This is a genomic window from Sporomusa aerivorans (assembly GCF_041428895.1).
Classification (GTDB): Bacteria; Bacillota; Negativicutes; order Sporomusales; family Sporomusaceae; genus Sporomusa; species Sporomusa aerivorans.
Genome location: NZ_CP156926.1, coordinates 3,219,203 through 3,334,545, shown reverse-complemented (window position 1 = coordinate 3,334,545; position 115,343 = coordinate 3,219,203). Strand labels below are relative to the sequence as shown.

The window sequence follows — 115,343 nt, the reverse complement described above, 5'->3', positions numbered from 1 at the left end:
GAAGTCAATTTTAGGGCCATAGAAGGCACCGTCGCCAGGATTAATTTTAAAAGGCATATTCAGCTCTTCCAATGCCTCCTGGAGCGCAGAGGTGGCTGTCTCCCAAACCTCGTCGGACCCCATGGCCTTTTCGGGCTTGGTGCTCAACTCAGCGTGATAAGACAGTCCAAATACGCTGTACACGGTATTAAAGAGTTCTATAACCTTTTTAATTTCCCCTTTAATCTGTGACGGCAGCATAAAAATATGCGAATCATCCTGGGTAAAGCTGCGTACCCGCATCAAGCCATGCAGGGCACCGGAAATTTCATGTCTGTGAACGAGACCTAATTCACAGGTACGGAGCGGAAAATCACGATAACTGTGATGTTGAGTACGGTATACCAAAATACCGCCGGGACAGTTCATCGGTTTTACAGCATAACCTTCATCATCAATCTTGGTAAAATACATATTCTGACGGTAATGATCCCAGTGGCCTGATTGTTGCCACAGCTTCTGGTGCAGGATAATTGGCGTTTTGATTTCCTGATAGCCGTATTTTACATGCAGTTTGCGCCAAAAGGCTTCCAGTTCATTGCGGATAACCATCCCTTTGGGATGGAAGAATGGAAAGCCCGGTCCCTCTTCCTGAATGCTGAAAAGATCCAGTTCACGGCCTAACTTGCGGTGATCACGTTTGGCCGCCTCCTCCATCATGGTGATATAAGCGTCTAAGTCAGCCTTTTTTTCAAAAGAAGTGCCATAAATCCGCTGCAGCATCTTTCTCTTTTCATCACCACGCCAGTAAGCGCCGGCAATACTTTGAAGTTTAATGGCCTTTACACGCCCGGTTGACTGAACATGCGGCCCGGCGCACAAATCAACAAACTCACCTTGTTTATAAATAGATATCTGTACATCTTCCGGCAGGTCACGAATTAATTCCTGCTTGTAAACTTCCCCTTGTTCGCCGAATAGTTTGATTGCTTCTTCGCGGCTGACTGTCATACGTGCCAACGGCAGGTTTTCCTTAACGATTTTTTCCATTTCGGCCTGAATTTGGACTAAATCTTCCGGAGTAAACGTGTGGGCGGTATCAAAATCATAGTAAAATCCATTGGCAATAGCCGGTCCAATGCCTAATTTGACATCACCATACAGGCGTTTTACAGCCTGGGCTAAAATATGCGAGGATGTATGGCGTAAAGCATCTCTTCCTTCGCTATCTTCAAAGGTCAGAAATTCAACTGCGGCGTCTTTTTCCAGTGTACCAGACAAATCGGTAACGTGCCCATCGACCTTAGCGATAAGCGCGGCTTTGGCCAAATTACGGCTAATGGATTCTGCGGCTTGCCCCAGTGTTGCTCCCTGCTCAACTTCACGTACTGCGCCATCTTTAAGCGTCATCTTAATTTTACTCATTTTCGGCAGCCTCCTTAACAAAAATAAAAAAACTCTCATTCCCTATAGGGACGAGAGTTTTATACCCGTGGTTCCACCCTGTTTGGCAAAAATGCCATCTCAGTTTTTGATAACGGGGAATACCCCGGCCAGGCTTACTTTTAAAATATTCAGCCAGGCAGTTTAGAGGGGGTAATTGTGTTTGGTTTGCGTTAAGATGTTTACAGCCTGTGACATCTTATCTCTGAAAACGCCTTACAAGACACCATCATGTCCTCAGCATTACTATTAAATCTCATGTTTGATTATCAAAAATTATATACAACTTTAATAATATTGTCAAGGTTATATCTCAGTGTGATTGGATTTTCCCGCGGGCATGCATAATTCGCAGCCCTCACATACGACAACCCGATCCTCGAATACGCATTTGATGGTTTCTAAAATATCTTTATCCCTGGACCGGTTAGCACTATGCACCATTATGTTCCGCGGCGCAATGGTGATCAGGGCGCTGATTAATAAATCCTCATAATTAAGCATATCAGCATCACCAGTTGTCGAATGGCTTCCCGGCAAATTATTTTCCAGATATTGATTATTGATAATTTTCCCGTGTGAGTCATAAATTTTGTACACGCTGGCAGCATTGATAACGACATGGGCTTCCTCCACCCGAGGTTCCTGTGCATCTACGAAATAGCGCAAAACCCGGATGAATTCCTTGTACTCCAATTCCATCATGAAATCATCGACAACTTTGTCAATGGCTTGGGACAACTGCAGGCGATAGTCTTTAAGGCGGAAATTTAAAAAGCCTTCAAGTACCAGTTCATAGTGATTGTCCAGATATTCCAAGATTCGTGAAAGTATGAGCCTGTACCTGGTTGCCGGACTAGCGCCGAGTATTTTAATGGCATTTGATTCCACAATGGAACGTTCATCCTGATTAAAATAAAAGTAGTTGTTAGTGACTATCTTATTAATAAGCCGGTTTTCTTCGTTATTAATAATCCAATCGGCAAGTATCTGCGATACGCTGTTTTTCAGCACATTTTTTATACGTTCATAGTTACGAAAAGATAATTCGCCGTCACTAATATTTAAGCCTAGAAAAGTATAGCCACCTTTATTCAGCTCTTCTATGACTACACGGAAGCCTTCTTGGGTCAGCGTTTTACAGTCGTGTTCCAACTTTTCCCTGATATTCCCGGTCGTTCCGTTCAGGCCGATCGAAAGTAACTTCACCACCCTCACTCCCTTCCCATATAGTATATGTTTAAGAGTTGATTTGCATACAATGAGGGTGATGCGGCGGGTTGCTTATTTAGTTTACCTCCAGCGACTGTTTGTTAATCGCCTCAAGCCATTCATCCCGGCCCTTTACTACAAATTTAATTACTTTATCCTTGATAGTAATTACTTTTAGCACATTAGGAATAATCAAAAAAGTCTTTTCGGGCAGTATTTCTTTAATATGCGTCAGCAGCACCTCATCCATGTATTTATTATTAATACTAAGTGCGTAACCGACGAATACCAAACGGTGATCAGTCAGATAGAGCGCACCGTTTAAGACATTGCCGTCACAGCTATAGCTGGCAAGACATTTTTTTAGAATGAGCTCTTCGTCTTCCAAAGGAAAGCTGTACATGACGCCCTCCCTTACACTTGCCGCGCGTCTTCAGGCACGACGAGAAATTCCACATCGGGATTGCGTTCCATGACCCATCTAAGCTGCCATTCGTTATTGATTAAAGCAACCGGCCTGTCCTTTATATCTTGTACCAGCAGGCCATTGTCCATATTTTTCAGGGACTTTACATCAAGATTTTCACCACTAAGCCATCTTGCTACTGAAAAAGGCAGCCTGTTCATGAGAATATCCACGCCATACTCGTGTTTTAGGCGGTATTCCAGCACTTCAAACTGTAAAGAACCAACAACGCCGATAATAAATGATTCTACGGCATAGTCAGGCTGGCGAAATACCTGAACCGCCCCTTCCTGCGTCAATTGGGTCATGCCTTTAACAAATTGTTTTCGCTTCATAGTATCTTTAGCTTGTACCCGGGCAAATTGCTCCGGCGGAAATACCGGGAAATCCTGGAACGTAAAAACAGAACCCTCCTGGCATAAGGTATCGCCAATGCCAAAGATTCCCGGATCAAATAAACCAACGATGTCTCCCGGGTAGGCTTCTTCAATAATAGTTCTTTCCTGGGCTAAAAACTGCTGCGGCTGGGCAAGCTTTATTGGCTTACCCGACTGGGCATGGTAAACAGTCATTCCACGCTCAAACTTTCCTGAGCATATTCGCATAAAGGCCAAGCGGTCCCTGTGTGCCGGATTCATATTGGCCTGAATTTTAAAGACAAAAGCGGAAAACATGTCGGCCTCCGGGGTAATCAGCCCTTCGGACGAGGCGCGAGGCATGGGCGGCGGCGCAAGTTCCAGGAAGTCTTCCAAAAACAGTCGAACCCCAAAGTTTGTCATGGCACTGCCAAAGAACATGGGGGTCAGTTCACCCCGGGCTACTTTCTCCAGAGAGAATTCTTCTCCGGCCATATCTAACAATGCAATATCATCACATAATGCCTGGTGGACCTCAGGGCCTAAAATTTCTTTAAAGGCCGGATCATCCACACTTCCTTGCGTTGACGGCAACGCCCATTGTCCATGAACTCCGCCCTTTTCAAACAGTTCAATCTGAGCCTGTTTACGAATATAAATACCGCTATAATTGCCATCTATGCCGATTGGCCAGTTCATCGGATAAGCCTGAATGCCAAGCACCTTTTCGATTTCTTCCATAAGTTCGAATGAATTACGGCCATATCGGTCCAATTTATTAACAAAAGTAAAGACCGGGATTCCCCGCTGTTTACAGACCTGAAAAAGTTTCTTTGTCTGATCTTCTACGCCTTTGGCCACGTCAATAAGCATGACTGCGCTGTCGGCAGCCATCAGGGTACGGTAGGTATCTTCACTAAAATCCTGGTGACCGGGAGTATCGAGGATATTAACCCGGTAATCATCATAGTCAAATTGCAATACACTGGAGGTTACCGAAATACCACGTTGTTTTTCAATCTCCATCCAGTCAGATACAGCATGTTTTTGCGCTTTTCTGGCCTTTACCGACCCGGCCAGGCGAATAGCGCCACCATAAAGAAGCAATTTTTCCGTTAAAGTTGTTTTACCGGCGTCCGGATGGGATATAATAGCAAAGGTACGGCGTTTGCTGATTTCGGGAGCAAAATTTGACATTACTGCCTCCTAAAGTTGATTATGTTAAATTATACAGCATAACTGCTTTGTTTACGGGAATAATCTAATTAAGACTAGTAGCACTAGTAGCCAGAGGGATCTTTACCGGCCACGCAAATACATGGAGGGATACTTATGAGTATACATATGAGCAAGCTGCCAGTCAAAAGGATTTGCATTGACGGGCAAACACTCTCTGAGGACGGCTTCTACGAGTTTACCGTAGATTGCGGCGCTGTGTACTTTGGGGCCGTTTATAATAATGAAGGTCAGCTCCAGGCAGTTGACCAGTATTTTTATAGTGAACGGTTTTCCCGTGACGATCTGGAAGGCGCCATGCAAGATGATCAGTTATATTCGGTTGACGATCGCGACTTTCCAGCAAAAGGCTATCTATTAAGCAAAAGCGTTGACGGCAAAGAATGGCTTAGATTTCATGCCGTTGTCCCTCGTGCTATCAGCCCGGATTACTTTTATAGCAAGTTTATCGGAGAATAATATTACTCATAACGTATACAATACAACAATTTAATATACACCATTAATTAACAGTAGTCAACGCTGCTTATTGCATCTAAATAGCCGTTAATTGCCAGAGATAACTAAAAAATACATTGACACAGCACAAACAGTTGCTATATAATCAATTTTGTGACAAAAAACATATCGCGGGGTGGAGCAGTTGGTAGCTCGTCGGGCTCATAACCCGAAGGTCACAGGTTCAAGTCCTGTCCCCGCAACCATGCTGGTGTAGCTCAGTTGGCAGAGCGTATCCTTGGTAAGGATAAGGTCACCGGTTCAATCCCGGTCACTAGCTCCATTTATATTTTTCATATGGCGGCGTAGCTCAGCTGGCTAGAGCATTCGGTTCATACCCGAAGTGTCCGGGGTTCAAATCCCTGCGCCGCCACCACAAAAACCTTGTCGATTATGACAAGGTTTTTTTTATCCGGCGACTTAGCTTCAACTTAACCCTATCTTAAGCTAAGTCGCCGGATAAAATTAAAAAGTTCACAGGGACATACCCCTGTGAACTTTAATGTTTTGTTGCTGGTGGGACTAACTGGACTCGAACCAGTGACCCCTACGATGTCAACGTAGTACTCTAACCAACTGAGCTATAGTCCCTTAACACATATGTAATTATATTGCGCTTAAACCAAAAAGTCAAGCACTTAAAATAAAATTAGTACAGAATATTATTGGCAATAACCAAACGCTGAATTTGATTTGTGCCTTCATAAATCTGCATGATTTTTGCGTCACGCATGTATTTTTCAGCCGGATATTCTTTGGAATAACCATAGCCGCCCAGCACCTGGACTGCGTCAACAGTGACTTTCATAGCCGTATCGGCAGCAAAGCATTTGGCAATTGCCGATTCCTTAGCATAGTTAACACCCTGATCTTTCAGCCAGCATGCTTTGTAAACCAGCAAGCGCGCAGCTTCAATCTGCATAGCCATATCGGCCAGCATCGCCTGCACAAGCTGGAAAGATGCAATTGGTTTATCAAATTGCACACGTTCTTTTGAATATTTGACTGCCAGCTCAAAAGCAGACTGTGCCAGACCTACTGAAACTGCACCAACAAAAGGCCGGGCCGCATCCAGTGTTTTCATGGCAATTTTGAATCCTTCCCCTTCCCGGCCAATGCGGTTAGCCATGGGGACCCGTACGTTATCCAGAATCAATTCGCAGGTGTTGGAGGCTCTTATGCCCATCTTTTCTTCTTCTTTACCTACCGAGAAGCCCGGAGTATTGCGATCCACAATAAAAGCTGTAAGCCCACGGATACCGGCAGTTTTACGCGTATTGGCGAAGATTACGTAAATATCGGCAATGCCGCCGTTAGTAATAAAACATTTAGTTCCGTTGATGACGTACTCATCGCCGTCTTTGACTGCCGTAGTAGCAACAGCGCCCGCATCGGAACCGGCTCCTGGTTCTGTGAGCGCAAATGCCGATAATTTACCGCTGTTTAAGACATTAAAAAATTTTTGTTTTTGCGCGTCGGTGCCTAGCAATACGACCGGGTAAGAAGCTAAAGCATTGGCAGCTGTTGTAGTGGCTACACCGGCACAACCTTTACCTAGTTCTTCATAAATTAAGGCAATAGACAGTGCATCAAGTCCGGGACCGTCATATTCTTCAGGAACTGTTAAATTGAGCAGGCCGGCTTCATCAAGTTTTTTCCACAGAGCAGGTGGAACCACACCTTCTTTATCCATTTCTAATGCATGAGGCGTGATTTCTTTAGCAACAAATTCATTTACCATTTTTTGCAGATCCAATTGATCGGGAGTAAAGTTAAAATCCATGCTTTGCCTCCTTGATATATTAGCATGATACCAAAAAATTCTAATGATAAGTATACCGCATAATGTTTTTTTTGTTAACACTTAATTACAAAAAAAATAAAAAAATACTTTATTTTAACAGTAATTTAGCACCAACTGCAAGTAAGACCAAGCCAAATAATTGCGTTGGAGTACAGGCGATGCGGTCAAGTCCAAATCCACCAAAATAATCAATGATAATAGCTGTCAGTACCTGACCGACAATAATTGCAGTGGTGGCATTAGCCACACCAACGCCAGGAATACTTGCGGCCACTAAGTAAATGATAGCTACGCCGATAATACCTCCCAGCAAAGTGTACCAGGGAGCCTCCTGCCATGCATATAAATTTCCTTTACCCATTTTAAAAAGAAACAACAATACTAACACCAGAACGGTCCCGGTTACGTGTACGATAAAAGTAGCCTCCAAAAGACCGGTTACTTTGCTCAGTGAAGTATTGAGCGAGCCTTGTACTGCCATTAAAACCCCCGAGATAAAAGCCAAAACCAGTGGCAACATTTCGCCGGATATTAAATTCAAGCTAACACGCCCCCGTATAGTAGTCAAATTATATGTGTAGTATAGTACTTAGTTCCAGCTAATATTCCCAAGAAATTAACGTATAAAAAAAATCAGGCTTCAGCCTGATTTTTTAATCAACTATATATACGGTTACTCTTTGAACGCCAAAATTTAATGCATCGCTGCGACTGTCAAAAGCTAAATCAATTCTGTTACCTTTAATCGCACTCCCGATATCGTCAGCAATTGCGTAGCCATAACCTTTGATATATAACCGGGTTCCTAAAGGTATAACTGACGGATCAACAGCGGCCAGCCCTCTGCGCAGAAGATTTCCACGATATGTATAACTGCCATTGCCGGGGTCATGTGCCGAATAAGCGGAGGCCTTCATAGCCAGAGTACGGCTGTATCTGCTTGGCTCACCGGCTAAGCGCTCAAGATAAGCAAAAGTTTCTTTATCAACAACGCCACTTACATCTAGACTTGTACTACGTTGAAATTCTTTTACTGCTTTCGCAGTAACCGGACCAAACACACCGTCAATCTCACCCGCGTAGAAACCTGAGTCTGCGAGAAGTTTTTGTATTCCCCGGACTTCATCGCCCCGGGCTCCTAATGCTACCGACGCTTTTTCCTGCTGTTCAGCAGTCAAGCCAACCGCGGGACAGACAACAACAAACAGCACTACCAATGTGAGAATAACTGCCAATAGAACTCTTTTCAAGGAAACACCTCTCTTGTCTTGCGCCATCGAGATTCTGCTATGCTCAAGCAATAACAAAACCTCTGAGGCTTACAGCCTCCGGGGTTAGCTGTCGGGTTAGGGCCAAAGAGAAGGAAAGAATAGCCCTTCCGCAACATGCGGATTCACCCCTCTGGTTTTATTGGGTCCCCCGTACCCATACAAGGATTCGGCATTATAAATATAATACATGGAAAATTTAGTTCGGTCAAATTCAGTACATGGCGATATAGTAATCTTATCGCCATGTACCTCCAGCATCTTTAAATTTATGTTAAATTTCTTTACTCTGCTTATATTCCCAAACCGGCACACATTTCTTTGCTAGCTATACCGGTAGCAGGAACCCCTTCACGGGTCTGATAGGTCTTTACCGCTTCTTCAGTCTCTGAGCCAAACAGCCCGTCGGCCCGTCCCTGAAAATAACCTAGTTCTTTCAATTTTAACTGTAAGGCAACAACATCAGAGCCGGATGTCTGGTACTTCAGATTTCTATCAACCCTTACTTTTCGTCCTTCAATCCGCACCGATGTACCAATCGGAATCCACTCAAATAATTCCTCGACATCCTTATTGCGCATTCTAATACAACCATGGCTGGCAAATTGACCAATGGACCATGGTTTATTTGTTCCATGAATACCGAAGGTACCCCAGGGCACGTTTAACCCCATCCAGCGGGTGCCAAACCCAGTTCCCCAGTTATAGTCCTTCCATACCACATTCCATTCACCAATTGGGGTAGGCGTCTTGCTTTTACCAGTAGCAATCCGGTATTTTTTATATAACTGGTCATCGCTGTATACATCAAGCACTCTGGCCTGAATATTTACAACCATACTTACTTTTCCCGCCGGAGCTTCGGTAGGCTGATTATTGTTAAGGGAAGCTAATTCTTGCTCATCTGCATACTCATACCCCAGGATGCTAAAAAAAATACTTAAAATTGCCAATAAGGCAATACCGTAAATTACCCGGGAGCGCTTGAGAGTAAACGACCACACAGGATTCATTACACTTCCCCCCTGCCAATGCCTCTTTTGAAAATATATGTAGTAGTTTGCTGCATTATGAAGAGCAAAAAAAAACCGGCATACGCCGGTTATTTAAGAACATAGACTTTTACATTCTGAATGCCGTAGTCGAGAGCTTCCTGCCGGGTATCAAAGGCTAAATCTATACGATTTCCTTTAATGGCGCTGCCCTGATCATTGGCAATAGCAGGACCATACCCTTCAATCCAAAGTTTTGTACCCATGGGGATAACATTTGGATCAACAGCGGCTACCCCTTTTTTCACCTTACTTCCCACATATGTCGAATCATTCCATTTGCCGTTATCCATTGGACCGGGTCCATAAGCAGTCGCTTTCATATCGATTAATTTGCGATAGTTTTGCGGAGCACCGCTAAGAGAGTTATTTGCCTCCGCTGCTTTGGGCACAAGGTTATTATTGTTCAACAGTGCAGACAGCAGCGGAATTTGTTGCTGATACCCTGATAAGCGGTCAGAGACTTCTGCCTGAATTTTTTCCTGTGCTGTACTGCGTATAGCACTTTCTACCATTTTAACGACGTTATCCTTGTCAATGCTTTGGTCTTGTCCTGTCAATTGTCCTGCTACGGTAGCAATATTACCAATCATCTGAGATTTTCCCGTTCGCTCAAGGGCAGCTTGAGCAATACTCCCCCAATTTGCTTTATTGTTATCCTGTCCGAGATATTCCTTGATTTTGATTAGATCTTGTATTTGCATGGCATTAGGATTGCCAACAGCAACTTCGGCCAGCCTGTCCTCCAAGAATCCAGCCTCTGCTTTTGGCATAAACGGCGAAAACAATGGCATTGCCAATACCATTAACGTGATAGCAGCTAATTTATTTTTCAATCCGATTCTCCCTTCCGGCAGTAATTTTGGATTTCGAAAGACAGTTTATCATAAAGTTAATAGAAATGATAGCGGAAATACTTTCTTCCTGGCAGCTACATAGTATCCGACAACAATTATTGGATAGCAAATAAAATGCCTGACTGCTTATGCAATCAGGCAGATACCGGAATTTTGAAACATATGCTATTTGGCCAAAAAGTATAGCGTCTCAGTCAGCACCTCAAGGCCTGCCGCGATATTTTCCGGAGCCACATATTCACTGCTATTGTGGCTGATACCATCTTGGCAGGGAACAACAACGAGTGCTGACGGTGCGATATGCGCCAGGCTCATAGTATCATGTCCCGTACGACTGTCCAGCCGCAAACTGGTCAGCTTTAATTTTGTACAAATTGCTTCAATGGTTTGATTGAGCGTATCATCCAGATTAATTGGCTTCTCTGAAGAAAGAACAGCTATGGCAACCGGGGTATCATATTCATCGGCTATAGAACTTACTGCGTCCTTAATCTCCTGTAATATTTCAACAATATATTCCTGCTCGTTGCCGCGGATGTCTACCCACATTTCAACCTGGCCGGGAATAACATTGCTAACTCCCGGATGTGTTTTTAAAATCGTAACAGTAGCCACAGCTCCCTGATATTCGTATTCAACTGCAATATTTCTGACTGCCAGTACAATCATAGCCGCACTTACCAGTGCATCCTGCCGGTCTTCTATTGCTGCACCACCGGCATGTCCGGGTGTTCCAGCAACAGTAATTTTTAGTCGGGTTAGCGCTGAAATCCTATCTACAATGCCTATATCCACCCGTCCTTGCTCTAAAACCCGTCCCTGTTCGATATGCAGTTCAACAAAGCACTTAATGCTGTTGGCCGGGCGCGCTGCCGTTTCGATGTGTTCGGTCTGCAGCCCTAATGTTTGGAGTTCATCCGCCAGTGCTATACCGTCGGCATCTTTAAGCCGTTTCCAGACGGCAGTCTTAACTAAGCCGGCCATGGCCTTGCTACCGATTGCTGCAATCTCAAACCGGCTTGATTCTTCGGCGGCAAATACAACAACTTCTATAGGATGCCTGAGTTCTTCATAGGTCTTTAAACGGCGTAGGGCTGCCAGACTGCACACCACGCCCAGAACACCATCATATTTTCCGCCTGCAGGAACAGTATCAAGATGGGAGCCAGTCACCACCGCCGGAGTATCAGCGCTTATCCCGTTGGGTGTAAAACGGCCAATGATATTACCAATTGCGTCAGTATGTACAGTGAGTCCCATATCCTGCATGATGGTAATGACATGCTGTCGCGCCTGGTGATCAGGAGGACTAAATGCCAGTCGTGTAACACCGGACTTATTTTGACCAAATTGAGCCAGTTGTTCGATTTGCGCCAAAATCCAAGCTAAATCACGCGAATGATGAAATTGCATAGTCCACCGTGCCCCCCTTGAGCAATCTTTATTACAAGTATACTGCTATATTGCCAAAAATTCCATAATCCTGTCTAGAAAATCCTTGGTTTACCTCTACATTCGAAAAAATTCAGTCACGTACTTTCTTTTAATAGAGTTTGAGGCAACGCACAATAGAGCGGCGCTTGGCCTAAATAGCCAAGCGCCGTTTTATTAGCCTAAAATCCCTTGTTTAACAGTATCTAAGCCCAGTCGGTCTATCATCATTCCGATGCGCTCATGCTTGCGGGCGTTGGCTTTATAATAGGTTATAATTTTATCAATAAGCGGCAGTACTTCTTCCTGTGCTACAGACTCAATGAGAAGATCAGCCACTCTGGCGCGGGCGCCTGCACAGCCGCCAATGACAATCTTCCAGCCTTTGGCGGTACCGATTAGACCAATATCCTTGACCCAACCTTCTGCGCAGGAATTGGTACAGCCGCTAACGCCAAATTTACACTTTCCGGGCAGTTCCATACCGTGATAGAGTTTGTCAAGTTCAAGCCCCAGGGTAAGACCGTCTTGCTGCGCCCGCTTACAGAAGTGAGTAGCAGGACAAATTTTTATACTACGCACACATAGGCCAACAGCCGCCCCTTTGTCCATGCCTAAGTCTTCCCATACAGCGTCAATCTTATCTTCAGATATACCCACAATGGCAATACGCTGAGCCGAAGTTAATTTTAATGCTTTAGCGCCGTATTTCTCGGAAACATCGGCAATTTTACGCAGTAAATTAACATCAAGAATAACACCGCCGGGTATATGCGGGGCAATAGCGTAAGTTTCTCTGTCACGCTGAACAATAGCCCCTTTTTCTAATAAATCAGTTTTAAGTTCCATGAATGAAACCCCCTATTAATAATTATATGTATTGGATTATAATTATAAATTAAACAAAAGTTAGAAAAATCCTGCTCAAGATAGTAATTTTTTTCTCAAATATAAAGAAAACACGGCTTGCGCCGAGCCTTTGGCGAAAGTTATGCTTTCTATCAGGACAAAAAAAGCGCCCAGAGGCGCTATTTTTTGTACATAAAGTATAACTTTATGCCCAGCCGTTCAGCATCTCACGCAGTTTAACCACATGTGTTTGCTCTTCCGCTTTAAGTTGATTGAATATTTTTCTTGCCTCTTCAAACTTAGCACATTTAGCCAGAGCATCATAAAACAAAATAGAATCTTTTTCATCCTGCAGGGCAGACTTTAAAATATCCGCAATACCGTTAAATTCGGGTAAAATCTTTTCAGCCTTGTCTTTTGGAAAAATATGAGGCTCGGCGAGAACTGTCAGATACTTTGAAGTTTCCGGATCAAATAAATAATCGCCGGCATCTCCCAGCTTGCTCTCCTTAATGGTATCATAAAGGCTGCTAAACTGTTCATAATGATGAATTTCTTCATTCATGAGCAGCAGAAATAAGTCTTTGTGCTCTTTTGTTTTGGCATATTCATATGCTTTTTTATAAAAATCACGACCGCGCGCCTCCATGTCAATGGCTATTCTCAAGCCTTCGAGGTCACTGAAGAGATTGCCCATGTCACAGGCGTTTTTTTCCATATGTATACCCTCCTTTAATTTTCTGTTTGAAATATACTGAATATATTCCCTATTTCGTAAAAAAATCCTTTTCAATATGTGACTTTTTTAACTTTTTTATCAAAAACAGTGAATAATTAGTAAGAAGATGTTACACTATTATTATAGATATTTTCAACTTCCGGGAAGTAGCTATGAGCATACCTGCTACTCTGAATACACCGTATTTACGGCAAGGTGTTCTCTTTCTTTGGACCGTAAAAATTATCAATTGGCGGGTTTCTGGCTTGTTGACAATTACGGCAAATTAACAGCGATGAGGTAATTGAATTTTAATAAATGAGGAGGATATTATGGACAAGCGCAAAAATGTAGTAAAATTTGGCGGCAATCCTTTAACTTTACTTGGTAAAGAAATCAAGGTTGGCGACAAAGCACCGGATTTCACTGTTTTAACACCCGAACTTAACCCTTTTTCCTTAAGCGATACCAAAGGTCAGGTACGGGTAATCAGCTCAGTACCTTCTATCGATACACCGGTCTGCGACATGCAAACTCGGTGGTTTAATCAGGATGCCGGGCAAGTTCGCGGGCTTGTCGTGTTGTCTGTAAGTGTTGACTTGCCGTTTGCCTTGACCAGGTATTGCGCCGCAAAAGAAATTACTAATGTAAAGACGCTGTCTGACCATAAGGAACTTGATTTTGGTCTGAAATATGGTTTTGCAATTGAAGAACTGCGATTGCTCAGCCGCGGTGCCGTTGTCGTCGACCGGGATGATATTGTTCGTTATGTTGAATATGTTCCCAATATTGAAGATCAGCCCAATTATGAAAAGGTAATGGCAACGGTAAAACAATATTTATAAGAATAGCAAAATACCCGGCGTTGTCAAAACGCCGGGTATTTCTATCTAGCAAATATGAATCATGTTTTTCTTGTATTGCAGATACAAAGCCTTAAGCTCATCCACTTTGGCTGACATTTCCACTTGCATTGCAGAGGCGGCATCAAAGTCACCGCTTTGAATGGCATCTTTAATACGGGTAAAGAGGCTCTTCTGCGCTAAACTGTCTTTAGCAAGATATACTCTGAGGCAGTTAATGGCGGACCAGATATTAAGATCCAGATCACTTGCCGAATCAGCATCATGAAGTGAAATGGTACTTTTGACGATATCGAGGTTTTCCGGAATAACACGGTTTAACAATTCGGTTTTCCAACGAACAAGAGCACCGGCAACAAAAGCGTCAATAAGCTCTTTGCGGAACGTTTGCCCGGCGGTAAGCACCTTAACCTTTTCAGGATATTTGGCAATTTGCTGCATATTCTCCCAGACAGTTGCCGGCGGTTTGCCGAATAACCGGTCCCGCTCCTGATCAGTATAATCATCAAAGACATCATGTTCACTACGGTATGCCCGGTCTTTCTCCAGGTAAAAGCCTGGCTGACCCGCATCTTTGGACAGTTCGCCATCCAGTTCCTCGACAGTTTTACCGGATTCAAGCGCAGCCTTGATACCGTCAAACATACTCAGATAAATTGAGGTTAATGCAATATAGGTATTGGTGTAAGGATTGGGAGAACGCACCTCGAAGCGCGTAGCAAGGGGTGCATTGACATCGCGAACCAGGCCCGCAAGAATTGTTCTGTTACGGGACGGTACGGCCGGACTGTGACCTAGCGAGGTTACAATACACACCGGAGCTTCAAAACCTGGCTTGAGACGGTTTAAGGAGTCGTTGGTGGAGGAAATGAAGGGATTAATAACCTCGTAGTTCTTCAAAATACCCATGATGGCTCCGTAACCAACTGCACTCAGAAAATATTCTTTCATGTCGGTTGGTGAGAACAAGTTGACAATTTTACCGGACTTAAGTTTGGCGGCAATACCTACATGAGTATGCTCGCCGCTGCCGGCAACGCCGATAATGGGTTTTGCTTTAAACGTTACTTCGAGGCCATTAGCCCGGAAGGCTTCTTTAACAACAATTCTGGCCTGTAATTCATTGTCGGCGCACTGGATGGCATTAGCGAACTTCCAGTCGATTTCCAGCTGTTCCATGACATGGCTTAAATGGCCGCTCTCATCAATTTTAGCTTTTACGCCGCCCACTTCTTTATGACCCATTTCCGGTTCAAGTCCATAGTTGGCTAACATTGACAGCGACTGCTCCATAGCTGTGCGAACATTGCCGCGGGTACGCTGCCAGTATTGTTCCTGCATTACCTGAGATGCTGATAACTCCTCAACTTCTGCTTTATTGGTCGGGGTTTTTACCCAAAATTCAAGTTCGGTGGCGGAAGTAAAGACAATATCTTCAATGTCGGAACCACTTATATGATCAATACCGGCAATTTTACCCTTGTTCTTGATCATGGCCAGCAGTTCGGACTTGATATACTCAAGACTTTGTACAAGTATAGACCGCGAATCCACTCGTATACTATTATGTACCAGGAAGGCTGGAATGCGCAAAGTACCTACCGGTTTGCCGGTTGCTTCATCAATATGTTCAAAATTATAGTCTACAAACCAGTTAACATTGGGATCAGCAAGCATGTCAACCTTGGCATTGTTTAAAGTGGCAATACCTGTTAAGACAACAGATGAGCCGTCTGTCTGCACAGCGCCCCCTGTGTAGAAATCCTCAAAATCTTTCATGAAAATACTGATAGGAATTTTTTCATCAGTATCATTACCGGCAAGATCAATGCCGACAAGTGAAGCAAATTGAATTTCGGGATGGTTTCGCAGTAATTGTAAGAGTTCTTCTTTGCCATACTTACCGGACGGAATCAGATACAATAAATCTTTTACCATGCTTCTGTCACCTCGTACACATATTGTCTTACACTATAGGTTTTCACATTTTTACCTAGTCAATACAACTAAAAAAACAGGCTCCTCCCACTTTCCTGTGCGTAAGGAGCCACCATTGACTCAGGTTAAAATATGCTTTAATTATAGCATAAAAATACAATTTGTCCAGGGAAGTCTACATCCAAACGACATTAGATCAGCTAGAGTGACATAACGGTGTAATTGGAATATCTGATATCAGCAAAGGGCACATAAAAGACTGCCAATTTGTACAATTGTATAGACTAAAAAAACCTGACTTTTACGTCAGGTTTTTTTACATTGTATATTAGATGTTAAACAGTAATTCAGCATAAGTCGGCATCGGCCAAACGTCTTTATCAACTAAAGTTTCCAGTGTATCGGCTACTCCTCTTAAAGCGCCCATCTTTTCGAATACATCAAACCGGAATAACGACGCTTGTGCATAAGTATCCCCGTGGGCGTTGGCGGCCTTATCAACAGCTTCCTCCAGCACAGCAATATTTTTCTTTAATGCTGCAGTTAAGGAAGAAACCTCAATCAGCAATTCAGTTTGTGCAGTTAAATCGGCAGCAACACCGGTAGCTTTAATTGTATTGATGGAACCTGCCAGATTGGTAGTAAATTTGATAACGGCCGGAAGTATTTCTCTCTTGGCCATTTCAATCATGGTGAGAGCTTCAATGTTAATTGTCTTGATATAGTTCTCAAGATCAATTTCATAACGGGATTCCATTTCTACTTTGCTTAACACACCATGCTTTTCCATTACGGCAATATTCTTTTCAGAAATTAATGCCTTAATGGCTTCTACAGTAGTCTTAATGTTGGGAAGGCCTCTTTTTTCAGCTTCGACTACCCATTCATCGGAATAACCATTTCCGTTAAAGACTACTTTCTTGTGTTTAGTTACATATTCAGTAAGAATGGATTTGACTTCAGCTTTTACGGAAGAGGCTTTCTCAAGTCTGCCGGCAACTTCACTCAATACTTCAGCGACAATAGTATTTAAGATATAGTTTGGTGCAGCGATGGATGCAGAGGAAGGAACCATTCTGAACTCAAATTTATTGCCGGTAAAGGCAAACGGCGAAGTTCTGTTTCTGTCAGTTGCATCTTTCGGTAATGCCGGCAGGGTAGTAACACCTATTTCCATATGACCGCCGGTTTTTGAACTGGTTGCACTGCCATTTTCCAGCTGCTCCAGGATATCCTGCAGTTGCTCACCAAGGAAGATGGAGATGATAGCCGGCGGAGCCTCATTTGCTCCCAGACGGTGATCATTGCCTGGATTTGCGGCAGACACCCGCAAAAAATCCGCATATTCGTCAACTGCTTTTATAACTGAACACAAGAAGACGAGGAATTGTTCATTTTCATGGGGAGTATGGCCCGGATCCAACAGATTCATGCCGTCATCGGTAGCCATCGACCAGTTATTATGCTTACCGGAACCATTGATGCCTGCAAACGGCTTTTCATGCAATAAGCATACAAGACCATGCCGTAATGCAACCTTTTTCATGGTATCCATAGTAAGCTGATTATGGTCTGTTGCGATATTGGTAGTAGTAAATATAGGCGCGAGCTCATGCTGGGCAGGTGCAACTTCGTTATGCTTGGTTTTAGCGGAAACTCCCAGCTTCCAGAGTTCTTCGTCCACTTCTTTCATATAAGCCGAAATTCTTTCTTTGAGAGAACCAAAATAATGATCTTCTAACTCCTGACCTTTCGGCGGTTTGGCGCCAAACAGGGTTCTACCGGTAAAGATCAAATCTTTTCTTTGATCAAATGCTTTTTTATCTACAATAAAGTATTCTTGTTCCGGCCCAACGGTAGTAATAACATTTTGGGAAGTAGTATTTCCCAAAGCTTTTAAGACGCGAACAGCCTGTTTGGATAAAGCTTCCATGGAGCGCAATAGCGGGGTTTTCTTGTCCAAAGCTTCACCGGTATAGGAACAAAAAGCTGTGGGTATGCATAATGAGTCATCTTTGATAAATGCCGGCGATGTGCAATCCCAGGCGGTGTAGCCTCTGGCTTCAAAAGTGGCTCTCAGACCACCTGACGGAAATGACGACGCATCAGGTTCGCCTTTGATTAACTCCTTGCCAGAAAATTCCATGATTGCCTTGCCGTCAGCAGTTGGTGAAATAAAGGAATCGTGTTTCTCAGCAGTTATGCCAGTCATTGGCTGGAACCAATGAGTAAAATGGGTTGCACCTTTTTCAAGCGCCCAATCCTTCATTGCGCTGGCTACGACATCGGCAACGGCAGGATCTAGAGGAAGGCCCTCTTCAATTGTCTTCTTTAAAGCTTTGTAAGTAGCTTTGGGAAGGCGCTCTTTCATAACAGCGTCATTAAATACATTTGAACCAAAAATTTCACCTAGTTTGCTCATTAATAAAACCCCTTTCAATTATCATCTTGGCTTTAAATTTTGGTGAGTTTATGTTGTAAAAATTTTCTTTAGAAATACCCTAAAAAATAATAGACTCCTCCACATAACACTGTTATGTGGAGGAGTCATCGTTGACTCAGCCTAAATATGTTTTTATTATAGCATAAAAATACAATTTGTCTAGGGATTAAATTACACTTCACACATCTTTTTTGCCAAATCGACTTTAAGGGGACTTAGGCAAGTTTATCTGCACTTAATTTGGCAACAAGATACATAGACAGTAAAATAACAATTAGTGTACCTGCCATTACTGGTGTTGTTACCAGTTCTCGCGGCAAGTATTCATACAGTCCGTATACGCCGAAAAAAATAAAAGTAATTGCGGCAACCCATTTAACTAATCGCTCTGGAATCTTTTTCCCTAAAATTACACCGACAACAATCCCAATGGCATTCGCGATCATCATGCCGGCTGTGGTGCCCAGCCAGACCGGGATAATCGCATTGGAAAACTGCGCGGCCAGGGCAATTGTAGCCAGTTGGGTTTTATCACCCATTTCCGCAATAAAGAAAGCAATGGTAACTGTCCAAAAAGGGCTGCGCCTGGTGTCTTTATCTTCATCATTCAGCTCATCACCACGAATTGTCCACAAGCCAAATATAATAAATGAGGCGGCGGCAATTATCTGTACATATTGCAGGGGGATGAACAAGGTGATATAACTGCCGACAATAACAGCAAACAGATGGTTAAGTATTGTAGCGACAAAAACGCCCCAGAGAACGGTGGGCCACGGATAGCGAGTGGCAAAGGCCATTCCTAGCAATTGGGTCTTATCTCCCATTTCGGCAAGCACAACAAAGGTAAGGGCTGTAATAAACGCCGTCAAAAGATCATTCCTCCTAAGTTAATTCCTATTTCAGCATCTATAGTATGGCCAGAACTGAACCATCCTCTACCTAAACTTTACTTTTGGAATTGATTAGGTTAATATGTTCAATATACTTAAAAAGGAGATGTTGGTAATGGATCTTTTTACTGCCATTAATACCCGACGGTCTGTACGGAGTTATGCAGATACCAAAGTAGATAAAGCCATGATAGATAAATTGCTGGAAGCCGCCGTACACGCCCCCAGTGCTATGAATTCACAACCATGGGCTTATGCGGTAATTCAGGATAAAAGCATGCTTAAGGACATCTCTGACCGCACCAAACAATTTCTTCTCAACTCGCTGGATAAAGTTCCACAGCTCAATAAATACAAAGCCGCCTTTGAGAATCCTAATTTCAATATCTTTTATACAGCAGAGTCATTAATTATTATTTTTGCCAAGCCGGATGGAATTCGCAGTGCAGAAGACTGTTGTTTGGCTGCGGAGAATCTTATGCTTACGGCGCATGGTCTTGGCCTGGGGACATGTTGGATTGGCTTTGCCCGTCCATTTTTGAATTTGCCCGAAATAAAAGCCGAACTTGCTATTCCCGGCGACTACGAGGTTGTCGCCCCAATTATCGTTGGTTATCCGCAAGTTACGCCACCGACGGTACCAAAAAAGGCGCCGGAAATAATTTTTTGGAGATAGCATTAAAAACCCGCTCAACCATAGGTTGGCGGGTTTTAATATTCTCTCGTCTGAGTAGTCAGTAAGCCGAGTTCTGTTCCGCATCCGCGGCGATGATCATTTATCTGGGCCGGCAGTTGCCTGACGGCTCAAGCGACACAACCCGGAAGGCTCAGCGGGCAGCTTCATCCCTTCCCTATTCGGTCTTGCTCCAGGTGGGGTTTACCTAGCCAGTCAGTCGCCTGACTGCTGGTGCGCTCTTACCGCACCGTTCCATCCTTACCTAACCAACGTTAGGCGGTCTGCATTTCTGTGGCACTTTCCCTAAGGTCGCCCTCGCTGGACGTTATCCAGCACCCTGCCCTATGGAGCTCGGACTTTCCTCAAACGCTTATAAGCGTTCGCGATCATCTTTCATACTCAGACGAATTTGTAATTGAATATTAACTATATCATTAAATAAGCCTCAAGTCAATGCTGCAAATAATGTCAACTGATAATACTGCGAATGGAGCGTATTTTGTCTGAAATATCACTGGCACCGACAATATCGGTCACCATAGCGGCAATCTTAGCTCCATGATGTTTTACTTCACGGATATTATGTTCTTTTATGCCGCCAATAGCCACAAAGGGAATAGCAAGATTATTAGCAACGTAGTCGAGATAGCTGATGCCAACCGGTTGGCAAACGTCCTTTTTTGTCTTGGTAGCATATATTGGCCCTACACCTATGTAGTCTACACAATTTAGGCTAACGGCAGCCAAGGCCTGCTCCGGCGAATGAGTGGACAAGCCAAGAATCTTGTCATTGCCGAGTAATTCCCTGACTTTAACCGGCGGTAAATCTTCCTGCCCGATATGTACGCCGTCGGCATCAACCAGCAGCGCTAAATCCACATGATCATTGATGATGAAAGTAACTCCGGTTTGCTTTGTCAATTCTCTGATTTCTAAACACTCCAAATACATTTGACCGGACTTTTTTTCTTTTTCCCGGTATTGAATAACTTTGATTCCGGCGGCAATTAACTGCTTTACTACTTCCACATTATTTCTGCCCAGAGAGTACTCTTCCGCTGTCAGGGCATAAATGTCTGTAGTGAGAAAGTTGATCATATTTTTTTTATATGCCATAACTATCCCCCAAATATTCAAATTGCAAAATTACCACATTTGCCAGTCTTTATATACAGGCTGATAGTTTTGTTCATACAGCATGGCCGCCATTTCAGTCACACTGCGTTCGTCCGAAATATCAAACTGGCCGACTGAGGCTTTTTCGGCATGACCGCCAACCGCAGTACAGGAGCCTGCTGACATTTTAGTAACTCCCAGTTTTACCATGTGATCTCGCAGTGCAGCGCTTTCACGGGTGGATAAAGTGATGCCGCCGCGGGACATAAACAGGCGAAATGCCAAAACATACTGCACAAGATTTTTATCATTAACAATAACCTTGGGCGGAAAACCGCCGACGTGCGGCCTCATTCTCGGCGGTGACATACTAATTTCCACATCCAGATATTTGCTCTGCAGGTAATTGGCATGGATTCCTGTCAGAAATGCTTCCGTGCGCCAGTCACTAAGACCTAAGAGGGCCCCGATATTGACGGCCCGCATACCCGACTGACAGGCACGTTCAGGGGCATCCAGACGATACTTGTAGTTTCTTTTTGGGCCTGCCGGATGCAGTTCGGGATAAACTTCTTCATTGTACGTCTCCTGATAAATGGTCATACCATCAACTCCGGCCGCTACCAAATCGCAGTATTCGTCTGTATTAAGAGGGTATATTTCGATGCTGATTGATGTAAAATAGTTTTTTAAAATCCGGACACATTCTTTGATATAGTCTACTGAGGAATGCGCCCGGGACTCACCGGTGAGTATCAGAATATGTTTTAACCCGGTGGCGGCGATAGCAGCAGCCTCGACAGCCACCTGATCCAAGGTCAGTTTTTTTCTTTCAATATTATTGCGAGCGTGAAAGCCGCAGTATACACACTGGTTAACACAATAATTGGCCAGATACAAGGGTGTATAGAGCAGGATAGTGTGGCCAAATTGCTGGACCGTAACGCGATGGGCTTTTTGGGCCATGGCTTCAAGATGCTTTTCAGCCGTTGGTGATAACAGGGCAAGGTAGTCAAATACCGTCAGCCGCTCTTGGCCAATTATCCGTTGTATGTCGACATTGGTAATTCGGCTAAAGATATCTGCAAAGTTCAAATCGCGATACTTGCCTAATTCCTCATAAAAACTCATACTAAATTCCTCCCTCCCATTAGCCGTTATTCATGCAGAAAACCTGTCAACGGCGATGAAGCGTCAGCATAGTCCTGAATAGCTCCCGGTCCGGCCAGATAAGCTTTGCGCCCGGCAGCAACGGCTAAACCAAACGCCTGGGCCATAGTCACCGGATTGCTGGCCGTTGCTACGGCGGTATTTACCAGTACAGCTGAGGCTCCCATCTCCATGGCTTCAGCCGCCTCCGAGGGACGTCCGATGCCTGCATCCACGATGATTGGCAGAGGAATTTCTTCAATTAATATCTTAACCAATTCCTTGGTTTTCAGGCCACGGTTAGTACCTATCGGCGCTCCTAGCGGCATGACAGCGGCTGCGCCGGCTTCCAGCAAACGCTTCGCAGCCATTAAATCAGGACTCATATAGGGAAGCACCACGAATCCTTCGGCAGCTAAAATTTCAGTTGCCTTAATGGTTTCAAAATTGTCAGGCAGCAGATAGCGATTGTCGGAGATAACCTCGATCTTTATCCAGTTGCCGCAGCCGGCTGCTTTGGCTAACCGGGCGATGCGCACGGCTTCCTCGGCGGTTCTGGCCCCTGAAGTGTTCGGCATTAGCGTGCATTCCGGCGGTATGTAGCCGACAATGTTTTCTTCTTTAAGATCCGGATCAACTCGGCGTAAGGCTACTGTCACTACCTGGGAACCAGACGTCCGGACGACTTCTGGGATTATTCTGTTGTTGGCAAATTTACCTGTACCTAAAAACAAACGGCTTGTAAGTTCTTTATCCCCAATTTTTAAAATATCACTCAACATAGCTGTTTCCATTGTTTAACCTCCTCCGACAAATGTGACTACCTCGAGACAGTCTTCCGCCTGTAAAAGAATAGTCTGCCATTCTTGCCTGTTTACAATTTTCTTATTGTACTCAACTACGATAATTTCAGGATTGTAACCCTGTTTAGCAACAAGATCATAGATAGTGAGACTGTCGGCAACCATTAACTCTCTGCCATTTACTGAAATACGCAAGTGCATACCTCCTCAACAAAAATAAAAACACGTCCCCCGAATGGTAAAGACGCGTACTTAATACACACACGACCTCCCTCCGCAGGTATTATCCCGATCAGGTATGGAGGTAAGGAACTCGCTAGTTCCACTCTCAGCCCATAACATGAGCTCCCTCGGCCTTACAATATTCTTTTATGTGCTCATTGTATACCAATATTTCTGAAACGTCAATTTGCAAAAAGCGAATAAATTAGTCTAATAGGCTGAAAAAACGTCCCTATTGGATTTGTTGGCAAAAATAGGTAAATTCCAGGCGTTTTTGCTGGCACATTGATTTAGATATTCAACCAGGCATTCCACAACCGGCTGCTCAGTTGCAAAATGGCCGGCATCAATAATGTTTAGTCCGGCGGCAATTGCTTCTTGCGCCTCGTGATACTTTACATCACCTGTTACCAGGACATCCGCGCCTGCTGTAATCGCATTTTTAATCAGGCTGGCGCCGCTGCCGCCGCATACGGCTACTTTTTGGATAAAAGTCTTCGTCGGACCGGCCGCCTTTAATGACTGGATACACAAGGCGGATTTTATCTGGTTAATAAAGTCTGCCAAGGTTAGTGGCTGACTAAGCTCTCCTACTCTCCCCAAACCGCTGCCGGGTCCGGTGTTTTGCAGTAAATAGTCGTCATAGGCCACTTCTTCATAGGGATGGGCGGCAAGCATAGCGCTGACTACCTGTGAACGTATACTCAGCGGTATAATTGTCTCCAGGCGATATTCTTCCACATATTCAAGCTTATTCTGCTCACCGATATATGGGGATGTGCCTGCGAGCGGTAAGAATGTTCCGACACCCTGAGTCTGAAAAGTACAATGGCTATAGTTGCCGATATGTCCTGCGCCTGCCGCTGTCATTGCGGCCCGCACTGTTTCCACATGGGAAACAGGAACAAAAACTACCAGCTTATGCAGCTTCTCCTGGTAAACCGTTGTCAATGGCACAACGTTCCGGAGATTGAGTTTCCTGGCTAGCACATCATTTACGCCCCCTGGCGCACTGTCAAGATTGGTATGGGCAGCATATACCGCGACATCCTTCTTAATGAGGGACGCCAGCATATTACCCTGCGGCGAATCGGTGCGAATTCGGGTAAGGCCTTTAAAGAGTAATGGATGATGGGCAACAATCATATCTGCCTGTACCGCAATTGCTTCCTCAACAACTGCTGTATCCACGTCAAGCGTTACCAGTACTTTATGTATGTCCTGATCCGGCCTGCCTATCAGCAGCCCGACATTATCCCAGCTTTCCGCAAAATGTTTCGGGGCCAGTTGTTCCACTTCGGCAATAATATCACGACACTTTACAGACATGCTATCCTATCCTCCAGTTCATTGAGCCTGCGGGTGTACTCTCTGTACTTCTCAGAATTAATTACTTCACTGCCGCCTGCCGCCATCGCGGCAACAACATTTCGCAAATGGTCAATCAGTTCCTGAATGTGCTGCTTTAAGAGTGGTGGTTTTGTTTGCCAGAGCAAAGGCCCTATTTCATTCAGGATAGGTTCCACAGGTTGCATTTCTCCGGGCTCAGCCGCAATAATCTGGTATAACTTGCCCTCTTCCTGCACAAGTTGTTCATCTATGATTATCCAATTGTTAACGTATAGCCAGGTTCTGACAAGGGATGCTGCAATCATTGGCTGCAAAATAAGACGCTTCAATGTTGCTGTTACTTCCGGCCGTGCACTTAAAATCTCAATGATATTTGCACCACCCATGCCAGCGATAACAGCAACATCGGCTTCACCGGGCCGGAGCACTTCCAGGCCATTTCCCTGACGGACAGAAATTGCATGGTCCAGATGGTAAGCGGCAACAGCCCCTTGCGCCGATAAGTACGGACCATGATGAACATCACCGGCAATGGCACTGGCAGTAATTTTTTGCTGCATAAGATATATCGGTAAATAGGCATGATCAGTGCCAATATCTGCAATAGTGACTCCTGTTGGCACCATGTTGGCAATTGTTTGCAATCGTTGACCTAATTTCACGTAATAATCCTCCCGGCAGGTTTTCTTTGATAGTATTTCGCTTCCCGGCTATAAAATCCTTCGGTAATTTACCATAGAAAAAACCTGCGAATCAATTCGCAGGTTTTTTTCTATGGTGGGCGATGACAGGATCGAACTGCCGACATCCTGCTTGTAAGGCAGGCGCTCTCCTGGCTGAGCTAATCGCCCATATCTAGATAATAAAGGAATACCCTTCCTCACTTCCGCTCGGAAGTAAGCGACTCACTCAGGTTCTCATTTCGCCTATCGGCTCGTGAGAACCTGGTTCGCTGCTTATGGTGACCCGTAAGGGAATCGAACCCTTGATACCGCCGTGAAAGGGCGGTGTCTTAACCGCTTGACCAACGGGCCATAAATAGTATACTGTATTCAGGTTGCAGTTAGCGGTAACTACATTTTGCTGCAGTATCCAGCGCCCTGTTTACTGATAACTGATAACTGAATTGGTGGGCCCACCTGGGATCGAACCAGGGACCAGCCGGTTATGAGCCGGCTGCTCTACCGCTGAGCTATAGGCCCTAAAGATGTTAAAACAGGTTTTCCGAAGAAAGCCTGTTTTACTAACGTAATAACTGGCTCCTCGAGTAGGACTCGAACCTACGACCGATCGGTTAACAGCCGATTGCTCTACCAACTGAGCTATCGAGGAATATCGCCAACGTTGATTATTATAAAGCAATGTCTTTATTACGTCAAGAGTTTATTCAGTTTTATTCAAGAAAATCTTTCAGTTTCTTACTGCGGCTGGGATGACGCAGTTTACGAAGGGCCTTGGCTTCTATTTGACGAATACGCTCACGGGTAACGCCAAAATATTGTCCTACTTCTTCAAGAGTACGGGCCCGGCCATCGTCTAAACCAAAACGGAGACGCAGGACTTTTTCTTCCCGCGGAGTCAACGTTTCCAACACTTCTTCCAACTGTTCCTTAAGCAGCATGAATGATGCAGCTTCAGCAGGAGCCGGTGCATCCTGATCTTCAATAAAGTCGCCTAAATGGGAATCTTCCTCTTCCCCGATGGGTGTTTCCAGTGAAACTGGTTCCTGGGCAATTTTCATAATTTCCCGTACCCGTTCAACACTGACATCCATTGCTTTGGCCACTTCTTCAGGTGAAGGCTCACGGCCCAGTTCTTGCAGCAGTTGCCGTGACACTCTGATAAGTTTGTTGATAGTTTCCACCATATGAACAGGGATACGAATGGTTCTTGCCTGGTCAGCGATGGCTCTGGTAATCGCCTGGCGTATCCACCAGGTGGCATAGGTACTAAACTTATACCCCTTATTGTAGTCAAATTTTTCTACAGCCTTAATTAACCCCAGGTTACCCTCCTGGATAAGGTCAAGAAACAGCATACCGCGCCCAACATAACGTTTAGCAATACTTACCACTAAGCGTAAATTCGCCTCAGCAAGACGGCGTTTAGCTTCCTCATCCCCTTGCTCCATGCGCTTGGCCAGTTTAATTTCTTCGTCCGCAGTTAAGAGCGGTACCCGGCCAATCTCTTTAAGGTACATCCGAACAGGATCATCAATGCTAATGCCTTCAGGAATGGTAAGATCTATATCTACTTCTTCGGCAGTTGATTCAATCTCGGACATATCTGGACCTTCGATCAATTCAACATCCGGGACTTCGTCTACAATCTCAATACCCTTGTTATTAAAAATTTCATACATGTCATCAATTTCGTCAGGGCTCATATCTTCAGTTTGCATAGTATCCATAATTTCAGAATATGTCAACATACCACGCTTTTTCCCTTTGTGTAACAACTCATTGACTTGTTCGCCCGGTGCATTTTTTTTATCAGCCATAGTTTTCCCCCCTTCCTTTGGCAATAGACAGTGATACAAAATTCCATGCTTGTTTATTAATGGTGTAATTTGCTAATTTCATGTTTAATTCGCTGACTTTCCGCAAGTTCCTGCAGAAAGCTACTATCCCCCATGCGTTCTAATTCATCGGCCATAAGCCGGTGTTGTTCATATAAGACTGTTAAATGTGCCAAGCGGATGGTTTTTATACAGTCGTCCGCAAACTTGACTACATCATCAAACTGTATCTCCATTAACATAATATGTGAAAACTCACTATTTGCTTTTTCCGTTAAATCGTTTACCATAGCATTGAGATTTGCCTGCGTTATATTTTTCTCCATATTATACGCATTAAATATGAAATTAATAATCTCTTGCTGTAAGGCTCCTTGTATTTCTTGTGGCGAAATTTTTGCAAATACATAGGGAACAAGCGATAAATCTTCGCACATCAGTCTGATAAGCTGCCGTTCAGCCTGTACAACCGCTGGAGCCGGTTGCTTATATAAGAGTGCAATATTAATAGTTTTCCCGTTATTTACATTTTTATCCTTTTTCACTTGAACAATATACTTTGATATTTCACTGCGTAAAGCACTTTCATCTACAGATAGTGTTTGCGACAAGCGGGTTATATGTGCATTAACCTCTACTGCATTATCTGCTTCCGCCAGAATAGGGGCTAATTTGCCGACTACGGCGATCTTACCCTGAACAGTAGAATAATCATCTGCTTTTAGCGCCTGCGCAAGCTGATAGTCCAGAAGCGGCTGAGCAGAAGTTAAAAGCCCTGAAAAAGCGGCGCTACCATGTCTTCTGACAAATTCATCAGGATCTTTGCCATCAGGTACAGACACCACTTTAATCGCTGCCCCCATGGTACGCACAGTGCTTAGTGCCCGGAGCGTGGCATTCTGACCAGCGGCATCACTATCGTAAGAGAACAGTAATTCGGCGTTCAGCTTTATTAGATTCCTCGCCTGTTCTGAAGTAAACGCAGTCCCTAAGGAAGCAACTACATTGCGGATGCCATGAGTATACAGAGTTAGCACATCCATATAACCTTCAACTATAATCACCTGGCCTGTATCACGAATATGTTTATAAGCGTTATCAAAACCGTATAACACATGACGTTTATTAAAAACTTGTGTTTCCGGTGAATTAAGGTATTTCGGCTGGGTATTGTCCAGAACTCTGCCGCCAAAACCAATTACCCGTCCCCGGATATCATTTATTGGAAACATAATCCGATTACGAAAACGGTCGTAAACACCATCGCCGGAAGTACGGGCAACCGTTAGTCCTGCTTTAAGCACTATATCCAGTTCAATACCTCTGTCACTGAATGTTGATGATAGTTTATCCCATAACGGTGGAGCGAACCCCAGCTTAAAAAAATCAATCCATTCAGTGGAAATACCACGGCTTGCTAAATATTCCCGCGCCGGTTGGCCGAATTTAGTCTTGGTCAGACAAGCATGAAAAAAGTCCCTCGCCAATTCATTAACCTGATATATTCTAGCAAGTTCCTGTTCTCTGGCTTGTTCACGCGGCGACTTTTCTTTTTCCGGTATAGGGATATTCAGTTTGCGCGCCAGTAATTTTACCGCCTCAAAAAAAGTAATGTTTTCAACCCTCATCAGAAAATTAAAAACATTGCCACCTGCCTGACAACCAAAGCAATAGAAAAAACCTTTGTCCGGGGTTACCGAGAATGAAGGTGTTTTCTCATTGTGGAAAGGGCAACAACCCCAGTAATTCTTCCCTTTCTTTTTTAATGAAACATAGTCCGAGACAATACTGACTATATCGCTTTCGGAACGCAATCTATCGATAAAATCATCGAAAACCGCATCTTTCATAGAGCTCACCTTATCCAGGTAAATAAATGGTTATTTTGCTTAATATAGCTGTGTTGATATGCAAATAGTTCCAATGTTTGACTTTATTCTACACTTAGAATAATATTCCTGCCAAAAGGGCTCAAATGAAATTGACTTTCTTGTTATCTATGGCAAGACTTTTCTTAGCATTTTTGAATTTAGTAATTATTATTCAATACAGATGATAAAATTCCTCTTTTGATCTTGACAAATCTAACAATATTTGTTCAAGAAAAAAGCAGAGCATAGTCGCTCTGCCGTTTATTTAGGCACTCCCCAGGTCGCTGGGATGAATAATTTTTCAAATTGCTTAATGGCATATAAATCAGTCAGGCCGGCAATGTAATCAATTACCACCGTTTGCAATCCCCATCGTTCCTCCCGCTCCAGATACTCCTGGGGCAGGCTTCCCGGGTTGCTAATATAGTATTCAAATAGTTTGCGGATAATGTACTTCGCCTTTTTCCGGTCTGGCTCAAGCTCGGCGGAATGGTATATCTTTCCAAACATAAATGTGCGGAATTCATCCATGGCTGCTTTAACCCGCGCTGACATGATAATCTCATTTTTGTCTTCTGACTCTGTAATAATATCGGCTACCATTACCGTTATCATCGTAGAGGGATCCGAACCTAAAACCCGGCTGACAACAGGTGGTAAATCGGTTGGTTTTAGCATGCCGGCCCGTATGCCGTCATCATAGTCATGGCAAAGATAGGCAATTCTATCACCCCGGCGAACTATACTTCCTTCCAGGGTAAAAGGTATATTATCACCGGTATGGTTCAATATACCGTCACGGACTTCCGCTGTCAGATTAAGTCCCTGCCCATTCCGTTCAAGATGCTCAACTACTCTGAGGCTTTGTTCATTATGATTGTAATGGCCAATAAGTTCGCGCAAGGAGTACTCCCCGGCATGACCGAACGGCGTATGGCCGACATCATGGCCTAGGGCAATGGCCTCGGTTAGATCTTCATTCAATCTTAAGCCACGGGCAATAGTCCGGGATATTTGTGCTACCTCCAGACTGTGCGTCATACGCATCCGATAATGATCGCCGGGAGATATATAAACCTGTGTTTTATGTTTCAATCGTCTGAAGGCTTTGCTATGGATGATTCGATCCCTGTCACGCTGAAAAGCGGTCCGGAAATCGCAGAGCGGTTCTTCGCGGTCACGGACAGCCTCGCGGCTTTTGGCTGCATACGTTGATAAAATCTTGAATTCCTGTTCCTCAATGCGCTCTCGAACTTTCATACAATTAGCCTCCTCTCTAGCAGCGCGACAAACTTAAAACTGCAGGATATGGTTGTCACACGCTACTAATATATTATAGCATTATTTTCCTTTTTCACACTATACTATGAGAAAAAAGGAACATATTTTTTCCAGCGCAAAGACGGTAGTAATTTGTTATAATATAAGAGAGTCTCTGTTATCGTATTCTTGATTGAGCACTTGGTAATGGAGCAAAGGGAGGATCAAGGGTGAGATATAAAATATTAGTATCGACGCTATTGGTATTATTTTTACTAACCGGTATTTCTGCAGCAGCCAAGCCTACCATAACGGCAGACCGTACATATTTTGACATTAACACAGGGCTTTATGTATTAAATGGCAATGTTTATATTCAGGTAGGAAACCGGGTAATTACGGCCGGGCAAGCCAAAGTAAATCCGGCTACGCTTGAAGTCTGGGCTGCCGGCGGCATAACGGTAACACAGGATGATATTTACTTTACCGGCAACAGTGTCTATGTCTACGGTACTAAAGACAGAGCCACCATCGACGGCGGTGTAAACTTATCCCGTGACGGCCTTTCCATCACAGCCGACAATGCAGAATTTAACTGGCATAGTAAAATAGCCGATTTTAAAGGCAATGTTCAGGTAACCCAGAATGGAAACAGTTGGTCGGCAGATTCCGCAAGTTATAATGTAAAAACAAATTGTTTTTTATAATTTTAAAGAAAAAAACCTGGGGAGATTTTCCCAGGTTTTTTTTCTTATACCAACTAAAAGAAAGCATAAGTTTCGTTTAGTATAAGAGCATCATTGGCTCCGCGTTCTCGGCGCAAGCCGTATTCTTTTCCGACAATTTAGCTTCAGGTGAGGTCAATCCCCCACCTGAAGCTAAGTCTACTTTATAGATTATTCGCCAGTTTGTTTTTCTGAACGATCTCCAATATTTTGTTGGCCGTTTCTTCTATCGCCTTATTGGACACATCGATGACCGGGCATTGCAGTTTGCGCATGATTGACCGGGCATAATCCAATTCTTCATGTATCCTGCCAATATTAGCGTAGCTGGCATCCGGCGCCAGCCCCATCGTTTTTAGGCGTTCACAACGGATTTCATTGAGCTTAAACTTATCAATTACTAAACCAACAATGCGATGCGGCGGCACCTGAAATAATTCCTGCGGCGGCGGTACTTCGGGCACTAGCGGCACATTGGCGACTTTCACCTTTTTATGGGCCAGATACATACTCAGCGGCGTTTTGGAAGTGCGAGACACCCCCAGTATAACAATATCCGCTTTTAAGAGTCCCCAGGGATTTTTGCCGTCATCGTATTTTACGGCAAACTCCACGGCTTCAACCCGCTTAAAATACTCCTGGTCAAGCTTATGGATGAGACCGGGTTTAAGGCGCGGTACAAGACCACTCATCTTTTGCACAGCGTTAATCATTGGCCCCATAATATCGATTGTCGGAATATTATGGGCCTGTGCCTGCTCCAGCATAGCTTCACGCAGGTCGGAGGACACCAGTGTATGGCAAATTACGCAACAATGCTTGGAAGCTTCCTTGACAGTCTCGGCAATTTGCTCGACTGAATTAATATACGGTATCCGGATTATATCAAATTCGCCTGAATTAAACTGGCTGGCAGTAGCCCGGGCTACCATTTCCGCTGTTTCACCAATCGAATCCGATAATGCATAAATAATAGGTAAGTTAGCTATAGCTGTTCCCCTCCTCGTCCTTCGCCAAGATCAACAAACAATCTGGCAATATTGGTTTTGGTAAGCCGTCCGACTATTTCCAGAGCCTTATTGTCTTGCTGGCTGGCCGGAACAACAACTGGCAGACTATCTACTTCATTTTCGATAATTTTTTTTGCGGCTGTTAGAACAGGTTCATCGGGAGTTGTTACAATTATTTTCGGCATAGGTGTCATGAGAACCTTGACCGGCATTTTGTAAAGATCGCTTCCTCCCATGGCTACCTTCAGAACATCCTTGCGCGATACAACTCCAATTAAAATTCCGCCAGGTTCAACAACAAATACAGAACCGACATCTTCAAGAAACATAGTGACAACTGCATCATAGGCGCTTGTACCGGCAGTAACAACAACAGGAACCGATTGAACATCCTGCACCTTTATCCTGCCAACTTGTTCAGTAAGCATACTACGAACATTTTTTCCGGTATAGTAGTAACCCACTTTCGGGCGGGCTTCCACCATGCCTGACATCACCAGGATAGCCAAATCAGGTCTGAGTGCCGCTCGTGTAACATGCAGGCGCTCAGCAATCTGTTCCCCTGTAATCGGGCCTAGCGTCTTGACCATTTCTGCAATCTTCTCCTGCCGCGGAGTTAAACCCAATAGCTGTCACCCCCTTAGCATACAGGCCTAAATCTATTATAGAACCACAATTTTAGTCAAATCTGCGGTATGTGCCGAAAGTCCGGCAATGGCTTTGAGCAATGCAAGGCGATTGTTTTTTACGGCTGCATCTTCTACCATAACCATGACAGCGCCAAAAAATGCATCAATAGATCCGGCCATAGCTGCCAGTGTTGTAAGTACACCCTGGTAATTTCTTTCTGCTTGCTGTTTTTCTATAGCACTACGAGCTTCTAAGTAGGCTTTATAGAGGGCATGCTCGGCCTCAACCGCAAATAAATCAGGATTAACGGTTTCGACTGTGGCATTCTTCGCCAGATTACCAACCCGCACAAGAGCTTGCACGGCTTTTTGCATGGCGACGGTTCCGCCTTCAACAGCCATAGCTTTTGCTCTCAGCCAGGTATCATAAACATCATCAGCGCCTGACACCAGCACAGCATCAATCATATCATATCTGAGGTTTTCATCTGTTAATACATTTTTTATCCGCAACCGGAAAAATTCTTGAATGTCAGCCGAAAGTTTCAGCCTGCGCTCATTATCGGTAATTCCCAGTAAATCCATGGCCTGATCAACCATTGCCGTTAAGGAAACAAAATACCTGGCATCAATCAGGATATTTACAATTCCCAGCGCCTGACGTCTAAGAGCATATGGATCCTGTGATCCAGTCGGAATAAGGCCTCTGCTAAAAGTAGCTACAATATTATCTAACTTATCGGCAATACTGATTAACCGCCCGGCTGTGGACTGAGGTAAGGCATCTCCGGCAAACCGTGGCAGGTAATGTTCAAAAATGGCCTGCGCCACTGCAGGCTGCTCACCATTCAAAAGCGCATACTCACGCCCCATTACACCCTGCAGTTCGGTAAATTCATAAACCATACCTGTAACTAGATCTGCTTTGGCTAAATGAGCGCCACGGTTAACAATGGTAAGTTCAGCCTGATTCTTAGCCAGCATCTGGCCAATAGCAGCTGCTAAACGTTCCAAACGCAGCACCTTGTCATAGAGTGTGCCTAACCCTTCCTGGAATACAATGGTTTTAAGCTTCTCCACCCTGTCGGCAAGTGTAACTTTTTGGTCTTCTTCAAAAAAGAACCTGGCATCGGCCAATCTTGCCCGTAAAACACGTTCATTACCGTGACGGACAATATCGATATGCTCCGAACCGCCATTCCTTACGGTAATAAACATTGGCAGCAATTTGCCGTCCTTGCCGTTAACCGGAAAATAGCGCTGATGTTCACGCATCGGCGTTATGATAGCTTCTGGCGGCAAGCTAAGATATTTTTCTTCGAAGTTACCGCATAATGCGGTAGGATACTCAACAAGGTGAACGACTTCTTCCAGCAGTTCTTCATCAATGGTTGCCAAACCTCCCCGGCTCACAGCCAGGTTTTCAATTTGCTCTTTGATGACTCGCCGGCGCACATCCTGGTCTACCATGACGAAGTTATTCGCAAGCTTGGCAAAATAATCCTCCACAGAATTCACTTCTACTTCGGACTGTCCCAGGAAACGGTGACCGCGCGTAACTTTGCCGGAAGTTACACCAGGTAATGTCAATGGCACAACTTCATCGCCATGTAACGCTACTAGCCAGCGAATAGGACGGACAAAGCGCATATCAAGGTCACCCCAGCGCATGCTCTTGGGAAAAGACAAGTGACTGATAATATCTGTCAACATTCCTGGCAACAGTTCTGAGACCGGCCGGCCCACTTCCTGGACGACAGCATAAACATAGCCATCTTTTACAATGAACGTTGCAGGATCTACCCCTTGGCCCCTGGCAAAGCCCAATGCGGCTTTGGTTGGTGTTCCGTCTTCAGCATAGGCAATTTTTACGGATGGGCCTTTATTTTCACTATGCTTATCGGCCTGGACAGGAGCAACCCCACGCACAATTATCGCTAGCCGGCGCGGCGTGCCAACAGCCCTTATTTCACCATGACTGATACGTAAATCAGCCAGTTTTGCTTTTGTGGTATTTTCCAGCTGGGATAATGCCCCAGGCATAAATTTGGCAGGGATTTCTTCAGTGCCTATCTCTAACAGCAAATCTTTAGTCATAGAATTACTTACCTCCCTTTAGGAGCGGATAGCCAAGTTTTTCCCGCTGCTCCAAATAGCCTTGTGCGCAAAGCCGGGCCAGATTACGCACCCTGCCAATAAAACCGGTACGTTCACTGACGCTGATAGCACCACGGGCGTCAAGCAAATTGAAGCTGTGAGAGCATTTCAAAACATAGTCATAAGCGGGAAGCACATAACCCAGTTCAACAACGCGAATGGCTTCTTTTTCATACATGTCAAACAACTTAAACAATAAATCAGTATCGGCAATTTCAAAGTTATAGTATGATTGCTCCACTTCATTGCGATGGAAAACATCACCGTAAGAAATGCCATTTACCCATTCTAGATCAAATACATTTTCTTTGCCCTGAATATACATGGCCAAACGTTCTAAGCCGTAGGTTATTTCTACTGACACAGGCTTTACGTCAATACTGCCCACTTGCTGGAAATAGGTAAACTGCGTAATTTCCATACCGTCCAGCCAGACTTCCCAGCCCAGACCCCAGGCTCCCAGTGTCGGCGACTCCCAGTTGTCTTCGACAAAACGGATATCATGCTTGGCTGGTTCTATACCCAGTTTAGCCAGACTGGCAAGATAAAGCTCCTGAATATTGGCCGGCGATGGCTTCATGATTACCTGATATTGATGATGTTGAAACAAGCGATTGGGGTTATCCCCATAGCGTCCGTCAGTAGGGCGGCGCGAGGGCTCGACATAAGCCACATTCCATGGCTCTGGTCCAAGCGCCCGTAAAAAGGTTGCCGGATTCATTGTACCAGCGCCTTTTTCCACATCATACGGCTGTTGAATAATACAATTCTGTTCTGCCCAAAATTTTTGCAATGTCAGGATTATCTCCTGGAATGTCATAATATACCTCCTATAAAAAAAATAAAAAATCTCGTCCTTGTAACTTATATCAGTTACAGGGACGAGATAGTATTCCCGCGGTTCCACCCTGATTGGACGTACAAAATACGTCCCGCCTTATAATATTGCAGGTTTTACTCTCGCAACTGATCCAAAACATTAAATCAGTTCTGATTTCCTCCTGCGGCTTGGGAAGGCCTTCACCTTTTAATACCAGGCTTACACTGTCCCCGGTTCGCTGTGTGGCAAGGTTACTTATTTCCCGCATTGCCCTATTTTAAATATGCATTTCTACTTACAGGGGCTTACTAATGCAATTAGTATATCACAATAAATAGAAACAATTCAAGCCTTTCTAGGTTTTTCGCGGGCCTTCCCAAAACATTTTTTTAAAGAAGCAAAGAAAATTTAACTGCTAACCCCCTCCACCTAATTACTCTTCCTCAGGTGCATGTAATACACATGGTAAAGCATGAATTGCTGCAAACAATCTTATAACATCCACTTTTTCCAATTTGGTTTCATCCCTACCATGTATCATCCAGTGTCTATTTAGCAGTTCTGCTCTTACTCCATCGAAATTCCGCCTTTCAAAAAAGACATTGAACGAAATAATATATTGGTACCCATATAGTAGGTGATAAGCACCATGCTCTTCAGTCATTTTTTTTACATACATTCATTATTTTAATACTATTTACACTTACCATAAACTTTGATATAAGTCCTTCGATAATAGAAAGCAAACTTGATATTGCTACTAGAAATAGTTTACTCCTATATGGGCAGTAATGCACTCTTTCTTATACTTTAAAATAGATACTTGGCTCGAAATTTCAAACAATTCGACAACAAGCATCAATATTTGGCATTAGAGGTAAAAAAAACATTTTTTTGAAGTTTAAGGAAGGAAATTATAAAAGAATATCAAATATAAACCAATGATCTGGTATAGAATCTCATGATATTAAAAATAAGTTTTTCATTAGAGGATTTGCCAAATTACAGATTATGCTGCTATCTGGAAGAAAAGCAGTTTTTTATTTTAGTTAGGAGGACATGGCTAAAATGAAAAAATTTAATATGTTTATTTTTATCAATAAAAGTTTTTGTTTAATGATACTATGCATTCTTATCCAACAATCAATACTCGCATCTTCAACCTTATGGATAGCTAAATTGAGTCAAGCAGTCGTATTAAAACAAGATCTTTCATTATGGTTAGTTTTATTTATACTATCGTTATCTTTGATATATATTCCAGGTCCCGGAGCGGTTTACTTTCAAAGCAAAGCTGCTTTTAGTTCTTTTAGAAAGTATGTTGATATTTTTACAATTTCTTTCAGGGAAAGAGCCCAGTTAAGAACTAATATCGAATTCAAACAAGAACGACAGCCTTATTTAAATAATGAGGCATGGTTGGTAATCAATGAATTCATCGGGTTTACTATAAATGTATTTAGTACTCTTTTTAATATTGTTTTTAACATAGGAATTCTTGGTTTTATTATTGATAAAAAATTGATGCTTGCTTATGCCATAACAATTCCTTTAATTGCTATTTCTGTTAAAAGTCTAAAAACGCTGGTAACTTCTTCCGCCAAACAGGCTCAAGAAGACCGAACGGCTATGATGCAATCATTATTACCAGCCTGGGACTCAATTTTAGTTGGCAATCAATTAAATATACAGTTATGGAAAAACTATTTTATCGATAAACATAAAAACGCGAATCAGTCAGCTTTGAAATATGTACTTTTTAGTGAACTGACAACCATAACTTCAATGTTTCTTGTCTTATTTCCGGTAATTGGTACTTGGGTGTGGCTAATATATCAAAATATAGGTAATGAAGTATTCCTAACTATGCTTATTGCTACATTTCCACGACAAATTATAACCATTTTTCATGTGACTGCAATTGTAGCTTATGTATCACGTTGGAATAGTTTAAAAACGCGTCTTGAGGGATTAAAATCAGCCTTGATTATTACAGAACCTATACATGCTGGCACTATTTCATGGAATCGGATTAAGGCTGAAAAAGACAATACAATTATTAATATTGATTCTATTAATTCCATACAAGATATCACTCAAGACTATAGTCCGGGAAGAATTACTTTACGAGGCGATAATGGTACAGGAAAATCGTCACTTCTTGCCCTAATTAAGGAACAGTTAAGCGAAAAAGCTTTTCTTTTACCACCGCATTCTGATATGTTTTTTGAATTCAGCTTTCATAAAAACTTATCCACTGGCGAAAAAATCATAGAATCATTAGATGAGATAAAAAGAAGCAAGCTTCAACTACTATTGTTAGATGAATGGGATGCAAATTTAGATAAGAATCATATTGTTAATATATCAGAAAAATTAAATGAGCTCGCAAAAGAAATATGTATTATAGAAGTACGTCATCGATTAGACATAGGTGTGCAATCACAGATGGGTAATTACAAGTTTTGAGGCGTGCTTCTGAAAATATTCGAAGTACATTTTGTGTTTCCTTGAATATATAAACTCAAGCACCAGGGAAAACACGTTTTTGTCACTATGAACATTTTTAATACTGGCCCTTTTTTTGCCAGTAAAAAAACACTTCTTAGATGTTTATCTATCCAAGAAGTGTAGTTTGTGATTTATTATGTCAAACTGTTATAGGGCATAATTGCGGCTTGGGAAGGCCTTCACCTTTTAATACCAAGCTCACACACTATCTCCCCGGTTCTGTTCAAATACTAATATATATCCTTGGAGAACTTATCTTTTTCCTCTTCAGGATCATCCATATCCGCCTCAGCTTCGTCCGGCTCCTTGCGAATGACCTCAATTGTGCAACGCTTAAATACGGCAACCAACACTCCCAGAGCGGCAAGCTGCGGCAGAACCACGGCGCCAATCGCCCCTAAAGCTACAGGTATCTCAGCCAGCACTCTGCCTTCATGCTTAATGCGAATTTTGTTTACATTTCCTTCTTTAATAAGTTCCTTTACCTTATCAATCACTTCAGTGGAACGTACTGAAAATTCCTCTGTCCACTTTGTGCTTGTTTTGCTTTTGTCTTCTAACTCAATCAAGGTATCAATCACATTACCCTGATTGCGCTCCAATGCTTCTTTGGCCTCACGATAAGTAACACCTGTACGCTCGCGAATTAAATCAATCTTTTCGAGGTCAATATCCATGTTTGCAAGCCTCCGTTTTTATGTTAGTGTACCCGCGTAAGTTGCAAATATTCACGAGTTATAAAGCATTAATCTGCTTAATAAAGGCCAGGGATTTTAACGGGCGCTCCAATTGATGCCGCACAAAACCGTGGAGTAATTGTTCTATGTTAATCAAAGTTTTTGCACTAATGGCAAATTGCCCCGGATCATTTAAGTTAACAGAAAAGAGTTTAGCTAAAAAATCCCGGTCAGCCAGGCTAAAAGGAACTTTGTCAGCAGCATTACAGTGCAAACAAAGCCCTCCCCCTGCCTCATAGCTAAACCCGTCCGGCAGATTTAATTTCTGGCCGCAGAGAGTGCACAGATTGTACTCTGGCTGAAAGCCGGCAAGAGCCATCAGTTGCCAGGCGCCAATAAGCGCCGCAATCCGCGGATTGCGTAAAGCAAGCAAATGCAGGATGGCAAGCAGACTAACGTAAACCTCTTCTTCGGCTTGGCGTTCCGGCCACAAGCCGGTCGTCAGTTCGGCAATAAAGTTGGCATATGCCAGCCTGGTCAAATCTTCCCGGATTTCCCGGAAAGAGGTTTGCACGTCACATTGTTTCACTGAGTCCATGCCTCTTCCATTTGCTACGGACAAATGCAAATGAGTAAATGCCTGCAGGCTGCCGCCCAGCTGGCTTTTGGCTTTGCGGGCCCCATAGGCCATAAAAGTAACTATGCCATATTCACGTGAAAATAAAGTGACCATTCTGTCGGCGGCACCCCAATCGCGCGCCGTCAACAGAATGGCTTCCGTTTGATACTCTAGTGCCATCTAACCTCACTCGATACATTATTTGGAAAAAAATCCGGTACTGCTACCTGTTCTGTGGTTTCATCCGCTGACTCGGGGGGGCTTATATGACAATCTAGGCAGGCACGATAGGCAAGGTAAGCATCGATATTACCGGTACTTAAAAAAATCTCCCACATTGTTTCCCGTAATAACACTCGACATCATCCCTTCACTTTTATTAACAAGCAGGATTAGCCACACAACTAAATCTATTTTATTTTAGGCTGATTCCGCCGCTTCTTGTGGCGGAACCAACGGTACAGCCTTGACTCTGACAATTCTAAAACCATTGACGCGCAGCACTTCAAAAGAATAGTCACCGATATTTACTTTATCGGCTGTTTCCGGACGACGTCCCAGCATACCGAATATATAGCCGCCAAGAGTATCTTCTTCATGATCATCCAGACGGATATTCAATAGCTCTGTCACGTCATCAAGAAGTACCCGGCCATCAAATTCATAAGTTCCGTCAGGCAATCGCTGAATTTCAATGTCTTCCACTTCATCATGTTCATCCTGGATATCACCAACAATTTCTTCAATAATATCCTCAAGCGCCACCAATCCGGCGGTGCCGCCATATTCATCGGCAACCACGGCAAGATGGGTACGTTTGCGTCGCATAACCTGCAATAAGTGGGCTACAGACATACTTTCCGGCACAACCAGTATTTCACGGACAATAGCAGTCAAATCGCGCTCGCCATTTACAGCTATATCATAGTCCATTAAATCACGAATATGGACCATGCCAATAATATGATCCTTATCCTCAATACAGAGTGGGTATCTGGTATGACCGGTTTCCCTTACCACCCGCATATTTTCCTCGAAAGGGTCATCGGCAAACAAACAAATCATATCCTGACGCGGTACCATAATTTCCCGTGCCAGCCTGTCGGCAAAATCAAAAACGTTGTCAATCAGTTCACTTTCCATCTGGTTTAATACGCCACCGCGATGACTGGCGCTTACAATCATTCGCAGTTCTTCCTCGGAATGGGTAAGATCAGCCTGATTGGCTGATTTAATCCCCATTAATCCCAATATAGACTTAGCGGTTTGATTGAACAGCAAAATAATAGGATATCCGAGTTTATGAAAGATATAAAGCGGCCATACACAGGCCAACGCCAGCCCTTCCGTCTGCTGAATAGCCATTGATTTAGGCACAAGTTCTCCCAGTACGATATGGAGAAACGTTATGATAATAAAACCTACCGCTACACTGATGGTAGAAAGTAACCAATCGGGAATTGGAAAATAGTTCAGTAAAATTGGTTCTATTAAGGAGGAAACGGCCGGTTCACCCAACCAGCCGAGCGCCAAGGAGGCCAACGTAATACCCAGTTGGGTCGCACCCAGGTAAGTGTCAAACGAAGATACCACTTTTAAGGCCAGTTTTGCCCGGCGGTTACCCTGATGAGCTAACTCTTCCAGCCTTGTTTTGCGGATCTTAACTAATGAAAACTCGGCTACCACGAAGAATGCGTTGAATAAAACCAGTAACATGGCGGCCGCCAGTTTTACTAAACTGAATAAAGGCGAATCGATAAAGCATCTCTCCCTAGTTATCGGAATCATTACCGCGCGGCATGATAGCACCGGCGGTAATAACATATTGCAATGCACTTTCACTTGTTACATCTAAAGGTATTATGTCCCGTCTGGGCAGGATAATATTAAAGCCCGAAGTCAGATTTAAGCTCATGGGAATAAATACACACACATGTTCCTCAGCAAATTTTTCGGCTAAAGGAGCCGATAATTCCGGCATAACAAATCCCAATGCTTTTACTCCAGGATGTGGATATGGTACTAAAACGGCATTCTGTAATAGCTTTTGTGATTCAAATACAGCAGTCGATAACTGCTTAACACTATTATAAATAAACTTCACAACAGGTATTGAGCAAACAAGACGCTCACCATAGCCAAGCAGTTTTTTCAGCAGCCAATGAGACGATAGCCAGCCAATAAGGACAATTACCAATAATACGACAATAAGCGACAAACCGGGGAAGTGAATGGGCAGATATTGCCCTAACAAACGCTCGGTAAACGAAAAAATATAAACGATAACAAATGCGGTGATGGCAATTGGGACAATAACTATGAGCCCATTTATAAAATATTTTGAAGCCAAATTCATTAATTCACCTCTCTTACAAATGATACCATTAAGTGTCTTATTGGTCAATATAGGCTAAAGTTTACAATTGTCTAACTAAAGTAAACAAGCTACCACATCGTGGTAGCTCCAAAACACTTTACGGCTTACTCAAAACCAAAGTTTTTTAATACATTAGCCCGGTTTCGCCAATCTTTTTTTACTTTAACCCATAAATCAAGGTATACCTTTGAACCCAGCAGATTCTCAATGTCAGCCCGGGCCAACCGGCCGATATCTTTCAGCAAACGGCCACCGGCACCAATGACAATACCTTTTTGTGAATCCCGTTCGACATAGATAACTGCTCTCACAAACAAGTCGTCATTTGGCCTGGTAGTAATTTCTTCAATATCAACAAGGATAGCGTGGGGAATTTCTTCTTTAGTCAGATGCAATACCTTCTCCCGGATTAGTTCGGCAATTACCAGTCGTTCGGGCTGGTCGGTAATCATATCTTCCGGATAATACTGCGGACCTGGTTCCAGGTACTTTTTTATTTCTGCGACCAGACCGGAAAAATTGGTGTGATCCAGTGCCGAAATAGGCACTACAGCGGCAAACTGAAATTGCGCTGTATATTTTCCGATAATAGGTAATAATTCCGGTTTGGCTATTTGGTCAATTTTATTTACGGTTAAAATAACAGGAGTGCGAATATTTGCCAGATTATCGAGAATGTAACGTTCGCCAGGACCCATTTCGGCTGTAACATCAACAACAAATAAAATTACATCCACTTCACGCAGTGAGCCTTCGGCCTCTCGTACCATGTATTCACCCAGCTTGTGTTTGGGCTTATGAATACCCGGAGTATCAATAAATAAGATTTGTGCATCTTCCTGGGTAAGAACCCCCATGATTTTGTTGCGGGTAGTTTGCGGCTTGTCCGACATGATGGCGACTTTCTGGCCAATCAGGTTATTCATGAGTGTGGACTTGCCTACATTAGGACGCCCGATAACAGCAACAAATCCGGATTTATAATTTTCTTTGTTCATATTTTATCACCATCTTCTGAAAAATCGCCTCTAGCAAAACTAAAAGGTAAAAGCTCGTCTATAGTAGTTGTTCGCAGGTCGCCATCCATATTCAGAAGACTAATCTCATTGATGCCAAATTCAGCCATAACCTGCCGGCAGGCGCCGCAGGGCGAAACCGGCCCGGCTGTATCAGCCACTATGGCTATAGCGAGAAGTTCCTGCTCGCCTTCTGAAACTGCTTTAAAAATTGCTGTGCGTTCAGCGCAATTGGAGAGACCATACGATGCATTTTCAATATTACAGCCGGTATAAATCTTTCCGCTTTTCCCCTTGACGGCTGCCCCAACTTTGAATTTCGAATACGGAACATACGCATGCTCTCTGGCCTTAAGAGCAGCTGCAGCCAAATCTTCCACGGCATTCCCACCTATACTTATTTAAATAATTTATCCCAAAACAGCAAATAACCTATGAGCAAAGACGTAAAGGCAGTAACCAGTACAGCCCCGGCGGCGGCATCCTTGGCCGCCCTGGCCAGAGGATGAAACTCGGGCGAAACTTTATCGACAATAGCCTCAATAGCAGTATTCACAATTTCAGCGGCAATGACGCCGGCTATGCAAATCAAAACAACAGCCAATTCCACTTTGCTGAGCTCCAGTTGCCAAGCCAGACTAAGGGCAAGTACTGCAGCCAGCGCATGAATCTTCAGATTGAGTTCCTTACGAAAGCAATAAATAATGCCGGCGACAGCATATTGAAAAGCGCTGAATACCCGCATACTCTCGCCTACATTTCACGGGTAATGCCAAGAAGCGACAAGACATGTTCTTCCTCTCGCCGCATCTCAGTCCGTTCTGCCTCTTCTTCATGATCATAACCTAAGAGATGCAGCATTCCGTGAACAGTCAAGTAGGCCAGTTCCCGTTCCAGAGCGTGACCGTATTCTTCCGCCTGGCGTGAGGCAGTCTCAAGCGAGATTATAATATCACCCAGCAAAATTTCAATATCATCAGGAACTTCGGCAATATCAGGCTCATGCTCGCCCGCACAATGATCGTTCATGGCAAAGGACAATACGTCGGTAGGCCGGTCTTTTCCCCGGTACTGACGGTTAAGCTGGTGAACGTAGTCGTCATCGGCGAGCACTATGCTAACTTCGGCCTGGGGTTCGATTCCATAAACCTCAGACGCTTTGTTTAACACTTGGGTCAGCATTTGTTCCATGCCCTGCGTTATCTTCATCTTTTCCTGCAGGTTGTTTATTACAATTTCCATTCTTGGATTTTCTCCTCTCAAGCTCCTTTAGCGCTTCAGGGTATTCAATACGGGTGTGGAACATGCTTGACAGCAGCCTGATATATACATCACCAATTACCTTAAGATCTCTTAGGGTAAGGTTACAATCGTCAAGTTGACCGTCCTGAAGCCTTTCTCTGATAATTTTACGAACCGTTGCCTCAATTCGATTTACATTTGGTTTGCTGATAGATCTTACTGCAGCTTCACATGCATCTGCCAGCATTACCAGCGCAGCTTCTTTACTCTGCGGCGTCGGCCCTTCATAACGAAAGTCTGCTTCGATAATACATTCGCCATGTTCATGTTCGGTCGCACGCTTATAGAAATAAGAAACAAGCGTAGTACCATGATGTTGCTGGATGATATCGGTGATGACCTGCGGCAATTTATAATCCCGGCATAAATCAAGGCCGTCTTTAATATGGGATGTAACAATCAGTGTACTGAGTGAAGGGGCAATTTTGTCATGCGGATTCTCACAGCCGGCCTGATTTTCAATAAAGAAATAAGGCCTTTTAATTTTGCCGATGTCGTGGTAGTAGGCTCCAACCCGGACTAACACCGGATCTGCACCCACCGTAACAGCCGCTGTTTCCGCCAGATTGCCTACAAGCACACTATGGTGATAGGTGCCGGGCGCATCCAGCAGCAAGCGCTGCAATAACGGATGGTTGGGTTTGGCCAGATCCAAAAGCTTAATAGGCGTAGTAATATTAAAGGCATGCTCCAGGTAAGGTAAGATCCCGGTTGTAATCACGGCAGAAGCAATCCCGCTGATTACGCCGATGAGTCCCTGGAGAAGAATCTCACTGCCACCCACCTGTTCAATCAGACCGGTTGAGCCAATTACCAGAAAATTAATGCCGGCAATAGAAACACCTGCCCGGGTAAGACTATAGCCGTGTGCCATCTTGGTCACGCTAAAAACACCGGCCATCCCGCCCATAAGCGCTGTTGCAACTGCGCGGAGGTCGTGATCAACAATCACGCCAAAGAACATAGACAGGATCACACTGGTAATTAACCCGACACGGGTATCAATCAAAATAGCGGTTAACAGTGCTCCGGCCGCGACCGGAGCAGCGAAATCTGAATAATAATGGGCCACTTTAGCCAACAACAGTGAAACTAAAATGATTAAGCCCAGTAAAATCAGATGCATGTCATTGCTATATATCCGGCAGGCAAATTTATATAAATATCCTAGTGAAATGCCCATTATCATAAGCACAAAGATAGCCAGGCCAAAAACACGTACCTCACTTACATTACCCGCATATAATCCGAGTTCTTCCATTACGTGAATCTGTTCGCCTGTTACCACATCACCGCGCCTTACCAGAATCTGCCCTTTTTTTACAGTCTCACGGACTGGTTCCATATTGGCAAGCGCCGACTGTTTCCGCTTGTCTGTTTCCCGGACATTGAGGATAAAGTTGGGTCTAAGTAAAGTTTGAGCAATTCCTGCCACAACGGCTTCGGCATTTTTGCTTAAACCCAATTCCTCAGCTTCAAGGACCACCTGCTTTCGCGCAATATCAAAGTCATCATCCCGGATTCCGCGCTGCAAGTATTTACGCAATATAGATTTAGTATATTCTTCGGTTTTTGCCAGGCCGGTTTCGTCCAGACTGGCCAGGCCGTTAACGATAGTGCTTGATAAGCTTACCGGCAAATCTTTAGTTAATTTTTGCAATCTCAGTTCACTTGTTGCTAACGATTTATCAGCCTGAACCAGCTGCGCCACACGAAAAATGGCTTTGACATCTTCATCGGCTTTAGCAGTAACGGCAATGTCCAAGTCGTATACATTGGCAACACTGGCCATTACTTCCATTTCTAGTTTTTTGGTTCTGGCACTGTCAACATAGGACACCGTTCGCGGGGCAATGACATCCCTGTCGCTAACCTGCCCCACTTGCAACGATACTTTATCGGGTATAAAATCTGCTGACAAACACAACATGTACATTGCGTAGAATACAACGAATAATACAATACGACGAACTAATGGCCGAGCATAGATATGGCCCGGTTGGAGAAACAGTTCTCGCAGCCTGCTATTGACCGATATCATCTTTTTTCACTCCAGTATGGTATTGAACAGTTGTAGTGCTCAATACATTCTTACTTTTGTCCATATTGCGCATAAGCCTTGATGATTCGGCTAACTATCTCATGTCTAACTACATCACTTTCATCTAAATGCTGCAATGCAATGCCGGGAACTTCACTCAGTATTGTCTCGGCATGTTTCAGTCCTGATTTAACGCCTGATGGTAAATCAATCTGCGTTATATCACCTGTTATAACCATCTTGGAACCAAAACCCATCCTGGTCAGAAACATCTTCATTTGTTCAATTGTTGTATTTTGCGCCTCATCCAGTATAATAAATGAATCTTCCAGCGTTCGCCCCCGCATATAGGCTAAAGGCGCCACTTCGATAATATTTTTAGCCATATATTTTTGTACGGTTTCGGTACCCAAAATATCATTCATGGCATCATAGAGCGGCCGCAAATATGGATCAACTTTTTCCTGTAAATCGCCTGGTAAAAAACCAAGCTTTTCACCAGCTTCCACAGCCGGTCTGGTCAGAATAATTTTTTCCACTTGTTTGTTTTTTAAGGAAAATGCTGCCATAGCGACAGCAAGATAAGTTTTCCCGGTTCCGGCCGGTCCTATTCCAAAGGTTATATCGTTTCGGCGGATGGCTTCTAAATACTGGCTTTGCCCTAACGTTTTCGGTTTTATATGTCGCCCTCTTGCAGTTACTAGAACAGTATTGGCAAACATTTGATGAAGAAAATCTGCCTGACCTGCCAGGATCATGCGGATACTGTAGCGCACATCATGGCTCGTTATCGGATTTCCTTCACGGTATAAATAACTCAGTTCAACGAATAATCTTGTTATATTATCCACTTCAACTGTTTCGCCATCTATTACCAGTTCCAATCCCCTGGCCGTTATCCGGCTGAGGAATTGCTGGCTGATTAAGGCTAAAAACTCATCATTTCTTCCTAAAACCGCTATTGCTTCCTTAGTATCTGAAAAGCTAATCCGTTTCTCCAAATATACAAAGCCCCCTAATGCAATTAATTACTTACTGCGAAATATTTATAGTTTGCCCAATATCTTCAATTGTTTCCACATTTACTTTTACTCTGACAAGATTTTCTTCCGGGGTTTTCAGTACTTCATAATTTCTGGATAAGATCTGTGCAGTTTCAGGAATTATGTTCTGTACGACCTGCATAGCCCTGCCATACGCCTGATCACGGGCTTCAGTGGATGATCTTTCCGTCAGGTGTGTATTTGTTTCATGATATATAGTAATAGTTGATTCGACAGCAAATTCACTATTCCTCCATTCAGGCAGTTGTTTATGTATAATCTCAGTCTCAAATTCCTGAAACGGCTGACCGGAGGCGGAATTAAACGATAACTTATGTTCACCTGCCTGTAAAACTACTGCTACTTGCCGGTTACCTGTACGGTAAGCAGCAGCTTCTTCTAGTTCGGCTTCTGCGTAACTCTCATACCACACCCGCGCTGAAATAATTCCTTTGGCTCTGATTAATTCTTTGGGTACGTTTATAATCGGCGGCCGGCCTTCCTGCGCGGGCGCCACCGGTTCTTCGGCAAAACCTTTTATGAGCAGATCCCCTTTTTTTACGGTATCGCCTTTCTTAACTGCCGGTTGTCCGGCTAAAGTAATAATTTCAGTAATTACACCATCCTTAGCTGCAACAATATGGGCCGGAGTTTTGGTTTCCTGTTTGGGAATTGTTTTTTCAACTACTTCAATAACAGCCCGTGTTCCGGTAAAAGTTACGCCTACCCAGGCAATTTCAGGCAGGGTTAGCAGCATCTCCCTCTCGATCGCTTTGGTATTTAGGTTGTCTCTATTTGTTCCAGGTTTTAATCCTTGTTGATATGCAGCATATCTTATATATTGTTCCGGTAAATTTTTCAGGCCGGTGATTTCAATAAACCAGATATAGGAGGATAATACATTTAGTAGGATAACAAACACAACAGCGCCGGCCAACAGCATTTTTCGCTGTTTACTTTTTTTCATCACAAATGGAAAGCCCATGCGGGATATAACTTTTATTTTGGTCCGACTACATTTTACCAGCGGTCTTATTCGAAAAAAATCGTCTAGCCCAATCCATACAACCAGGTCTTGCTCTACCTTGGTCAAACCCCATAATAGAATTTGTTCAGCGATACACAGATTAATAAACCTCTCCGGCATGGACCCGCTGATACGAATTTTTACCGCACCGCGCAGGTAATTGGAGTTAAATATCATATTTAACCTCCTGCACAATGCCTTCAATCAATATTTGCTCGGCCTGGAGATTACCCAGCATTAATTCCTCGCCGCAAACAAATAATTCCCCCTGACTGAGTTTAATACGGACAAGTGAAGGGGTATACTCAATGATCCCTTTATGATTTTCAACCAACAGTTGCTTATTGCCAAGCATAGTGATTCTGGGTAAATCCAGCACCAAATCCTGCGGTATTTCTAGAAATCCGGCAAGCGATTGTAGATTTCTTTTACGGCGCAGCATGACAAATCCCCCCTCATATACAAATGTATGCCTATGCTTAGGCTAATTAGTACATAATGAGAGGGGATTTAAGGATTTTCTCTCAATAAAAAGTATAACTTTCACCTGGATAGGAGGCAACATCGGCTTGCACTTCGCTAAAGATCCGGCGCAAGCCGTGTCTTCTTTATATCGCAGCTGGTTGGGCAAAAGCAGTCCCGTTAGCCGGTGAATTTATTTCGCCATAATTACGTCTTAAATACTCATCGAATCTATGCACTTTTACCGGAGCGGCAAACCGCATATAGTTTGTGGCCACGATCATCTCGCCGCAGTCAAGATTTTTGATTTCATTACGCTGCTGCAAAATGTCCTTGCGGCACATTGCTTCGAGCTTGCCACGGTCAGCTTTAGATGCCAAGCCTAATATAAACAGCGTATTAAGCTGAGACAGCACTTTATCAGCTAACAGACGGGGTTGCTGATCAACGACGCATAGTCCGATATTAAATTTGCGGGCTTCGCTAACCAGACGGGCAAATACATTCTGCGAGCTTTGTTCCTTTTTGCCAAGGAAACGATGTGCTTCTTCCAATACAATTAGAACCGGTTTGGCTGCGGCGCGTTCGACTTCGGTTTTACTGGCATAATGCAGCAAAAGTTTCTTCGATAATAGGGTCGAGAGCGCCTGTTCACCAACCGGAGAGATATTTTTCAATTCGACAAGTACAACCTTACCCTGCTCAAGGTCGCTCATCATCTGTTCGACAGCTGAGCAAGCTAAATTCAGGCTATCCGGTTCGGCGCAGATATTTAGTTCTTGTTCCAGATTCCAGCAGATACTTTTGATTTTGCTAATGGTGCGCGACTGAAATTTTTGACCGGTGCAGCCAGCTATTTCATCAATTATATCACTGGCGTCATATTTGAGAACATAGTCCATCCATTGTTCCTGCCAGACCGAGGACAATTTATATATAGCATCCAGCTGCGGTTCGCTAAAGGTCGCACAGGCCGTGATGTCCTCAGGGTCTACCTCATTGTAGTTAAGAGCCAGCTTGCGTACATTGTCCCGCTCTTTTTCCGGCTTGGTATTATAGACAACCAGCCGTTCATTTACATGCGGATGCAATGCCAGGTCGCGATAGTACTCATTATGCACATCAAATATGAGCAGGCCGTAATTTTCACTATCAATAATTGAACTTGACAATACCTTTACCAGATTGCTTTTTCCTGAACCGGTTGTACCAAAAATGCCGATATGCTCGGTAATAGCCTTTGAACCGTATAGCCCGACAGGCAATTTTAATACTTCCCGGCCGCTTTTCAGATAGCCGATTTCCAAATCACCTTTCATTTCGTCAAGCAATGCCGTATCGTCAGGCGCCAACCCACGAACTTCACAAAAAAAGTCGGGACAAGTCTTGGGATTGAATAACTGGCCCTGCCCATCTGCATAGCAGAGCTGTTCGGCAATTCCAATTTTCACAGTATGATTTCCTCCCAGATAAAAATCCAGTTCTTCCTGATTTGCCACTTGTCCGTTTTCATCCAGTTTACTCATTAAATAACTGACCCCGTTCATACCGGACCAGCGCGATTTGATTTTAAAATCGTAAGCTCGAATATAAAATCTGTCATTATTTTTTCCTTCAACAACCAGTATATCGCCGAAATCAACATCTTGGTTAGGAGCAACGACAAATTCCATATAAGTGCCTTTTGCGTAAGTAAGACGGCCTTTATACTCTGACATATGTTTGCCCCCTTGATTAATTAATTTGATCGCGATTTTAGTGTGTGCCAAAATTAAAAAATAAAACAGGTGATTTTTACATGTAATTTTACATGCTTAAAACCGCCTGTAAATGCTTGCTTACTTACCCTTGTTATAGCTATATTTCAAACTATCTTTCCTTATAATACAAAAACTGTTGAATCAGGTTGTAATTGGTAATCAAGCCTTACTAACTATTGTTATTTATTATTTGTATTATGATTGATTCATTGCATCATAACATTTAATCCCCCATAATATGTGATTTTCCATTTTTTCAAGCGCTGAAATCGTATCCTTTTCTTGAATACTACGGAAAATATTTATATGTTCCGTATTGCTTTCTTTTATGCTTCTATGACGCCAGCCCTTGCTTGTTAGGTCCCTCCATAACTCATGAATCAAATTTTGCAGCATAATTAAAATTCGGTTTCCGGCCATATCAGCTAAAAGTTGTTCAAACGCAAAGTGGTTATCATATTTTATTGATTTTTCTCCATCTGCTGAATTTTCATCAACTGATAGTAAATATGTTTCAATCTTAGCCAACATGACAGGAGTTGCTCTCTTTATAGCTAATTTAACGATTTCCAGTTCTATGGCTACTCTTGATTCAAGAATTTCTTCAACAAGTATTCGTTTATTGTAAATCTGCTCTTGTATAGGAAATAAAAGAGAGGCTATATTAATCTCCTTTATATAGCAGCCTGAGCCTTGCCGAATTTCTAATATTCCCAAGGCTTTCAACCCGCTTAAAGCTTCTCGAACCGAGCTTCTGCCGACACCAAAGTGTTCTGCTAACTCCCTTTCAGTTGGCAGCTTATCCCCACTTCTATAACCTTTATGTAAAATAAAACTATACAAAGTTTTGGAAAAAGGATGCTTTTCTGCACTTGATATTTGTTCCATTATATTCAATCTCCTATTACAAGCATTTTTAAATCCTTGCTTTAAATACAAATCCTATCGCGAAAGATATCATCAAATTAACATCCTGTCAATAATTAATTTAGATTCAGCGTTTTCCACCAAAGGAAACATGTTCCTTAATACTATACCCAGATTCAAAAGAAAAAACCAATGATTTTTCAACCATTGGTTTCTTAAAAAATATCTTTTATCCGCCTTAGAACAATATTACACCGATTATCCCTGAGAAAATGATACAGAAAACAGGTGAGACCTTAGTTCCAGACAAAACTGCCAATGACACCAGAAATATTACAAGACTTTTCAGTTCAAAGTAGTGAACCCCATTTAAAACAATATTATAACCACTAGCTAACATTTTGTCCGCATCCGCTAAAATAATATAATTCTTTAAGGCTAAACTCACTGCTGCATACATAATTAATGCGGTAACAACAGGACGCAAACCATAAAAAGAAGACGTCACTATCGGATGCTTATAAATCTTAAAGAAAAACATGGCGACTAAGAATAATAAAATGGTTACCGGAATGGTTATTCCTGCCAAGGCAGCCATAGCCCCATTAATTCCTGCGACTTTATAGCCAAGCCCAACAGCGAGATTAACCCCTATTGGCCCGGGGGACATGGTTGCTATTGCAACCGTATCAGTTAATTCAGCTGCTGTTGCCCAATGATTCGCCTCCATATCCGCCATGGCGATAGGTACCATTACAAAACCCCCGCCAAAAGAAAAGAGGCTCAACTTTGCAAATACCAAAAAGAGGCCTACTAATATACTCATATCTTTACCCCTAGCTAAATTTCTTTTCGGCTTACAAAGGTTTTAAGATATTCTCCGCCGATTCCCGCAAATGCACCCAATAGAATAAAGAATATAGGATTTACCTGGGTAAACATCATTCCGTAAAACGCTGTTATAAAAATCATAAAGCAATAGAAATCTTTTATTGCTGTCCTGCCAATTTTATAAGCTGAAAAAGCTATTAGAGCAATAATAGCCGGTCTCAGACCGTTAAAAGCTGCTTTTACTTCTGGATAAGAACCTACTTCGGCAAATAGTATTGATAAAATTAGAACTATACCAACAGAGGGACTTAAGTTTCCCGCAATTGCGGCTATGGCTCCCGTAAAGCCGGCAATATTATAACCGACGAGCGCCGAGGCGTTCAGGCCGATAGCGCCGGGTAATGATCCTGCTACCGCAAAAACATCAACGACTTTTTCAGGATCAATCCAGTGTTTTACATCAACCATCTCCTGTTCAATCAACGAAACCATCGCATACCCGCCCCCGAAACTAATGGCGCCCAGCTTAAAAAAGGCAATATAGATCTCCAGTATTTTCCTTGCGTCTATTTTATCTTGTCGTTTTTTATTCTCCATGATATTTCCTCCAAGTACTACGCGCATCATCATATAAGAAACTAACGGCGAGGTTAAGCCTGTTCATAAACTGATTTTTCGTCCGCCGGAGTATCTTCTGGCCAATTCGTAGATTCTGGGACCTGCATATTCAAAAAACTCCCTGTAGGCTTCACAATGGTAGTTAAGCGCCGGCAAATTTTTCGCCAAAGGCTCACGCTCTCTTCTGCAGCCACCCCGGCAAAAATTCTCCCAACGGCATAGCTTGCAGTTATGCTCAATGTATTGCGAACCCTCAATAAATTCTTTAACAATATTACTTGTTGCCAGTTCCGCAAAAGATAAATTCTTAATATTGCCGATATGCCACTTATCAATTACATAAAAATCACAGGGATAAATGCCACCGTCAGCTTCCACAACAAACTGAAAAGAACATTTTCCTGACATTCCACAGGCTTCCGGCTGTAATCCCATCGCCAAGCCGACAATATTGTCAAAGTAACGGATACTGACTTTATTTCCCTTGGAAAGATCTGTATACCATTCATCAAATAATCTTTTTAAAAAAATGGCATATTTTTCCGGCGTTAGCGAGTAATTATAGCCGCCATGGGGTTCACCTAACGGATCTAAACAGGGTATAAACTGCAAATAGAAAAAATTATTTTTCTTGTAAAAGTTGTAAATCTTGCTTACATGCCTCGCTGTGTTTGCCGTAACTACACACAAAATATTATATTCAACCCTATAATTATTAAGTAGTTGCACCGTCCTCATAACCCGTGAAAAAGACCCCTTATGATTAGCGCCAATCCTATTATAATCATGTATATCTTGAGGACCATCCAATGAAAGACCTACCAGAAAATTGTGTTCGGCAAGAAATCTAGCCCAGGCAGCATCAATAAGCATGCCGTTAGTTTGCAAAACATTGTATATTTGCAAGTTTTTCACATTGTACTTTTTCTGAAATTCAATAAGTTTTTCGTAAAACTCCAGGCCTATTAGCGTGGGTTCACCACCCTGGAAAGCAAAAGTACAGGAATACTCGGCACATGCAAATACTTTTTCAACTAGTAGTTCCAGTGTTCTATTATCCATCATCCCATAAGAATGTGTCTCCCTATTTTCGGCGATGGAATGATAGAAGCAATAATTGCACCGTAAATTACAATTACTTGATGCCGGTTTTATTAAAACATTAATTTGCGGCATTATACATACCTGTCTTTTCTTTAATATTAATATCTAACTGGTTTCAATTCCTCAAAACCCCACATTTTTAAGAGCGTTTAAAATAATTCGCTACAACCCTGGAAAATAAGCTTTTCCAGGGTTGTAGGATAAATTCATAAAATAGTTATTGAACTATGATATAGGGCTTCTCTTTAATTGACTTTCTTGAGTTCAAAGCGTTTAATCTCTCCAACAACAACCAAATAACAAATGATAGCCACAAGCGCATTGGCTCCTACGTAAGCAAGTGCTCCATTAAAAGAACCTGTTCCGTGGACAATATATCCGATCACAATAGGAGTAATAATACCTGCCAAATTTCCAAAAGAATTAAACATAGCACCACTCAGACCGAGGATTTCTTTTGGTGCAGTATCAGAAATAACACACCAGCCGATAGCCCCGAATCCTTTGCCGAAGAATGCCAGTGACATCAGGAAAATAACAAGACCTTCCGAACTAACATAATTACAGCCAACCATTACCATTGACAATAGCATTCCGGATACAATCGGAACCTTTCTTGCAACCGTTAAAGAATAACCTTTTTTCAGCAAGTAATCGGAGAATATGCCACTTAAGATTTGTGCAGTAAACCCGCAAACTGCCGGCAAAGAAGCGACAAAACCGGCTTTCAGGATTGACATACCGCGGGCTTGTACCAAATAAACCGGAAACCATGTTAAAAAGAAGTATGTCAACACATTAATACAGTATTGACCGATAAAAATTCCCATTAACATGCGGCTTTGGAGAAGCTGCTTGATATAAGGCCATTTGGGTTCATTATTCACTTCAGTTTTTGAATCCAAATTAACCATGCCGCCGCCTTGCTCAATATATTCCAGCTCGGCAGAATTAATCTTCGGATGTTCCTTCGGGCCATAAATAGTTTTTAACCAAACAAAGGTCAAAATTATACCGATAGCCCCCATCATTATGAAGTTTTCTTTCCAGCCGAAGGATTGCGTCATCCATGCCATAATCGGAGAGAATATCACAGTTGCTCCGTACTGCGCTGAAGCAAAGATAGACGCTGCCGTTCCCCGTTCTTTAGCAGGAAACCAGGATGCCGTAATTCTGCTGTTCGCCGGATACGCAGGGGCCTCAGCAAAACCGATAATAAACCTTAACGCAAAAAGGGTAATGACTACCGCACCACCAGTCAAAAAACCAACGAACCCCTGGAATAAAGTAAATAGCGACCACAAGAAAATACTATAGGCATAAACCTTTTTAGAGCCAAAACGATCAAGGAGCCACCCGCCAGGAATTTGGGCAAGAACATAAGCCCATGAGAAGGCCGAGAATATATATCCTAGTGAAACTGCATTAAGTCCAAGATCTTTTTGCATAGACGTAGCACCAATTGACATTGCAGCCCGGTCCGCATAATTTAATGAAGATACTAAAAACAACATAAATACAATAAACCATCGAACATTGGTTTTTTTTATACTAACCATAATCAAACCTCCCACATATTACACTAGTATATACTTGGCTCCGCTTTTGCTTTTATTGCCTGCAAGTGCCTATTCCAACAACAGTTAATCCCAAGATTTTAGCGAATCCCACGCTGTAACATTAAATCTCTGTTATTTAAAATACCGCAGTTTTCCTGAATCGGTTTATATTCAAAGGTTTTTGCCGGCCGGCCTACAAGTTCGCCGTCTTTCATCCATTCAAGATCACTGCCATATAAATTCGTTTTTAAAATCGTAGTTAATTCTTGTTTCACGGCTGTATATGAAGGGTTCTTGGATAGATCCGCCATTTCGTCCGGATCATTCGCCAAATCAAAGAGTTGAATCTGGTTTCCAATTGGGTAGTAAATTAATTTATATTGTTCTTTACGAATCATTCTGGTGGCTCTATCATCTTCCCATAGTTCACCATATACATAATCACGCTTGTTGTTTTTATCCAAAAGGGACATTCCTTCCACTGTCTCAGGTATAGGGAGGTTACACATGTCAAGCAAAGTAGGCATCATATCTTTTAGCTCTACCAGCCTGTCATCAGTTGCGTTAAATGCCAAGTCTTTGCAATCCAAGGTAGGAACGATAATGAATGGTACTTTAGTTGAATCCTCGTAAAAGTTGTTTTTGCCCCATAAATTATGATTACCGAGCATTTCCCCATGGTCGGAAGTAATGGCGATGATCGTATTGTCAAGTACCTTTTCATCTCTTAAGGTGCCTATTATAGATCTTATGGCATAATCAACCTGAGTGCAGGAGGCGTAAAATCCTTTTCGGGCTTCTCTTAGGTATTTTTCAGTTTTTATATTGTAAAGGCTGCTATAATATTGGGCAGCATATGGGTAATACTCCGGGTCTCTGGCCCACTCACCAACATGCGGCATATCAATCTCCACGTCATTATACATATCCAAAAATACTTGAGGAGGAACAATAGGCGGATGGGGTGCTGTAAAACCGCAGTACCAAAAAGCCGGTTTAGTTGGGTCTCTGCGAATGATTTGTTCACACATTTGTCTTGATGTCCAACTCGTTTGGTGCAAATGCTCTGGCAGGTGCCACGGTCTGGTAATGTAATTGTTATTTGACATACCATGAGCAAAATCCAAACCAGTATACCCTTCCCTATTAATAAATCGAGTATAATCATCTTCTCTCATCTCATTGGGAAAGTTTACCTTCCTGCCTTCTTCATTTAGGATGACATCATCGAAGCCTATGCGGTCTCTTTGTGGGTAGACATGCAGTTTGCCAACTCCGCAAGTCTGATATCCGTTATCGTTAAATGTTTTGGCAATAGTTGGCAGTGCATCCGGCATTTCCAAGTATTCATTGAATTTCCGGTCGCCGTGTGTTCTTGAACAGGTTCCAGTCATTAGCTCCCGCCGAGCAGGTATACATACAGGAGTTGGGCTGTACGCATTTTCAAATATCACACCTACTTTGGCTAACTCATCCAGGGTAGGTGAAAGAAAATTCTCTTTGCCGATACATCCTAATAAATTTCCCGGCCATTGATCCACGGTAATCAGTAAAACATTCTTCTTTCCGTGAGTGCGGTCGTACTTTTGGCTCTTTTTCAATTTTGTTCCTCCTTAATTACAATTATCGAATATTACGATTTTAAGAAATTATTAAAACAATCATAGCTATACGATCGTCCATTCCCTTATCCTCAATTCACCGAAATTGGTATGATAAATTTCATTATTTGTATGATGAATTATATTATAAATCTCCCTCCGGATGGAATAGTGGCTATTTAATTAAATTACAGGTTTGGGACCACCCATTTGGAAGACGAGAATTAATCTACTATTTCATATACCCGCCTTTCATTGGCGAAACTGCATGTTCAGAAAATATTTTTAAAACGCCGGATTTATATTTCGGTTCCCTGGGTTTCCACCGTGTTTTACGCTCTGCCAAAATGCGTTCTACCTCCTGCTCATTTTGGCACTCGCCATTAATACCGACAATTCTAAGTGTTCGATTCGGAATATCTATCTCAATTAAGTCGTCTTCTTCAACCAAAGCAATAGGTCCGCCGTCCGCCGCTTCCGGGGAGACATGTCCGATAGCCGGACCTTTGGATGCGCCGGAATACCGCCCGTCTGTAATCAAAGCGATGGATGCAGCCAGCAGCGGGTCCGAAGATATCGCTTCCGTAGTGTAGAACATTTCCGGCATGCCGCTTCCTTTAGGACCTTCATAACGAATAAAGACAGCATCTCCCGGTTGGATTTTATGCTTAAGGACCGCCTCAAAGGCATCTTCTTCGCAATCATAGGGTTTGGCTTTTAAAACAGCTTTAAACATCTCTTGGGGTACCGCACTGTGCTTAACCACAGCACCCTCCGGCGCGAGATTTCCCTTAAGAATAGCTATTGTTCCATTCTTGCCGATCGGATTATCAAAAGAATGAATCACATCAGTATGCTTTAGTCCGACCTTCCTTAAATACGTATCACACTTCTCATAATAGCCGTTATTTTTCAGTTCCTCAAGGTTTTCTCCTAGTGTTTTGCCGGTAACCGTCATCACGTCAAGATGGAGCCTACTCTTGATTTCTTCCATAATACGCGGTACACCGCCTGCATAGTAGAAATATTCTGCCGGCCATTTTCCCGCCGGACGGATATCGAGTAAATAGTGAGCCATGCGGTGCATCCGGTCAAACATTCCTGCATCCACTTCAAGGCCAAATTCGTGTGCCACTGCAGGAATATGCAATAATGAATTACTGGAACCGGAAATAGCTGCATGTACCATAATGGCGTTTTCGAAGGATTTAAGAGTAATAATATCCCGGGGTTTTATGCCGCGCTCGGCCAATTCAACCGCCTGACGTCCTGCTCGTTTTGCTACCTCATTCAAATCTTTGGACGTAGCCGGCATCAGTGCACTGCCCGGTAACATAAGGCCAAGGGCTTCTCCCATAACCTGCATAGTGGATGCCGTTCCCATGAAAGAGCAAGCACCGCAGGACGGACATGCATGTTGCTTATAATAGTCCAGTTCCTCCTCGCTAATTTCTCCTCGCAGACACATAGCGCTATACATACCAATCTGTTCCAGAGTTAGTAAATCTGGTCCGGCTTCCATTACGCCACCGGTTACAAGGATTGAGGGAATATTAACACGGCCGATTCCCATCAAATGCGCTGGCACAGCCTTATCACAACTGGATATAAACACCGCAGCATCAAAAGGAGTAGCATTTGCATGTATTTCAATCATATTGCAAATGGTATCCCGCGAGGTTAAAGAATAGTTGATCCCGTCGTGTCCTTGAGACATTCCATCACATATGTCGGTAACAAAATAGCGTGCTGCTTTCCCCCCTGCCTCACAGACAGCGTCTGCTGCCTCATTAACAAACTGCAGGAGGTGTGCACTACCCGGATGGCTGTCTCCAAAAGTGCTCTCAATCATAATCTGTGGTTTTGACAGATCTTCCGGCTTCCATCCCATGCCAATTCGCAATGGATCCATTTCAGGTGCAATTTTACGAATATGCTGACTAATCATAATATGTATCGGTCCTTCCCAAAGTGGTATTACCTCTTTTCAGAGTCAGTATACTATTTATATGAGTTTTAGTCAATATATTGCCGAAATTTAGTAAATTATAGAGTTAACCAGTCTGATGACTATATTTTATCGTCATTATAGGTATTACCTCTTTAAATCAAATATTTACTATAAAGTTGTTTCTAAACAAAAATAACCATCCAATACCGCAAACGGTTAGGATGGCTACTTATAAATATCAGAATTCTAGTCGGAAGTTCTCAATCCCTCGCGCAGACGGTCACGGTTATAGATTAAGTGTAAATACATGGCATCCGATGCCGCACTTACATCCCTAAGCTTAATGGCATTAAGTATAGCACGATGTGTTTTCATTGTTTCTTCACGCAAGGTACTGCCTGTTTCTGTCACAAACAGATTAATTGCACTATGCAGGATTGGCATGAGATTCGGCATTATTAGGTTGCGGCTGCACTCCGCAATTCTAATATGATATTCCACATCTTTTTGAATATGGGATTGACCCGACAAAATACATTTATCTACCTCATTGCATAAACATTCCAATTCCTCAATATCTTTATCTATTGCGTATTGTGCGGCCAATGCCGCAACATGCGGTTCTACCCAGATACGAAACTCAAGCAGATCTTGGATTAATTTTTTTTTATCTTTTATGAAGGTAAGTCCTAAAGGGTCATCTGGAACTCCATTCTTTTTCGAAATAAAAGTACCTGCTCCATGCCGCACCTCTAAGACATTGCGAGATGCTAAGATCTTTATTGCTTCCCGCACTGTACCGCGCCCAACCCCGAGCCAACTACCCAATTCCCGTTCGTTGGGTAGCTTATTCCCTTCTTTTAATTCTCTATCAAAAATATACTTCATCAGGCGCTCTGCTGTCTGTTCAGTGAGCGTACAATTGTTTTTAGTGTTATTCGTCATATGATACCTCTCCTTGAAGGTAGTTAAAACTTAACTTGAAACTATTGTAACGCATATTAAAAAAACACACAATTTGTTTACAGGGAATTAGATCGATAAAATATGACGGAAGTACTATTATGAACTTTCTTTCGCTCTCTTAATGATCAGACTTAAGCCCCGCGCCGCACATAGGAATCAAGCAGTCCTCTATTTTTCCGTGCATTTCACAGAATTTTAAGTAGGCAGCGTAATTGGCTGCGGTTGTGTGTTCGCAATAGACTCCTTTGGCCGCAAGGGTCATCCTTGCTTCCAGTATGCGGTCCTCCGGCGCAGTAATGACTTTGATATCATATTTGTAGATATATTGCAGAATTTCTTCACTTCGCATCGGTACACCGATGGAGATTCCCTCGGCGATTGTCGGTTGAGGCGTCGTATTCATTGCAGCCCTTTTGGCTTTGACAAGTACAGCTTTGACGAACGGATCGCAATGCTCGCTTTGCACGGCAATAAGCTGCGGCATTTTTTCAATTACGCCGCTTTCCAGTAATTCTTCCAAAGCCTTAACAATGCCGATTACCAAAGTACCGTTGCCCAAAGGTATCACGATATGGGCCGGAATTCTATGCAATTGTTCATAGGTCTCATAGATATAAGTTTTGGTTCCTTGATAGAAGAATGGATTATAGACGTGATTTGCGTAATACTTTCCGTCATTAGCCACTTTGTCTCTGCAGACATCTGCGCAATGGTCCCGCGATCCAGGCACAATATTGACATGCGCCTTGTGCGCTTTGATCATATTGACCTTCTTGGGTGATGTACCTTCCGGTACAAATATCTCACAATCAATACCGGCTTTGGCGCAATAAGCCGCCACACTGTTTCCGGCATTACCGCTGCTATCTTGGACGACGGAATCCACTCCAATCGCTTTACAATGCGTTATCAATACGGCTGCCCCTCTGTCTTTAAAAGATAAAGTCGGCATAAAATAATCCATTTTAAGTAGCACATCTTTATTAAATTGAACGATTGGCGTCATGCCTTCCCCCAGGCTGATCTCGCGCCATTGTTCGCCTTTCAGGGGCATGAAGGCACGATAGCGGAAGATGCTCCACGTATCCCGGTCAACTAAGGCTAAATCAAACGCCGGTGGCTTGTAATCCAGCTTCCAAAGTCCTCCGCAGTCACACTTCGCATTTCGAGTAGCCACATCCTCAGTGGTTCCACATATCGAACAAACATATTTCACTGTTCACTAACCTCCGCAATCGATTTAAACTTTATCTAAATTTTATATATTTTTTTATATAAAATTTAGCATTAATTAAAGATACAGTCAATTGTATTGCCAAAGAGTTTAAATGAGGTATTGATTTTGTAAAACTAATTTTTTCAAAAGTTATGCAACAAACAAAACAAGGCAATATTGGCACAGGGATGCTACACACTTCTCGCAGTCACGGCCGGCATATAATAAAGAAAACATGGCTTGCGCCGGGCTTTTGGCGAAAGCGGAAGCCGATGTTGCCCTTATCCAGGCGAAAGTTATACTTTCTATCAGGATAAAAAAACTCAGGAGTGCTGAAAAAGCCGCATATTCCTGAGTTTTTTTATTCATATTTTAAGCTGTGACGATTTTCATAAATTTATTTAAAGTTTGTGATACTAACCTTTTATTATGCACGTCTCCTTGCTTACTGTATCTTTTTCTGATTGTCGTAAATTGCTGTGCCGATAGCCATAGCCGAAATAAATAACTAAACCGACGGCCATCCATATTGAATACCGAATCCAGGTTTGGGTAGGCAGGCTATACATGAGATAGGCGCAACAGAGGATAGCTGCCGGCGCTACAAAATTGACGGCCGGACAGCGGAAAGGGCGATGGACATCAGGCGCGGTTTTACGCAGAATAAGCACACCAATCGCGGTTGTTAAAAAAGCAAGAAGAGTGCCGATATTAACCAGTTCAGCAATAATATCAACAGGAGTTAAGCCGGCTATAACAGCAACAATAATGCCGGACACGATAGTTACAATATGAGGGGTTCCATATTTAGGATGGATTTTACAGATGCTTGCGGGAATCAGGCCATCACGCGACATGGCAAAAAAAACTCGGGTTTGGCCGTACATAACAGCCATTAATACAGTAGTAAGACCGGCAACGGCTCCGGTGCCAACAACAGCTGCCCCTATGTTATACCCTATCTGGCGCAAAGCAAATGCTACAGGTTCAGCATTGTTCAGGTTTTGGTATGGGATTACCCCAGTAAGCACTGCTGCAACCAACATATACAAAATGGCGCATACGACAAGAGAACCGATAATGCCGATAGGCAAATCACGATTGGGGCGTTTGCACTCTTCGGCCGCTGTTGCAACACAGTCAAAGCCAATATAAGCCAGGAAAATGGTTGCCGCGCCAGTCATCACTCCGGAAAAACCAAAGGGTAAAAAAGGAGACCAATTGGCGGGATTAACATTGGGACCTGCCAGAAATAAAAAGATAAACACGGCCATTAGTTTAACACCTACAAGGATCCTGTTGATAGTGGCGCTTTCTTTTGTTCCTCGTACTAAGAGTATACTTATGAACAACAAAATCAGCATGGCCGGTACGTCAATCACGCCACCATCAGCAGCAACAGCGGTAAAGGCTTTGGGAATCTCAAAGCCTGCTGACTTAAAGAGTCCGGTCGTATAGGCTGACCAGCCGGCAGCTACCAGACTGGCGGCCAGAGAATATTCCAGAACAAGGCTCCAGCCCACAAGCCAGGCAAAAATTTCCCCCATTGTTGTATAAGAATAACTATAAGAGCTTCCGGCAACAGGCACGGCAGCGGCCATTTCGGAATAGCATAGCGCACAAAAAGCGCAGGCAATAGCAGACAAAAGCAAGGATATAATAATACCGGGACCGGCGTATTTTGCGGCAACGACGCCTGTAAAGACAAAAATACCTGTACCGATAATGCAGCCAACACCCAAAAATACCATATCCAAGGCTCCAAGGTTTTTTCTCAGGCTTTGCTGCTGGCTATTCCCCGCCAAAGGGTAAAGGGGTTTTGTGCGAAATAAATTCATGTAATTCCCTTCTTTTCCAGTAAAATTAATTGCGGCATATTTTAGAACTACTTCTAAGACGTATATCAAGAATCGCCCTTATTACCGTTTAACAATATAACACATTTACAGAGTGAAATCAAAGAAAAAGTATATATATGGAGGAAATTTATATAAAAGTACTCCTGTGAAAAACATTCTAAAACCTCTCAACTCTCCGTAAAATTTCTATACTTCACAAGGAAGCCGGGAATAAAGCAGAAAAATGACCCATACCTTTGCGACCTGGATAATACTGATTTTGAATCAGATCTTTCGCAGGTTCTCTCAAAACTGCCAGTATTTGCTTGTCTTTTACAGCTCTAACTCTTTGTAAAACCCAATCCAAGCTTTTTGAAATAAAGAGTAAGAAAAAGAAAAAGCTTATAGACCTAGATGATTCAATGGTCTATAAGCTATAACACTCGCGTTTCGAATAAAAAACGGGTAGTGTCCCTGTTTTATTCAAAATTAATTTAAGTATTTTATTTAGACTTTGCGCGTTGCATCCATATAGGCCGGTAGGCACGAGGCGGCTGGATGATTTCCGCAAATACAAAGCCGTTTTGCACCAGTTGCGGAGAAAGCCGGCCTTGCCAGGGAGAAACCGTCTCGGTCGTATGCGGCACAACTACCGGCGCCGGCATAGCCACAACTGTTTTTTTCGGTAAAGCCCATGTCTCGCCTGTGTCCGCATGATAATCCAGGCCCGGCTGCAGCGCAGGCTTGTAACCCGGTTCGGCCGTTTTTGGCTTTAGGACGACCGGCGGCGGTACTTTGTCAGGGATTTCCGGATATTCATATTCCTTTGGCTGCTTTCGCTTTTTTAGCAGTTCGGGCACAAGATAGAGTAATAACATTAATAAGAGTGGTAAGAGGGAATCCATAGCTTCACCTGCCTATTTTTTAGGTTCATCCGACTTGTTAACTGTATCTACCGGTCCGGCTTTGGCAATAGTTTCTCGCATTTGAGTATCTGCCAATACATTGTTCATATTGTAATAATCCATAACACCAATGCGTCCTTCTTTCAAAGCCACGGCAAGCGCTTTTGGCACATCCGCCTGGGATTCGACAACCTTGGCCTGCATTTCCTGCGTGTAAGCGCGCATTTCCTGTTCGCGGGCTACTGCCATCGCCCGGCGTTCCTCCGCTTTAGCCTGCGCTATGCGTTTTTCTGCTTCAGCCTGATCTGTCATTAATTCGGCGCCAATATTGCGGCCGACATCGACATCGGCAATATCAATGGAGAGAATTTCAAAAGCCGTGCCGGAATCCAGACCTTTAGTCAATACCGTCCGGGAAATGTGGTCAGGATTTGCCAGTACTTCTTTGTGATCATCTGTCGAGCCTACCGTTGTAACAACACCTTCGCCAACTCTGGCCAGAATGGTGGCTTCGCCGGCGCCGCCCACCAACCGGTCAATATTGGCTCTTACCGTAACGCGGGCTTTTACCTTAAGCTCAATACCATTTTTTGCCACCGCCGATACGAACGGTGTTTCAATAACTTTAGGATTAACACTCATTTGCACAGCCTCGAGAACATTTCGCCCGGCCAGATCAATAGCCGCAGAGCGTTCAAACGGCAAAGGTATTTCCGCCCGGTGTGCGGCAATTAAAGCATCGATAACCCGGTCTACATTACCTCCGGCCAGGAAATGAGCCTCAAGCTGATTAACATTGACATCAAGACCGGCTTTATTAGCTTTAATTAAAGGCATTACAATTTGACTGGGAGGAACCCGTCGCAGCCGCATACCGACAAGTGTAAATATACCGACATTTACGCCGGCTGCTAACGCCGAAATCCAGAGACCTAGCGGGACGAAGTGAAGAAAGACGCTGATCCCCACTATTACCAAGAGAATAAGAATACCACTACCAATCAAAGCTGACATATATAACCTCCTATATCATTATTATGTAGTATCAAAAAAAGATTTACAGACAGGGTGTTAAGTAAAGTTACGGTGCCAGCGGCGAAGCGTTGCTAACAGCCTGCTTGAAAGAACGTCTATGGGGGATTTCATACAGATTCCACCGGACGAACAACAATACGGTTACCGGTTATATTCACCACCTTAACTAATGTTTGGGGCTCGACAAATTGCCCTTCAGACACGACATCCAGTTGAACACCATCAATAATCACGGTGCCGGCAGGTCGCAGCCCGGTAGGCGTTATTCCTGTCTTACCAAGATAAATACTATAATCCTGACTGCTGCTAAAACCTGCATTTTTTGTCTCTGCATCCTTTAAAATCAGGCGCGACCACAACTTACTTGACGGCAGACTTTTAGCCAGCAACAAAAACAAGACTATAGCAATAAGGAGACTAATGCCTAAAAGGTTGACGGCATCCGCGTTTGCGCCCAGCGACAAAAACAAGCTGGCAAAAACAGCAATAATGCCGCTAATACCAAAAATGCCAACTCCGGGCGTATAGAGTTCAACCAGGATAAGTACAATGCCGCCGATAAACAGGACAATCTCCAGCCAGCCGGCAATACCTGTAAGCCACTGACTGCCAAAAAACAACATTGCCGCTACTAAACCAATCATGGCGGCTACTCCCATCCCGGCCGTTTTTATCTCAGTCAATACTGCCAGAAATATGATGGACATTAAAAATGACTTAACGGTAGGATCAGACAGCCAGCCGGCCAGTTTTTCCTGCCAGCCCGGAGTATGTTCTACTATTGGGTTACCGGCAAAACCGAAATGCGCTAACACGGCTTCTCTGTCAGCAGCTACAATATCGGCGTAGGCTACCTTGGTTGCCTGATAATCGGTAAGCGCCAATATTTGTCCTGGTTCAGCATAGCCCGGAAAGCCAAGAGATTTGTCAACCATAGCCTCGGCAACTTGCGGATTGCGGCCGGTTCTGTTAGCAGTGGCGGCAAATTCAGCTTTTAACGCCGCTACTGTTTTCTCAGTAGTCGGGATAGGCTCAGCAGCACCAATACTTCCCCCTGGCGCAATGGCAATATGTTTATGCGAAAGGGCGATAAGCGCCCCGGCAGACCACGCTCTGTTTTTTATGTAACAAATTGTAGGTACCGGGGAGTTGATAATCATGTCCCGAATACTGACGGCCGCATCAACCAGGCCACCAAATGTATCAAGCTCCACTAATAAAGCCTCAGCCTGTTTACTCTCCGCATCTTTCAAAGCTTTATGAACAAGCGCTGCCTGGCCGGCGTTGATCTCACCTTTGATTGAGACGATGACGACAGGCCCGGATTGGGCTGCCGCCGGCTTGTCCATAAGGCACAGGGTAAATAACATAGTTACAATTAGTATAACTACAGTCCGCTGATAACCTGTACGCCACATATGCTCACCTCAAACTGATCCAGTATTTTTACCACTTCTTATTAGTGTATTCGCCAACGGCAAGCAACATTCCTTGTTTTTTTCCAAATAGCTGTAAAATGTCGAAAGTCTGAAAATTATTTCTTATTGTTATATACTTGACTTGTCGATTAGTGTATGTTATTGTCTTATTATAGTTTAAGTGAAGCTTTCGCAGCATAAATCCTACCAGAAATCATAGCTACATTTACTTCATTGTCTACAGCTTTTATTCAGCAGCAATACCAGTGCTTTCACAGTATTTATTTGCAATATTGAATGCGGCACATATAACAGCAACTATCCTACTACTACATCCATATTAAATACAGCAGTAAAAGTTCAAGTACTTTTGATAATATGCTTCACTGACTAAAAAAAAGACAAGCTTAGCTTGTCTTTTTTGTTTTATATTTTTTAGGCTTCCTGTTTTATCAGTAAAAACCAAAATCCGGCGTTAAAAAACGCCGGATTTAAATCTTTTTACTGATTTAATAACTCGCGTACAATATTGTTTACGAGTTTGCCGTCAGCTCGACCCTTAACTTTTGGCATCAATACAGCCATAACCTTGCCCATATCTTTGGCGTTAACGGCTTGTGATTCTTTAACAGCTTCTGCCACAAGCACACGCACTTCTTGTTCACTCAATTGTTGAGGAAGGTATTGCATCAGAATGTCGATTTCCCGTTCAAGGTTTTCCACTAAATCAGGGCGATTACCTTTTTTAAACTCTTCGATCGAATCCCGGCGCATTTTGACTTCTTTAGCCAGTACATCGAGGACTTCCTCTTCGGAAAGCTCTTTCTTTTTGTCGATTTCTACATTTTTGATATTGGCACGAACCATGCGTATAACAGAAAGCTTTAGCTTGCCAGCTTCCTTTTCCTTCATGGCCTGCTTCATATCGTCTGTTAATTTGTCTTTAAGAGACATGAAATTGATACCTCCGAAACTAGTTAAACTTACGTTTACGTGCTGCTTCGGATTTTTTCTTACGTTTTACGCTAGGTTTCTCATAATGCTCGCGTTTTCTAACTTCCGCAAGAACCCCGGCTTTTTGGCAGGTACGCTTGAACCGGCGGAGTGCGCTGTCAAGCGTTTCATTTTTGCCTACTTTTACTTCAGACATCTGATCTCCCTCCCTCCACTAGAACCATTACGAGGAAGTGTACTTGAATAACATACACCTAACTATTATACATCAAAAAGTTGAATTTGTCAATATTAACCTGGAGGCCAAGTCATAAAACGACCACCAAGTATATGGAAGTGAAGATGATACACCGTTTGACCACCATTATCCTTGGTATTGATGATGGTCCGGAAGCCGTCCTCAGCCAAACCGGCCGTTGCTGCTATTTTTGGTATTGTTGCCATGATATGACCAAGTAACGCCGCGTCTTCCGGCGCAGACTCAAGAATATTGGCAATGTGTTTTTTCGGTATAACCAATAAATGTACAGGAGCAACGGGGTTTATATCAGGAAAAGCAATAAGCTGTTCATCTTCATAAACGGTATTTACCGGAATGTCTTTGGACGCAATTTTGCAAAATATACAGTCCTGCTGCATAGGTACACCCTCCCCTCCGCAGTAGATAGTAATATACATTTACACGCTAAAATATTCTGCCTGACCGAACAAAAATCCTGCCGAAAATATGGTAAAGGAGAAATTTATTCATATCATTCTCCCCCAAAGCCCGTCTTTATATAATCGTTCAAGCCTGACAGGATGTATTTGACCAATACTTTCCTGAGCGCCACATGTATATACGCGTATGTAATTGCCTGTCAAACCGGAAATCACACCCTCCGGTTCACTTGTTTCCATCAAGACATCTAATTCCCGGTCAATGAATGACTCGCAAAAAGTTCTGCTTTGTACATCGGCGAGATTCTGCAGCTGTTGTACCCGTCGTTTTTTTTCAAACTCCGGTATCTGTCCGGGAAGCCTGGCAGCGGGAGTGCCTGTACGGCGGGAGTAAGGAAAGACGTGGATTTTGGCAAATGCCATTGTGCGTATAAAAGCTAACGTACTCTCAAACAGCTCTTCACTCTCTCCGGGAAAGCCAACAATGATATCGGTCGTTGCAGCTAACCCAGGCAGGCGAGATTTTATGCCTGTAATTAAATCGCGGTATTCACTGGTTGTATAGTGCCTGTTCATGGCTTTTAAAATCTTGTCATTGCCGGATTGCAGCGGCAAATGCAGATGCAGGCAAAGACGCGGATCTGTTTGCATTAAAGAAATTAAGCTTTCAGATACCTCAATGGATTCTAATGAGCCTAACCTAAGACGCTTAAGCCCTTTATTGCCGGCAGTTAAAACAGCATCAACCGCATCTACAAGCGAGATTTCCTTTCCATCGAGGGATAAATCGCGTCCAAAAGCACCTAGATGGATGCCGGTAAGTACAACTTCGCTAAAACCGGCGTTCACCAGCTTTTCAGTCTCAACTGCTATACTGGCTAAAGCTCGGGAACGAAGCGGCCCGCGAGCATAGGGAATAATGCAGTAAGTACAAAAGTTAGAGCAGCCTTCCTGGATTTTTAAAAAGGCCCGCGTCCGTCCCGGTATCGAGAAAAGCGGTATATCTTCAAATTCACTGGCCTGCATAATATCGGCAACAGCGTTAACCTGCACTGTACGGTTGTTAGCCAGAACAGCCTCGACCAAATCCACAATTCTGGCCCTGTCCTGTGTGCCAACAATGACATCTACGCCTTCTATCTGTGCTACTTGATCCGGCGAAATTTGCGAGTAACAGCCGGCAACGGCAATAACAGCATTCGTGTTTTGGCGGCTGGCCCGCCGGATAAGCTGCCGTGATTTTTTTTCACCCAGATTGGTTACTGAACAAGTATTTATAACATAAACATCGGCTTGTCGGTCAAAGCTAACCACTTCATAGCCGCGCGACTTAAAAAGGCCTTCCATAACTTCTGTCTCGAACTGGTTTACTTTACATCCCAGTGTTGTAAACGCCACTTGCCGCATTACGAGCCCCCCAAATCACCACATTCATACATTACCGAAACTAAAGCAGCCAGCGCTGCTGTTTCGGTCCGCATGATCCGCGGCCCCATAGAAACAATTTTGGCTCCATGCTGCTGACATAAATTAACCTCACCGGAACTAAAACCGCCCTCAGGCCCGATAAATAGCATGCAAGCTTGCTTCTTGCCTGCGGCAAGCACCTGTTTCAAACCCTCAGCAGCTTGTCCTTCGTACAGCATAATTTTATGTACAGAAGCAAATTCCGAGTTTGCAAATATATCGTTAAGAGCCATTACAGGGTAAATATGTGGAATATGACTCCTGCCGCATTGCTTTGCGGCTTCACGGGCAATTTTTTGCCAGCGCGTGACCCGATCGGCCTTTTTAGCCGCATCATATTTAACCACACAGTGTTCGGTCGCTGCGGGAATTATTCCATAGACTCCGAGTTCAACCGCCTTTTGCACGATAAAATCCATTTTTTCACCTTTGGCTAATCCTTGGACCAAGTAGACCGCCAAAGGTGGTTCTGTGTTATCTTCAACCGTTTCCAGCCATTTGAGCTGAACAAGCGTTGCGTTAGCCTGGGTAATTTCGGCTATGCAGCCTTTGCCGTCGGCACCGGTTAACAAAACCCTGTCACCGGGAGTAAGTCTTAATACCATAGCAATATGCCTGGCATCATCACCGGTAATTGCCATTATTTCACTGACTGGCGTATTTATAAAGAAACGGCGCATCCAAGCGCCTCCTAGCGGCAGTCGCTGCCAGCCAAAATGGCTGCCCAGCCGCCCTCTTCAGTAACTTTGTCAACCACAAATCCGTGTTCAATAAGCGCTGCCGTGACATCACTCAAACGTTCGGTAATAATTCCGCTCGCAATAAACAGGCCGTTTTTTTCCAGCCGTTTTTTGACGTCAGGCAGCATTTTGATAATAATATCAGCAATTATATTGGCAACAATGACATTTGCTGTTCCATCCACACCGGTCAGCAAATCGCCCTGGGTAATATCAACAGTCTCCGTGACTTTATTGAATGCTGCATTTTCTTTAGCAACTCTCACAGCCACCGAATCCAGATCAACCCCGCGGACCCGGGCAGCCCCCAGCTTGGCCGCAGCCACAGCCAATATGCCGGAACCGGTGCCGACATCAAAAACAGTATCTGCCGGCTTGATTACCTCTTCCAAAAAACGAACGCACATCGCAGTCGTATGATGAGTTCCTGTTCCAAAAGCCATGCCTGGATCCAACTCGATAACAATATCGCCTTCTACCGGCAAATATTCTTCCCAGGACGGCTTTATGACAATATGTTCGCTTACCCTTACAGGATGAAAATATTCTTTCCAGGAAGAAGCCCAGTCTTCTTCCTGGACTTCCCGGCAGTTAATGCAGCCGCGGCCTTTGTCAAGATTATGTTCCTGCAACCTGTTGACACGGTCTTCAAAAACTCGCAGTTTGTCATCCAGAAGATCATCAACAGGCAAATATGCTTTAATAGTTACAACCTCTGTATCCAATTCCTCGGGGATGTCGCAATAATCCCAGCTTCCTGAACGCCGGTAGCTATTGATTAGTTCGGGGTCTTCGATTACAACCCCGCTTGCGCCCAGGTCATGGAAAATATCGGCTACTGCTTCCGTAGCCTCATGGGAGGTTTGAATGCTGATTTCAGCCCATTTCATGCGCCATCGCCCCTTAAACTTCAATTAGCCAATTACATTACACACCAAAGGCATCTTTAAACTTTTTAAAGAAGCCTTTTTCTTCAGCCGTCGGCTCTGCGCCGCCGGCTTTAGCAAACTCTTGTAAAAGTTCTTTCTGGCGGTCAGACAGTTTTTTCGGAGTAATTAATTTCACCCGGACATGCTGATCGCCGCGTCCATGACCGCGCAAATGGGGTATTCCTTTATCTTTTATGCGAAAAACTGTGCCTGTTTGTGTACCCTCCGGTATTTTAAGCTTGACTTTGCCGTCAAGGGTTGGCACTTCAATTTCATCGCCCAGGGTTGCCTGCACAAAATTAATCGGAACTTCGCAGATAACTTCATTGCCTTCCCGTGTAAACAGTTTGTGCGGTTTTACGAAAAGATAAACATATAAGTCCCCGGGAGAGCCGCCGCGTTGTCCTGCTTCGCCTTCATGGGCCACCCTAAGTCGTGAACCATTGTCAACACCGGCGGGAATTTTGATTTTAATTTTTCGTTTGACTCGGTTTTTACCCCGTCCACTACACTCCGTACACGGTGTCTTGACTATTTTGCCTTCCCCGTGGCAACGTTCACAGGTTCTGACATTTACCATTCGTCCAAACGGGGTATTCTGCGTAACCTGAACCTGGCCGGTCCCCCGGCAGTCAGGACAGGTTTCAGGATGTGTTCCCGGCGCAGCACCCGATCCCTGGCATGCGCTGCAATCTTCCGTCCGCGGTATCTGAATTTCGGTTTCTAAACCAAAAGCGGCTTCCTCAAAACTAATCTCCATATCATATCGTAAATCGGCCCCACGCTCAGGCCCGTTCTGCCGTCCGCCACCAAACCCGAAGCCCGCCTGACCAAAAAACATGTCAAAAATATCAGAAAATCCACCGGCGCCGGCGCTACCGCCAAAACCGCCGAAGCCACCGCCGCCGCTAGCGGCATCGAACGCAGCATGACCAAATTGGTCATACTGCGCCCGGCGCTCAGCATTGGATAGAATTTCATAAGCTTCATTGACTTCCTTAAACTTTTCCTCGGCTTCTTTGGGGTTATCGCGATTTACGTCAGGATGGTACTTGCGGGCCAGTTTGCGATACGCCTTTTTCAACTCGTCTTCAGACGCATTCTTGGCTACACCCAGCACTTCATAATAGTCTCGCTTACTCACTTCACACCATCCCAAACTTTTTTATTTCTTGTCATCATCCATTACTTTATACTCAGCGTCAACAACTTTGTCATCATTAGGCGCTCCCTGTGCGCCGTCTTGCGGACCACTAGGCTGGGCCCCCTCAGCCGGAGCATTGGCCTGATACATGGCAGCAGATAATTCATAAAGCGGTTTGGTAAGAGCTTCGGTATCTGTCTTAATGGCCTCAATATCGCTGCCTTTTAAAGATTCTCTCAATTTATCAGCAGCCTGCTGGACTTTTTCCACAAGGGCTTTATCTGCTTTATCGCCAAATTCTTTAATGGTTTTCTCTGCATTATATACCAAAGAATCGGCATTGTTGCGTACTTCTACTTCTTCCTTGCGTTTTTTATCGTCAGCGGCATGTGACTCGGCTTCCTTGACCATTCTTGCTACTTCGTCTTTATCAAGACCGCCGGAAGAAGTGATGGTAATCTTCTGCTCTTTGCCCGTGCCTAAATCTTTGGCGGATACATGGACAATACCGTTGGCATCGATATCAAAGGTAACTTCAATACGGGGTACGCCACGGGGAGCAGGCGGAATGCCCGAGAGTTCAAAACGGCCCAGGGTCTTATTGTACGAAGCCATTTCGCGTTCGCCCTGCAGAACATGGATATCAACAGAAGGCTGATTATCGGCAGCCGTCGAAAAAGTTTGGCTCTTCGATGTCGGAATCGTAGTATTACGATCGATAATCTTGGTAAATACCCCGCCTAACGTTTCGATGCCAAGGGAAAGCGGCGTTACGTCGAGCAGTAATACGTCTTTAACTTCGCCGACAAGCACGCCTGCCTGAATAGCTGCCCCCACAGCAACGCACTCGTCAGGATTAATACCTTTATGCGGTTCTTTACCCAGCGATTTTTTAATGGCCTCCTGAACTGCCGGGATACGGGTCGAACCGCCGACAAGAATTACTTTTTCAATATCTTTCGCCGTTAAACCGGCATCGCTTAAAGCCTGACGGGTTGGGCCCATGGTAGCTTCAACCAGATCGGCAGTAAGTTCATCAAATTTTGCCCGGCTTAAGTTTAGGTCAAGATGTTTTGGACCTGTTTGATCGGCGGTAATGAACGGGAGGTTAATATTGGTGGTAAGAACGCCTGATAATTCAATTTTGGCTTTTTCGGCAGCTTCTTTCAGACGCTGCATAGCCATGCGGTCGTTTGACAGGTCAATTCCTTGTTCCTTTTTGAATTCGGCAACCAGCCAGTTCATAACGCGCTCGTCAAAGTCGTCACCGCCCAGACGGTTGTTGCCGCTGGTTGCTTTAACTTCGAAGACGCCGTCTCCCAACTCAAGGATAGATACGTCAAAGGTGCCGCCGCCTAAGTCATATACCAAAATAGTGTGGTCATTGCCTTTATCCATCCCATAGGCCAGCGAAGCAGCCGTAGGTTCATTAATAATACGGAGTACTTCAAGGCCGGCGATTGCACCGGCGTCTTTGGTAGCCTGGCGCTGGCTGTCAGTAAAGTAGGCAGGAACAGTAATAACAGCCTGGGTAACTTTTTCGCCCAGATAAGCCTCGGCGTCTGCTTTAAGCTTCTGCAGAATCATAGCCGAAATTTCCTGCGGTGTGTAGTCCTTGCCTTCAATATTAACTTTATATGTTGTTCCCATATGGCGTTTGATAGAGCTGACAGTGCCATCAGGATTCGATACGGCCTGACGTTTGGCGATTTGTCCGATCAGACGTTCGCCATTTTTGGAAAAACCTACTACTGAAGGGGTAATACGGCTTCCCTCCGGATTTGGAATTACAACAGGCTCGCCGCCTTCCATTACAGCCACACATGAGTTGGTAGTACCAAGGTCAATACCAATTACTTTTGCCATCGTTAATTTCCTCCTTAAGTAAATAACCTTAATTAATTTCCTACTACTTTTACCATACTGGGACGGACTGTCCGTCCGTTAATTTTGTAGCCTTTTTGCAGCTCTTCCACAATCATGCCCTCAGGCTGGCAGGCGTCTTCCACCCGCATTACCGCTTCATGCTGCGTTGGGTCAAACAAATTTCCCACTGCATTAATCGGTTCTACACCCAACTGACACAAGGCATTATTTAATTGCCGGAAAATCATCTGCACTCCCGTGGACAATGTTTCCACATCAGTCGCAGTACTGGCTGTCGCCCGTTCAAAATTATCAACAACAGGCAGCAGTTCGCAAACAATCCGCTCAGCTACAACGGCTGACAATTCTTCTTTTTCCTGGCGGGTCCGCCGGCGGAAATTGTCAAAATCAGCCTGTAGCCGTTTATACCTGTCAGTCATCTCGTCGAGAAGGCGGCTTTTTTCATCCAATGCTGTCATAAATTGATTTATAGCATCAGGCTGAAAACAAATTTCCGGATTATCTTCGGAAACCGTTTTCTCTGTCGCGATTTCCTCTTGGATATCTTTCTGTCCTTGTTCCTGCTCTTTTTTTGTCATATTCTCCACCTCCAATTGTTAGAAATCAGGCATACCATTATCGGCGCCGCCGGCTTTTTGCGCATTGGCGCCTTCTTCTTTCTTCTTAATAATAGTATCTATGCGTAAAATAGCTACAGCTACTTCTCCTGCTGCCTTGATAGCATGCAATTTTACCGGAACCGGGTCGATAACCCCCCGCGTCAGCATATCGGTCACCTCACCGGTGTCACAGTCGACTCCCAGCGAATCACAATTTTGCGCGGCCTGGGCAGTAACTGCGTCTTCCACCTTTTCCAGCGGATTAAAGCCGGCATTCTCCACGATCTGTGATAAAGGCTGTTTGAGAGCGTTGGCCACGCAATCAAGACCATAAGCAGCCATGCCTTTGAGATTTTCCCGGTATTTGTTAACCTTCCGCGCCATTGCAATTTCAATAGAACCACCGCCCGGCACATAGCCGCCTTTCACAGCAGCCTGCACACTGGACGCGGCGTCTTTGGCGATTCGTTCCCTCTCGCCTACCACTTCTTCAGTAGCCGCTCCTACCAAGATGGTAGCCATAGGTTTGCCATTACCGCCAATAACACGGACTTGTTCAAGCTTTTCATCCTGATATACTTTTTCAGCGGCACCTAGATATTTCTCAATATCAACCGGTTCTTTTTTGAGGCCGGTCCTTTTTATCATGCGTGCTCCGGTGTGGTCAGCCACCCGTCGCAGATCTTTTGCAGATACCCGTTCGATTACCATGACATTTGCGTCTGTGAGCAGTTCCTCGGCTGCGCTATGTACACCCCTGTCAACCATGACAACATTGATACCCAAGTCGACAATTTTCTGCACATTGGTTTTAAACTCATCCTGCAGTTCTATATAGCGTTTAAAGCCTGCTTCTGTGCTCAGAGCCTCATCTTCAATCTCTTCCGGCTCCAGGGCATCATCAATCAAAAGCAGCCTGGCATTTCTAACTTCTTCAGGCATTTCCTGGGTCATACGCTCCTGATCAACAATAACTCCCAGAAAAACTTCGTTATCAGCACCGGCTTCAGCAGTAATGATATCAGATAGTTTAAAGTTATGCTCAGTAAGTTTTTCAACCCCGATCAGTTTTGCCGCTTCCACAACCAAATCGGCAATATCCTCGTGTTCCCGTCCGGCAATCATGGCAATACTGCGTAAGATGGGATCATCGACTTCGGTAATAGAGCGGGCACGTTCTTTAACTCCCTCCAGAACCCGGGCCACACCGTATTTTATACCTTCAATTACCCGGGCGACAGGCACGCCGCGCATGACTTGATTTACTCCCTCGGCCACCAGACTCCCGGCCATAATAGTAGTTGTCGTAGTGCCATCCCCTACTTCGGCTTGTTGAGCCTTGGCTGTATTGATAAGCATTTTTGCCGCCGGATGATTAACATCCATCTTATCTAAGATAGTAACGCCATCATTAGTAATGATAACTTCACCAAAACGGTCAACAAGCATAGTATCCAGCCCTTTAGGACCGATTGTGCCCTCAACGGCAGCCGTAATTGCCCGGACAGCATTGGCATTGGTTAATAAGGCTGCCAGTCGTTCGTCGACATCGGCACCGCTGCCAGCTTGCTTTAAATTCATGTAGTTCCTCCCATCTATAGTACTTTGTACTTTTCCAAAATTTCTCCCAAATGGCGCTGCATAAATTTTAACACAGACATGGTTTTACCATATTCCATCCGGGTCGGACCAAGCACGGCAACAGTCCCTACCACCTGACCGTCAATACGGTAAGTAGCCTGGACAACACTGCAGTCATGGATGCCTGTATATTTATTCTCCTGACCAATGGTTACAACTATACCATCATTGTTTGCCATATGAAGAATATCACACAATAAGCGGTCTTCTTCCAGCATGGTTAGCAAGCCTTTGACCTTATCCACATCCCTGAATTCGGGCTGGTTCAACATCTGAGTCGTGCCGCCAAGATAAACTTTCTCATTTTTCTCGCCGGTAAGAATATGCTTAAGTAAGGTGATTGCTCTTTCATATAAGGCAGGGTCAGGCAGGATGTCATTTTGAATATCTTGCAACACCGGTGCGGTTATCCGGTCAACAGAAAGCCCCCCCAGGTGCGAATTAATCGCATTGGCTACGCGGCTCAATTCTTCATGGTTCAGCCCTTCCGGTATTTCGATGATTTTGTTTTCTAAAAGCCCGGTATCGGTGACAATGACGACAATTGACCTGCGTTCATCCAGCGGCAAAAACTGCAGGTATTTAAAGGTACACTGCGAGACTTGCGGCGCCAGCACCATGGACACATTGCGGGTCATGCGCGACAAAATCTTGACTGTCTCCTGAAATACTTCATCAATCCGGCGAGCCTTGGTCTGATACCAATTGTCAATAATCTGAATATCGCGGTCAGAAATCTGCGGCGGCGCCAGTAAACAGTCGACATAAAAGCGGTAGCCTTTAACAGAAGGAATTCTGCCGGCCGAAGTATGCGGCTGCTCCAGGTAGCCCAACAGTTCTAGATCTGCCATTTCATTGCGGATAGTGGCCGGACTAACTCCCAGATTGTATTTACGGGCAATCGTCCGCGAGCCGACCGGTTCTGCGGTGGATATATAGTCATCAATAATAGCCTGCAAGATTTGCCGTTTTCTTCCATCCAACATCGACTCCACCTCCTTGTTGTTAGCACTCATATCGATCGAGTGCTAACATCTACTAAAAAAATACCACTCATCGGACTCAATGTCAAGATAGTATAGGGGTTTCTTGGCAGGCTAATCAGGTAAAAAACTGCTAAAAACCACATTGCCAAACTTCATGCCTCTTTCAGTAAGCCAAATTTGCTTATCATCGGCTTGGACAAGTTGTTGCCGGTGTAGTTTTTCAAAATTCCTACCAAAGTGATGAAAAAAATCAACAGAAAACTGCTTGGCAAAAGCGGCCAGTTCCATTCCCCGTGTTGTGCGCAAAGCCAGGAAAATAAACTCAGCCATAGCGTCTCCTCTGCCTACTGTCTCACTCATAACGACCGGAGACAGGCCAGCCGCGATTACATCGATGAACTCTTGTATGCCGGCTGCATTGCTTGTTCGTTGCCTGTTTATAAAGGAATGGGCGGCTGCTCCCAGTCCGAGATATGGCTGATAATGCCAGTATTTTAGGTTATGACGGCATTCCATACCGTTGCGGGCAAAATTAGAAATTTCATAACGCTGTAAGCCTTGGCTTGGCAAAAATTCGGTCATGACATCATACATAGCTTCCTCTGTCTCGTCATCCGGCAACGTTATTTTCCCTTGCTCATATAGAGCAGCCAACGGAGTATCTTCCTCGAGCTTAAGACCGTATACAGAAACATGACTGGTATGTAATGCAGCTGCCAGCTTAAGCTCATTAAGAAAACCGTCTGCCGTCTGTCCCGGCAGGCCATACATCAAATCGATGCTGATATTGGTAAAACCCGCATCATATGCATGCTCTACAGCCGCAATACTGTCGGACGCTTTATGAATGCGGCCTAACCGGGCGGTCAGCTCATCGTCAAAAGACTGGACGCCAAAACTTAGCCTGTTTATGCCCGCCTGTTTTAACAAACATAGCTGCTCCCGGGATATTGTACCAGGGTTTGCTTCCATACTGATTTCCGCCCCGGCGGTAACAGCAAAGCTGGCAAAAAGACTTTTCAGAATTTGTTCCAGTAAGTGAACAGGCAGTATGCTCGGTGTACCGCCGCCTAAATATATTGTGTCAACCTCAGGCTTACATAACTTACCGCCCTGGTCAGCAATCTGCTGACACAAGGCGGTAGTATAAGCTGAAAATAAATGTTCGGTTCCCGGGTAGGAGGAAAAATCACAGTACAAGCATTTTTGCCTGCAAAACGGGATATGAACATATAAACCAAGCTTAGTCATGCGATTTACCTTAATCCATCTTTAAAATTGCCATAAATGCTTCCTGGGGAACTTCTACACTACCGACCTGCTTCATGCGCTTTTTGCCCTCTTTTTGTTTTTCCAGCAGCTTGCGTTTACGGGTAATGTCACCGCCATAGCATTTGGCCAGCACGTCTTTGCGCATTGCCCGAACGGTCTCACGGGCAATTACTTTGTTGCCAATTGCAGCCTGGATAGGGATTTCGAACATTTGCTTCGGGATGATGCCCTTTAGTTTTTCTGCAAGTGCACGCCCACGCTGGGTAGCCCGGTCCCGGTGAACGATAACGCTCAAAGCGTCAACCGGCTCGCCGTTTAACAAAATATCCAGTTTAACAAGCGCTGAAGTCTGATAACCCAAAAGTTCATAATCAAGGGATGCATATCCTCGCGTTGAAGATTTTAGCTTGTCAAAATAGTCAAAGATTATTTCGCTGAGCGGCAGGTGGTAGGTTATCATGACCCGGTTGGCATCCAGATATTTCATATCTTTAAATTCACCGCGTTTGTCCTGGGAGAGCTCCATCACTGCCCCGACATAATCATTGGGGACAATAACCGTTGCTTTAACGTACGGTTCTTCAATGTGGTCAATCTCCTGAACAGTCGGCAGTTTTGACGGGTTTTCAATCTCAATGATCTCACCGTCGGTCTCAAACACACGGTAAATAACGCTTGGCGCAGTGGTAATAAGCGTCAGGTTATATTCGCGCTCTAAACGTTCCTGGATAACATCCATATGCAATAAGCCCAAAAAACCGCAGCGGAACCCGAACCCAAGCGCAATAGACGTTTCCGGCTCAAAGACAAGTGAAGCATCATTAAGCTGAAGTTTCTCTAAGGCGTCACGCAAATTCTCATAATCGGAGCTGTCAACCGGATAAAGCCCGCAATACACCATCGGCGTAATTTTACGGTACCCCGGCAACGGTTCTGCTACCGGGCGGTCTGCAGTTGTTATTGTGTCGCCTACCCGGGTGTCTTTTACATTTTTAATACTGGCGGCTACGAAACCGACCTGACCTGGCCCCAACTCATCAATATTGGCGAGATATGGTTTGAATACTCCTACCTCAGTCACGTCAAAAATTTTATTGGTAGCCATCATTTTAATCTTCATTCCCGGCTTGATATGCCCGTTCATCACCCGGACATAGGCAATTACACCCTTATAGGAGTCAAAATGCGAGTCAAAAATGAGTGCGCTTAATGGTTCATCAGCCTTACCGGCAGGCGGCGGCACCTTTTTCACAATTGCTTCCAGTATTTCTTCAATACCTGTGCCGGTTTTTGCACTCGCCAGAACGGCATCAGAAGTATCCAGACCGATTACGTCTTCGATTTCGGCTTTAACCCTTTCGGGCTCAGCACTTGGCAAATCAATTTTATTAATTACAGGCACAATTTCCAAATCATGTTCCAGCGCCAGATAGACATTGGCCAGGGTCTGGGCTTCAATTCCCTGGGCAGCATCAACTACTAACAGAGCCCCCTCACAGGCTGCCAAGCTCCGGGAAACTTCATAGGTAAAATCAACGTGGCCCGGAGTGTCAATTAGGTTAAGCATGTACTTTTCGCCGTCTTTTGCAGTATATGCCAGCCGGACGGCCTGAGCCTTGATTGTAATGCCACGCTCGCGTTCAAGCTCCATTTGATCTAAAACCTGGTCCTCCATCTCGCGGGCAGAGAGAGCTCCTGTATATTCCAGCAACCGGTCTGCAAGTGTCGACTTGCCATGGTCGATATGGGCGATTATAGAAAAATTGCGAATATGTGCTGTATCCATCAAACTGGGGCCCCTCCCTGGTATAAATCTGGTTTTTTACATATTTCTATAAATTATACCATCAGCCGCCCGTTAACTGCAAGCTCTACCTGAATTCCCGCCGCTAGTCGGTAATTTGTTGAATAATACTCTGAACCTCTGCTTTTAGAGTTTGAACGTTAGCCTTAATATAAGGCTTAAGCTCTATCCAGTACTCCATAATCTTTTTCTTGACCGCAAAAGCTTCCTCCACAAACTGCTGCCGCCAGATGTCAAGCCAATGCAGCACTTGCACACCGTTAATTTCTACCCTGGCGGGTACGACAAGTGCATATTTGTCAAAACGCAGCACCACAGTATGGTCTGTGCGGGAAATAGTACATAATGGATATAAATTGCCCAGTGATAGTCCATGGCCTAACACATAGGCTGAATATACATGCTCCTGATCACGGCCAATGTAAAAGAACCGTTCTTGTTCAGGACGCTGTGTGAGTGTATTCAACTGGTGTTCAGCCACTCCCACACCTATCACCACAATGGCTGCCAGTACCAGGAGGCCACGGGCAATCACACCGCTATCACCAGGCTTTACCTGTTCCGACACGTAAACAAAAACCTCCTGATTGCTGTTAACGGTTTTCAGCCAGTATCTCTGCCAAAACATCGCCGAAAACTTCTATACTGCGTACAGCTTCCTCTTTGCTGCTTTCCTGAGAACCCACTTCAATAAGAAGCGCCCTGGGGTGAAGGTGCTGATTGTATCGCCACTCAACAAGTTGTATGCCGCGGCATAATCCCGGATATTTTGCATTTAACTTGGCATCTATCAATTTTGCAAAGGCATGGTTTTGCTGCCAGTGGGGCTGAGGCAAATCCTGTTGCCCGGTAGCGACGACAATAGTTATTTTAGCTAACTGTACACCATTATAGTCTGCTGTTACGTTTTGCCGCTTATCAGCATCCCGGTGAATATCGAAAATCATCTGAATAGACGGATTGTCTGCCAACATTTTTTGTGCCGTTACTTCTGAAGGTCCATATGCTTTCATAAAACTCGGGTAATCATGTATGGCGGCGCTGTGAACCGCCGGCACTCCGGCTTTTTCCAAGCGCTTGGCCAAGGCTATGCCTACATCAACAATATCGCCCCGCTGTCCTCCCGGCCGGTGGGCAACTCCGGAGTTGGGAATAAAGGCTTCAGCGGTATGAGTATGATAGATGCCTACTAAGGGCTTATCGGCATTTACTACAACGTCCTTGGCATCAAATTTCGGAAAGTTGGGTAAAGTGGCTGCGCTTACTGTGGGGGTAACTGGCTTAGGGAATACTTGCATATAAGGCATTTCCTGGGACAGCAACGACTTTACGTCTTTAAAATCAACACCCGAGAAAAACCCTACTAGTTTCTGACCAAGGGATTCCGCATCCAACTCGGGGGTTATTACAATAGGACTTTGCGGCTGTGTAGTTCTCGCCAGGCCGGGAATACCCCAAATAAGCACGTCCTTTCCTTTCGGCCAAAACGATGTCAGGGGCGAGCCGTAGAAAGCCGGACTGCTTACCGGGACCGCGCTGGTAGTGAGGTTAAAATACACACCGAGAAATAAGCCGCAGGCCACAATTAATAAAAATCCGGTTAATACAATGTTAAAAATCTTAGAGGTGCTGTAAACATGTATGAAGTGATACCATAACCTGCGTTTAGTGCTCTGTTTGCGTTCTTTTCTTGTTACCATTGCCGCCTCCGCCAGACTCCCACATTGGTTGTCCTTTGCTATTTTTGTTTACATACAATGTATATGCCTGGCGGCAGGCAGATATTACTTTTTTAGCGGACTAGCTTTACATTAATGTAAATACATATGAATATTCTCATAATCTATATTGGGATGCATAGCCTGATTTATACCACCGGCCACGACAGCGGCAATATCTTCAATCAGCCTGTCCACTTCCTTTGGAGTTACCATAAGATCACCCAGCATTTCCGGCAGTACTTGCCGGACAATAGTTTGTCTGTCCTGATCTGATAAATTGGCCATGCTTTTGAAGTACCGGCCAAAAGCGGCATGTTCCTGCAGGGTGTTAATGGTGTCCATAGCAATAGTTGAAGCATGTACAACGGTTGGTACGCCAATGGCGATAACAGGAACACCAAGAGAAGACTGGGTCAGGCCAAACCGTTTATTGCCAACACCGGAACCAGGATGTATACCTGTATTAGCCAATTGAACGGTGGTAATTACTCTTTGGCTGGAGGCAGCAGCCAAAGCATCTATGGCAATAACCAAACTAGGTTTAATATTGCTGACGATTCCCTGGATAATCTCTGCGGTTTCCATGCCGGTAATGCCAAGTACACCTGGCGCAATTGCACAAACTGAACGCACTCCGCCTTTTAGCTCCGGTGACAGCATTTCCTGAAGATGACGGGTGACAACGATTTTGTGTGCAGCCCGCGGCCCTAATGCATCGGGAGTAACATTCCAGTTGCCCAGACCAACAATTAAGACAGTTGCATTGCGGGGCAGATTAACCATGGCAACCAGTTCATCAGCCAAAAATTTCATTATTTTTTCCTGCAGAGGGGTATTTTTATACCGTAAACCGGGAGCTTCAATGGTAATATACTTTCCTTGCATTTTTCCCATCATTTTCTCGGCAGCGGGAGTAGTAATATTTACACGGGTTATAACGACATCGTCGTCTTCACTGGTTTCAACCAAGACTCCGGGAATCTCCTCCTGTACTCTTTTGGTCAGCATTTCTCTGGCCTCTAAAGCCAAATCTGTTCTTACTGCATTAAAGACTTGATCCATAAATCCTTCTCCTTTATACCCAGAATGGTTCAGACCTATCTTATCCTGAAAAAAAGGAGGCTATACCCAAGTTAGTTTACTTTATTGCTTGCTTTTTCCTGTAGGCCATGCTAAAATAGTTCAGTAATATGTACATAAGGAGGTGAATTACTTGCCAAATATTAAAGCATCTGAGCGTAGCGTAAAAACTGACGCTGAACGGCGTGCCCGCAATTATTCGGTAAGATCAGCGATTAAAACTTCTACCCGTAAAGTGGAGGAAGCTGCACATGCCGGTAAAGCAGATGAGGCCAAGACCCTCCTGACTCAAGCTGCAAGCGTTATCGACAAAGCAGCCGCCAAGGGCGTTATTCATAAAAATGCCGCTGCCCGTAAAAAATCCCGTCTGGCCCGTAAAGCCACTGCTGCAAAATAAGTTTAGAAATGATTGAAACCCTGTTCACTTTTGTGTGTACAGGGTTTTCGTTTTGCTAAAAACTTTGTGTGTTCGGCCTCCTGCTTCAACAATGCGTCATTACAGCCTACTCACAGAGTTCAATTATTATTTTTTCCAGGACAACCGGACCTGTACGGCTTGATTTTAAGCTCCGGTCTGCATCTGCCAGACTGAGCATGGCTTTTTGCAACTTGTCCCTGGTGAACCCCTGACTTTGTTTGACCAGTTTCTCACCAATAAAGCCTGGAACTTTAAAGTACTCTGCCACCTCACGACTGCCATAGCCGCTATGCATCAGTTCTTTGGCCTGCCATAACTGTCTGACCTGCCTCGCCAACAAGGCCAGGATTCTAACAGGATGTTCACCTGCAGTCAATTGTTCTCTGAGCAGGGTAATGGCTTGCGGTGTTTGTTTTTGACTCAGCGCTTCTACCATGGTAAATATTGACACTTCCGGGACCGATGATAAAATTTGCGTTAAGTCCTGGCGGGTAACAAGGCTTTTGCCGGCTGTATACAGTACAACCTTTTCCAGCTCATTATTTAAGAAATCGAGAGAAACCTGCGGCATCATGCTAACAGCCGCCAGCAAATGCTCCTGGGCTTCAGGAGCCATTTTTATTTTTATTTCCCGCAGGCGCTCGGTAAGCCAATTGCGCAACGCCTTACCTTTTAAAGGAGCAGCCTCACAAATAACGCCGTTCTTTTCGATTGCTTTATAAATCTTACGGCGTTTATCCGGTTTGTCAGTTGCAATGAAGACAACATGGCTGTAGGCAGGCATGCTGGCAAACAGTTGAACTAACCGTTCTGTTACAGCATCCGTTTTGTCCTGAACTTCACCGGAACTTCCTTTGCGCCCGGCGCTAAACAACGCCGCTCCGCGCACAATAATCAGGTTTTTTCCCCCTAAAAACGGTATAGTTTCAATAGTATTGATAAGTTCCTCCGGCGGAGGGTCCTTCTCAAACACTATGAGGTTCATGTCCCGGTCCTCAGGGGCAACAATACCGGCAATCAACGCCTGCTCAATTTGGCGCAGCTGGTAAGTTTCCTCACCGTATAGTAAGTAGATGGCAGCAATGTTATTCTGCTTGATAGCACTAACTAGAGATTTATAGTCCATATTTCACCTTCTCATAAAGTTAACTTAGCTTGAGGTGGAATTTTATCCCCACTGAAGTTAAATCGCCCTTAATAAGGGACTTAGCTTGCTTAACTTTCACTTGGTATTTTATCATTTTACATAAGTATCCGCTACTATTGTTGTGCCATCAGAAGTAAAAACTATGGCTCCGTGCTTGTCTGTACGGTACACTATCGCATTTTGTTTATCGGTCAGCCGGGCTAACGTTTCCGGGTGAGGATGACCAAACCGATTGTTGTAGCCTGCGGAAATAACGGCGAAACTTGGATTAACCGCCTGCAGAAAGGGCAGCGTGGTTGATGTTTCCGAGCCATGGTGTCCGACTTTTAGCACAGTACACGGAGGAATCTCCTTTGTTAGCAGTTCCTCTTCACCCTTTGCCTCCAGATCACCGGTTATCAAAAAACTGTGTTGCCCATAACTGACTCTGATGACGCTGGATGCCTCATTTCCTGCAGCTGCCGTATTACCTTTCGCATTGCCACCGGGAGTATGGATAATAGTAAATACTACTCTGTCAAGCGAAAATACCTGACCGGTATAAGCGGGAATAATCGCTGCCTTGTGGCTGCCATGCAGCAGTGCCTGGACAGCAGGGGTATAGTCTTCCCGTGCCAGCATAATATTCGCAATTTTTATATGGGAAGCAACACCGGCGGCCCCGCCGGCATGGTCCTGATGGCCGTGGGTCAAAATGAGATATTCGATAGCTGTCACACCATAGTGTTTGAGATAAGGCGCAACCACCCGCTCGCCAATATCAAAGTTTGAGCCGCCGAAACTGCCTCCGGTATCAATCAGCACAGCCTTACCCAAGGGAGTAATCACAAGCGTGGCATCCCCCTGCCCCACATCGATAAAATGTACGGTTACAGGATGCGGATACCAGTTTGCGACTATCAGCAGCAAAACAATCATTACAGCGGTTAACATACTGGTCTTCGGCCATTGCCCGGCAAGCTGCCGCGGGCCTTTAATATTCCATGGCCGCCAGCCATACACCCACGCTAAGACGATATAAAAAACCAGACTGCCAGCAGGACCTACAGAAGGAATGTATACCGAACTGTAGGGCACTGATGCCAACAGTGCGGTAAGCATAACGATACCACCGGTTATTAGACTTAAGAGCACAAATATCACAGTCCCTCCTGCCGGAAAAACTGTATAAATAAATACTCCCGCCAATCCAAGAATGATGATCAGTTCTACACCAGGCAGTATTATGATATTGGCAACAAAGGATATTACCGAAAAATTGTTAAAGTACCAGGCAATAAATGGTACCACGCCAAGCTGGGCGCTTACCGTCACGGCCAGCGGTCCTGCCAGCCAGGCCGGCCATCCCTTCAGAGCGGCTAATGTCGGCTGATATAAAAGTACCAATCCCGCTGTGGCCCCCAGGGACAATTGAAAACTAATGTCATACAGTAACAGCGGCTGATAAATGAGCATAACCAGTGCTGTTGCCGCGAGCGCAACAGGAGCATAATTTTCCCGGTCAAGCATGACTGCCAGCAGGCTGATAAGTCCCATCAGCGCAGAACGGATTACCGGCGGTGTAAGGCCGCTCATCACCGCATATATCATGATTGCCATAATTGCCAAAACCGCGCTTGGCAATGAGCCTAAGCGGATGCGGCTGCTAAACCATCTTACCACTCCCGCCACTAACGCCATATGAGCGCCAGACACCGATAAAATATGTATTAATCCGGTCGTGGTAAAATCGGCAACGACATCTTTGTCAATCCCTTCATAGCCCCCAAATAACATGGCCGTTATGATAGCAGCATCATTGACCGGCATTACCTCTTGCATTGCCTTAATTATGCTGTTTTGCCACCTGTTCAGCCGTTCACGCCAAGAGAACGGAGTATGCGCCTCAACGATCTTAACGTCCTTCGCCTGTGCAGACATACGCGCAGTAACGCCTTGTCGCTTTAAAGACATGGTTATATCGATTTGTCCCGGATTATTGTATCCATGCAGTTCGAGCAGTTGTCCGTTAACGGCAATTTTATTGCCATAGGCCGCAGGCTTGCCCTTATCGTTATCCTTATGATGAACATATATCCGGACCTTGCCGCTGGCGCGCACCGCATTTGTAGATCGCAGCGGCTTTACCGTCTCAACATTAATCAGGTATTTTAGCTGCCGTCCTCCTATCCCGGTTTCATGTATTTCCGGCACGCCGTCAACCATACCCTCCACAATTACTGTCTGCCCGGCATAATGGCTGATATCATCAGCCGGCAGTACCATCTCCTGACAATAATAAATCATACCGGCAATAAAAAACAAGCCGGTTAAAGGCCAAATACAATTTTGCATTTTTTTTTGCACATGCCATAATGCAGCAGACAGTAATACTATGGCCAGCATTACCAGTGTCGGCACATGCCAGTCTCGGATCCCTGCTAGCCAAATACCCGCAGCAAAGGCGCCGCAAACATAGATAATACAATTCGCAAACACCATAGCTATATGGTTACTTTGGCTTTAAATTGATTGTATTTGGCTTCGCCTATACCGGGCACTTTCTTCAGCTCCGCAGTGTCGCGAAAAGATCCGTTGGCATTACGGTATTCAATAATACGTTCAGCCAAAGCTGGCCCAATCCCAGGTAATTGATCCAGCTCAGTTTTCGATGCCGTATTTATATTAACTAATCCGCCGTCATTGCCACTGGTCTTGCTGCCTAGAGGCGCATTGGCGCTTGGCACCGCGACCGTATTCATATAAGGAACATGGATTTGCATCTCATCCTTAAGGAGCATCGCCAGATTGATTTTAGCCGCATCCGCACCAGGGGCAAAGCCTCCGGCCAGATTAACTACATCGACAACACGGCTGCCCTGCGACAGCTTATATACGCCGGGCTTAATAACCCCACCGCTGACATAAATGAATATTTCACTGTCAGCATCGTTTTGCCTGGCAACAGGGGAAGCGCTTTTGGGCGCCGCCGGCGGATTCACATTTTGGCCATCGCCAGTTTTCTCTATAAAAGAATAAAAACTATAAGCGAGAATTCCGCATGCCAGCGCAATAATAATCACCAGTTTTTTCTGCAGAAAGCCCATAAGCATACCCCGCCTTACATTTTTGCATACTATTTCAACATACGCCGGCAATATCCTGCATTTTTCTCAAAATATGGTAATTAAATTTACATATATCCCCATTGACAATACTTTTTATATTGATTAGCATAGGATTGTATCGTTCGGAAAATTATGGCTGACAATCATCCGATCAGGTTATGCCCTGCCTGTAAATCTTTATTGGATATTATATATAGAATAAAATAGGAGATTTGTAATGACAGAACTAACCAGTATTGATATTGGACGAGCTGCGCTGAAGATGGCGATAAGCGAGACACGTCAGGATGAACAGGAAACACGTCAATTGCTAGCTAAGCGTGCTATCCAGTCAGTAGCCGTCGATTTTGGCGGCGAGTACATCCCTTCCGTCAAAAAAATAATCGAAAGAGCTGTTGTAGCCGCGCAACGCCAAAATCTGGTACCAAGCAATCATGTGGGTGAAGGCGCAGTCGCCGGAGCTGTACATGACGCATTGGAACAAGTTTCTGCAAAAGCTGTGGGGCTTAACGTGGGTGGAAAAATTGGCATCGCCCGTCATGGTGAACACCTTTGCGTAGCTGTGTATTTTGGCGTTGGTGTTTTGAACCTGAATGAAGTGGCCGTAGGCTTGGCACATCGTTCCCTCCCGTTAAATAGTTAAAAAAAGAGTACATAAGTACTCTTTTTCGTTCTTCCTGAAACATAGCTTACGCTGAGCCTTGGTTGAAAGCGAAAGCCGATTGCCCGTATCCAGAAGGAAAGTTATAGTTTCTGACAGGAGAAAAAACGAGAGCACTTAACTCAAGTGCTCTCGTTCTGCATATTTTAGATACGGCTCAGCAACTGTGCAAGTACCTTGTATTTGGCTTCGCGTAAAGCCTGATCATAATCGACAATATACCATTCGTCGTCAATTTTTTCAAGCCCCACCGGTTTAATTACCAGATTAAGCGAATTTTGCTCTTGTTGCAGTGTGGCAACAGCCGCAGCAAAACTACCTTGTTGGGCAACAATCTTTACTGACAATAAATTCGAATATTTAATTGTTGAACTGGTCTGCCCTGTGACAAATTTAACTACTGTTTTCGTGTCAGCAATAGAATTTGGTGATACATAGAGTGAAGCTTCACTCATTCGACTGCCTTTGGCGGCATCGAAGAACCTATGTATTACCTGTTCCGGTGACAAGCCTGCCTCTCGTTTGACATCACTACCACCGCAACCTGCTGTCACAAGCAATGCTATCATGAGTACTGCTACTAAAACTAACTTGTTTCTCATAGTTTCCGACTCCTTTCCCTTATCGAGCATTATGTTAACTATGTTCAGGAGTATTATATCACAAAACACCCTTATTGCCTACGATATCCCCGCTGTTAATAACTGGTCCACAATAAAGCAGGGAAACTTTATTCATTAATCAGATATGCCGTTATATGCCGGCGTCCATATGCAAAGGCTTCATCCAGCGTCTCCATTGCAAGGTCTATCTTATATCCTTGTATCACACCGCCAATGTCATCGGCAACGGCATAACCGTAATCCGGAATATATAGCTTGCTGCCCAAGGGGATAACAGCGGGATCAACAGCGGCCAGTCCCCGACGGACATAGTTTCCGCGATATGTAAAGTCGGTACAGCCCTCATCAAATCGGGTATATGCTGTCGCTTCCAGATGAATTGGATACCAATTCGCAGGTATGCCTGCAGCGGGCGGTGATTGATGGGATCTCCCCGGCACCGGTTTAGGCTGCTTGGAGGATGGATTTGGTTTCGGTATGACACTTTGAGCCGACTTAGATTTATTATCTTTTCTTGGCGGTTTATATTTTTTTAAAGCCTCCATAGTCTTAACGCCAACAATGCCATCGGCGTTTAATTTGGCAGCAACTTGGAAACTTTTTATCGCCGCATAGGTTGCTTTCCCGAATATTCCGTCAGCCTTCCCCTGAAGAAATCCTAATTTAATTAATCTTTCCTGAACTTCCCTAACGTCATCGCCCTTCATTCCATAGCGGACAATAATTTTCTTGTCCGCACCATTTTTGCCTTTTGCTTCATTGGCGGCTGCAAAAACGCCCGCATGGAAACAAATGATTATTCCAAATAAAACGAGAATAATCTTTTTACACATCATTTCACCTCACTTATATAGTTTACTTTACCATATATTACGTTAAATGGAATGGGAGAAAAGCACTATTTTGCTTAGTAATTAATACCAGCTTGCTGGGTTAAATCTTACGATGATATGTAAAAATAAAACGGCTGCCGGTTGTATGCCGGCAAGCCGTAAAGGTTCATATATGTCATTATTTCCATAAAATGTAGCCCCAAATCAGATTGACTAAAAAAAGAACAGGTATACCCAGGATAAAACTCCAATGTCGGGTTTTATGCCGGTAAGTATACATACCAGACAGCACACCGGCTGCGCCAAAAAACAGCGCAATGAAAAAAAATGTGCGTTCTCGGATTCGCCACTCTTTCTTGCACGCACGCCTTTTATCCAGCCTGACAAGCAAAAAAGCCGCCAGATTCCAGAAGAGATATGGCATTGACCAGATTAATAATTTAGAATCAAGCATAGTATCACTCCATATAAGAACCCTCGCTTTGTATTCTAAGCCGGGGATTCTTTATACTGACAGAATGCAATTTGCAATATCAATCATTTCCACACAAATCGGTTACTTCCTCCTCTCTCCTAAAAAACTTCCCTAAATGCGACAGACTCGTATTCTGGACGTTTGTCACCGGTTGTGCTACTATCAACGGAGGTGCTGCGCGCCGAAACCTAAGCCGAGTTTCTATAAGTGTAAAATATACCGGGAGAATCTTATGCACAAAGATTATGAAACCAGAACGCTTAAACAAAAAATATGGCTGCAGACAACAGGAGTTTTCCTGGCAATCCTGTTTGTATTATCAATAATCATTAACGCCGCCGGTCTTATAGCCGGCAATGCGTTTTATAAAGAATTTTGCGTGTGGCACACCCGTTTTGACGCCCGCAGATTCAATTCTCTTCAGGAAACCTTGGATGAAGGCATTAAAAATAAAAATTGGCAGAATATAAGTTTTAAGTCCCGCCAGGGATATATCCTGCAGGGCACTTACCTGCCTAACCCTAAGCCGACAAACAACACCGTTGTGTTTGTGCACGGCATAGCCAGCAGCCGGTTAATGGGAGTTTGGTATGCACCGATATACTGGAGCGCCGGCTATAACGTACTTGTCTACGACTCCCGGGCAAGCGGCGCCAGCGGGGGTGAATCGGTAACCTGGGGTATTTATGAAAGATATGATCTTGACCAATGGATCGATTGGGTAGAACAGCATAATCCGGGTGGTATCATCGGCGTCCATGGAGTCTCTATGGGGGCTGCAACGGCATTGATGCATGCTGAAATCAATGAATCAACCCACCGGGTGAAATTTTATGTCGCTGACAGCGCTTATTCAGATTTGACAGAACTGTTCACCCAACAGATTAATAATGCAGTAAACCTGCACTCCACATTTTGGATACGCCTCTTGCTGTGGTACTCCAGTCTGGCAGCTAACTGGCAATCCGGTTTTCGCTTTCAGGATGTTTCCCCTGTCCAATCTGTAAAAACAGCAACAACTCCCACCCTTTTTCTTCACGGGGAAGCTGATGCGTTAGTGCCCCAGGTCATGTGTGAACAACTGTACGCAGCATCCTCTGGTTATAAAAAAATGTATGTCTTCCCTAAGGACGCCCATGCGATGGCAATTTTTAACCATAAACAGGAATACCAGCAGCAAATTATTAATTTTATATCAGCCTTGCCTTAGCGCACGGCTGATGTTTTGGTAATTATATATGATGCCCGTCAATTTTCTCATCTTAGCCGCCATTATTCATTTTGGCGAGCGCCTGCCGCAGCTGGCCGAATTTACTGAAGCTGTCGAAATCGCAGGGACTCAACATTCGTGAGGAAATAGCCCGATAATGTAAAGTCCCGGCAGGAGCCCATGATAAGCTCTCCGGGACTTTTTATATCGTTCTTTAAAAAGATAAAACAGCCTTGCGTCCAGCGCAAAGCTGTTTTATGGTGCCGAGGACCGGAATCGAACCGGTACGGAAATTTCTTTCCGACGGATTTTAAGTCCGTTGCGTCTGCCAGTTCCGCCACCCCGGCAAATATAAAGAAAACACGGCTTGCACCGATCTTGTGGTGAAGCTACCGAGGTTGCTTCTATCCAGGCGAAAGTTATACTTTCCATCAGGATAAACAAAAACCGCGGGAATGTGGACCCATTTTTATTGTGGAGGCGGCACCCAGATTTGAACTGGGGAGTAAAGGTTTTGCAGACCTCTGCCTTACCACTTGGCTATGCCGCCGTCGCTATGGAGCGGAAAACGAGATTCGAACTCGCGACCCTCGCCTTGGCAAGGCGATGCTCTACCGCTGAGCTACTTCCGCTTAAATGGTGCCTCAGGACAGAATCGAACTGTCGACACGAGGATTTTCAGTCCTCTGCTCTACCGACTGAGCTACCGAGGCGTTAAGCAGCGATCCATGTTGCCCTATGCCGCCAGGCGGCACGGAAACATACGTGAGTCGCTTAATTCTGAACGTAGTGAAGAACTTCCACTACCTATAAGTTAGATGGCGACCCTGAACGGATTTGAACCGTCGATCTCCGCCGTGACAGGGCGGCATGTTAGACCGCTACACCACAGGGCCGCTTTAACAAATTGCATAACCTAGTATATATCAGCCTTTAAATAAAGTCAATAGCCTTTATTTTCCGAAATTACATCAGGTATGCCGCAACGAAATTTGTTATATATCAATCCTAAAAGACAGTCAAGAGCCAGTATACTTTAGAAGTGCTGTTATATTATATTACTCTAACAGTACTTTATTGATGGTTTCCTCCACCTGTTCCGGATCAAAAGGCTTAATAATAAAACTGGATGCGCCTGCCTTAATGGCATCAGTAATAACGCTACGTTGCCCAATAGCTGTAACCATGACAATGCGAGCCAGCGGGTCTTCATCATGGATATGCTTTACTGCCTGGATTCCATCCATTACAGGCATGGTAATATCCATGGTAACCAAATCCGGTTTGTGCTGACGGTATAACTGAACCGCCTGTTTTCCATCTCCGGCCTCCGCAACTACCTCATGTCCTTTATCGGTTAGCAGCTTTTTTAACATCATTCGCATAAACGCAGAATCATCGCAAACCAGAATTTTTGACATCTGATTCCCTCCTATATTGCAACTTTAATCAGTTCATTTTTGTAAATTTTGTCCAAGTTTCTCAATTGTTTGATATAAATTCGCCGCTAATCTTGCCTCAAGGTCTGGTAAAGTTCTTGCATCAAAATCAGCTGTCATAATCGGCGTTCGCCGTAGCCTGATTTCGCAAAAAAACTCATCTCGGTATATGTTGTAATTTATCATTAAATTACTTTCTGTGGTGAAGTCGCTATAATCTATTATAGCATAAGATCCGTTTAAAACTTTAACAGGCTTTTGGGGACTAATAAAAAGCTCAAAATCAAGGATACTCGACGGCAGTTTGGCTATATATGGCCATTCGAGCACTTTTTTTTCTCTAAACCGAACACATACAGAGGCCGGATCAAAGTATGCCAGGCATTTAAGCGTGTTTTCCATCCGCTCGGAAAGAACTCTTTCTAACGACGTTAAATCACCTGTAATGTAACTGATATCGCAGAATTCAGTTAAACCAACTACCGTTCTGGCCAAAAAATCTTTGGTCGCTTTATCATACAATATGGTAAAACTTCGCCGCGCTTGCACATTGTTGTATGTAAATATGCGGTATTGCGTACCACAGGTCATTAATTCATTAATTAAAGTAAAACCGAACATTTCATCGGGAAGATTTTTTAAAAATCCCCATTCTGCGACTTGCTCAATTATTTTCTCCATATATATCCCTCTCCTGTCAACATTAAGATTATATTCTGGGCTGTTTTAAAAAAACCTTCTTGGGGAGTAACCAAAAAACAAACTCAGAATAGTATGAAGTAGCTCTTACGGACCTATCTACAATCACAAGGAGGGAAAGTTAAATGGTAAAACGGTTAGGAGGATTAGTGTCAGTTTTACTAATTCTCACCATGTTCATTACCGCCTGCAGCCAAACGCCTGCAACGCAAGTACCCCCGGCAAAAGGACCTGCCTGGGCCCAAGGCCTGACTGCCCTTCCGCACGAAACTGTGGTAAAGGTTGGCATGAAACAGGTTATTTCCGATGCCGGTATTTTAATTGGCATGGCTAAAGGGTACTACCAGGACCTTGGCATCAAAATAGAACCGGTGCAGTTCAACTCAGGTCAGGAAATGATTAACCAATTGGCGGCCAGCCAATTAGATGTTGGCGCTACCGTCACTGCGTCCGGTTTATTAAACGCCATGTCCCGCGACATTCCTGTGAAAATTGTTGCTGACAAAGGCATCAATGTACCCGGACAAGGTTACTACCGTTTAATAATAAGAAAAGATCTCACTGATACTCTTAAAGATTTTTCCGATCTGCGCGGCAAACGAATTGCCGTTGTGGGTACGGCATCACTTGATGAAATCTGTCTTGCCAGAGTATTGGCTAAAGGCGGCCTGACTACAAACGACATTGACATGCAGGTTATTCGAGCTTTTCCCGATATGCTCGTTTCGCTTGCCAACAAAAGCATTGACGCTGCCATGGTTATAGAGCCATTCGTAACGCAGGGCATTGCCAAAGGAATTGCCGATCCATGGAAAGATCCCGCCGAGTATGATCCGGATGCGCAAATAGCGTTGTTAGTATATGGCACAAGTCTGACCACCCGTCCCGATGTGGCCAACCGGTTTATGACAGCCTATGTCCAGTCATTGCGCGACTATAATGATGCTTTTTTCAAAAATAAAAATAAAGCTGAAATCATTGACATCCTGTGCAAATACTCAGTTATCAAGGATCCGGCTTTATATGAAAAAATGTTTCCTACCGGTCTAAATCCGGATGGCTACCTCAGACTGAAGGGTATTGAGGCTGATTTGGCTTGGTATAAGGCTAATAACCTGCTAAAATCAGAGATTGGACTGGAAGAAGCCGTTGATAACAAATATGTAGATTTTGCTGTGAAAGCGTTAGGAAAATATCAATGATGATGTGGCCTATAACAGGAGCTGATTTAAGATGAAAACGGCAATCTCCATTCTTTCGCCGCTAACCCTATTACTATTATGGGAGTTAGCGGCCCGGCTGGGTTTTGTTGACACCCGGCTGCTGTCAAGTCCAACTCTCATTTTGCAAGCCTTTTTCCCCCTGTTATTCTCAGGTGAGCTTATTTACAATACCTGGGTCAGTGTATTAAGAGTAATTTTGGGGTTTCTTGCCGGTGCTATTCCTGGCATTCTGCTGGGAATGAGCATGGGTCTTTCCCCCTTTGTCCGCTCGGCACTTGAGCCGATGATAGCAGCTACATACCCCATACCAAAACTGGCCATTATGCCGCTGATTTTGCTTATCTTCGGACTTGGCGAAACCTCCAAGATATTTACCATAGCGATCGGCGTCTTCTATCTGGTGGTCATCAACACAATGGCCGGCGTACTCAACATTGATAAAATATATTTGGAAGTCGCCAAAAATTTCGGTGCCGGCCGCAGGGATTTTTACCTTACTGTAGCCTTACCGGGCGCATTGCCAATGATTTTCGCCGGACTTAAGCTAGGCATGGGCATGGCTCTGATTCTTATAGTCGCTGCCGAAATGTCAGCAGCTAAAGCCGGGGTTGGCTGGATGATCTGGCGGGCCTATGACATGTTTGCTATTGAGCAAATGTTTGCGGCCTTAATAACCCTGTCGATACTTGGCTATATCTTTTCGCTGCTTTTAGACTGGCTGGAGCATCTGGTGCTGCCCTGGAAGCAGGTTAACTAAGGGACTGAAGGAGGTGCCGTTATGCCTTATGCTAGCGACAGTATCGTCTTACACCAAATTGGCAAAACGTTCACTACCAGTCGTGGCCATATTACCGCTTTGCATAATATTGATCTTTCTATTGGTGATGGCGAATTTTTTTCCATTGTCGGACCCAGTGGCTGCGGAAAAACCACGCTGCTCCGCATTCTTGCAGGCCTGGATACGGCATCTACCGGCACTGTCGATATTAAAATCAATTCCGGTGACCGCCCGGTAAATTCCATGGTCTTTCAGGAACAATCCGTTTTCCCGTGGATGATGGTAATCGATAATGTAGCCTATGGTCTAAAATTACGCGGTATTGCAAAAAAAGAACGCTATGAAATAGCTGAAAAGTATATCCGTATGATCGGCTTAAGTAAGTTTGCCAAAGCTTATCCTCATCAGCTCTCAGGCGGTATGAAGCAAAGGGTAAGTGTTGCGCGCGCATTTGCCAATGACCCGGAAATACTCTTAATGGATGAGCCGTTTGGCGCTTTGGATGAGCAAAACCGGATTATCCTGCAGCAGGAATTGCTTAGAATCTGGGAATTAAGCAAAAAAACAACAGTCTTCATCACCCATAGCATTGATGAGGCCCTGTGCCTGAGCGACCGTATCATGATCATGACGGCGCATCCCGGCACATTAAAATCCATCGTGAATGTGGATCTCCCCCGGCCCCGCGATATTGCCGCTATCCGTACAACCATGCGGTATAACGAATTATTTCAGATTATCTGGCTGACACTCAGGGAAGAAGTGCTAAAGGTGAAACAACTAGAGCTCGACGCTTACTAAAACAAATAAGAAGAACGCCTGTAGGGCGTTCTTCTTATTTGTTGCTGGCAGGGGCAGCAGGACTTTAGCCCAAGTTTTGGAGATAGGAAAAAGCGACCGCTCATGTAAATCAGCCGCCATAATGTTAAACTCACTATTCTCTATAGGATTTTATATATACGACAGCAGATTTTCCAATATCCATAATTGTAATAGGATCGAGAGTTCTGTTTATTTTATTCTGTCTTTCCGCATTGACTCCAACTACATTGAGAACTGGTAAAATATAATCCGATTTAACAGCAAAATTAACATTTTGAGGAACTGTTCCGGCTTTCCTTAAGTAATAAACGCTATTTAATCCAGAACTGGTAATTCCAATTACTCTCCCATCGGATGAGATTAACGGCCCTCCGCTATTTCCTGGTTGAATCGGTATGCTAATTTGAAATACAGTAGGGTCATCTTTCAATCCAGTAAGTCCATTTACTAACCCTTCAGATATTTTATGTCTTGTACCTAAGTCGTTGGATAATGGAAAGCCTATTGTATAAACCTTTTCTCCTTCTTTAATAGTACTTGTGGTCCCAAGGGTAAGGGGAATAACACGTTTTTCAAGACCTTCTACTGAAAGCACAGCAATATCATTAGCTTCATCTTTTCCTATTACTTTTGCCATAATTGTGTAATCATTCTGGAAAGTAACCTCAATCTTCTTTGCGTTTGCAACTACATGATAATTTGTAACTACAACTGCCGGAGTAATAAAGAACCCTGTTCCGGTTGATGTACCACCGATAACGCCACCACCGGTTGGATTAATATTATCTATTCTAATGAAAGAAACCAAACCAAGATACGGCACATTAGCCTGCATTACATTAGGCTGAGTAGTTGTAAGGTTAACCGCTTCCAATGATTGTTGCGCCCAAATATTATTTGCTTGAACAACATATGCTCCAGTATAGATACCAGGTATAGCGGTCTTATTTAGAACAATCTTGGCTTCGCCAATCTTTCCAAAAGACTTTTGCCCATTAACTATAATTCCAACATAAGTCCATTCCTTGTATACTTCTGATGGAGTTTTGACAATTGCTACTTCTCCATAATACCCATTGACGGTAAATGACCAGACACCTTCAACTGAATCAAGTGTTCTATTCCTTAGATATTTGTTTATTACATCTTCTTTGGTCGCCTCGGGAACTACCCTTTTCAATGCAAAACAAGGTGTAATGGTAAGGAGTACAACAAGTACAGTGAAAATTAAAATCTTCAAATAGCAGAATTGCTTCATAAAAATTCGGCCCCCAATAATATAATTATAATTCAGAATAGTTTTATCGTTTTATTATATATTGAGTTAATTGTCGTAATTTGTAAATTCCCACAAAACATCCTAAATAGTATCAAATGTTCCAAGCTGAAAATGAAAAATAGAGAACCTCTCAACACGAGAAATTCTCTACATTTGCTGGCAGGGGCAGTAGGACTTGAACCCACAACCAATGGTTTTGGAGACCACTACTCTACCAATTGAGCTATACCCCTAAATGGAGCGGAAAACGAGATTCGAACTCGCGACCCTCGCCTTGGCAAGGCGATGCTCTACCGCTGAGCTACTTCCGCTTAATGGCGACCCCGAACGGATTTGAACCGTCGATCTCCGCCGTGACAGGGCGGCATGTTAGACCGCTACACCACGGGGCCGTGTCAGCTCTTTCTCCCTGACGGAATATAATAATACCATGCTTTTAAGATAATATCAATAGCTGCCAGGTGCATTTTCAGAAAAATATTTATGTATAGCTCACGTTTTATCGTTATTGTAACTGTTTACTTACTCGTATGGAAACAAACAGCTCATAAGAGATCCAAATTTAGCTTCAGGTAGGGTTTTAACCCAATCTGAAGCTAAGTGGTCGGATCAACAGGAATGGAAGTAAGGTTGCACAATGTCTGCACAGCCTTACTATAAGCTTACAACTTGCGGCTGCCACGTTTTGTTATGGCAATCCCGTCTTTACAAAGCGGACACTCTTCGGCTTTGTGGGCGGGTACAGTCAGGTGCAGCAATGCCTGAGCCGGAATGCCAAAATCGGCTTTACCGCCGCTGCGGTCAACCAGTATGCCCACAGCGACAGGAATACCGCCTTGTTCACGGACAACATCGATAACTTCCATGACGGAACCGCCGGTAGTAACAATATCTTCAACAATCAGAACACGTTGTCCTTTTTCTATGACAAAACCGCGGCGAAGTGTCATCCGTCCATTCTCACGTTCGGTGAAGATAGCACGAGTGCCGAGATGTTTCCCCACCTCATGGGCCAGGATAATACCGCCGGTCACCGGGCCTACAACCAGCTCGATATTGTCGTTTGTAAAGCGTTCGGCCAGAGCCGCACATAATTTTTCGGTATGTTTAGGATACTGCAGTACCTGGAACTTTTCGACATACAGCGGACTATGCAGACCGGAAGTAAGCAGGAAATGTCCTTCCAGTATTGCGCCTGTTTCAACAAACAGTTGTCTGACTTCTGCCTCGTTCATTCAGCATTCCTCATTTCTTCCAAAATTGCCAGCGCAGCGGCGCGTGGGTCTTTAGCCGCCGTGATAGGCCGGCCTACCACCAGATAATGCGCGCCGGCTTTTAGCGCATCCGCCGGCGTAGCCACCCGGCTTTGATCATTTAGTGCAGCTCCCCGGGGGCGAACGCCCGGAGTAACAATAGCAAACTCACGGCCGCATGCTTCGCGAATGAGCTTTGCTTCCTGCGGCGAGGCTACAACTCCATCCAGACCTGCTTCTTTTGCCATTTGGGCTAAATGAACAACTTGATCCGGAATACTGGCGGCATTTCTCAGGGTCGCCCATTCATTCTCGTCCATACTTGTCAACACAGTGACGGCTATAAGCCTAGGTCGCGGCAGATTATATTTTCTGGCTGTTTCCGCCACTGTTTCAGCCGCAGCCCGCATCATAGCCGTTCCGCCGGATGCCTGCACATTAATCATAGCAGCCCCCAGTCTTGTGAGCGAAGCGGCTCCCTGGGCTACAGTATTGGGAATGTCATGCATTTTTAGATCCAGAAAAACATCTTTGCCTTGCTGGCGCAAATAGTCCAGGCATTCCATTCCCACACCATAAAATAGCTGCATCCCCACTTTATAGTAGCTTACAGCGTCACCTAATTCCTCTACTAACTGCCTGACCTCAGCCATAGTGGCTACGTCCAGGGCTACAATCAATCGATTTCGAACTTCTTCCATTAAGACATCCTCCATGATAACACGTTAGCCCAAGTTAACTTTACCGACTAATTCGCTTACCTGTTTTAATCCGCGCGCGGCAAGGTATTCCTGAATGCCCGCCGCTACTTCAACGGCGGCATACGGATTTACAAAATTGGCAGTACCTACCGCCACTGCACTGGCACCTGCCAGTAGAAATTCGACGGCATCTTCCGCCGTCATAATGCCCCCCATGCCAATAACCGGCACTTTTACAGCTTTAGCTACCTGCCATACCATGCGCACAGCCACCGGCTTTACCGCCGGACCGGAAAAGCCGCCAACAATGTTGCCGAGCACCGGCTTCCAACTGCGAACATCGATCGCCATCCCGAGCAGGGTGTTAATCAGTGAAATGGCATCAGCACCCGCGTCCTCTACGGCTCTGGCCATCAGTGCAACATCGCCGACATTCGGGGAAAGTTTAACAATGACGGGCAAACCGGTATTTCTCTTTACTGACCGTACAACTTGGGCAGCACTGTCCGGACAGGTGCCAAAGGCAATACCGCCTTGTTTTACATTGGGACAGGATATATTAACTTCCAGACCGGCTACGCCGGCATTGTCAAGCCTTGCTGCTAATTCTCCGTACTCTTCGACGGTATTGCCCGAAATGTTTACAATGACCGGTACGTCGTATTTTGCCAGTTTAGGCATTATATCCTCAATTAACGTCTCAACACCGGGATTTTCCAGGCCAATCGAATTCAGCATGCCTGCCGGTGTTTCCGCTATGCGGCAGCCGCTGTTGCCAGCTCTGGGAGCTAGGGTTGTGCCTTTTACAACAACTGCCCCTACTTGATTTAGATCAACAAAATCACTATATTCCAGGCCAAAACCGAATGTGCCCGATGCCGTCATAACCGGCGTCTTCATTTTAATTCCGGCTATATTAACTGATAACATTGAATGTACCAGACTCACCAGGCCACCTCCCCGGCCCAAAATACCGGGCCGTCCGTACACACTTTATGACGTTTGCCGCCGGTACTGTCTGCACAGGTGCAGGATAAACAGGCCCCTACACCACAGGCCATAAATTCTTCCAGCGAAACCTGGCAGGGGACGTTATGACGGGCGGAGATTTCGGCAACGCCCTTTAGCATGGCATGGGGTCCACAGGCATAAATCATGTCAAAATTTTCAGCAGACAAAAGTTCCGGCAATAGGTCAACAGTAAAGCCGCGATGACCCACACTGCCGTCGTCAGTCGTAATATGTATGTTAGGACACGCGCCTGCGAAAATTTCCGTCCAGAATAATTCCTGCTCGTTGCGACCTCCCATCAGCAGAGTAGCCGGCTGAGAACAAAAAGTCCTGGCCAGCATAATGAGCGGCGCCAACCCCATACCGCCCCCTACCAGGAGGGGGCGTTTGCCGTTCAAGGTAAAACCTTGGCCCAGCGGCCCCATGCAATCTAACCAGTCTCCCGGTTTAAGGCGGGTCATAATGGCAGTCCCGCGACCAACAACACGATAAATCAGGGTTAATGTTCCCTTGGCGGCATTACAGTCGGCAATACTGAAAGGACGCCTGAGAAGCGGATCAAAGGTATCATGTAAACGAATATGAACAAACTGTCCGGGATTTGTCATAATGGCAATCTCCGGAACGGACAATATCAGTTCCAATACATCATTCGCTATTTTGTTGTGTTCCAGTACCTGAGCTTTTACACAGGTTTTATTCACGGATTCTTTCGCCTCCGCCCACGTAATCCTGTAAGGCCAGCACGTAGAGGAACTTGCTTTGCCGCATGATACTAAGCACATCCAGCACCGCGCTGGCCGTATCCATGGAAGTCAGGCATAACAGTGAATGTTCTACTGCAGCTCTTCTGATCTTGAAGCCATCGCTGTCAAAATCACGGCCTTTCGTCAGCGTATTGATAACCATGTTGATTTTTCCAGCCTTAATCATCTCGATTATTTCCGGCTGCTGTTCATGAAGTTTAGGCACTTCACCAACTTTTAGCCCCAGTGACCGGAGATATTTTGCCGTACCGCTGGTGGCAATCAGTTCATAACCCATTTTGGTAAATTCTGTAGCAATTTCGCCGGCTTCCTGTTTGTCTTTATCAGCTACCGTTACCAATACAGTACCCTCTTGCGGTACATTCATACCGGCGCCGACAATACCTTTGAACAGAGCTCTGGAGTAATGGTAGTCAATGCCCATAACCTCACCGGTTGATTTCATTTCCGGTCCAAGCGAAATGTCTACCTGCTGCATTTTGGCAAACGAGAATACCGGCACTTTGACGGCGATATACTCTCTGGCAGGCATAAGCCCCGGTGTATAGCCCATATTCTTCAGAGTATCGCCAATAGCAATGCGGGTAGCCACATCTACCATCGGCACATCGGTAATCTTGCTTAAAAACGGAATTGTCCGGCTGGAACGCGGGTTAACCTCAAGTACATAGACTTCCTCATCAACAATGACATACTGAATATTAATCAGGCCTTTAACCTTAAGCCCTTTTGCCAGGCGGCCGGTATAATCCACAATGGTGTCAATGACTTTCCGTGACAGCGTCTGCGGCGGATACACGGCAATACTGTCGCCGGAATGTACGCCGGCCCGTTCAATATGCTCCATAATGCCCGGGATGATAAAGTCCTCGCCGTCGGCGATGGCGTCCACTTCCACCTCCGTGCCTTGCATATAGCGGTCGACCAGTACCGGATGCTCCGGTGAGGCTTTTACAGCCCGTATCATGTAATCCTTTAATTCGTCTTCATTATATACAATCTCCATAGCCCGGCCGCCAAGCACATATGACGGTCTGACAACCACCGGGTAGCCAATGCGAGCGGCTGCAGCCGGAGCCAGGGCAGCATCGGTGATCGTTTCGCCTTGTGGCCGGGGAATGTTCAGCTGTCCCAGCAGTTCTTCAAATTTTTCCCGGTCTTCCGCCCGGTCAATACCTTCCACACTCGTGCCAAAAACTTTCACTCCGGCTCTTTCCAGCGGTCCGGCCAGGTTAATGGCTGTCTGGCCGCCAAATTGAACAATAACTCCCTCAGGTTTTTCTTTATCGATAATATTAAGTACATCTTCCGGGGTTAGCGGTTCAAAGTACAGGCGGTCGGAAGTATCAAAGTCGGTGGATACCGTTTCCGGGTTATTATTGACAATGACAGACTCAATTCCCATTTCTCTGAGGGCCCAGACAGAATGTACCGAACAATAATCGAACTCAATTCCCTGCCCGATCCGGATAGGACCTGATCCCAGCACCATAACTTTGCGTTTATTGGTGGTCACAACTTCGTCTTCCTGCGCATACGTCGAGTAGTAATACGGCGTAACTGCCTCGAATTCCGCCGCACAGGTGTCTACCATTTTATAACTGGGAACGATGTTGGCCTGCTTTCGCATTTCTCTAATCTGATACACCGTTTTGCCGGTAAGTTCGGCAATGGTTTTATCGGCAAACCCCATCTTCTTGGCGGCCAGCAATATTTCGGCAGATAATTCCTTGCTGATTTGCCGTTCCATTGCCACTATATTTTCAATCTTATCCAGGAAGAATTTATCAATTGCCGTTATTTTGTGTATTTCGGCAACTGTCACTCCCCTGCGCAGGGCTTCGGCAATAACAAAAGACCGTTCATCATTAGCCAGTTTGAGCTTCGCTTTAACCTCAGCATCATTTAGTTTCGCCAATTCCGGGATATACAGGCGGTTAAGACCAATTTCCAGCGAGCGTACCGCCTTGAGCAGCGCGCCTTCAAAGTTACGGTCAATCGACATAACCTCGCCAGTGGCTTTCATTTGTGTGCCAAGAATCCGGTCGGCAAAACTAAATTTATCAAATGGCCAGCGAGGAAACTTAACTACAACATAGTCAAGCGCCGGTTCAAAGCAAGCCTTGGTTTTTCCGGTCACAGCATTGGTGATTTCATCCAAAGTATAGCCAATAGCAATTTTAGTAGCCACTTTGGCAATGGGGTAGCCGGTAGCTTTGGAAGCCAAGGCGCTGGAACGGCTTACCCGCGGATTTACTTCGATAACGATATATTTACTGCTTTTGGGATCAAGCGCGTACTGGACATTACATCCACCCTCGATACCTAGAGCGCGGATGATTTTCAGCGATGCACTCCTGAGCATCTGGTACTCATAATCAGTCAGCGTCTGAGAAGGAGCAACTACAATACTATCGCCGGTATGAATGCCTACCGGGTCGAAGTTTTCCATATTACACACTGTGATGCAGTTGTCGGCGGCATCACGGATAACTTCATACTCAATTTCTTTCCAGCCGGCTACGCTGCGCTCAATAAGCGCCTGCCCGATCAAACTGTATTTCAGACCACGGTTTACCGTGTCGATAAGTTCTTCATCATTATGGGCAATACCGCCGCCGGTGCCGCCCAAAGTGTAAGCAGGGCGCACAATCAGCGGATAACCAATCTCTTGCGCAAAGCTAAGAGCACTGTCAATGTCTTCCACAATCGCACTTTCCGGAATAGGCTGACCCAGCTCTTCCATTGTGGCTTTGAACAATTCCCTGTCTTCCGCTTTTTTGATAGCTTCCAGCGGTGTGCCTAACAACTCTACCTGATATTTTTCCAATACGCCGTTTTCGGCGAGTTTAACCGCCAGATTAAGACCGGCCTGTCCGCCCAGGGTTGCCAGCAATCCGTCAGGACGCTCCTTGGCAATGATTTCCTCAAGATATTCCGGTGTCAACGGTTCAATATATACCCAGTCCGCAATATGCGTATCTGTCATAATGGTGGCTGGGTTGCTGTTGACCAGCACCACCTCAAAGCCTTCTTCTTTCAGCGCCTGGCAGGCTTGCGTGCCTGCATAGTCGAACTCGGCAGCCTGGCCAATCACTATCGGGCCTGAACCGATTACCATAACTTTGCGCAGTTTCTGTCTTTTCGGCACCGTTAGTTCCCCCTTGCCTTATTCGTTTCTTTATTGAGCAACTTCATAAATTCTTCAAACAAGTATGTGCTGTCATCCGGTCCGGGTGCTGCTTCCGGGTGATATTGCACCGAGAATACAGGCAGAGTTTTATGCCGCATACCTTCCACGGTCTCATCATTTACTGCGCGATGGGTTATCGTGACATCAAGGTTTGCCAGTGACTTTTCATCAATGGCGTAGCCATGATTCTGGGAAGTGATATAGACTCTGCCTGTTGCCAGATCTTTTACCGGGTGATTGGAACCGCGATGACCAAATTTGAGCTTGTAAGTATCGCCGCCTAACGCCAAGCCTAACAGCTGATGACCAAGACAAATGCCAAATACCGGCTTTTTGCCGATAAGTTCCCGCACTGTATCAACAGGGGCATCTTTAGGATCTCCCGGTCCGTTGGACAGGAATATCCCGTCAGGGTTAAGCGCCAGCACTTCGTTTGCCGGCGTGCCGGCCGGCAGCACGGTAATATCGCAGCCTGCTTTGGCCATTGAGTTCAGGATGTTGCGTTTAATGCCGAAATCCATAACCGCGATATGCGGGCCCTCCCCCGGTATCCTGTAGATTTCTTTTGTGGTTACTTCTTCGACTACATCGGTACAAAGCGACTCGGCAAATAAGCTGGCGATCTCGCTCTCAGTAGCGTCCCCCGGCACGATAACCCCTTTCATGGTGCCATGTGAACGTATCCGCCTGGTGATAGCCCGGGTATCGACGCCATAGATGCAAGGGATATTTCTGGATTTAAGGTAAGAAACCAAAGAGTCTTCTGCCTGCCAGCTGCTAGGCTGCCCACAGAGCTCACTAATTACAAAGCCGCGAACAAACGATTGTCTGGCTTGTTCGAATAGTTCAGCCACACCGTAATTACCGATAAGCGGATAAGTCATTGTTACGATTTGTCCGCAATAGGACGGATCTGTTAATACTTCTTGATAGCCGGTCATGCCGGTGTTGAATACTACTTCCCCAACTGCTTTAGTACCGGAAGCAAGCATCCCTTGGAAAACGCTGCCGTCTTCCAATATCAGTTTGCCAATCATTTAAGCACCTCGCCATTTTGCATAATTATACTGCCGTTCACTATAGTAATTAGCGATTTACCCTTAAAATTCCTGCCTTCATATGGAGAATGTTTTCCGCGAGTATAAAAATTTATGCAATTAACTACCCATTTGTATTCAGTGTCAAAAATGGTAATATCTGCTGGAGCTCCCACTTTCAGCTCGCCGCTGTTCAATCCAAGAATTTTTGCCGGCGCATATGACATTTTATCGATTACTTCCATAAGCGTAAGCCGGCCGGTATGATAGAGGCCTGTCAGGACCACGGCAAGCGCGGTTTCCAAGCCGGCAAAACCACTGGGAGCATACCGGAACTCCACGTCTTTTTCTTCAAAGGCGTGGGGTGCATGATCGGTTGCGATCGCATCAAGCGTACCGTCTTTGAGTCCGGCTATAAGCGCTTCCACATGGTCTGACGACCGTAGCGGCGGATTTACCTTAAATGCCGTATTAAAACTTTTGAGTTCTTCATCAGTCAGTGTCAGATGATGTGGTGTAGCCTCCGCTGTTACTTTTACACCCCGCTGTTTGGCCTGGCGGATTATCTCCACCGCGCCTTTGCTGCTTACATGGGCAATATGAATTGGCGAATTGGTGTATTCGGCCAACATAATATCCCTGGCTACTGCAATGTCTTCGGCTACCGCCGGACGGCCTTTAAGCCCAAGCATAGCGGATACGGCGCCTTCATGCATATATCCTTCACAGGCCAGCTCCTCATCTTCCGAATGGGTGATAACCGGACAGTCAAACATTCCCGTATATTCCAAGCCGGTCTTTAAAAGGCGCGTACTGTCGAGGTGACCGCCGTCGTCGGATATGGCAACTGCACCGGCGGCAATCATGTCGCCGATCTCAGCGAGTTCTTTCCCTTCCAGCCCTTTGCTCAAAGCACCGATCACTTTTAGGTTGACAACACCTTCGGTTTGTCCGCGTTGCAGTAGACCGGATACCAGGATAGAGTTGTCAACAGCAGGTTTGGTATTAGGCATGCAGGCCACGGTTGTAAAGCCGCCTGCCGCCGCGGCGCGCGTGCCGGACGCTATATCTTCCTTGGCTTCCAGGCCTGGTTCCCGTAAATGAACATGCATATCAACGAGACCGGGGGCCACGATTAAACCGGCGGCATCAATTACTTGCGCACCATCAGCGGCTAAGTTTTGGCCAATGGCGGCAATTTTACCGTTCTCCACAAGAATATCACCTGTTATATCCAATTGATCCGCCGGGTTTATAATACGTCCACCTTTAATTAGCAGCTTCAATCTGAGTCCCTCCCATCAGTACCAAGAATAACAGCGCCATTCTGACCGCCAGTCCGTTCTTAACCTGTTCCTGTATAGCCGACTGCTTGCTATAAGCCACATCAGGAGCAATCTCAAGTCCCCGGTTCATGGGGCCCGGGTGCATCAAAAGCGCATCCGGTTTTGCCAGTGCCAGCCGCTTGGCATTAACTCCAAAAATCCGGGCATACTCCCGTGCTGACGGGAACAGGCCCTTTTGCTGCCGCTCGCGCTGAATGCGCAGCACATTGACAACATCTGCCTGGTCTAAGGCATCCTCAATCCGGTTATGTACTTTTATACCGACTTGTTCAATATTTCGCGGCAAAAGTGTCTGCGGGCCGGCGACATGGACCTCGGCCCCCATTTTTAGCAGTCCCCAGATATTCGAACGGGCTACCCGGCTGTGTAAAATATCGCCGACAATAGCCACCTTTAGCCCATCAAGCTTACCTTTATATTGTCTTATTGTAAACATGTCTAAAAGTCCCTGGGTGGGATGTTCATGAGCTCCGTCACCGGCATTGATAATTACCGGCTTAACGGCATTGGCGGCAAAATTCGCTGAACCTTCGGCTTCATGCCTCATTACAATAATATCAACGCCCATGGCTTCCACTGTAAGCAGGGTGTCGCGCAGACTCTCTCCCTTGGCCACACTGCTTGAGCTTGTCGAAATGTTAACAACATCGGCGCCAAGATATTTGCCGGCCAGTTCAAATGACGTTCGCGTCCGCGTACTGTTTTCGAAGAACAAATTAATAATAGATTTGCCGCGTAAGGTTGGCGCTTTTTTAATGTCACGGTCAATAATGTTTTTCATTTCTTTGGCTGTGTCGAGAATCAAATTCATTTCAGCGGCGGACATAGTCTCAAGACCAAGGATATCCTTGTTTCTGAGCGATACTTGAGCTTTACTCATCATACACTCTCCCTTCGAATATAAGCAAAAACAAACTCCCTGCCAGAAAGAGCAAGGAGTTATTAAAGCACACCAATTTGTCAGCGGCTTGGCAACATCCTTGCCGACCTCTCTGGGTCAACTTAAAGGATAGTATTTGTTGTTATCAGGCATAATAAAAGCCTTCTTACCGTGAAAGCACGCAAGAAGGCGTAAATAATCCCTTACCGTCCCCTTGCCAGCCTCACAGGACTAGCTTAAAGGCCATATTGTATTAGTAAGATGATAACAGAATTCGCCAAGGATTGTCAAGAGAAAAATAATTAAGCCTTTGAGAATATCTCAAAGGCTTTTATTGCTTGTGGTGCGGTTGGTGAGACTTGAACTCACACGCCTTGTGAGCGCCACCCCCTCAAGATGGTGCGTCTGCCGATTCCGCCACAACCGCATATTCGATTTTTGACGCTACACTTGCGAGTCGCGCTCAAGGCCGAAAGTCATATATCGAACATCAATAAAGTGGTGCGGTCGAGTGGATTTGAACCACCACGAGGTTGCCCCCACTAGCTCCTGAGGCTAGCGCGTCTGCCGTTCCGCCACGACCGCATATTATGTCATTAACCAATAGAAATTATACGCTAAAAAATTAACTTCGTCAAGGAAATACTATTGAGAATTATCCATGGTGCGGTTGGTGAGATTTGAACTCACACGCCTTGTGAGCGCCACCCCCTCAAGATGGTGCGTCTGCCAGTTCCGCCACAACCGCATATTCGATTTTCGACGCTCGACTTGCGACTCTCACTCGAAGGTCGAAAGTCGTAAAGCGAACGTCAATAAGGTGGTGCGGTCGAGTGGATTTGAACCACCACGAGGTTGCCCCCACTAGCTCCTGAGGCTAGCGCGTCTGCCGTTCCGCCACGACCGCGTTAATATACATCTGTTGTGCTTACGCAACATAATGTATATTATCATAACATCAAACAATCGTCAAGCTAAATTTTATGCATTATTTACTGGCAGCAAATCCCCATTGCCAAACATTCCATAAATTACCTGCCGGTGTGGGATTTGGCTGATAATTGGCGATTGATACTTTAACAGCGTCAATATTTCCCCGAAAGTATAGCGGCACAACCGGACAATCTTCCCGGATCAAATCCTGAATTCGAAAATAAATATCTTTGCGGGCGCCGGCATCAACAGTTTTAACGCCGAGGTCAGCCAGCTTGTCAACCTCCGGGTTGCGCCATCCCGGGTAATTCTGTCCGTCAAATGCATTTGCCGGACCAGGAATTTTCCGGGAGTGCCATAGATTTCTATTATCAGGATCGACACCGGCAACCCAGGCATATATCGCTGTTTCAAACCGTCTGCTTTTCAAAACCTCACTAAAAAACAAATTTCCCTCAACAGGTTGCACCTCAACTATGATACCAGCTTCTTTTAGTTGTTCGGCAATTTTTTGCGCTGTCTGTTCGCGTTGCTTATTGCCGGTAGGAACAGTAAGCGAGAAGGCCAGTCGCTTATTATCTTTCATCATTATTCCGTCCGGACCTGGTGTCCAGCCGGCCTGCGCCAGCAGTTCACGCGCCATATTGATATCCCGTGCCGGCGCTTGCTGCATAGGATTATAAGCCCAGGACAACGGCGACTGATCGCCATAAGCAGGACTGGCAACCCCTTTTAATACATTAGCCACGATAGCTTGACGATCGATTGCATTTGCAATAGCTTTGCGCACACGCACATCCTGGAATAAGGCATTATCAAGATTAAAGTCCATATGTTCCCAGACCATGGTTGGCGAAATTACTGTCCGTATGCCATCAATGGCCTTAACCTGTTCCAGAAAAGTAAAAGCAATATTGCTGATAATATCTACTTCGCCTGTTTTAAGTTGGGTAATTAGCAAGCCGACGTCAGGAATTATTTTATAGACAACACTGTTCAAAACCGGCCTGCCCCGATAATAATTGGTATTGGCCTCAAGAACAATAGCCTCCGCTACCTGCCATTCCTTAAATTTAAACGGGCCTGTGCCCACAGGGGCCCGGTTAAAGGGAGCCTTATTTACATCAGGCACATTCTCAAGTTTATGCCTGGGTAAAATGGTGGTAAATAAAGTAAGGTAAGGTGCATAATACTCTTTAAATTTAACAACAACGGTGTATGGGTCCGGTGTTTCGACTGCACTGATCCGGTCATACCCCTCCCGCGAGACGATATTTGCTTTGCGGTTCATAATAAGCTGCCAGGTAAACTTGACATCCTCAGCCGTAAAGGGGGTACCATCATGCCAGGTTATTCCCTGGCGTAAGCGATAGGTTACTTTGAGCCCGTCAGGAGTAACCCCGCCGTTGGCAACTGTCGGTACATCAGCTGCTAAATCAGGCAGCCATTCTCCTTTTTCCCCGGTAATTACCAAGCCGCTAAAAATCATTCTGCCGACTTCGGCGGTTGCCAGCAGATCCGACAACAGTGGATTAAGTGTATTGGGCTCTTGAAAACTGCCATATTTCAACTGTCCGCCCTGCTGGATAGCAACTTTCTTTTTTTCCTGCGGCGCAGTGTCATCTTTTGAACTGCAGCCAGCCGCCAAAGCAGTCAGAAGCACCAAACATAATATTAATAACTTGCGCATTTACAGTAAATTCTCCTCAATACCCTTTACGTATTTATCTTCCGTATAATTCCTGATAACGTTTCTTATTGTGCAGTACTTTTTCAACATACTCCTTAGTTTCGTTAAAAGGAATTTGTTCAATATCCTTAAAATCTTTGGACCAGCCGAACCGCTGCATCCATTGTTTTACATTTCCCCTGCCGCCGTTATACGCAGCAAGATACAGGACCTCATTACCGGCAAACTCTTTTTTTAATGAGGCTAAATACCAGATTCCGAACCGGATGTTTATATCCGGATCAGTAAGTTCTGCAGTCGAAAATTCTTTATGGTTTGTCTGGTCGGCAATCCATCGTCCCGTCTCAGGCATAATCTGCATTAATCCCATTGCTCCCTTGGGGGATCGGGCTTCATTTATAAACTTGCTTTCCGCTCTAATGACGCCGGCGACTAAAAATGGGTCAAGATCACGCTCTAATGCATAGGTATATATCGCTTCCTGATACAAAAACGGATATACATACTTTTTTTGGAACCAATCACTGTTAAATACAGTATAAATCCCAGCAGCAGACAACAAAAGACCGATGATCAGGACTTTCAACCAAGTCCAGATACGCAATTATATCACTCCGTTATAAAAATCACTGTATAAAACTATGTTTCTTTAGTATAAAAAATACCGCTATTTAACGGCAGGAGTTATAGCGCCCATCTGCTGCCATGCCCGAGCCACCTGTTCCTGCGTCTTCTCTTTCGTTTCACTGTTATTGATGACTATATCGGCATATTTTAATTTTTCCTCTAATGAGAGCTGGGCATTTATCCGTGATATAGCTTCTTCACAACTGAGCTTATCACGGTCTATAAGTCTGGCTAACTGGGTTTTCTTATCAACAAATACAACCCACACAGCATCCACTTTGACATGCCATCCCACTTCAATTAATAAAGGCGCATCCAAAACAGCCCTTTCATAGCCGTTTTGTCTGGCATGATCAATAGCCGCCATTGCTTCCGCTTCGATACGAGGGTGTGTAATACATCCTAATAAGGCTCTGGCCTGACTGTCAGTAAAAATAATCTGCCCCAGGCATTTGCGGTTTATTTGGCCGTTAGGTTCAAGAATTTCCGCACCAAAGTTATCAATAATCTCCTGCCAGGCCGGTCTCCCGGGAAGAGTAACTTCCCGGGAAAGTTTGTCGGCATCAACAATATAAGCCCCTAACTCGCGGAGCATAGTGCTTACAGTACTTTTTCCACTGGCAATTCCGCCTGTTAAACCAATCACAATCATCTAGGTTCCTCCGGCTACTTTTGGCAATTAGGACAATAGTGAGTGCCGCGACCGGCTACTTCTTTACGGGCGATGATGGCGCCACACCGCTGGCAGGGCTGATTAGTACGTCCATACACCTGCAGGTGATGCTGGTGGCTGCCGCTTTGGCCCCTGCCATCGCGGTAATCGCGAAAAGTTGTTCCTCCGTGAGCAATTCCATCAGCAATCACCTGATTTACTGCCTGATAAAGATATTTTACCTCAGTAGCATTCAGGGTACTCGCCCTGCGCTCCGGGTCAATACCGGCAATAGCCAGCGCTTCATCCACATATATGTTGCCAAGACCGCCAATTAATTTTTGATTAAGAAGTATCGACTTAATAGTAGCCTGCCGCTTGCCCAGCATGTCGCCGAAGTATTCCAGGGTAAATTCTTCAGACAGAGGTTCCGGCCCCATTGAAGCCAGACCGGCAATACGCCACAGTTCACTTTGCGGCATTAAGTACAACGTACCCAGGGTGCGAGTATCGGCGTACAGCAAAGCATCACCATTATCAAGCCGAAAAACAATATGGGTAAACTTATCATAGGCAGTTCCTGGAGTTACATAATACAAGCGCCCGGTCATGCGCAGGTGAACAATAAGTACATACTGATTATCCAGATAGAAAAGCAAATATTTACCGCGTCGTCCTAATTTCGCAATCTTCCTGTCTGTAAGCATTGCCTGAAATTCGGCAGCAGTTGGCCATTTTATGAGGCGCGCTAAGTTTATATCGACGCGAGTGATCGTTCGTTCTTCCACCTTATCGGTCAGATTTCGGCGGATTGTTTCCACTTCAGGCATTTCCGGCATGTGAATTCTCCCCTTTATTTGGCCTGTGCCCAGTTGCGGCCGGTCTTTACCTCGGCTAACAACGGCACGTCCAACTGAACGGCTTGTTCCATAGCCTGGTTAACAAGTAACGCAACATGATTAAGTTCTTCTGCAGTTACCTCAAGCACCAGTTCGTCATGAACCTGCAGCAACAGTCTGCTGCGCAGCCCTTCGGCAATCAGGGCGTCATAGACTTTGTTCATGGCAATCTTGATAATATCGGCAGCTGCACCCTGAATCGGAGTATTCATGGCCGTTCGTTCGGCAAATGAGCGTTGGTTGAAGTTGCTGCTGTTGATATCAGGCAGGTGACGCCGCCTCCCAAACAGGGTGGTTACATATCCGTCGCGATGCGCACCGGCAACCACTTCGTCAATATATCGCTTTACGCCTTGATATTTTGCAAAATAACTGTCAATGTAGTAGCCCGCTTCTTTGCGGCTAACACCTATATCCCGCGCCAAGCCATAGTCACTGATACCATAGACAATACCAAAATTAACCGCTTTGGCTCTGGCCCGCATTTCTGCTGTGACATCTTTCATAGCAACGCCAAAAACTTCGGCAGCCGTCCGGGTGTGGATATCCTGATTATGCCGGAAGGCCTCCAGCAGGCTGGCATCTCCTGCCATATGAGCCAGCACCCGTAATTCAATTTGCGAGTAGTCGGCAGACATAATATATTGATACCCTTCTCCCGGTACAAATAACTCCCGGATTTTTCGGCCTATATCTGAACGGATAGGAATATTTTGCAGATTAGGTTCCGAACTGCTAAGTCTGCCGGTTGCTGTAACCATTTGGTTAAACGTAGTGTGAATTCGGCCTGATTCGGGATGAATAATACCTTCGAGACCGTCAAGATAAGTAGACTTAAGTTTAGTTAGCAGCCTGTATTCAAGCAATTTGTCTATCAACGGATGCTGGCCGGCCAGTTTTTCCAACACCTCTGCGTCAGTAGAATAACCTGTTTTTGTTTTTTTAATAATAGGAAGTTTCATTTTTTCAAATAAAATGACTCCTAGCTGCTTAGTCGAGTTTATATTAAATTCTTCACCGGCCAGACTGTAAATTTCCCTCACTAACTGATCAACTTTACCGGCAATATCAACTGCCATCTCTTTTAAGTAATTTCTGTCAACCTTAATACCGTTAACTTCCATTGCCGACAAAACTTTGACCAGCGGCATTTCAATCTGTGTATACAATTCATTCAGGCCGCTATTTGCTAATTCCGCAATAATTGCCTGCTGCAGTTGGCCGGTAAGCGAACTGGCCCAGCAGGCGTATTCCGGCTTGGCAGTGAGGTTTTTATCGCCGGCAGGCAACAAAATAGCTTGTCCCAGATATTTCTCAGACAAAGCTTCCAGCGGATATGCAGTTGCCGTTGGATCGAGCAAATAAGCGGCAATCAGGATATCCATTACTTTTGTTCCAATTATTGTTCCTTTAATTCTGCAGGCATTATACAGCTTCTTGGAGTCATAGGTTACTAACGCAATACTATTGTCAGCCAATAAATCAAACAAGCTGCCCCAACCTTCAGCCTCTGCCGGAACATAAACTGTTGTTTCAGCACAGGTGACAGCCATCCCTGATAAGCCTGCTAACGGCGAATGCCCTGCCGATAAGGGATAGCAGCTTACGGAACCTACTCGTTTGGCTTCGGCGTGAATAGCCGCAATTTCGTCGTCAGTTTCGACTACAGCCGGCGGCTTTAACTGTAAGGCAGACGGTGGTGCCGCTTCCTGCGAACCTGATGTATAGTCTCCGGGAAACAGGCTATCCACTTTGGCCAATAAAGTTTTGAATTCGAATTTGGCAAATAGCTCTTTGACAGCCGGTTTCACAGGGTGAATACCGAAAGCTTCCGGCGAAAACTCAATAGCCATGTCACGCACTATGGTTGCCAGCTTTTTGGATAGAACCGCCTGTTCACTATATTGGCGGAGATTCTCCTGTAGTTTTTTACCGGAAACATCGTCAATATGGTCCAGGACATTTTCCAGAGAGCCGAATTGGGCCAGCAGCTTACCAGCTGTTTTTTCACCAACTCCCGGTACACCGGGAATATTATCAGAAGAATCTCCCATCAAGCCTTTTAAGTCGACAACCTGCTCAGGCGCCAAGCCATACTTTTCCTTTAAGGCGGCTGTGTCAATCGTCTCAACTTCCGAGATGCCTTTCCTTGTTAGCAATACTTTAGTATTTGCGCTAATTAACTGCAACGCATCTCGATCGCCGGTTACAATAAAAACTTCATAACCTTGACTTGACGCTTTTTCCGCCAGGGTCCCAATAATATCATCGGCTTCATAACCCTGTTCCTCAATGGTATTTATGCCCAAAGCCTGCAATAATTCACGGATTAAAGGAAACTGTTCAGATAATTCTCCCGGTGTGGCCTGACGCTGTGCTTTGTATAGCTGGTATGTTTCT

General features: G+C 44.7%; 103 protein-coding genes, 20 tRNA genes, 1 other RNA gene and 2 riboswitches (2 of these 126 running past the window's edge). Of the genes, 14 read left to right on the top strand and 110 right to left on the bottom strand.

The window, feature by feature from the left end:
- The 4 genes from thrS to SATMO3_RS15795 form a co-directional block, all read right to left on the bottom strand.
- Window positions 1-1,404: the 5' portion of a threonine--tRNA ligase gene (thrS, locus tag SATMO3_RS15810; protein WP_371370695.1), read on the bottom strand. Its footprint begins 507 nt before the window's first position; only the first 1,404 of its 1,911 coding nucleotides appear in the window; its start codon is at window positions 1,402-1,404; its stop codon lies beyond the left edge, outside the window.
- Window positions 1,405-1,728: 324 nt separating this feature from the next.
- Window positions 1,729-2,631, bottom strand: a complete 903-nt coding sequence (ytxC, locus tag SATMO3_RS15805) for a sporulation protein YtxC (RefSeq protein WP_371370694.1) — start codon at window positions 2,629-2,631, stop codon at window positions 1,729-1,731.
- 79 nt (window positions 2,632-2,710) lie between these two features.
- Window positions 2,711-3,037 carry a GRAM domain-containing protein gene (locus SATMO3_RS15800; RefSeq protein ID WP_371370693.1) on the bottom strand — a complete coding sequence of 109 codons (327 nt, stop codon included), beginning with the start codon at window positions 3,035-3,037 and terminating at the stop codon, window positions 2,711-2,713.
- Window positions 3,038-3,048: 11 nt separating this feature from the next.
- Window positions 3,049-4,653, bottom strand: a complete 1,605-nt coding sequence (locus SATMO3_RS15795) for a peptide chain release factor 3 (protein WP_371370692.1) — start codon at window positions 4,651-4,653, stop codon at window positions 3,049-3,051.
- A 135-nt stretch (window positions 4,654-4,788) separates the two neighbouring features.
- On the opposite strand from SATMO3_RS15795, the gene SATMO3_RS15790 reads away from it, so the two are divergent.
- The 4 genes from SATMO3_RS15790 to SATMO3_RS15775 all read left to right on the top strand — a co-directional run bounded on the left by SATMO3_RS15790 (window position 4,789) and on the right by SATMO3_RS15775 (window position 5,566).
- Entirely contained in the window at window positions 4,789-5,151 is a 363-nt protein-coding gene (locus tag SATMO3_RS15790; protein WP_371370691.1) for a hypothetical protein, read from the top strand.
- Between the two features lie 169 nt (window positions 5,152-5,320).
- Window positions 5,321-5,396, top strand: a tRNA-Met gene (locus SATMO3_RS15785).
- 1 nt (window position 5,397) lies between these two features.
- A tRNA-Thr gene (locus SATMO3_RS15780) sits at window positions 5,398-5,473 on the top strand.
- A gap of 16 nt (window positions 5,474-5,489) precedes the next feature.
- Window positions 5,490-5,566: transfer RNA gene (locus tag SATMO3_RS15775), tRNA-Met, on the top strand.
- Window positions 5,567-5,704: 138 nt separating this feature from the next.
- On the opposite strand, the gene SATMO3_RS15770 is transcribed toward SATMO3_RS15775, so the two are convergent.
- The 9 genes from SATMO3_RS15770 to SATMO3_RS15730 form a co-directional block, all read right to left on the bottom strand.
- A tRNA-Val gene (locus tag SATMO3_RS15770) sits at window positions 5,705-5,781 on the bottom strand.
- Window positions 5,782-5,839: 58 nt separating this feature from the next.
- Entirely contained in the window at window positions 5,840-6,973 is a 1,134-nt protein-coding gene (locus SATMO3_RS15765) for an acyl-CoA dehydrogenase family protein (protein WP_371370690.1), read from the bottom strand.
- Between the two features lie 109 nt (window positions 6,974-7,082).
- Window positions 7,083-7,535, bottom strand: a complete 453-nt coding sequence (locus SATMO3_RS15760) for a DMT family transporter (protein WP_371370689.1) — start codon at window positions 7,533-7,535, stop codon at window positions 7,083-7,085.
- Between the two features lie 112 nt (window positions 7,536-7,647).
- Complete coding sequence (locus SATMO3_RS15755) at window positions 7,648-8,244, bottom strand: 3D domain-containing protein (protein ID WP_371370688.1); 597 nt, start codon at window positions 8,242-8,244, stop codon at window positions 7,648-7,650.
- A gap of 58 nt (window positions 8,245-8,302) precedes the next feature.
- A riboswitch (cyclic di-AMP (ydaO/yuaA leader) is annotated at window positions 8,303-8,447 on the bottom strand.
- A 108-nt stretch (window positions 8,448-8,555) separates the two neighbouring features.
- Window positions 8,556-9,275: a L,D-transpeptidase family protein gene (locus SATMO3_RS15750; protein ID WP_371370687.1), complete on the bottom strand. Its 720-nt coding sequence runs from the start codon at window positions 9,273-9,275 to the stop codon at window positions 8,556-8,558.
- 89 nt (window positions 9,276-9,364) lie between these two features.
- The gene (locus tag SATMO3_RS15745) at window positions 9,365-10,150 is read right to left on the bottom strand and encodes a 3D domain-containing protein (protein WP_371370686.1); all 786 of its coding nucleotides are present in this window, start codon (window positions 10,148-10,150) and stop codon (window positions 9,365-9,367) included.
- Between the two features lie 186 nt (window positions 10,151-10,336).
- Window positions 10,337-11,584 (bottom strand): Zn-dependent hydrolase, encoded by a 1,248-nt coding sequence (locus SATMO3_RS15740; protein ID WP_371370685.1) that lies wholly within the window; start codon window positions 11,582-11,584, stop codon window positions 10,337-10,339.
- A gap of 195 nt (window positions 11,585-11,779) precedes the next feature.
- Window positions 11,780-12,451, bottom strand: coding sequence for an NAD(P)/FAD-dependent oxidoreductase (locus tag SATMO3_RS15735; protein ID WP_371370684.1), 672 nt, complete (start codon window positions 12,449-12,451; stop codon window positions 11,780-11,782).
- A 205-nt stretch (window positions 12,452-12,656) separates the two neighbouring features.
- Complete coding sequence (locus SATMO3_RS15730; protein ID WP_371370683.1) at window positions 12,657-13,169, bottom strand: ferritin family protein; 513 nt, start codon at window positions 13,167-13,169, stop codon at window positions 12,657-12,659.
- 332 nt (window positions 13,170-13,501) lie between these two features.
- Here SATMO3_RS15730 and tpx point away from each other — a divergent pair, with 332 nt between their 5' ends.
- On the top strand, window positions 13,502-14,014 hold the full coding sequence (gene tpx, locus SATMO3_RS15725; RefSeq protein ID WP_371370682.1) for a thiol peroxidase: 513 nt from the start codon (window positions 13,502-13,504) through the stop codon (window positions 14,012-14,014).
- A gap of 45 nt (window positions 14,015-14,059) precedes the next feature.
- Here tpx and SATMO3_RS15720 read toward each other — a convergent pair whose 3' ends face one another.
- The 3 genes from SATMO3_RS15720 to SATMO3_RS15710 form a co-directional block, all read right to left on the bottom strand.
- Complete coding sequence (locus SATMO3_RS15720; protein ID WP_371370681.1) at window positions 14,060-15,970, bottom strand: glutamine synthetase; 1,911 nt, start codon at window positions 15,968-15,970, stop codon at window positions 14,060-14,062.
- Window positions 15,971-16,298: 328 nt separating this feature from the next.
- Window positions 16,299-18,392, bottom strand: coding sequence for a glutamine synthetase III (locus SATMO3_RS15715; RefSeq protein ID WP_371370680.1), 2,094 nt, complete (start codon window positions 18,390-18,392; stop codon window positions 16,299-16,301).
- 236 nt (window positions 18,393-18,628) lie between these two features.
- Complete coding sequence (locus SATMO3_RS15710; RefSeq protein WP_371370679.1) at window positions 18,629-19,285, bottom strand: TMEM165/GDT1 family protein; 657 nt, start codon at window positions 19,283-19,285, stop codon at window positions 18,629-18,631.
- Window positions 19,286-19,421: 136 nt separating this feature from the next.
- Between SATMO3_RS15710 and SATMO3_RS15705 the strand changes: the two genes are divergently transcribed.
- The gene (locus SATMO3_RS15705) at window positions 19,422-19,982 is read left to right on the top strand and encodes a nitroreductase family protein (RefSeq protein WP_371370678.1); all 561 of its coding nucleotides are present in this window, start codon (window positions 19,422-19,424) and stop codon (window positions 19,980-19,982) included.
- A 47-nt stretch (window positions 19,983-20,029) separates the two neighbouring features.
- Here the strand turns inward: SATMO3_RS15705 and rnpB are convergent.
- From rnpB to SATMO3_RS15635, 14 genes are all read right to left on the bottom strand, one after another.
- Window positions 20,030-20,384, bottom strand: an RNA gene (gene rnpB / locus SATMO3_RS15700) — RNase P RNA component class A.
- 66 nt (window positions 20,385-20,450) lie between these two features.
- Window positions 20,451-21,098 (bottom strand): thiamine phosphate synthase, encoded by a 648-nt coding sequence (gene thiE, locus SATMO3_RS15695; protein ID WP_371370677.1) that lies wholly within the window; start codon window positions 21,096-21,098, stop codon window positions 20,451-20,453.
- Window positions 21,099-21,128: 30 nt separating this feature from the next.
- Window positions 21,129-22,229, bottom strand: coding sequence for a 2-iminoacetate synthase ThiH (gene thiH, locus SATMO3_RS15690; RefSeq protein WP_371370676.1), 1,101 nt, complete (start codon window positions 22,227-22,229; stop codon window positions 21,129-21,131).
- Between the two features lie 26 nt (window positions 22,230-22,255).
- Window positions 22,256-23,041, bottom strand: a complete 786-nt coding sequence (locus tag SATMO3_RS15685) for a thiazole synthase (protein WP_371370675.1) — start codon at window positions 23,039-23,041, stop codon at window positions 22,256-22,258.
- A 3-nt stretch (window positions 23,042-23,044) separates the two neighbouring features.
- Window positions 23,045-23,245 (bottom strand): sulfur carrier protein ThiS, encoded by a 201-nt coding sequence (gene thiS, locus SATMO3_RS15680; protein WP_371370674.1) that lies wholly within the window; start codon window positions 23,243-23,245, stop codon window positions 23,045-23,047.
- A gap of 57 nt (window positions 23,246-23,302) precedes the next feature.
- A riboswitch (TPP riboswitch) is annotated at window positions 23,303-23,412 on the bottom strand.
- Between the two features lie 70 nt (window positions 23,413-23,482).
- Window positions 23,483-24,601 carry a Nif3-like dinuclear metal center hexameric protein gene (locus SATMO3_RS15675; RefSeq protein ID WP_371370673.1) on the bottom strand — a complete coding sequence of 373 codons (1,119 nt, stop codon included), beginning with the start codon at window positions 24,599-24,601 and terminating at the stop codon, window positions 23,483-23,485.
- A complete protein-coding gene (locus SATMO3_RS15670) occupies window positions 24,592-25,284 on the bottom strand; it encodes a tRNA (adenine(22)-N(1))-methyltransferase TrmK (RefSeq protein ID WP_371370672.1) in 693 nt (230 codons plus the stop codon). The genes SATMO3_RS15675 and SATMO3_RS15670 overlap by 10 nt, the downstream gene beginning before the upstream one ends.
- 113 nt (window positions 25,285-25,397) lie before the next feature.
- Window positions 25,398-25,473, bottom strand: a tRNA-Val gene (locus SATMO3_RS15665).
- A gap of 108 nt (window positions 25,474-25,581) precedes the next feature.
- Window positions 25,582-25,656 (bottom strand) — tRNA-Glu (locus SATMO3_RS15660).
- Window positions 25,657-25,749: 93 nt separating this feature from the next.
- Window positions 25,750-25,824: transfer RNA gene (locus SATMO3_RS15655), tRNA-Ile, on the bottom strand.
- Between the two features lie 54 nt (window positions 25,825-25,878).
- A tRNA-Asn gene (locus SATMO3_RS15650) sits at window positions 25,879-25,954 on the bottom strand.
- 61 nt (window positions 25,955-26,015) lie between these two features.
- A complete protein-coding gene (gene rpoD, locus SATMO3_RS15645; protein ID WP_371370671.1) occupies window positions 26,016-27,122 on the bottom strand; it encodes an RNA polymerase sigma factor RpoD in 1,107 nt (368 codons plus the stop codon).
- Between the two features lie 56 nt (window positions 27,123-27,178).
- The gene (dnaG, locus tag SATMO3_RS15640; protein ID WP_371370670.1) at window positions 27,179-28,990 is read right to left on the bottom strand and encodes a DNA primase; all 1,812 of its coding nucleotides are present in this window, start codon (window positions 28,988-28,990) and stop codon (window positions 27,179-27,181) included.
- Between the two features lie 282 nt (window positions 28,991-29,272).
- Entirely contained in the window at window positions 29,273-30,271 is a 999-nt protein-coding gene (locus tag SATMO3_RS15635; RefSeq protein WP_371370669.1) for a deoxyguanosinetriphosphate triphosphohydrolase, read from the bottom strand.
- Between the two features lie 230 nt (window positions 30,272-30,501).
- On the opposite strand from SATMO3_RS15635, the gene SATMO3_RS15630 reads away from it, so the two are divergent.
- Window positions 30,502-30,978, top strand: coding sequence for an LptA/OstA family protein (locus tag SATMO3_RS15630; protein WP_371370668.1), 477 nt, complete (start codon window positions 30,502-30,504; stop codon window positions 30,976-30,978).
- 182 nt (window positions 30,979-31,160) lie between these two features.
- Here the strand turns inward: SATMO3_RS15630 and SATMO3_RS15625 are convergent, their stop codons facing one another.
- Genes SATMO3_RS15625 through glyQ form a run of 4 tightly spaced genes read right to left on the bottom strand, consistent with a single transcriptional unit; the run spans window position 31,161 to window position 35,612 of the window.
- Window positions 31,161-31,985, bottom strand: coding sequence for a pyruvate, water dikinase regulatory protein (locus SATMO3_RS15625; protein WP_371381726.1), 825 nt, complete (start codon window positions 31,983-31,985; stop codon window positions 31,161-31,163).
- A complete protein-coding gene (locus SATMO3_RS15620) occupies window positions 31,982-32,632 on the bottom strand; it encodes a helix-turn-helix transcriptional regulator (protein ID WP_371370667.1) in 651 nt (216 codons plus the stop codon). Before SATMO3_RS15620 ends, SATMO3_RS15625 begins: the two co-directional genes overlap by 4 nt.
- 36 nt (window positions 32,633-32,668) lie before the next feature.
- Complete coding sequence (glyS, locus tag SATMO3_RS15615) at window positions 32,669-34,732, bottom strand: glycine--tRNA ligase subunit beta (protein WP_371370666.1); 2,064 nt, start codon at window positions 34,730-34,732, stop codon at window positions 32,669-32,671.
- A 4-nt stretch (window positions 34,733-34,736) separates the two neighbouring features.
- Complete coding sequence (glyQ, locus tag SATMO3_RS15610) at window positions 34,737-35,612, bottom strand: glycine--tRNA ligase subunit alpha (protein ID WP_371370665.1); 876 nt, start codon at window positions 35,610-35,612, stop codon at window positions 34,737-34,739.
- 1,068 nt (window positions 35,613-36,680) lie between these two features.
- Here glyQ and SATMO3_RS15605 point away from each other — a divergent pair.
- Window positions 36,681-38,081, top strand: a complete 1,401-nt coding sequence (locus SATMO3_RS15605) for an ABC transporter ATP-binding protein (RefSeq protein WP_371370664.1) — start codon at window positions 36,681-36,683, stop codon at window positions 38,079-38,081.
- Window positions 38,082-38,353: 272 nt separating this feature from the next.
- Here SATMO3_RS15605 and SATMO3_RS15600 read toward each other — a convergent pair whose 3' ends face one another.
- From SATMO3_RS15600 to gpr, 42 genes are all read right to left on the bottom strand, one after another.
- Window positions 38,354-38,800 carry a DUF4342 domain-containing protein gene (locus tag SATMO3_RS15600; protein ID WP_371370663.1) on the bottom strand — a complete coding sequence of 149 codons (447 nt, stop codon included), beginning with the start codon at window positions 38,798-38,800 and terminating at the stop codon, window positions 38,354-38,356.
- A gap of 58 nt (window positions 38,801-38,858) precedes the next feature.
- On the bottom strand, window positions 38,859-39,599 hold the full coding sequence (gene recO / locus SATMO3_RS15595; protein WP_371370662.1) for a DNA repair protein RecO: 741 nt from the start codon (window positions 39,597-39,599) through the stop codon (window positions 38,859-38,861).
- 240 nt (window positions 39,600-39,839) lie between these two features.
- On the bottom strand, window positions 39,840-41,135 hold the full coding sequence (locus SATMO3_RS15590) for a hemolysin family protein (protein WP_371370661.1): 1,296 nt from the start codon (window positions 41,133-41,135) through the stop codon (window positions 39,840-39,842).
- 55 nt (window positions 41,136-41,190) lie between these two features.
- A complete protein-coding gene (locus SATMO3_RS15585) occupies window positions 41,191-41,775 on the bottom strand; it encodes a DUF502 domain-containing protein (protein ID WP_371370660.1) in 585 nt (194 codons plus the stop codon).
- 125 nt (window positions 41,776-41,900) lie between these two features.
- Window positions 41,901-42,794: a GTPase Era gene (gene era / locus SATMO3_RS15580; RefSeq protein WP_371370658.1), complete on the bottom strand. Its 894-nt coding sequence runs from the start codon at window positions 42,792-42,794 to the stop codon at window positions 41,901-41,903.
- Window positions 42,791-43,192 (bottom strand): cytidine deaminase, encoded by a 402-nt coding sequence (locus SATMO3_RS15575; protein ID WP_371370657.1) that lies wholly within the window; start codon window positions 43,190-43,192, stop codon window positions 42,791-42,793. Before SATMO3_RS15575 ends, era begins: the two co-directional genes overlap by 4 nt.
- A 17-nt stretch (window positions 43,193-43,209) precedes the next feature.
- Window positions 43,210-43,557: a diacylglycerol kinase gene (locus tag SATMO3_RS15570; protein WP_371370656.1), complete on the bottom strand. Its 348-nt coding sequence runs from the start codon at window positions 43,555-43,557 to the stop codon at window positions 43,210-43,212.
- Window positions 43,558-43,565: 8 nt separating this feature from the next.
- Window positions 43,566-44,021 (bottom strand): rRNA maturation RNase YbeY, encoded by a 456-nt coding sequence (gene ybeY / locus SATMO3_RS15565; RefSeq protein ID WP_371381725.1) that lies wholly within the window; start codon window positions 44,019-44,021, stop codon window positions 43,566-43,568.
- On the bottom strand, window positions 43,963-46,155 hold the full coding sequence (locus SATMO3_RS15560; RefSeq protein ID WP_371370655.1) for an HD family phosphohydrolase: 2,193 nt from the start codon (window positions 46,153-46,155) through the stop codon (window positions 43,963-43,965). The genes ybeY and SATMO3_RS15560 overlap by 59 nt, the downstream gene beginning before the upstream one ends.
- A gap of 50 nt (window positions 46,156-46,205) precedes the next feature.
- On the bottom strand, window positions 46,206-47,156 hold the full coding sequence (locus tag SATMO3_RS15555) for a PhoH family protein (RefSeq protein WP_371370654.1): 951 nt from the start codon (window positions 47,154-47,156) through the stop codon (window positions 46,206-46,208).
- Between the two features lie 31 nt (window positions 47,157-47,187).
- The gene (yqfD, locus tag SATMO3_RS15550) at window positions 47,188-48,402 is read right to left on the bottom strand and encodes a sporulation protein YqfD (RefSeq protein WP_371370653.1); all 1,215 of its coding nucleotides are present in this window, start codon (window positions 48,400-48,402) and stop codon (window positions 47,188-47,190) included.
- On the bottom strand, window positions 48,392-48,667 hold the full coding sequence (gene yqfC, locus SATMO3_RS15545; protein ID WP_371370652.1) for a sporulation protein YqfC: 276 nt from the start codon (window positions 48,665-48,667) through the stop codon (window positions 48,392-48,394). The genes yqfD and yqfC overlap by 11 nt, the downstream gene beginning before the upstream one ends.
- A 166-nt stretch (window positions 48,668-48,833) precedes the next feature.
- Entirely contained in the window at window positions 48,834-50,405 is a 1,572-nt protein-coding gene (locus tag SATMO3_RS15540) for an ATP-binding protein (RefSeq protein ID WP_371370651.1), read from the bottom strand.
- Window positions 50,406-50,642: 237 nt separating this feature from the next.
- A complete protein-coding gene (locus tag SATMO3_RS15535; protein WP_371370650.1) occupies window positions 50,643-51,335 on the bottom strand; it encodes a FadR/GntR family transcriptional regulator in 693 nt (230 codons plus the stop codon).
- A 217-nt stretch (window positions 51,336-51,552) separates the two neighbouring features.
- Window positions 51,553-52,140: a chromate transporter gene (locus SATMO3_RS15530; RefSeq protein WP_371370649.1), complete on the bottom strand. Its 588-nt coding sequence runs from the start codon at window positions 52,138-52,140 to the stop codon at window positions 51,553-51,555.
- Window positions 52,141-52,154: 14 nt separating this feature from the next.
- The gene (locus SATMO3_RS15525; RefSeq protein ID WP_371370648.1) at window positions 52,155-52,742 is read right to left on the bottom strand and encodes a chromate transporter; all 588 of its coding nucleotides are present in this window, start codon (window positions 52,740-52,742) and stop codon (window positions 52,155-52,157) included.
- 63 nt (window positions 52,743-52,805) lie between these two features.
- Complete coding sequence (locus SATMO3_RS15520; protein ID WP_371370647.1) at window positions 52,806-53,939, bottom strand: anaerobic sulfatase maturase; 1,134 nt, start codon at window positions 53,937-53,939, stop codon at window positions 52,806-52,808.
- Between the two features lie 173 nt (window positions 53,940-54,112).
- Window positions 54,113-55,426, bottom strand: coding sequence for an MFS transporter (locus SATMO3_RS15515; RefSeq protein WP_371370646.1), 1,314 nt, complete (start codon window positions 55,424-55,426; stop codon window positions 54,113-54,115).
- A gap of 98 nt (window positions 55,427-55,524) precedes the next feature.
- Window positions 55,525-57,027 carry a sulfatase-like hydrolase/transferase gene (locus SATMO3_RS15510; protein ID WP_371370645.1) on the bottom strand — a complete coding sequence of 501 codons (1,503 nt, stop codon included), beginning with the start codon at window positions 57,025-57,027 and terminating at the stop codon, window positions 55,525-55,527.
- 232 nt (window positions 57,028-57,259) lie between these two features.
- On the bottom strand, window positions 57,260-58,975 hold the full coding sequence (ilvD, locus tag SATMO3_RS15505; protein WP_371370644.1) for a dihydroxy-acid dehydratase: 1,716 nt from the start codon (window positions 58,973-58,975) through the stop codon (window positions 57,260-57,262).
- A 249-nt stretch (window positions 58,976-59,224) separates the two neighbouring features.
- The gene (locus SATMO3_RS15500) at window positions 59,225-59,923 is read right to left on the bottom strand and encodes a FadR/GntR family transcriptional regulator (RefSeq protein ID WP_371370643.1); all 699 of its coding nucleotides are present in this window, start codon (window positions 59,921-59,923) and stop codon (window positions 59,225-59,227) included.
- Between the two features lie 139 nt (window positions 59,924-60,062).
- A complete protein-coding gene (locus tag SATMO3_RS15495) occupies window positions 60,063-61,160 on the bottom strand; it encodes a threonine synthase (protein ID WP_371370642.1) in 1,098 nt (365 codons plus the stop codon).
- A gap of 416 nt (window positions 61,161-61,576) precedes the next feature.
- Window positions 61,577-62,998, bottom strand: coding sequence for an amino acid permease (locus SATMO3_RS15490; RefSeq protein ID WP_371370641.1), 1,422 nt, complete (start codon window positions 62,996-62,998; stop codon window positions 61,577-61,579).
- A 503-nt stretch (window positions 62,999-63,501) separates the two neighbouring features.
- Window positions 63,502-63,903 (bottom strand): hypothetical protein, encoded by a 402-nt coding sequence (locus tag SATMO3_RS15485; RefSeq protein ID WP_371370640.1) that lies wholly within the window; start codon window positions 63,901-63,903, stop codon window positions 63,502-63,504.
- Window positions 63,904-63,915: 12 nt separating this feature from the next.
- Window positions 63,916-64,917: a flotillin-like protein FloA gene (gene floA / locus SATMO3_RS15480; protein WP_371370639.1), complete on the bottom strand. Its 1,002-nt coding sequence runs from the start codon at window positions 64,915-64,917 to the stop codon at window positions 63,916-63,918.
- A 128-nt stretch (window positions 64,918-65,045) separates the two neighbouring features.
- Complete coding sequence (locus tag SATMO3_RS15475; RefSeq protein WP_371370638.1) at window positions 65,046-66,356, bottom strand: nodulation protein NfeD; 1,311 nt, start codon at window positions 66,354-66,356, stop codon at window positions 65,046-65,048.
- A gap of 501 nt (window positions 66,357-66,857) precedes the next feature.
- Entirely contained in the window at window positions 66,858-67,310 is a 453-nt protein-coding gene (locus tag SATMO3_RS15470; protein ID WP_371370637.1) for a GatB/YqeY domain-containing protein, read from the bottom strand.
- A gap of 19 nt (window positions 67,311-67,329) precedes the next feature.
- Window positions 67,330-67,506 carry a 30S ribosomal protein S21 gene (rpsU, locus tag SATMO3_RS15465; protein ID WP_021167731.1) on the bottom strand — a complete coding sequence of 59 codons (177 nt, stop codon included), beginning with the start codon at window positions 67,504-67,506 and terminating at the stop codon, window positions 67,330-67,332.
- A 95-nt stretch (window positions 67,507-67,601) separates the two neighbouring features.
- Window positions 67,602-67,949 carry a histidine triad nucleotide-binding protein gene (locus tag SATMO3_RS15460; RefSeq protein ID WP_371370636.1) on the bottom strand — a complete coding sequence of 116 codons (348 nt, stop codon included), beginning with the start codon at window positions 67,947-67,949 and terminating at the stop codon, window positions 67,602-67,604.
- A gap of 108 nt (window positions 67,950-68,057) precedes the next feature.
- Window positions 68,058-69,377 (bottom strand): tRNA (N(6)-L-threonylcarbamoyladenosine(37)-C(2))-methylthiotransferase MtaB, encoded by a 1,320-nt coding sequence (mtaB, locus tag SATMO3_RS15455; RefSeq protein WP_371370635.1) that lies wholly within the window; start codon window positions 69,375-69,377, stop codon window positions 68,058-68,060.
- Window positions 69,377-70,117, bottom strand: coding sequence for a 16S rRNA (uracil(1498)-N(3))-methyltransferase (locus SATMO3_RS15450; protein ID WP_371370634.1), 741 nt, complete (start codon window positions 70,115-70,117; stop codon window positions 69,377-69,379). Before SATMO3_RS15450 ends, mtaB begins: the two co-directional genes overlap by 1 nt.
- A gap of 11 nt (window positions 70,118-70,128) precedes the next feature.
- Window positions 70,129-71,067: a 50S ribosomal protein L11 methyltransferase gene (prmA, locus tag SATMO3_RS15445; protein ID WP_371370633.1), complete on the bottom strand. Its 939-nt coding sequence runs from the start codon at window positions 71,065-71,067 to the stop codon at window positions 70,129-70,131.
- A gap of 37 nt (window positions 71,068-71,104) precedes the next feature.
- Window positions 71,105-72,250 carry a molecular chaperone DnaJ gene (dnaJ, locus tag SATMO3_RS15440; protein WP_371370632.1) on the bottom strand — a complete coding sequence of 382 codons (1,146 nt, stop codon included), beginning with the start codon at window positions 72,248-72,250 and terminating at the stop codon, window positions 71,105-71,107.
- Between the two features lie 21 nt (window positions 72,251-72,271).
- A complete protein-coding gene (gene dnaK, locus SATMO3_RS15435) occupies window positions 72,272-74,116 on the bottom strand; it encodes a molecular chaperone DnaK (protein WP_371370631.1) in 1,845 nt (614 codons plus the stop codon).
- 32 nt (window positions 74,117-74,148) lie between these two features.
- The gene (gene grpE, locus SATMO3_RS15430) at window positions 74,149-74,715 is read right to left on the bottom strand and encodes a nucleotide exchange factor GrpE (protein ID WP_371370630.1); all 567 of its coding nucleotides are present in this window, start codon (window positions 74,713-74,715) and stop codon (window positions 74,149-74,151) included.
- Between the two features lie 18 nt (window positions 74,716-74,733).
- A complete protein-coding gene (locus tag SATMO3_RS15425) occupies window positions 74,734-76,317 on the bottom strand; it encodes a TCP-1/cpn60 chaperonin family protein (protein ID WP_371370629.1) in 1,584 nt (527 codons plus the stop codon).
- Between the two features lie 14 nt (window positions 76,318-76,331).
- Window positions 76,332-77,363, bottom strand: a complete 1,032-nt coding sequence (gene hrcA, locus SATMO3_RS15420; RefSeq protein WP_371370628.1) for a heat-inducible transcriptional repressor HrcA — start codon at window positions 77,361-77,363, stop codon at window positions 76,332-76,334.
- 111 nt (window positions 77,364-77,474) lie between these two features.
- Window positions 77,475-78,614 carry a radical SAM family heme chaperone HemW gene (gene hemW / locus SATMO3_RS15415; RefSeq protein WP_371370627.1) on the bottom strand — a complete coding sequence of 380 codons (1,140 nt, stop codon included), beginning with the start codon at window positions 78,612-78,614 and terminating at the stop codon, window positions 77,475-77,477.
- 10 nt (window positions 78,615-78,624) lie between these two features.
- Complete coding sequence (gene lepA, locus SATMO3_RS15410; protein WP_371381724.1) at window positions 78,625-80,421, bottom strand: translation elongation factor 4; 1,797 nt, start codon at window positions 80,419-80,421, stop codon at window positions 78,625-78,627.
- A 103-nt stretch (window positions 80,422-80,524) separates the two neighbouring features.
- The gene (locus tag SATMO3_RS15405) at window positions 80,525-81,007 is read right to left on the bottom strand and encodes a hypothetical protein (protein ID WP_371370626.1); all 483 of its coding nucleotides are present in this window, start codon (window positions 81,005-81,007) and stop codon (window positions 80,525-80,527) included.
- Between the two features lie 25 nt (window positions 81,008-81,032).
- The gene (gene spoIIP, locus SATMO3_RS15400; RefSeq protein WP_371370625.1) at window positions 81,033-82,139 is read right to left on the bottom strand and encodes a stage II sporulation protein P; all 1,107 of its coding nucleotides are present in this window, start codon (window positions 82,137-82,139) and stop codon (window positions 81,033-81,035) included.
- A gap of 111 nt (window positions 82,140-82,250) precedes the next feature.
- Window positions 82,251-83,222, bottom strand: coding sequence for a GPR endopeptidase (gene gpr, locus SATMO3_RS15395; protein WP_371370624.1), 972 nt, complete (start codon window positions 83,220-83,222; stop codon window positions 82,251-82,253).
- Between the two features lie 151 nt (window positions 83,223-83,373).
- Between gpr and rpsT the strand changes: the two genes are divergently transcribed.
- Window positions 83,374-83,637 (top strand): 30S ribosomal protein S20, encoded by a 264-nt coding sequence (gene rpsT / locus SATMO3_RS15390; RefSeq protein WP_371370622.1) that lies wholly within the window; start codon window positions 83,374-83,376, stop codon window positions 83,635-83,637.
- A 106-nt stretch (window positions 83,638-83,743) separates the two neighbouring features.
- On the opposite strand, the gene holA is transcribed toward rpsT, so the two are convergent.
- The 3 genes from holA to SATMO3_RS15375 all read right to left on the bottom strand — a co-directional run bounded on the left by holA (window position 83,744) and on the right by SATMO3_RS15375 (window position 87,891).
- A complete protein-coding gene (gene holA / locus SATMO3_RS15385) occupies window positions 83,744-84,784 on the bottom strand; it encodes a DNA polymerase III subunit delta (protein ID WP_371370621.1) in 1,041 nt (346 codons plus the stop codon).
- A 111-nt stretch (window positions 84,785-84,895) separates the two neighbouring features.
- Window positions 84,896-87,205, bottom strand: coding sequence for a DNA internalization-related competence protein ComEC/Rec2 (locus SATMO3_RS15380; protein WP_371381646.1), 2,310 nt, complete (start codon window positions 87,203-87,205; stop codon window positions 84,896-84,898).
- Window positions 87,206-87,288: 83 nt separating this feature from the next.
- On the bottom strand, window positions 87,289-87,891 hold the full coding sequence (locus SATMO3_RS15375) for a helix-hairpin-helix domain-containing protein (RefSeq protein WP_371381645.1): 603 nt from the start codon (window positions 87,889-87,891) through the stop codon (window positions 87,289-87,291).
- Window positions 87,892-88,129: 238 nt separating this feature from the next.
- Here SATMO3_RS15375 and SATMO3_RS15370 point away from each other — a divergent pair, with 238 nt between their 5' ends.
- Window positions 88,130-88,555: a HutP family protein gene (locus tag SATMO3_RS15370; RefSeq protein ID WP_371381644.1), complete on the top strand. Its 426-nt coding sequence runs from the start codon at window positions 88,130-88,132 to the stop codon at window positions 88,553-88,555.
- A gap of 164 nt (window positions 88,556-88,719) precedes the next feature.
- On the opposite strand, the gene SATMO3_RS15365 is transcribed toward SATMO3_RS15370, so the two are convergent.
- The 3 genes from SATMO3_RS15365 to SATMO3_RS15355 all read right to left on the bottom strand — a co-directional run bounded on the left by SATMO3_RS15365 (window position 88,720) and on the right by SATMO3_RS15355 (window position 90,483).
- On the bottom strand, window positions 88,720-89,175 hold the full coding sequence (locus SATMO3_RS15365; protein WP_371381643.1) for a hypothetical protein: 456 nt from the start codon (window positions 89,173-89,175) through the stop codon (window positions 88,720-88,722).
- 128 nt (window positions 89,176-89,303) lie between these two features.
- Window positions 89,304-90,032, bottom strand: a complete 729-nt coding sequence (locus SATMO3_RS15360) for a peptidoglycan-binding protein (protein ID WP_371381642.1) — start codon at window positions 90,030-90,032, stop codon at window positions 89,304-89,306.
- 175 nt (window positions 90,033-90,207) lie between these two features.
- Window positions 90,208-90,483: a DUF1294 domain-containing protein gene (locus SATMO3_RS15355; RefSeq protein WP_371381641.1), complete on the bottom strand. Its 276-nt coding sequence runs from the start codon at window positions 90,481-90,483 to the stop codon at window positions 90,208-90,210.
- Between the two features lie 253 nt (window positions 90,484-90,736).
- On the opposite strand from SATMO3_RS15355, the gene SATMO3_RS15350 reads away from it, so the two are divergent.
- Entirely contained in the window at window positions 90,737-91,714 is a 978-nt protein-coding gene (locus tag SATMO3_RS15350) for an alpha/beta fold hydrolase (RefSeq protein WP_371381640.1), read from the top strand.
- Window positions 91,715-91,972: 258 nt separating this feature from the next.
- On the opposite strand, the gene SATMO3_RS15345 is transcribed toward SATMO3_RS15350, so the two are convergent.
- From SATMO3_RS15345 to SATMO3_RS15315, 7 genes are all read right to left on the bottom strand, one after another.
- Window positions 91,973-92,061, bottom strand: a tRNA-Leu gene (locus tag SATMO3_RS15345).
- A gap of 128 nt (window positions 92,062-92,189) precedes the next feature.
- Window positions 92,190-92,264 (bottom strand) — tRNA-Cys (locus SATMO3_RS15340).
- A 7-nt stretch (window positions 92,265-92,271) separates the two neighbouring features.
- Window positions 92,272-92,346, bottom strand: a tRNA-Gly gene (locus SATMO3_RS15335).
- Window positions 92,347-92,351: 5 nt separating this feature from the next.
- Window positions 92,352-92,427, bottom strand: a tRNA-Phe gene (locus tag SATMO3_RS15330).
- Between the two features lie 106 nt (window positions 92,428-92,533).
- Window positions 92,534-92,610, bottom strand: a tRNA-Asp gene (locus tag SATMO3_RS15325).
- A 162-nt stretch (window positions 92,611-92,772) separates the two neighbouring features.
- A complete protein-coding gene (locus SATMO3_RS15320; protein ID WP_371381639.1) occupies window positions 92,773-93,135 on the bottom strand; it encodes a response regulator in 363 nt (120 codons plus the stop codon).
- 33 nt (window positions 93,136-93,168) lie between these two features.
- Window positions 93,169-93,834: a hypothetical protein gene (locus tag SATMO3_RS15315; RefSeq protein ID WP_371381638.1), complete on the bottom strand. Its 666-nt coding sequence runs from the start codon at window positions 93,832-93,834 to the stop codon at window positions 93,169-93,171.
- Between the two features lie 143 nt (window positions 93,835-93,977).
- Here SATMO3_RS15315 and SATMO3_RS15310 point away from each other — a divergent pair, with 143 nt between their 5' ends.
- The 3 genes from SATMO3_RS15310 to SATMO3_RS15300 are packed head-to-tail and all read left to right on the top strand — an operon-like array spanning window position 93,978 to window position 96,654.
- Complete coding sequence (locus SATMO3_RS15310; RefSeq protein ID WP_371381637.1) at window positions 93,978-95,054, top strand: ABC transporter substrate-binding protein; 1,077 nt, start codon at window positions 93,978-93,980, stop codon at window positions 95,052-95,054.
- A gap of 31 nt (window positions 95,055-95,085) precedes the next feature.
- Entirely contained in the window at window positions 95,086-95,832 is a 747-nt protein-coding gene (locus tag SATMO3_RS15305; protein ID WP_371381636.1) for an ABC transporter permease, read from the top strand.
- 21 nt (window positions 95,833-95,853) lie between these two features.
- Window positions 95,854-96,654 (top strand): ABC transporter ATP-binding protein, encoded by an 801-nt coding sequence (locus tag SATMO3_RS15300; RefSeq protein ID WP_371381635.1) that lies wholly within the window; start codon window positions 95,854-95,856, stop codon window positions 96,652-96,654.
- Between the two features lie 133 nt (window positions 96,655-96,787).
- Here SATMO3_RS15300 and SATMO3_RS15295 read toward each other — a convergent pair whose 3' ends face one another.
- The 21 genes from SATMO3_RS15295 to polA form a co-directional block, all read right to left on the bottom strand.
- The gene (locus SATMO3_RS15295; protein WP_371381634.1) at window positions 96,788-97,933 is read right to left on the bottom strand and encodes a S1C family serine protease; all 1,146 of its coding nucleotides are present in this window, start codon (window positions 97,931-97,933) and stop codon (window positions 96,788-96,790) included.
- A 178-nt stretch (window positions 97,934-98,111) separates the two neighbouring features.
- Window positions 98,112-98,187 (bottom strand) — tRNA-Trp (locus SATMO3_RS15290).
- Window positions 98,188-98,190: 3 nt separating this feature from the next.
- Window positions 98,191-98,265 (bottom strand) — tRNA-Gly (locus SATMO3_RS15285).
- 4 nt (window positions 98,266-98,269) lie between these two features.
- Window positions 98,270-98,346 (bottom strand) — tRNA-Asp (locus SATMO3_RS15280).
- Window positions 98,347-98,616: 270 nt separating this feature from the next.
- The gene (pyrE, locus tag SATMO3_RS15275; RefSeq protein WP_371381633.1) at window positions 98,617-99,189 is read right to left on the bottom strand and encodes an orotate phosphoribosyltransferase; all 573 of its coding nucleotides are present in this window, start codon (window positions 99,187-99,189) and stop codon (window positions 98,617-98,619) included.
- Window positions 99,186-99,908 carry an orotidine-5'-phosphate decarboxylase gene (gene pyrF, locus SATMO3_RS15270; RefSeq protein ID WP_371381632.1) on the bottom strand — a complete coding sequence of 241 codons (723 nt, stop codon included), beginning with the start codon at window positions 99,906-99,908 and terminating at the stop codon, window positions 99,186-99,188. Before pyrF ends, pyrE begins: the two co-directional genes overlap by 4 nt.
- A 24-nt stretch (window positions 99,909-99,932) precedes the next feature.
- A complete protein-coding gene (locus tag SATMO3_RS15265; RefSeq protein WP_371381723.1) occupies window positions 99,933-100,838 on the bottom strand; it encodes a dihydroorotate dehydrogenase in 906 nt (301 codons plus the stop codon).
- A 14-nt stretch (window positions 100,839-100,852) separates the two neighbouring features.
- The gene (locus SATMO3_RS15260; RefSeq protein WP_371381631.1) at window positions 100,853-101,623 is read right to left on the bottom strand and encodes a dihydroorotate dehydrogenase electron transfer subunit; all 771 of its coding nucleotides are present in this window, start codon (window positions 101,621-101,623) and stop codon (window positions 100,853-100,855) included.
- Window positions 101,616-104,837, bottom strand: coding sequence for a carbamoyl-phosphate synthase large subunit (gene carB, locus SATMO3_RS15255; RefSeq protein WP_371381630.1), 3,222 nt, complete (start codon window positions 104,835-104,837; stop codon window positions 101,616-101,618). Before carB ends, SATMO3_RS15260 begins: the two co-directional genes overlap by 8 nt.
- Before the next feature lie 2 nt (window positions 104,838-104,839).
- On the bottom strand, window positions 104,840-105,916 hold the full coding sequence (carA, locus tag SATMO3_RS15250) for a glutamine-hydrolyzing carbamoyl-phosphate synthase small subunit (RefSeq protein ID WP_371381629.1): 1,077 nt from the start codon (window positions 105,914-105,916) through the stop codon (window positions 104,840-104,842).
- Entirely contained in the window at window positions 105,913-107,202 is a 1,290-nt protein-coding gene (locus tag SATMO3_RS15245) for a dihydroorotase (RefSeq protein ID WP_371381628.1), read from the bottom strand. Before SATMO3_RS15245 ends, carA begins: the two co-directional genes overlap by 4 nt.
- The gene (locus SATMO3_RS15240) at window positions 107,186-108,142 is read right to left on the bottom strand and encodes an aspartate carbamoyltransferase catalytic subunit (protein WP_371381722.1); all 957 of its coding nucleotides are present in this window, start codon (window positions 108,140-108,142) and stop codon (window positions 107,186-107,188) included. Before SATMO3_RS15240 ends, SATMO3_RS15245 begins: the two co-directional genes overlap by 17 nt.
- A gap of 341 nt (window positions 108,143-108,483) precedes the next feature.
- Window positions 108,484-108,569: transfer RNA gene (locus SATMO3_RS15235), tRNA-Leu, on the bottom strand.
- Window positions 108,570-108,641: 72 nt separating this feature from the next.
- A tRNA-Leu gene (locus tag SATMO3_RS15230) sits at window positions 108,642-108,727 on the bottom strand.
- A 77-nt stretch (window positions 108,728-108,804) separates the two neighbouring features.
- A tRNA-Leu gene (locus tag SATMO3_RS15225) sits at window positions 108,805-108,890 on the bottom strand.
- Window positions 108,891-108,963: 73 nt separating this feature from the next.
- A tRNA-Leu gene (locus SATMO3_RS15220) sits at window positions 108,964-109,049 on the bottom strand.
- Window positions 109,050-109,130: 81 nt separating this feature from the next.
- Window positions 109,131-110,765: a peptide ABC transporter substrate-binding protein gene (locus SATMO3_RS15215; RefSeq protein WP_371381627.1), complete on the bottom strand. Its 1,635-nt coding sequence runs from the start codon at window positions 110,763-110,765 to the stop codon at window positions 109,131-109,133.
- A gap of 34 nt (window positions 110,766-110,799) precedes the next feature.
- The gene (locus tag SATMO3_RS15210) at window positions 110,800-111,369 is read right to left on the bottom strand and encodes a lytic transglycosylase domain-containing protein (protein WP_371381626.1); all 570 of its coding nucleotides are present in this window, start codon (window positions 111,367-111,369) and stop codon (window positions 110,800-110,802) included.
- A 63-nt stretch (window positions 111,370-111,432) separates the two neighbouring features.
- Complete coding sequence (coaE, locus tag SATMO3_RS15205; RefSeq protein WP_371381625.1) at window positions 111,433-112,044, bottom strand: dephospho-CoA kinase; 612 nt, start codon at window positions 112,042-112,044, stop codon at window positions 111,433-111,435.
- Window positions 112,045-112,058: 14 nt separating this feature from the next.
- Window positions 112,059-112,883: a bifunctional DNA-formamidopyrimidine glycosylase/DNA-(apurinic or apyrimidinic site) lyase gene (mutM, locus tag SATMO3_RS15200; RefSeq protein ID WP_371381624.1), complete on the bottom strand. Its 825-nt coding sequence runs from the start codon at window positions 112,881-112,883 to the stop codon at window positions 112,059-112,061.
- A gap of 14 nt (window positions 112,884-112,897) precedes the next feature.
- Window positions 112,898-115,343, bottom strand: partial view of a DNA polymerase I gene (gene polA / locus SATMO3_RS15195; RefSeq protein WP_371381623.1) — the 3' portion only. It continues 200 nt past the right edge of the window; 2,446 of the gene's 2,646 nt are visible here — the last part of the coding sequence; the start codon falls outside the window, past its right edge — the gene reads right to left on this strand; it ends in the stop codon at window positions 112,898-112,900.

Excerpts from the sequence above, each read along its gene's own strand:
- hemW (WP_371370627.1), bottom strand. The coding sequence starts at position 78,614 with ATGACTAAGCTTGGTTTATATGTTCATATCCCGTTTTGCAGGCAAAAA.
- SATMO3_RS15675 (WP_371370673.1), bottom strand. The coding sequence starts at position 24,601 with ATGTCTGTAAAGTGTCGTGATATTATTGCCGAAGTGGAACAACTGGCC.
- SATMO3_RS15515 (WP_371370646.1), bottom strand. The coding sequence starts at position 55,426 with ATGGTTAGTATAAAAAAAACCAATGTTCGATGGTTTATTGTATTTATG.
- SATMO3_RS15300 (WP_371381635.1), top strand. The coding sequence starts at position 95,854 with ATGCCTTATGCTAGCGACAGTATCGTCTTACACCAAATTGGCAAAACG.
- SATMO3_RS15450 (WP_371370634.1), bottom strand. The coding sequence starts at position 70,117 with ATGCGCCGTTTCTTTATAAATACGCCAGTCAGTGAAATAATGGCAATT.
- prmA (WP_371370633.1), bottom strand. The coding sequence starts at position 71,067 with ATGAAATGGGCTGAAATCAGCATTCAAACCTCCCATGAGGCTACGGAA.
- SATMO3_RS15240 (WP_371381722.1), bottom strand. The coding sequence starts at position 108,142 with ATGAGTAAAGCTCAAGTATCGCTCAGAAACAAGGATATCCTTGGTCTT.
- ilvD (WP_371370644.1), bottom strand. The coding sequence starts at position 58,975 with ATGATTAGTCAGCATATTCGTAAAATTGCACCTGAAATGGATCCATTG.
- yqfD (WP_371370653.1), bottom strand. The coding sequence starts at position 48,402 with ATGATATTTAACTCCAATTACCTGCGCGGTGCGGTAAAAATTCGTATC.
- lepA (WP_371381724.1), bottom strand. The coding sequence starts at position 80,421 with ATGGATACAGCACATATTCGCAATTTTTCTATAATCGCCCATATCGAC.
- SATMO3_RS15600 (WP_371370663.1), bottom strand. The coding sequence starts at position 38,800 with ATGGATATTGACCTCGAAAAGATTGATTTAATTCGCGAGCGTACAGGT.
- SATMO3_RS15305 (WP_371381636.1), top strand. The coding sequence starts at position 95,086 with ATGAAAACGGCAATCTCCATTCTTTCGCCGCTAACCCTATTACTATTA.
- SATMO3_RS15740 (WP_371370685.1), bottom strand. The coding sequence starts at position 11,584 with ATGCAATTTCATCATTCGCGTGATTTAGCTTGGATTTTGGCGCAAATC.
- SATMO3_RS15790 (WP_371370691.1), top strand. The coding sequence starts at position 4,789 with ATGAGTATACATATGAGCAAGCTGCCAGTCAAAAGGATTTGCATTGAC.
- pyrE (WP_371381633.1), bottom strand. The coding sequence starts at position 99,189 with ATGAACGAGGCAGAAGTCAGACAACTGTTTGTTGAAACAGGCGCAATA.
- thiH (WP_371370676.1), bottom strand. The coding sequence starts at position 22,229 with ATGAGTTTTTATGAGGAATTAGGCAAGTATCGCGATTTGAACTTTGCA.
- SATMO3_RS15485 (WP_371370640.1), bottom strand. The coding sequence starts at position 63,903 with ATGGATTCCCTCTTACCACTCTTATTAATGTTATTACTCTATCTTGTG.
- carA (WP_371381629.1), bottom strand. The coding sequence starts at position 105,916 with ATGATTGGCAAACTGATATTGGAAGACGGCAGCGTTTTCCAAGGGATG.
- pyrF (WP_371381632.1), bottom strand. The coding sequence starts at position 99,908 with ATGGAAGAAGTTCGAAATCGATTGATTGTAGCCCTGGACGTAGCCACT.
- coaE (WP_371381625.1), bottom strand. The coding sequence starts at position 112,044 with ATGATTGTGATTGGTTTAACAGGCGGAATTGCCAGTGGAAAAAGTACT.
- SATMO3_RS15570 (WP_371370656.1), bottom strand. The coding sequence starts at position 43,557 with ATGCGGGTATTCAGCGCTTTTCAATATGCTGTCGCCGGCATTATTTAT.
- SATMO3_RS15590 (WP_371370661.1), bottom strand. The coding sequence starts at position 41,135 with ATGTTACTGGTTTTATTCAACGCATTCTTCGTGGTAGCCGAGTTTTCA.
- rpoD (WP_371370671.1), bottom strand. The coding sequence starts at position 27,122 with ATGGCTGATAAAAAAAATGCACCGGGCGAACAAGTCAATGAGTTGTTA.
- SATMO3_RS15765 (WP_371370690.1), bottom strand. The coding sequence starts at position 6,973 with ATGGATTTTAACTTTACTCCCGATCAATTGGATCTGCAAAAAATGGTA.
- spoIIP (WP_371370625.1), bottom strand. The coding sequence starts at position 82,139 with ATGGTAACAAGAAAAGAACGCAAACAGAGCACTAAACGCAGGTTATGG.
- SATMO3_RS15475 (WP_371370638.1), bottom strand. The coding sequence starts at position 66,356 with ATGTGGCGTACAGGTTATCAGCGGACTGTAGTTATACTAATTGTAACT.
- SATMO3_RS15735 (WP_371370684.1), bottom strand. The coding sequence starts at position 12,451 with ATGGAACTTAAAACTGATTTATTAGAAAAAGGGGCTATTGTTCAGCGT.
- mtaB (WP_371370635.1), bottom strand. The coding sequence starts at position 69,377 with ATGCGGCAAGTGGCGTTTACAACACTGGGATGTAAAGTAAACCAGTTC.
- SATMO3_RS15520 (WP_371370647.1), bottom strand. The coding sequence starts at position 53,939 with ATGCCGCAAATTAATGTTTTAATAAAACCGGCATCAAGTAATTGTAAT.
- gpr (WP_371370624.1), bottom strand. The coding sequence starts at position 83,222 with ATGGATCAAGTCTTTAATGCAGTAAGAACAGATTTGGCTTTAGAGGCC.
- SATMO3_RS15370 (WP_371381644.1), top strand. The coding sequence starts at position 88,130 with ATGACAGAACTAACCAGTATTGATATTGGACGAGCTGCGCTGAAGATG.
- tpx (WP_371370682.1), top strand. The coding sequence starts at position 13,502 with ATGGACAAGCGCAAAAATGTAGTAAAATTTGGCGGCAATCCTTTAACT.
- glyS (WP_371370666.1), bottom strand. The coding sequence starts at position 34,732 with ATGACTAAAGATTTGCTGTTAGAGATAGGCACTGAAGAAATCCCTGCC.
- recO (WP_371370662.1), bottom strand. The coding sequence starts at position 39,599 with ATGGCACTAGAGTATCAAACGGAAGCCATTCTGTTGACGGCGCGCGAT.
- ybeY (WP_371381725.1), bottom strand. The coding sequence starts at position 44,021 with ATGAAGATAACGCAGGGCATGGAACAAATGCTGACCCAAGTGTTAAAC.
- SATMO3_RS15375 (WP_371381645.1), bottom strand. The coding sequence starts at position 87,891 with ATGGGCTTTCTGCAGAAAAAACTGGTGATTATTATTGCGCTGGCATGC.
- glyQ (WP_371370665.1), bottom strand. The coding sequence starts at position 35,612 with ATGACATTCCAGGAGATAATCCTGACATTGCAAAAATTTTGGGCAGAA.
- SATMO3_RS15360 (WP_371381642.1), bottom strand. The coding sequence starts at position 90,032 with ATGATGTGTAAAAAGATTATTCTCGTTTTATTTGGAATAATCATTTGT.
- grpE (WP_371370630.1), bottom strand. The coding sequence starts at position 74,715 with ATGACAAAAAAAGAGCAGGAACAAGGACAGAAAGATATCCAAGAGGAA.
- SATMO3_RS15685 (WP_371370675.1), bottom strand. The coding sequence starts at position 23,041 with ATGGAAACAGCTATGTTGAGTGATATTTTAAAAATTGGGGATAAAGAA.
- rpsU (WP_021167731.1), bottom strand. The coding sequence starts at position 67,506 with ATGTCTGAAGTAAAAGTAGGCAAAAATGAAACGCTTGACAGCGCACTC.
- SATMO3_RS15705 (WP_371370678.1), top strand. The coding sequence starts at position 19,422 with ATGGATCTTTTTACTGCCATTAATACCCGACGGTCTGTACGGAGTTAT.
- SATMO3_RS15310 (WP_371381637.1), top strand. The coding sequence starts at position 93,978 with ATGGTAAAACGGTTAGGAGGATTAGTGTCAGTTTTACTAATTCTCACC.
- SATMO3_RS15730 (WP_371370683.1), bottom strand. The coding sequence starts at position 13,169 with ATGGAAAAAAACGCCTGTGACATGGGCAATCTCTTCAGTGACCTCGAA.
- SATMO3_RS15500 (WP_371370643.1), bottom strand. The coding sequence starts at position 59,923 with ATGACGAATAACACTAAAAACAATTGTACGCTCACTGAACAGACAGCA.
- SATMO3_RS15490 (WP_371370641.1), bottom strand. The coding sequence starts at position 62,998 with ATGAATTTATTTCGCACAAAACCCCTTTACCCTTTGGCGGGGAATAGC.
- SATMO3_RS15425 (WP_371370629.1), bottom strand. The coding sequence starts at position 76,317 with ATGAATTTAAAGCAAGCTGGCAGCGGTGCCGATGTCGACGAACGACTG.
- dnaK (WP_371370631.1), bottom strand. The coding sequence starts at position 74,116 with ATGGCAAAAGTAATTGGTATTGACCTTGGTACTACCAACTCATGTGTG.
- SATMO3_RS15365 (WP_371381643.1), bottom strand. The coding sequence starts at position 89,175 with ATGAGAAACAAGTTAGTTTTAGTAGCAGTACTCATGATAGCATTGCTT.
- SATMO3_RS15750 (WP_371370687.1), bottom strand. The coding sequence starts at position 9,275 with ATGAATCCTGTGTGGTCGTTTACTCTCAAGCGCTCCCGGGTAATTTAC.
- SATMO3_RS15350 (WP_371381640.1), top strand. The coding sequence starts at position 90,737 with ATGCACAAAGATTATGAAACCAGAACGCTTAAACAAAAAATATGGCTG.
- thiE (WP_371370677.1), bottom strand. The coding sequence starts at position 21,098 with ATGGCATATAAAAAAAATATGATCAACTTTCTCACTACAGACATTTAT.
- SATMO3_RS15265 (WP_371381723.1), bottom strand. The coding sequence starts at position 100,838 with ATGTTATCAGTTAATATAGCCGGAATTAAAATGAAGACGCCGGTTATG.
- SATMO3_RS15320 (WP_371381639.1), bottom strand. The coding sequence starts at position 93,135 with ATGTCAAAAATTCTGGTTTGCGATGATTCTGCGTTTATGCGAATGATG.
- floA (WP_371370639.1), bottom strand. The coding sequence starts at position 64,917 with ATGTCAGCTTTGATTGGTAGTGGTATTCTTATTCTCTTGGTAATAGTG.
- SATMO3_RS15720 (WP_371370681.1), bottom strand. The coding sequence starts at position 15,970 with ATGGTAAAAGATTTATTGTATCTGATTCCGTCCGGTAAGTATGGCAAA.
- SATMO3_RS15460 (WP_371370636.1), bottom strand. The coding sequence starts at position 67,949 with ATGCAGCAGGACTGTATATTTTGCAAAATTGCGTCCAAAGACATTCCG.
- SATMO3_RS15800 (WP_371370693.1), bottom strand. The coding sequence starts at position 3,037 with ATGTACAGCTTTCCTTTGGAAGACGAAGAGCTCATTCTAAAAAAATGT.
- SATMO3_RS15540 (WP_371370651.1), bottom strand. The coding sequence starts at position 50,405 with ATGTCAGAGTATAAAGGCCGTCTTACTTACGCAAAAGGCACTTATATG.
- SATMO3_RS15635 (WP_371370669.1), bottom strand. The coding sequence starts at position 30,271 with ATGAAAGTTCGAGAGCGCATTGAGGAACAGGAATTCAAGATTTTATCA.
- SATMO3_RS15295 (WP_371381634.1), bottom strand. The coding sequence starts at position 97,933 with ATGAAGCAATTCTGCTATTTGAAGATTTTAATTTTCACTGTACTTGTT.
- SATMO3_RS15715 (WP_371370680.1), bottom strand. The coding sequence starts at position 18,392 with ATGAGCAAACTAGGTGAAATTTTTGGTTCAAATGTATTTAATGACGCT.
- SATMO3_RS15795 (WP_371370692.1), bottom strand. The coding sequence starts at position 4,653 with ATGTCAAATTTTGCTCCCGAAATCAGCAAACGCCGTACCTTTGCTATT.
- yqfC (WP_371370652.1), bottom strand. The coding sequence starts at position 48,667 with ATGCTGCGCCGTAAAAGAAATCTACAATCGCTTGCCGGATTTCTAGAA.
- SATMO3_RS15535 (WP_371370650.1), bottom strand. The coding sequence starts at position 51,335 with ATGGAACAAATATCAAGTGCAGAAAAGCATCCTTTTTCCAAAACTTTG.
- era (WP_371370658.1), bottom strand. The coding sequence starts at position 42,794 with ATGAACAAAGAAAATTATAAATCCGGATTTGTTGCTGTTATCGGGCGT.
- hrcA (WP_371370628.1), bottom strand. The coding sequence starts at position 77,363 with ATGTTGGATGGAAGAAAACGGCAAATCTTGCAGGCTATTATTGATGAC.
- SATMO3_RS15530 (WP_371370649.1), bottom strand. The coding sequence starts at position 52,140 with ATGAGTATATTAGTAGGCCTCTTTTTGGTATTTGCAAAGTTGAGCCTC.
- holA (WP_371370621.1), bottom strand. The coding sequence starts at position 84,784 with ATGGACTATAAATCTCTAGTTAGTGCTATCAAGCAGAATAACATTGCT.
- SATMO3_RS15315 (WP_371381638.1), bottom strand. The coding sequence starts at position 93,834 with ATGGAGAAAATAATTGAGCAAGTCGCAGAATGGGGATTTTTAAAAAAT.
- SATMO3_RS15560 (WP_371370655.1), bottom strand. The coding sequence starts at position 46,155 with ATGATATCGGTCAATAGCAGGCTGCGAGAACTGTTTCTCCAACCGGGC.
- SATMO3_RS15470 (WP_371370637.1), bottom strand. The coding sequence starts at position 67,310 with ATGTCTCTTAAAGACAAATTAACAGACGATATGAAGCAGGCCATGAAG.
- mutM (WP_371381624.1), bottom strand. The coding sequence starts at position 112,883 with ATGCCGGAAATGCCTGAAGTGGAAACAATCCGCCGAAATCTGACCGAT.
- SATMO3_RS15525 (WP_371370648.1), bottom strand. The coding sequence starts at position 52,742 with ATGGAGAATAAAAAACGACAAGATAAAATAGACGCAAGGAAAATACTG.
- dnaG (WP_371370670.1), bottom strand. The coding sequence starts at position 28,990 with ATGAAAGATGCGGTTTTCGATGATTTTATCGATAGATTGCGTTCCGAA.
- SATMO3_RS15215 (WP_371381627.1), bottom strand. The coding sequence starts at position 110,765 with ATGCGCAAGTTATTAATATTATGTTTGGTGCTTCTGACTGCTTTGGCG.
- SATMO3_RS15605 (WP_371370664.1), top strand. The coding sequence starts at position 36,681 with ATGAAAAAATTTAATATGTTTATTTTTATCAATAAAAGTTTTTGTTTA.
- SATMO3_RS15355 (WP_371381641.1), bottom strand. The coding sequence starts at position 90,483 with ATGCTTGATTCTAAATTATTAATCTGGTCAATGCCATATCTCTTCTGG.
- SATMO3_RS15585 (WP_371370660.1), bottom strand. The coding sequence starts at position 41,775 with ATGAATTTGGCTTCAAAATATTTTATAAATGGGCTCATAGTTATTGTC.